Genomic DNA, 112,469 nt, shown 5'->3' on the forward strand with positions numbered 1-112,469 from the left:
AGACGTACGCCGGAACGCGCAGCCGGTACAGCGAGATCGCCTTGTCGTAGATGGTCCTGTCCTCGAGGAACACACCGATGCCCTGGAGGGCCTCGGTCATGCTCAACTCCCAGTTCCCGTTGGAGTTCGAGCCGTTGATCATCTCCGGCACATAGACATTGCGCAGCATGGTCGCGAACCGGCCCGAGTTCGGCCAGTTGCCGTAGACGTGCTTGATGATCTCCGCAGCCTTCGGCCACGAGGAGGCGGACCAGGCCGTCTGCAGCGGTGCGTTGCTGTTGGTGTGGTCCGTGATCGTCGCCGACCACGCGTCCATCAACTGGATCGACTTCTGCGCGTACCGGTCGTCACGCGTCAGGTACCAGAGCAGAGCATCCGTGTACGCCGCGATGGCGTCCTCGCGCTCGTCGGTGCAGCCGAGGTTCGGGTTCGAGTACGGGCCGCATTCGACCACCGCTCGCGGTTTCGGGGTACGGGAGAGGGATGCGTACGTGCTGCTCTTGGCCTGATTGAACGCGTTGGTCCACGGCTGCGCGCCGGCCTGCACCTTGGCCCGGACGAAGTCGAGTTGAGCCACGCTCACACCGACACCGGGATGGGTGAACGTGGCCGGTGCATCCTCCGTCGCCGGAGCGTTCGAGGACGCGACTGCGGGGCTGCTGAGGGTCCCGGCAACCAGCGCAGCACAGGCTGCGGCCAGGACCAAGGGTTTCTTTCTCATGGGCGGTGTCCTGTCTTTCGGGGCGGTGGACACGTGCGCTTCCCCCACTAGCGCAGGGTCTTTGCGAAAGTGTTGACGACGTGAAGCAAGGGCGTCAACACCCCAGCCGGAACGGAACAGGCGGCCAGGTTTTCCCAGCTCAGTGGAACAAAGTGAGAGTTTGTCCCACCACTAGTGACCGCGCTGGCTGGTGATCTTCTCGACGACGATGCTCGTCGCGTACCGCGTCGTACCCGGCGGCTCGACGTCGGTCCAGCCGCCGGTGTACTTCCGCGCGACCGCCTGCTCCAGCACCAACTCCGGATCCGGCACCAGATCATCGATCCGGCCACGCAGCTCGACGTAGTACGTCGGCCGAGCCGGGTCGACGACGACCAGCGAGATCGCCGGGTTGCGCTGCAGGTTCCGCAGCTTCTGCCGTCCGTCGACCAGGCTGATGCGCACCCGCTCGCCGTCCCAGAGGAACCACAGTGGCGTCACCTGCGGCTCGCCGCGCCCGCCGATCGTCCCGACCATCGCGATCGCCTTCGAGGACAGCAGGTCGTGAAACTCGCTCGGAATCTCCACGGGCTCAGTTGAGGGCGAACTCGCCGGCGTGCACGCCGGCGGCGTCCAACAGCGCCGCAGCCGTGACTGCGCCGATGCCGCCGAGCGGTTGGGCGCGGACGACGGCGCGTGCGTTCGCGCCGTCGAAGACCATCGTGAGCTGGATCGCCAGCGTCGACGGATCCTCGGCGCCGGCCTTCACCAGCTCGCGGTGGAAGAAGTCGGTGAGCTGCTGCTTGAAGTGCCGCGCCACCACCGACCCGGGGTGCTCCGGATTCTTCAGCTCCACCGCTGTACTCACGTACGGGCAGCCGAGGTAGTTGCCTGAAGCAACCAGCTCGTCCTGACGCTCGAACACGGTGAGGATCCGTTCCCGCGGCGACCGGTCATCCTCGGGCCCCGGGTGCAGCAACAGCTGGTAGGCCGGGCCGCGGCTGGCGAGACTCTCCGCGATCAGCTCGTCCTTCGACCGGAACAGCTGATACATCGACTTCTTCGACACCCCGGCCGCCTTGCAGAGCGCGTCCACTCCGATGTTCACGCCGTCGCGGTAGAAGAGTTCCCCCGCGGCGTCCAGCAGTCGCTCACGGGGTGTCGCCGAAGTGCTCATGGAACGAGGGTACCGCTTGGATTTGAAAACGGAAACCGATCGGTTTACTGTGAGCGAAACAGATCGGTTTCCTCTCAAGGAGTTTCAGATGACCACACTCGAAGGCGCCGTTGTCCTCGTCACCGGCGGGCAGCGCGGCATCGGCAAGGCCCTCGTCGACGACCTGCTGAACCGCGGCGCCGCCAAGATCTACGCGACGGCTCGTACGCCGAAGCCGAGCACCGATCCGCGCGTCGTACCGCTGCCGCTCGAGGTCACCGACCAGGACTCGATCGACGCCCTGGCCGCGGCCGCCCCGGACGTCACGATCCTGATCAACAACGCCGGCGCCGGCTCGCCGGACACCTACCTGGACAGCTCGATCGAGGACGTCCGCGCGGTCTTCGACGCGAACTTCTTCGGCCCGCTGCAGCTCACCAAAGCATTCGTCCCGATCATCGAGCGCAACGGCGGCGGCCACATCCTCAACGCCCACTCGGCCCTGTCCTGGGTCGGCCGGCACGGTGCGTACTCCGCGACCAAGGCGGCGTTCTGGCTGCAGTCCAACGCGATCCGCCTCGAGCTGCTCAACCGCGGCATCGGCGTCACCGGCCTGCACATGGGGTACGTCGACACCGATATGGCCTCCGGGGTCACCGCCCCGAAGTCCCGCCCCGAGGACATCGCCAAGCAGGCCCTCGACGGCATCGAGTCCGGCGCTCACGAGGTCCTCGCCGACGACACCGCCCGCGGCGCCAAGGCCGCGATCTCCGGCGACCTGACCGCCGTCTATCCCGAACTCGCGGACGTCAGCCACTGACCAACCCGGGGTCGCCGACGGGTCGCACGCTCCACGCGACCCGTCGCGGTCGTCCTCAGACCGGTTGGTCAGTGTCCGAGATCCAGACGTCCCGGTCTCTGGCGTACTCCATCGCACCCGCGATCCCGTCGGCGACGTCCGCACCGAGTTCACGCTCGACGACGTGCAGCGCGAGATCGATTCCGCAGGTGATTCCACCGGCCGTGACGAGGGTGCCGTCGTCGACGACCCGGTTGGTCTTCAGGTCAGCGCCGAACGCCTCCAACTCCGCCCATGCACCGCGGTTCGTCGTGGCCGGACGCCCCTTCACCAGCCCGGCCTCGGCGAGCAGCATCGAGCCGGTGCACACCGAGCCGATCCACTGCAGCGAGGGCGCCAACGCGGCGATCCGCTCCGGCATCACACCACGCCGAGCCTCGGCCCACGCGCCCTTCTCCGCCCGGTTCATCCACCCGCCGCCCGGAACGAAGAGCGCATCGGGCTGCCCCAGGCCTTCCGGCGCCTTGAACTGCAGGCCGTGCAGCCCGGTCACGTCGGCCGGCCCGTCCAGCCCGACGAGCGCCAGCTCGAACTGAGGCCGCCGCGCCGCGTGACTCCAGACCTCGAACGGCCCCATCACATCCATCTCGTCCACACCGTCGAACACCAGGATCTCGATTCGCATACCCCCACCCAACCGGCGCGGCGGCGAGCGCGGCCAGTGGCCACGACGCCGCTGTTCGCAAGGATCTGGCCATCATCCTCAGACCAGGACGTCGGTGGCCTTGTGCTTGCGGTCGACGCCCTCGACGAAGATCACCACACCGTCGGAGTTCTCGGTCCGCAACGGCAGGATCTCGCGGTAGTCGGGCGACTCGTACCAGTCCCGTAGGTGGTCGTAGTCCGGGAACTCGATCACGATCGGCGTCCCTTCCCACTCCCCCTCGATCTGCTCGGGCTTCGCCCCGTGGACGAGGAAGTAACCGTCGTACGGCGCGAGCGTCTCGTCGATTCGCTCGAGGTACTCGACGATGTCCGCGCCCATCCGGACGTTGCGCAGGTAAGCGATCGCGTAAGCCTTCATTCTCCGTGTCATGGCTCCAGCCTTGACCACGGGGAGAATTCGCACGATTACCTCTGACGTCATCAGGAGGCCTTGATCTGCTCCCGACGTACCGTAGATGCCATGTCAGTCACAGGGGGACCGCCTTCCACCCACGCGGAGGAGGTGGAGGACGAGCGGCTCGGGCCGTACCGGTTGATCCGGCGGCTGGGCCAGGGCGGCATGGGAGTCGTCTACCTCGCCGAAGGCCCTGAGCACCAGGAGGTCGCGGTCAAGGTACTGCGGCCGCACGTCGCTCACGACCCGATCGCCCGGGCCCGGTTGCAGCGCGAGGCGACCACGCTGCAGAAGGTGGACCACCCCGGTGTGGCCGGCATCCTCGACCACGACCTGGAGGCCGAGCGACCCTACCTGGTGACGCGTTTCGTGCCGGGACGGCCGCTGGACGAGCAGGTGGACGAGCGCGGCCCGCTGACTCCCCGCAAGTGGTTGCCGCTGGCCGGCTGCCTGGCCGAGTCGCTGCAGGCGATCCACGCGGTCGGCGTGATCCACCGCGACCTGAAGCCCGGCAACGTGATGATGTTCAACGGCAAGCCGGTGATGATCGACTTCGGCATCGCCCAGGCCGCCGACGACCTGCGACTCACCCAGACCGGTCTGGTGATCGGTACGCCGGGCTATCTGGCGCCCGAACTCATCGAGGGCGAGATGGTGTCGCAGTCTGCGGACTGGTGGGGCTGGGCGGCCACTGTGGCGTTCGCTGCGACTGGACGCCGGCCTTTCGGCAAGGGTCCGTTCGAGGCGGTGCTGGCGCGCGTGCACTCCGGTCAGGCTGACCTGGAGGGTCTGGACCCGCGACTGAAGCCACTGCTCGCCGCGGCGCTCTCTCCGAGCAAGGCCGACCGGCCGACGCAGGAAGAGATCATGAACGGTCTCACCCGGTACTCCGAAGGTCGTGACGCGCTCCTGCCCCGCGAGACGCCTACGGTCGCTGCCGTACCGCCGACCCGGCTCGTGACGAAGCTCCTGCCGACGGAAGAAGAGTCTGGCGGACCTACACCTACTGAGGTGGCTCAGCTTGTGCCGCCGGTGATCCCACCGCTGTCCGCCTTCACTCCGATCCGCGACAAGCTCCGGGACGCTACGGCGAAGAAGCCAGCCGCCGGCGTGCCACCGCATCCGGCGACGTACAGCCCGGCGCCCAACGCAGCTGCTCCCGCTGGGATGCCGTTGCCGTACCAGAGCGGTCCACCGGCGCCGTACGCACAGCCGTACTCACAGCCCTACCCGCAGCCGTACCAGCAGGCTGGTCCGCCGGCGACCGTTCAGCCCGCTCAGCCCGCTCAACCCGCTCAACCCGTGCAGCCTGCGCAGCCCGCCAAGGCCCCGCCGACCGGTCGGCGTACCGCGGTCATCGTCGGCTTCATGGTCGCCCTGACCGGTCTGATCGCGCTGACGCCTCTGGTCGGCTCAGCGGTCGCCGTCCTACTGCTCGTGCTCGCACGTACGGTCGACCGTTCGAGTACGGCGTTGATGCGGCGCCGTCAGGTCCGCGGACGCTCCGGCAAGTCCGATGGCGTGATCGCAGCAGCCGCCAGTCCGCTGCAGCTAGCGATGGCTGCGCTGATCACGCTGCCCTGCTTGATCCTTCCGCTGATCATGGCGGTGGTCATCGGCGGCATCGTCACCGCCGTGGCCGCCACGACGTATGACATCAACTGGCAGCCGCTGTCGGCGGTCGGCTTCGGCAGCGCCGCGCTAACGGCGCTCTTCACTGCCTGGTGGGGTCCCGGTGGCAGCTCGCTGCGTCGAGGCGCCCACATCGCCGCACGGAACACGTTCCGCGCGCACTGGCTCTCCGCGCTGATGGCCGTCGTACTGCTGGCGATCGGCGGCATCACGTTCTACCAGGCCACCCAGGGCGCCGGCGCGGAATGGGCACGCACTCCGATCGAGACGCCGAACATCGACCGTCCGACGGTGGGAGATCTGCGCAACGCACCGTTCATCCGGGACCTCCCCATCATCGGAAACTGACGACGGGGAGGTCGGCCGGCGTTACAGCTGAACGATCTGGCTGCGCTCGGGGCCGACGCCGATCGCGGAGATCCGAGCGCCGCTGAGCGACTCGACCGCGCGGACGTAGGACTGCGCTTCCTTCGGCAGGTCCTCGAATGTGCGGCAGCCGGTGATGTCGTCGGACCAGCCGTCGAACTCCTCGTAGACCGGGACCGCGTGGTGGAAGTCGGTCTGGGTCATCGGCATCTCGTCGTTCCGGACGCCGTTCACGTCGTACGCGACGCAGACCGGGATCTTCTCGCGACCGGTGAGGGTGTCGAGCTTGGTGAGCACGAAGTCCGAGACGCCGTTCACGCGGGCGGCGTACCGGGCGATGACCGAGTCGTACCAACCACAGCGACGCGGGCGGCCGGTCGTCGTACCGAACTCGGCGCCCTGCTGGCGCAGCCACTCGCCGTCCGCGTCCAGCAGCTCGGTCGGGAACGGGCCCTCGCCGACGCGGGTCGTGTACGCCTTCACGACGGCCATCACCCGGTCGATGCGGGTCGGCGGGATGCCGGTGCCGGTGCAGGCGCCCGCGGAGATCGCGTTCGACGAGGTGACGAACGGGTACGTGCCGTGGTCGACGTCGAGCAGGGTGGCCTGACCGGCCTCCATCAGCACGGTCTTGCCGTCGTCGAGTGCCTTGTTCAGCAGCAGGCTGGTGTCCGCGACCATCGGCCGCAGTCGGTCGGCGTAGGCCAGCAGCTCGTCCAGCACCTCGCGGATCTCGACCGCGCGCCGGTTGTAGACCTTCACCAGCAGCTGGTTCTTCTGCTCCAGCGCGCCGGTGACCTTCTGCTCGAGGATCTTCTCGTCGTACAGGTCCTGGATCCGGATGCCGACCCGGTTCATCTTGTCGGCGTACGTCGGACCGATACCGCGGCCCGTGGTCCCGATCTTCCGGCTGCCGAGGAACCGCTCGGTGACCTTGTCGAGAGTCCGGTTGTACGGCGGGATGACGTGCGCGTTCGCGCTGATCACGAGCCGCGACGTGTCCACCCCGCGCGCCTGCAGCGCGTCGAGCTCCTCGAACAGCACGCTGAGGTCGACCACGACCCCGTTGCCGATCACCGGGGTCACACCCGGTGTGAGGATGCCGCTCGGGAGCAGGTGCAGCGCGTACTTCTCGGATCCGATCACGACCGTGTGGCCGGCGTTGTTGCCGCCGTTGAACTTCACCACGTAGTCGATGACCTCGCCCGTGTTGCCGAGCAGATCGGTCGCCTTGCCTTTGCCCTCATCGCCCCACTGGGCGCCGACGAGCACGATTGCGGGCATCTCAGCCCTCCTCTTCACGCGCCGGCGAACGGCCTCACACCCCGTAACGGCCCGGCACTGGAAACGGTGAAGCCCGGAGACGTTCACCGGACGTTCATCCGGTAACGCATCCAGGCTCTTGCGACCAAAGCCTACCGGAACGCGGGCCCAGCGTTTCGGGCCTGTCCACAATCCCCAATCGACCGTTTCAAGTACTTGTTTCATCAAGTGACGGGTTGCCAATTTGCGTGATCGCGTGCACACTCTTAGTCAGCGGCCCGCCGAAACTGCCGCAGGGGACGGTTCCGGCGGGCCGCTTCCTCGTTCCTCAGCAGCGAAGTCGGTCTACTCGAGGCCCTCCGGGTTCGAGGCAAGCCACTCCTTCACCCGCCGGTCTGCCTCCTCCGGCGAGACGTCCTCGACCTTCGTCAGGATCGCCCAGCGATGCCCGAACGGATCGATCACCGTGCCGAACCGGTCCCCGGTCATGAAGGTCTGCACCTCTTCCACAGACCTCGCGCCGGCCTCGATCGCCTTCGCGTACGTCGCATCCACGTCCGGCACGTAGTGCACCAGTGAGGAGTGCACCCACTCGCCGTTCGGCGCCCGCAGCCCGATCTGCGGCATCTGGTCGCTCAACTGCAGCATCGAGTTACCGAACTTCAGCTCGGCCTGACCGACCCGCCCGTCCGGCATGTCCTGCCGGCTGATCACCTCTGCCCCGAACACCGACCGGTAGAACTCGATCGCCTTCGGCCCGTCCGAGACGGCGAGGTACGGGGTCAGCGAGTGATAACCGTCGGGGATGGGGTTTACCGTGTTCGTCGTCATGACTCTTAGTCAATGGGGTGACCGGCGTCCCGGTCTTGTAAGAAAGCGACAGCCGTGACCCAGCCGCCGGACAGCGAGAAGGGCATCCTGCATCCGCGGGAGCAGGCCCGGCACCGCTCGCTGTACCGCCTCGCACCCGGCCCGGACGCCGGCCGGTTCGTGGAGTGGTACTGGATCGTCGAGTGGGACCTCGACGAGCCCTACACGGCCGAGGTGCTGCCGTTCCCGAGCGTGAACGTGACCTTCGAGCAGCCGGGCGGCGCGTTCGTGAACGGGGTCTGCACACGCAAGTTCGAGCGTGAGCTGGTGGGTCGCGGCCGCGCCTTCGGAGTGAAGTTCTGGGCCGGCGGCTTCGGGGCGATCACCGGTCTCGACGTCGGCTCGTTCCGCGACGAAGTCCTGCCGTTGACCGATGTCTTCCCCGACGGCAATCGGCTCGCGGACCTCATGTTCACGGCCGAGTCCGACGAACGACGCCGCGCCGTGTTCGAGGCGTTTCTGCGTGACCACCTCGCGCCACCGGATCCGTCGTACGAGTTGGTGCGGGAGATCGTCACGACGATCGCGTCCGACCGGTCGATGACCCGCGTGGATGAGATCACCGAGCGCTTCGACGTACCGATCCGGACTCTGCAGCGGCTGTTCCGGCGGTACGTCGGTGTGGGGCCGAAGTGGATCTTGCGGCGCTATCGGCTGCACGACGGCGCCGAGCTACTGGCGCAGGGCGAAGCGACCGAGCTGGCGGAGCTCTCCGCGTCCCTCGGCTACTTCGACCAGGCGCACTTCTCGAAGGAGTTCAAGCAGCAGATCGGTCTCACGCCGGCGGAGTACGCCACAAGGGCCGCCGCCGAACGCCAGATCACCTACCGCTGAGCTTCACCGTCATCGCCATCAACGTTGCCGTCACCGCCGCTGCGAGCGCGACGACGAAGCCGGACTGCGCACTGTGCCCGTCGACGACCCAGCCGGCGAATGCGGAGCCCAGTGCGATGCCCGCTGCGCCGCCTGAGTTCAGCCAGGTGAATGCCTGGGTCAGGATCGCAGGGTGGACAGTCGACTCGGTCAACACCGCGGACAGGGTCTGGAACGGTGCAATCGCCAAGCCAGGAAGCGCTAACGCGAGAGCTGCGGTCAGTGGGGTGTGCGCTGCGATCAAGGGCACGCAGCTGATGGTCAGCCAGACGAATGCGATGACGAACTGGGTCTCCGGAGCAGTCCGCCAGCGACGTGCGCCGTACACGAGTCCGGCGAACAGGCTCACCAGGCTGGTGATGCTGTAGAGCGGTCCGGCCAGGCCCGGCGTACCTCTCGAGACTGCGAAGGCCGTGACGGACACCTGCATGCTGCCGAAGAACAGGCCGATGCCGATGTTCGTACCGACGAGGCCGGCGAATCGCTTGTGTAGTAGGTGTTTCGCGCTCTGGTGTTCACCAGGTGCGGTCGGCGGCGGCGCCGTACCTCGTTGCATCGCCAGGAGGAGGCCGCCGACCAGCAGGAGACTCGTCGCGAGGATCGAGCCAGCTGCCGGGCTGGTGGACGAGCTGACGACGCCAACCAGCCCTGGGCCGACCATGAACGCGATGCCGACGCTCAGTGCCTCTAACGCGAACGCCGACGAGAGCAGTGGGGTGTCGCGGAGCGCGTACGACCACCGGGCCGCTGTCTGTGCACTCACCTGCGGGAGCGATCCGCCGGCCAGCACGCCGGCGACAGCAAGTGACCAGAGCGACGCGTCGAAGACAGTGAGACTGATGAGCAGAGCCATCGCCGTCGCGTGGGCGAGCAGCGTGACAGGCAACATCCGGGTCTGACCGAAACGGTCGATCAGCCGCGCGACCTGCGGTCCGGCGACCGCCTCGGCGACGGCGAAGCCGCCGGTGACGCTGCCGGCCGCGGCGTACGAGCCGGTCGATCCGTGGACCAGCCAGACGACGCCGAGGCCGGTCATAGCGATCCCGATCCTTGCCGGGGCCGCTGCCAGGTAGAACTTCCACGCGCCAGGGGTACGCAGTACCGCCGTGTAAGTGGGCGTGCCTATCCGTCCGGTGAGAGCCGGCACGGTGTGACCTTCCGCTGCCCGGAGGGGCGGGGGACTCGACCGTGGGCGTCCAGCTTCGCCGGTCTGTCCGTCCGCCTAGAACCGTCCATGTTCGGCAAGAAGCGGGGACGCTCGCCGCTTGCCGGCACTGTCAACGGGCATTCATTGGTTCAGGTTGACCGGAACATCGTACCGTCCTCGAGCACCGGCACGCTCGTACTCTGATCCACCTCTGCCGCGATCGCGACGTCCTCCGGATAGCCGTACTGCGTGAGCTCGCGACCACCGGCGCATTCGTGCAAGAGTTTGGGCAGCTCGTCGGCAACCGCGTCATACGCCGCGACTGCCGCTCGCGCCTCCGGGGACAGGCCGTCCTGGTCGAGCGCGCTCAAGAACCCGCCGGCTCCCCATAGATCCTCGACGGCCGGCCGAAGCGATCCGTCGGACCACCGCTCCCCGGCCGCGATCGCAACAACCCGTTGGTCGGGGCCCTGCTCTCTGACCCAGTCCGCGGCCGCTCGGCGGTTACGCAACGACACCGCGATCACCGTCGCACCGCCGTCACTGAGCTGCTTGGCGATCGTGGATCCGTTCGGCGACGGCAGCACCAACCTGTTGACACCTTGCGAGTTCCGAATCGTCACCGGCGACAGACTCACGTCACCCGGCCGGGCCTCGGACCGCCCCACCGCCAGCTTCGCGCTCCATCGCTCGGCATAAGCGACGGCCGACTGGTCACGCCACTGATAGGGGTAAACCGCGATCCCGAGATCGGCCGCGACTGTCACCGCTGTGGTGAACGACAAGACGTCCACCACAGCAACGATGTCCCCGGCAACCACCTCGGCTCCGACGGGTCCCCAGTCGAACCCGACACTGAAGCCGTTCTGTGCATATGGGCCAGCCACCCGACGGATCATGCCGTCGGGCAGCCGCCCCGACAAGCAGGTTTCAGCTCAGGGCGTCGGCAGCAGCGGGTGACGAGTCGCGCAGGAACGTGGCGCAACGCTCGGCCTCGTCCTTCTCGTCGATGAGCGCGGCCGCCTTGCCCAGCGCCGCCAGTGCGCGCAGGAACCCGCGGTTCGGCTCGTGCTCCCACGGCACCGGTCCGTGCCCCTTCCAGCCGTTCCGCCGGAGCAGGTCCAGCGCGCGGTGGTAGCCGGTCCGCGCGTACGCGTACCCCTCGATGGTCCGGCCGTCCGCCAAGGCACCCTCGGCGAGCACGGCCCAGGCCAGCGACGACGTCGGGTACCTGGCGGCGACGTCGGCCGGAGCGGCCCCGTCGGCGAGTTCCGCCGCGGCCGGGTCGACCGGTAGTAGTGTCTCGGGTGGGCCTGAGAGCAGATTGTTCAATTCCATAAGCACATCTTCGCCGATCACGCAGCCGTACCGGCACGTGACCGTCTGACGAAATCTGTTGACCGTTCACCCACCGGCCACGGATGCTTGAGACCCTGCGTCAAACCGCCGTGGTTCCCAGCTACGGCCGGAAGGAGGCACCGGATGAGCGTCATAGTCCTGAACGCGTCGTACGAACCGCTGCACACCGTCTCGATCCAGCACGCCATCCGGATGCTGGTGCGTGAGGTCGCAGTGGTCGAAGAGGCGCACGGAGAGCGAACTATCGGCCCCTTCCCGGTCCCTCGTGTCCTGCGCCTGGTCCGCTACGTCGTCACGCATTGGCGCTACGCAGCCGGCCGGATGAAGTACAGCAAGCACGGCGTCCTCCGCCGGGACAAGTTCCGCTGCGCGTACTGCGGCCTCGAGAACGCCGACACCATGGACCATGTCCAACCCAGATCCAGGGGCGGCCGCACCGAGTGGCTGAACGCCGTGGCCGCCCATGCCTCGTGCAACGAGCGGAAAGGCAACCGCACCCCGTCCGAGGCCAACATGCCGCTCCTCTGGCAACCCTGGGTACCAACCCGCGCCGAGCTCGTCATAGACAGATGACGAGCTTTTTTCATGCCCGCGGAGCGGTGCCGGGCTAGAGGTCCTGGACGCCCTGTGCGGGTCGGCTACATCGAGCCGAATGTGTGGGTCCGGCACGAGTTCTCCACAGGATGAAAGTTGGTGGTCTGCGGGAGGGTGGATCGCGGCAGTTTCTAGGGCATGAATCCTCAACTTGCTGTGATGGCGTCGATCCGGGGTGGTGTGTTCACCCGGGCCGACGCGCGTGCCTGTGGTTATCCCGACGCTGACATCGACTCGTTGCTGGACACCGGCTGCTGGCGCCGGATCCGGCGCGGGACGTATGCCGCCCAACGTTCGCTCATGCTCGTGACCGACGAGGTTCTGCACCTGCGGAAGGTGTATCGCGTCCTCCGCGCCGGCGGTCCCAACGTGTTCGCGAGCCACCAATCGGCCGCGGCCCTGCACGCCTTACCTGTCTGGGGTCTCGACCTGACGCGCGTCCATGTGACAGCTCCCGACGGGCGGTCCGGCCGAATACGCGGCGGTGTCCATCGCCACATCCGCGATCCCGTCGGCTCGGGCCTTCAACTGTGGAATGGGCTGCGCATGGCCTCACCCGCCCGCGCGGTCGCCGAGGTGGCCGCCACCGCGCCACCGGCGTCTGCGGTCGTGCTCGCCGACGCCGCCCTGTACGCCGGTCTTGTCAGCAAGCGCACGCTGAAACACGCGGTGTCCTCGCTCGACCACGGCAACAAACGTGCGCTCAAGGTCCTGGACCAACTCACGGGTGCAGCCTCGATCGCCGAGTCCCGCCTGCGCCTGATCCTCGCCACCGCAGGCCTGCCGACCCCCAGCCCATCACTACCCCCACAAGCCGACGACCCGGACTTCCCGGCCGAAGGACTCTGGTTCCCCGAGGAACGCACGGTCGTCGACTTCGAGGCCCGTTTCCCCTTCTGGTGCGAGGAATTCGAGCCCTCCGTCGAGGAACCACTCCCCGAACCACGAGCAGCCGATCCCGACGGACCGCAACCCGTGGAGCACTGCCGGATCGCCTGGGCAGACCTCGACGACCCACCGACCGTGGCCGACCGCATCCGAACCACGTTCACCCGAGCAGCCCGCCGCACCGGCATCCGCCAGTTCGACCTGGCCCGAGCCCGGATGTGACAGAAGGGCCCACCGCCGCATGCAGTCCACGCGGTGGTGAGCCCTTCGACAGATCCCTTTGAGGAGGACCCAGATGACGTCAGCCGTTCAGCGACGTACCCGTCGAGCGAAGGCTCTCGCAAGCCTCGCCGACGCGGTTCGCCATACCCTCTTCGCCCGCCTTGCCCCAGGCGCGCGGGTCGTAGGCCTTCTTGTTTCCGACCTCGCCGTCCACCTTCAGCACACCGTCGTAGTTCTTGAACATGTGCGCCGCCACCGGCCGGGTGAACGCGTACTGCGTGTCGGTGTCGACGTTCATCTTGATGACACCGTGGTCGACCGCGGCCCGGATCTCCTCGAGCGTCGAGCCGGAACCACCGTGGAAGACCAGGTCGAACGGACGCTCCTTGCCGACCTTGGCGCCGACCTGCTCCTGGATCTCCGCCAGGATCTCCGGCCGCAGCTTGACCGCACCCGGCTTGTAGACGCCGTGCACGTTGCCGAAGGTCAGCGCGGTCAGGTAGCGGCCGTTCTCACCGGTGCCGAGCGCCTCGACCGTGGCCAGACCGTCCTCGACCGTGGTGTAGAGCTTCTCGTTGATCTCGTTGGCGACGCCGTCCTCCTCGCCACCGACCACGCCGACCTCGATCTCCAGGACGATCTTCGCCGCGGCCGTCTTGGCCAGCAGCTCCTTGGCGATCTCCAGGTTCTCGGTCAGCGGCACCGCCGAGCCGTCCCACATGTGCGACTGGAACAGCGGGTTCTCGCCTCGCGCGACGCGCTCGGCGGAGATCTCCAGCAGCGGCCGGACGAAGCCCTTGAGCTTGTCCTTCGGGCAGTGGTCGGTGTGCAGCGCGATGTTCACCGGGTAGTTCTTGGCGACCTCGTGCGCGTACGCCGCCAGCGCGACCGCACCGCTCACCATGTTCTTCACGGTCGGACCGGACAGGTACTCCGCACCGCCGGTGGAGACCTGGATGATGCCGTCCGAGCCCGCCTCGGCGAAACCGCGGATCGCGGCGTTCAGCGTCTGCGAGGAGCTGACATTGATGGCCGGGTAGGCGAAGCGGTTCTGCTTGGCCTTATCCAGCATCTGGGCGTAGACCTCAGGGGTTGCAATAGGCATGTCTCGCGGTACTCCTCACAACACAGTTCTTGTGGGTTCGGCTCCAGTATTGCCGCCTGGCACTTCGTCGTGACCAGCGGCCTGCCTGCCGGGCCGGCCCGGTGGCCGGGGAGCGATCGGCAGGGAGGTAGACCAGTTGATGAACAGGACCGATCCAGTTCGTTGCATCCGGATGTCCTCCAGGAGCGGAGGCCGCTCCGGGACCGGTCAGGCGGACCCGGTTCGCGGGCCGCGGGGGGTCAGGGCCATGTGCAGCCGGTAACGGTCGGCGCGGTAGGCCGACCAGGACAGTTCGACGACCTTGCGGCCGGCGAACGTGGTGCGCTCGAGGACCAGCAGGGGTGCCCGCCTGGCCACGCCGAGCACCCGGGCGACATGACCGTCGGCGTTGTCCGCCCGGACGGTCTGCTCACCGGAGGTGACGACAACGTCGTACTCACTGGCAAAGACGTCGTACAGAGTGCCGAGCTCGCGGCCGAGAAGGCCGGGGAAGAGCGCGGACGGGTAGTAGCCGACCTCGTAGGCCATCGGCGACGCGTCGGCCGTGCGCAGCCGCTCGACCCGGATCACCTTGGTGCCCTTGGCGACCCGCAGGCCCTTGGCAGTCTCGTCGGAGGCCTCGATCTCGCTGGCCGACAGCACCACGGTCCCGGGCTCGAGGCCACGGGCCCGCATCTCCCGGGAGAACGAGGTCAGGTGCAACTGGGAGTCGACCTGGGGGCCGGTGACGAAGGTGCCCTTGCCGTGCACACGCTCCAGCGCGCCGGACTCGACCAGGTCGCTGATCGCCTGCCGGACGGTCACCCGCGAGACGTTCAGCTTGTCCACCAGAGCCCGCTCGGACGGGATCGGATCGCCGGGATGCAGCTCGACATCGATCAGCCGTTCCAGCACCGATCGGACCTGGGCCCGCTTGGTCGCCACCATGGAATCTCGATCCTCCAGACCTGGGCGGATCTCGGGGGTGCCCCGGGACGCCGCTCACTGCTATCGTGCGCAGCATACCTGTTAAGACCAGATAGGACCAGTGATCCCAGTGGTGTCTGTGCCCGCCCAGGAAACCCAGATGGCGCGCGAGATCGCCGAGCAGCCGGCGGCGCTCGCGGCGACGTTCGAGCATGTCCTGCCGCTGCGGCACGACATCACCAGGCTCGCCGCCGGGCGGCGGCACGTGATCTTCGTGGCCCGGGGGTCATCGGACAACGCCGGGGTCTACGGACGGTACCTGACCGAGATCCACGCCGGCCGGCAGGCGTCCCTGGCCGCTCCGTCGGTGGCCACGCTCTACGGCGCGAACCTCGACCTCTCGAACTCGCTGGTCGTCGCGGTCAGCCAGTCGGGTGCGACCCAGGAGATCGTCGACACCGCCGAGTGGGCGAAGCGGAACGGCGCCGCGATCGTCGGCATCACGAACGACGGCGACAGCCCGTTGGCGTCGACGGCCGACGTCGCGCTGATCACGCAAGCCGGCAAGGAGCTCGCCGTACCGGCCACCAAGACGTACACGACGCAGCTGGCCGCGATCACGGTTGCCGTGGATGCGCTGGCGCAGCGGCCGGGGACGCTCGACGCGGACATCGCGCGGGTGCCGGACGAGGCGGCGAAGATGCTGTCCGGGTCGGTCGAGGCCGCCGCGGACCTGCTGGCCGGCGCACACGACGTACTCGCGAGCGGTCGCGGCCTTACGTTCGGCACGACCCTGGAGGTCGCGCTGAAGCTCGAGGAGACCTGCCTCCAACCGGTGCGCGGACTCTCGTACGCCGACCTGAAGCACGGCCCGATCGCCGTCGTCGACGCCGACCTGGTCACGATCCTAGTCGCGGCAGGCGACGGCCCCGCGCTCCCTGGCATGACCGAGCTGGCCGGTCTCGTCCGCGAGAAGGGCAGCAAGATCCTGGGCATCGGCGGCGACCCCACGTTCGCCTCCCGCTGCGACGTGAACCTCCCCGGTCCTGCCCTCCCTGAGACGCTCGCCCCGCTCGCCCTCGTCATCCCTGCCCAACGAGCCATCGAACTGCTCGCCCGCAAGCTGGGCCTCGACCCCGACGCACCCCGCGGCCTCCGCAAGGTCACCCAGACGGACTGACCTGTGCCGCTGCTCGTCGATCCAGCGCTACCCCAAGGAACGCTGCGCAATCTCCCTCAGCCGCGACTGACGACGACCGACGGATCAACCCAGCGGCCGTCGCAGCACGACGGATTAGCCCTACGGCCGTCGCAGCACGACGGATTGACCCTGCGGCCGTGGCAGCACGGCGACGCGGACGCAGTGCGGACGGCGTTCGCCTGTCCCGAGATCCAGCGGTGGCATGTTCGCCGGCTCGACACACTCGAAGAAGCAGTTGAGTGGGTCGGGCAGTGGGCCGAGCGCTGGGAGACCGAGACGGCGGCGAGCTGGGCGATCGTCGATGGCGATGATCAGCCGATAGGACAGATCGGCCTGCGCAACATCTCGCTCGCAGAGGGGTCAGCCAGCCTGTCGTACTGGGTGACCCCGGCCGCTCGAGGCCGGTCCATCGCCGCGAGATCGGTCCAGGCGCTGTCCGCCTGGGCGTTCGAGTCGATCGGCTTCCACCGGCTGAACATCCAGCACTCCACCGCCAACAGCGCCTCCTGCCGAGTCGCCGAGCGAACCGGTTACAGGGCCGAGGGCACGTTGCGGCAGGCCATCAAGCACGCCGACGGCTGGCACGACTGGCACCTCCACGGCCGCCTGCGCACCGACGGATAAACCCTTCCAACAAAGTGCTCACTCGGTGAGCACTTTGACTGGAATCGTGGTGGTCATCAACCGGGAAGACCCCAGGAAAGGACCACCACGATGTTGCGAGGACTCGCCACCGTCAGCTTCTACGCCGCGGATGTGAAGGCGGCACGCGCCTGGTACGAAGACTTGCTCGGCATCGAGGCGTACTACGCCGTGCCGAGCGCCGAGGACCCTGCGTACGTCGAGTTCCGCTTCGGCGACTTCCAGTGCGAACTGGGCATCATCGACGCCAAGTACGCCACGCACCAGGTCACCACTGGCCCCGCGGGGGCTGTCGTCTACTGGCACGTCGACGACCTCGAAGCCGAACTCCAACACCTCCTCGCCCACGGCGCCACCCTCCAAGACCCAATCACCGAACGCGGGAACAACACCGGCTTCCGCACCGCGGCGGTAGTCGACCCGTTCGGCAACCTCATCGGCATCATGAACAACCCGCACTACCTGGAGATCCTCGAAGACCTCAAGACCGCCTAGAAGTTGCCGCGGTGCGTCAGGGCGGTGGTTATTTGCGCGGCAGCTTGCTGGAGGTGGGGCAGGGCTTCGGTGCGGAGTGAGGTGGGGGTAGAGCGGGACGCGTGGGCGGAGACGTTGAGGGCGGCGATGACGCGGCCGCGGGAGTTGTGGATGGGTGCGGCGATCGAGCGGAGGCCCTGCTCGAGTTCCTGGTCGACGAGCGCGTAGCCGTCCGTGCGGGCCTGGGCGATCGTGGCGCGCAGGTTGTCCGGGGATGTGATCGTGCGCTGAGTGAGCGCCTCGGCCTGCAATGAGTCGAGGTACGACGTGAGCTCGTCCTCCGGCAGGCCCGCGAGCAGGACGCGGCCCATGGAAGTCGGGTACGCCGGGAGGCGGGCGCCGACGCCCAGGGCGACCGTCATGATCCGGCTCGTGGGGACGCGGGCGACGTAGACGATGTCCGGAAGGTCGAGGGTGGCGATCGAGCAGGACTCGCGGGTCTTGGCGCTGAGCTCCTCCATGAACGGGCCGGCGAGTTCGCCGAGGTCCAGCGACGACAGGTAGGCCCAGCCGAGGGCGAGGACGCGCGGTGTCAGCGAGAAGCGGCGGTGGTCGCTGCGGACGTACCCGAGCTCTTCGAGCGTGAGCAGGATCCGCCGGGCGGTCGCGGGCGTGATGCCGACCTCTCGCGCCACCTCGCTGAGCGTCAGCGAGGGCGCCTCGGCAGAGAACGCGCGGATCACCGCGAGGCCGCGCTCCAGGCCTTGCAGAAACGTGCCTGTAGACGCGTCACTCACCATCGGCTAGCCTACTTTTCGTTGAAAGAAGAACTATTCGCTGAGCGAAATCCTATCGGAGCTGCCGATGCCGCGTCCAGCTGAAACGGGACCAGCGGAGCCTCAAGCCGGGTTCGTGCACACGTTCCTGCCGGGGCGAGTGGTGCTCGGAGCGGGCTCGCTCGACCAGGTGGCAGGCGAGGTCGAGAGCCTCGGTGTACGGCGGGCGCTGGTCGTGGCGACCAGATCCGCACGCGACGCGGCAGACGTGGTAGAGGTGCAGCTGGGCGACCGGTTCGCGGGGCGGATCGATGGCGTCACCCAGCACGTGCCGACCGAGGTAGCGGAGCACGCCCGGGCCAAGGCGCGCGAGGTCGACGCGGACGGGATCATCGCCATCGGCGGCGGCTCAGCAATCGGCCTCGCCAAGGCGGTCGCCCTCACCAGCGACGTGGCGATTGTCGCGGTGCCCACGACTTACGCGGGCTCTGAGATGACGCCGGTGTGGGGCGAGACCTCGGGCGGAAGCAAAACGACCGGCAGCGACCTGAGGGTGCTGCCGCGAGTTGTCGTGTACGACCCGGTCCTCAGTCAGCACCTGCCGAAGAAGGTCACCGCAGCAAGCGTTGCCAACGCGATCGCGCACTGCGTCGAGGCCGTCTGGACCCCGAAAGCCGATCCGATCACCGAGGTCACCGCGGTCGAAGGGCTCCGCGCCCTCGCCACCGGCCTCCGTCAAACACTCACCGAGCCACTAGATTTAGATGCCCGAAGCAACCTTCTGTACGGCGCCTGCCTGGCCGGGTCGGCGTTGGCGACCGCCGGGACAGGACTGCACCACAAGCTGTGCCACCTGCTCGGCGGCACCTACAACCTCCCTCACGCGGAGACGCACGCAGCGGTCCTGCCACAAGTCGCCCGCGTCAACGCTCCCGCAGTACCCCGATCCAAAGCACGACTTCAAGCTGCACTCGGCACCGCAGACCTGGCCGACGGCCTGTTCGACCTGTTCACGGCGGCGGACGTCCCGACCAGCCTGAGGGATTTAGGGCTGACCGAGGACCAGGCGGGACAAGCAGCGAAGGCGTTCAAGCCCACCGACAACCCGATCCCCGTGACCGAGGACCTGGTGCGCGAGATCCTCACTCGCGCCTGGGCCGGTACGCGACCTTGACGAGCGAGGAGACCGATGGATCTGCAAGGCGATGACCTGACCGAGGCGGTGGTGGCCAGCTTCGACGGCAGCGCGAGCGACCGCTACAAGGATGTGATGAGCGTTCTCGTACGCCACCTGCACGCGTTCGCGCGGGAGGTGGAGCTGACCGAGGACGAGTACTTCACCGCGATCGACTTCCTCACCCGGACCGGTCAGATCTCCACCGGTACGCGGCAGGAGTTCGTGCTGCTGGCCGACGTACTCGGGCTGTCGATGCTCACCGTCGGACTCGGCAACCGCAAGCCGCCGGAAGCCACGCAGTCCACTGTGTTCGGCCCGTTCTTCGTCGAGGGATCGCCCGAGGCACAACTCGGCGACGACATCGCGAACGGCGCCCCGGGACAGCCGTGCCTGGTGAGCGGCAAGGTCCTCAACACCAAGGGCGAACCGATCGCCGGCGCGCTCGTCGAGACCTGGCAGGCCGATGAGGACGGGTTCTACGACGTACAGAAGAACCTCGACGGACCGCAGAACCGGGCCCATCTCACGACCGATGCCGAAGGCAACTACCGGTTCTGGGCGGTGAAGCCGGTCGCCTACCCGATCCCGGACGACGGACCGGTCGGCGAGCTGCTCCGAGCCGGCGGTCGCGGTCCGATGCGACCCGCGCACATCCACTTCATGGTCACCGCACCGGGATACGCACGCCTGATCACCCACGTCTTCGCGGCCGGCGACGAGTACCTCGACACGGACGCGGTCTTTGGAGTCAAGCACTCCCTGATCGCCGATTTCACCGAACACCAGGACGACGGCAAGACCTACTACTCCGTCGAGTACGACCTGGTGCTCGCGACCACCGAGGAGACGCAGCAGTGATCACGACAGACGTCCTCATCGTCGGCAGCGGCCCAGCCGGCGGCGCCGCCTCACTCTTCCTGTCCACCTACGGCGTCGACAACATCGTCCTGACCCGGTACGGCTGGACGGCGAACACACCCCGCGCGCACATCACCAACCAGCGCACGATCGAACTCATGCGCGACATGGGCATCGAAGACCAGATCAACGAGAGCGGCACCGCCCACGACCTGATGGGCCAGACGGCGTTCTGTACCAGCCTGGCGGGCGAGGAGATCGGCCGGATCCGCACGTGGGGCACGCATCCGCGGCGGCTCGCCGACTACACCGAGGCGAGCCCGTGCCTGCCGTGCGATCTCCCGCAGACGCTCTTCGAGCCGATCCTCGTCAGTACGGCGGCCAGCCGCGGAGCACAGCTCCGCTTCAACACCGAGTACCTGTCGCTCGAGCAGGACGATGACGGCGTCACCGCGACGGTTCGCGACCGGCTCAGCGACACGACGTACCAGATCCGGGCGAAGTATCTGATCGGCGCCGACGGCGGGCGCAGCAAGGTTGCCCAGGACATCGATCTGCCGATGGCCGGCGCGATGGACATCGAGGGTTCGATGAACATCGTCTTCGAGGCCGACCTCAGCCGGTACGTCGCCCATCGCCCGAGCGTCCTGTACTGGGTCCTCCAGCCGGGCGCGCAGATCGGCGGCATCGGCGCCGGCCTGGTCCGGATGGTCCGCCCGTGGAACGAGTGGCTGATCGTCTGGGGTTACGACATCTCGCAGCCCGCGCCGGTGGTCGACGAGGCGATGGCGACCGAGATCGTGCACAACTTGGTTGGCGACGACACCATCGACGTGAAGCTGAAGGGTACGTCGGTCTGGAGCGTCAACCACATGTATGCCGAGAAGGCGTCCAAGGGTCGCGTGTTCTGTATGGGCGACGCGATCCACCGCCATCCGCCGAGCAACGGCCTCGGCTCGAACACCTCGATCCAGGACGCGTACAACCTGGCGTGGAAGCTCGCACTGGTCGTGAAGGGCCAGGCCTCCCCCGACCTGCTCAAGACCTACGACGACGAACGGGCGCCGATCGCGAAGCAGATCGTTGACCGGGCCAACAAGAGCCGCAACCAGTTCGGGCAGATCTTCCGCGCGCTCGGGATGACCCCGGACGCGCCGGCCGGGCGGACGATCGAGTCCCGCAAGGACGACACACCCGAAGGCGCCGCGCAGCGCGAGGAACTACGGCAGGCGATCGAGCTCAAGGACTACGAGTTCAACGCGCACGGTGTCGAGCTCGGCCAGCGCTACAAGTCGTCCGCCGTGCTCGAGGACGGTACGCCCGAGCCGCCGTACGAGCGGGATCAGGAGCTGTACTACCACCCGACGACCTGGCCGGGCGCACGGATCCCGCATTGCTGGCTGACCCGCGGGTCGGAGACCGTCAGCACGCTGGACGTTGTCGGCAAGGGCCGGTTCACGTTGCTCACCGGCATCGGCGGCGACGCGTGGGTGAAGGCGGCCCAGTCCGTGTCCGAGCACCTCGGCGTACCGATCGAGCCGTACGTGATCGGACCCGGTCGTGAGCTGGACGACCTGTACGGCGACTGGGCGCGGGTGCGCGAGATCCCGGACGAGGGCTGTCTCCTCGTCCGTCCGGACGCACACATCGCCTACCGTTCGTTCGAACAGCCCGACGACCCGACGGATGCGCTGCGGCAGGCCGTCAGCACGCTGCTAGGACGCGCCTGACAGCTTCCAGGGCGCGCCTGACCGCTCCTAAGCCGCGGACGACGCTTCGGAGCGGAGAATCTGGTCGAGGATCGCCGAGATCTCCGCGGTCTCGGCGTCGAGCAAGGTGATCAGCGCGACCCGGGAGGTCTCCGTGCGCGCCTCCAGAGCCGCCGCGCTCAAGGCGCGCACGGTCCCCAACTCGTGGATCAGTTCGTCCCACAGAGCGTTCATCAACAAACCCCCATGTCCCCGTCGCAAACCCAGTACGACGTGCTTGATGCACGCCGAGCCCCCCGAGTTGGGGCTGACTTTGTGTCGAGAAGGCCTCACTTCTGTCACCAGGTACAACGCGGCACCCCGGGCGCACGTTACGGATGTGTCAAGAATTTCCAGCTGTGCGGCGGAACGACGACCGCATCCTCCAGCGGGAACTCCGCGTCGGAATCCGACACGTTGAGCAGAAGCAGCACCGATTCGTCGTCGTGCCGGGCCCGCAGCGCGATCGTCTGGTTGGTCACGTGCTCGACCTTCGTCCGGGCACGCGTGAGCCACGAGTGCCGTCGGCGCAGACCGATCAGCTCCTGATGGAGGCGGTACGTCGGCCAGCCGTACGACGCCAACTCGTCGGGCGTCTCCGGGAAAGCAGGGCGAATCGCATCGTCACCACCGACGCGGTCCTCCTTCAGCCCACGGAACGCCTGCTCGTCACCGGAGTAGATGCTCGGTACGCCGCCGACCGTGAACAGGATCGCGAGCGCATGACCGAGATGCCGCTCGTCCTCGAGACGGGTCGCGAGCCGCGTCACGTCGTGGTTGCCGACGAATGTCTGCGGGACGAAGGTGTCGAGCAGCGCGTTGTGCCGGCCCAGCGCGTACGAGAGCTCGAAGAAGTTGCCGTCGTTCAGTGAACTCCAGATCGCCTTCCACAGTTCGTACTGCGTGACCGAGTCGAGCCCGCTCCTCTCGACGTACTCGGCGTAGTCGCCGTGGATCACCTCACCGAAGTACCAGGCGTCGCGGTCTCGTGGCAGCACGGCGCGCCAGAACTCGGGCGGCACGGCGTACGCCGCGTCGAGGCGCCATGCGTTCACGCCGCGGTCGAGCCAATGACGGAGTACGTCGCCGACGTACTCCCCGACGGCGGGGTTGCTGTGGTCCAGGGCGACCAGGTGCTCGTGGCCCTCGAAGGTAGCGCCGTCGCTGCGGAACCACTCCGGGTGGACGAAGGAGCGGGCCACGTGGTTGAAGACACCGTCGAGGGCGATCCGCAGACCGCGATCGTGCGCCTTGGTGACCAACCGGTCGAAGTCGGCATCGTCGCCGAGCCGAGGGTCGATGCGGAAGTGATCGATAGTGTCGTAGCCATGCGTCTCGGAGGCGAAGATCGGACCGAGCAGGAGCCCGTTGCAGCCAAGCTCGATGGCATAGTCGAGCCAGTTCTCCAGGTGCGCCAGGCGGGCGCCGGTGCGATCGGCCGTGAAGCCGAGCGGGTAGATCTGCCACCAGATCGCGTGGTCAGCCCACATGTCTTCTCCTCAACAGCACAGTAGGAACGATCGCGATCAAGCAGCCGATCACGGTGTCGACGAGCCGGTACCCGACGGTCGAGAACCCCGGCGTACGGCCGAGGTCCATCAGCAGGACGACGAGCGGGGTCATGACGGTGGCATAAGCAGCGTAGTTGCGTTCCTTCAGCAACGGCCGCAATCCGGCCAGGACGCTGACGACCGCCACGATCACCCACGACGGTGGCACCCACAGGATGAGCGCTCCACCGACCAACACGCCGGCACAGGTCCCGGCGCAGCGCTGTGTTGCCCGAAGCAACGATCCGCCGCGGCGACGTACGACGATCACCACTGCGAGTGCGATCCAATACCCCTTCTCCTGGTGCCACAGCTGCCCTATCACTTCCGCAACAGCAAGCGCAGGGACCAACTGCACGGCGTACAGCCAGCCATCGAACTGCCGCAGCTTCCCCCGCCACCGCCGCCACAACTGCCGGTACGTCGGCCGCGCGGCCTCCGGCTCGCTGGACGAGAACGCCAACCCCAGCACGATCGCCCACGCGACCCCGAGCGCGAACCAGCGAGCCACCTCCCACGGATCCGCCGCGCCCAGCCCGGTCGCCATCACGAGGAACGTGACAAACCGCGTCGTCGCGTCCGCCATCCACCGGCTGAACCCACCCACAACAGCAGCTACCGCTACCAGCCCGACCACGCCGGCCGCGCCACCCCATCCCCGCCCACCCAGCCACGCCCCCGCCAGCGCGCCGACCGTCACAACCGCCCCAAGACCACTTTGTGCACCGGCCAACCACACGAACCGCCTGAGAACGGTTGGTGGGCGCCCAAAGTGCGACATGGCCAGGGCGCCGAGCGCCGCGAAGGAGGCGTGGGCGAGGTGGTCGGTGGTGACGCCGTAGGTGATCGGAACAGCCATCGCGAGAGCCGCGGTGACCAACTGGGCCGGGACGACAGGCGTGTCCCGCGACCAATGGATGAGGTGAACACTCATAGTAAGCTGAGCTTAGCATTCTTGAGCGTCAGTAATGGAGGGATAGTAAGTGGAGGCTTATGACACCGCAGTGGCGCTGAGGCGGACCAGCACTCGGCTGGCGCTGCGGCTGCGGGCTGAGCGGACTGGTGACGGGCTCGGGAGTACGGGCGTTGCCGTGCTGGGGCAGCTGCATCGGCGGGGAGCGTTGACGGCGAGCGAGATCGCGGCGGCCGAGCGGGTGCAGCCGCAGTCGTTGACGCGGGTGCTCGCGAGTCTCGAGGAGCAGAACCTCATCAAGAGGGAGCAGGACGCTCAGGACCGCCGCCGGCACACGATCGAGCTGACCGAGGACGGGCGGCAATTACTCCGCGAACACATGAAGAGCTCCGACGACTGGCTGGCCGAAGCCATTGAAACCCGGCTCAACCCGACCGAGCGGGCGGTCCTTCAGCTAGCGGCGGGAATCCTCGATCAGCTGCTCGACGGCTGACCGAAAGTGTGGCGCCGGATCCACGCGTGCATGGCGATCGCGGCGGCCGCGCTGGCGTTGATGCTCCGGGTCGAGCCGAATTGCGCGATCGAGAGGACGGCCGTGCAGATCGCGTGGGCATCATCGGTCAGCCCGGGACCCTCTTGACCGAAGAGCAGGACGCATTCGCGCGGTAGGTCGTAGGTCTCCAGCGGGACCGAGCCGGGCAGGTTGTCGATGCCGATGACGGGCAGTGAGTGCGCCGCGGCGTACGCGGCCAGGTCGGCCAGCGTCGGTTGGTGGCGGACATGTTGGTAGCGGTCGGTGACCATCGCGCCACGGCGGTTCCACTTCCGGTTCCCGACGATGTGGACCTCGGCCGCCAGGAAAGCGTTCGCTGTCCGCACGACCGAGCCGATGTTCAGGTCGTGCTGCCAGTTCTCGATCGCGACGTGGAACGGGTTCCGCCGCCGGTCCAGGTCCTCGACGATCGCCTCGAGCTTCCAGTACCGGTACTTGTCGACCACGTTGCGCCGATCACCCTCGGCGAGCAGCTCCGGGTCCAGCCGCGGGTCGTCCGGCCAATCACCCACCCAGGGGCCGACGCCGACCTCGTTCGGCCCGACCATGTCCGCTCCCCGGAGGTCGCTGCTCAGCTCATGCACAGGTCGGGACGCTACCCTGTCCGCGTGCTTCCTCTTGTCGCGATGCTGATGCCGAACTGGATGGACCCGGAGTACCTTCTGAACTGGATGGGTAACTGGGCCCTCTGGGGCACGCTGATTGTGGTGTTCATCGAGTGCGGGCTGCTGTTCCCGATCCTGCCCGGTGACTCACTGCTGTTCGCCGTCGGCCTGTTCATCGCGCGCGGCACGATCGACGTACCGCTGTGGCTGGCCTGCGTACTGCTGACCGTGGCCGCGTTCCTCGGCAACGTGTCCGGCTACTACATCGGCCGATTCCTGGGTACGTCGCTGTTCCGCAATCCAAACGCCCGGTTCCTGAAACCGAAGTACATCGAGCAGACGCACGACTTCTTCGAGCGGTACGGGCCGCGGGCGCTGGTGATGGCCCGCTTCGTGCCGATCGTCCGCACGTTCATCACGATCGTCGCCGGCGCCGGCCGGATGGACCCCCGCAAGTTCTTCCTCTGGACCGCGGTGGGCGCGCTGATCTGGGCCCCCGGCATCACGTTGCTCGGCCACGCCCTCGGCAACGTCCGGTTCATCCACGACCACCTCGAGTCAGCCCTGATCCTGCTGGTGCTGGTCTCCCTGATCCCGATGCTCGTCGAGTACTTCCTCGCCAAGCGCCGCAACCGCAACAACTCCGACGGCCCGGGCGCCGCGAAGCACGCCGCCCCGAAGCACGCAGTCACGAACAATCACACCGACTGAAGCTCGCGCCACCGCGCCAGGCACAACTCCAGCGGCACCGACGGAATCCCCTGGCCGAGTACTTCGAACCGCTCGCCGGTCAGCAACCGCCGTACGTCGTCCGGCCTGATCGGCACGTGCCGGGTGACGAACTGCCGCTCGGACACATCAATGTGCAGCTGGAGATCGCGCAGCTCGGCGTGGATCCGGGACACTCCGTAGAACTCGGGTTTGGCGCCCTTCTCCAGCCAGCGGCCGTACCCGAGCACCTGGGTCTCGATGCGAATGTCGCGCATGGCCGGGGTGACCAGACCGAGCTCTTCACGCAGCTCCCGCTCCATCCCCGCAGCGGTTACGTCCGTGAGGCGGTCGCGTCCGAGCAGGTCGAGTGGTTCGAGACTCCCCGAGCCGCTCGGCGCGACCAGCCCTGCCGACGATCGCGAGGCAACGCCCTGGTGGACCAATATCATCCAGCCATCGGCCGTGAACGCGACCGTGGAGACGCCCACCTGGTTGCCGAGACCCGTGGCATTCAAGGGGATCAGACGGCCGTCGTCGGTGATGAGACGCGGGTTGATGTCGGCTACCGTCCGGCCGAGGCTCCGGCTCAGCCACTGGCGACCGGCCAGGTAGTTCGAGGCCATCATGTCGAAGTACCGCACCGGCTGCAGGCGGACTGCTCCGCCGGCCGGATCCGGATCGTCACACAGCCCGACGTTCAGCCCGTCGAACGGAGGAGCCGCCGAACGTGACCGCTGGGATCGGGCCAGCGCGATGACTGTCGGCTTGATGGCCGCCAGGTCGGGCGGGAGCGAGTACGTCCTGGAGTCGACCGCAACCGGCCGGTCCAGACTGCGGTCGACCGACGGGCTGGTGACGATGCGGCCCTGCGCACAGCGGACCAGCTGCCAGTCACCTTCCAGTACGACGTCAGGCACGGGATGGTCGAGCGAGTACAGGTCCTGCAGCTCCTGCCGCACTTTGACCCAGTCGCTGACCAGCGGGATCAGTCCGATAATCGCGAGCACCACCGCGACGACGCCAGTGCCCAGGCTTTCCACTCCGAGCGCCAGCACACCGATGAGCGACAGGACCGTGCCGGCGACGACCGCCCAGTTCTTGGCCAGCAGCAGCCTGGCCCATCCCCAGGAGGCCGAGAACCGGTGGCTCAGCCACAGTCCGGCGCCGTGGCGGAGCGGTTTGGCGGCTTCGAGTTCTCCCACCGCCCAATTATCGAGGGACGTCCCGGTCAGTGACCGAACGGGAAGTGTGGTTCGGACCACACGAAGTCGGTGCTGAGTAGGGACAGGTCGGCGACTTCGACCGGGCCGAGCAGCAGGGGGCCGAGCACCTGACCGGAGCCGAGTGAGCAGGCCACCCGGATCCGGTCTGCCGCCTGGTACCAGACCAGCGCCCCCCGTGGCGCCGCCCCTTCACGGAGCAGGTCGTGGTGGTTGAGCCAACCAACCGCATCGGCCGCATCGTGCCAACCGCTGTCGTGCGCATAGCCGAACGCCATCCGCTGGAACTTCAGCGGCCAGTCCTTCCAGGCCGCCGATCCGAGACGTTCCAGCTGCCAGTTCAGCGCCGCCTCGTTGTCCCGCGGGTTTGCCACCCGCGGGACGTTCGGGCGCTCCACGGCTACCTCCCCCCAGGCCATAGGTTCTCTCCCCCGATTCCCCCGAAAACCTCGGCCTGTGCCGTGGCATGGTCAGATCCTGTCCGACCGCGATACAGCCGCCGTACATTCGGCTCAGCCGGCCGCAACCCCTGTTTCAGACGCTGAGAGCAGCCCGCGACAGGCAGTTGCCGCGGCGTCGTTGCCCGCCTGCTGCCACACACGCGCGGCGCGCTCGAGGGTACGGCGGGCGTTGTCAAGGCTGCCTGTGGACAGGTACAGCTCACCGAGGTGCTGCGCCGCCTGGCCTTCGACACTGCGATCGCCCAGCCGATGGCCGATGTCGATCGCGTCCAGCAGCGTCTTCCGCGCAGCGGCAACCTCACCGCGTTCCATCAACGCCTGCCCGAGCAGCGCCCGGGTGTACGCCGCACAGTGGTCGTCGCCCATCCCGTCGAAGATCGCCAGCGCCTTACGCAGCTGGCGCACCGCCTCCTCATGCCGCCCTTGAGCGACGCGGAGCGCTGCAATGCGGCGTCGTACCTTCGCCTCCCGATGCGCGTCGGCACGGCGTACGGCGATCAGGAACGCCTGCGCCAGAAGGCTCCGCGCGATATCGAGATCGCCGCGGCCCAGGTAAACGTTCGCCGCCGCAGTCCGCGCCAGGGCCTCGGCGTTCCCGTTGCCGTCCTCGACGAACGCCTCGATCGCCTTCTCGTACTGCGCCAACCCCTCGTCGCGCTGCCCGCGTTCGCGCAGCCACGTGCCGAGTCCGACGGCCACCACGCCCTCGCCGAGCCGGTCGCCCACCTCGGCGAACGCCTCCGCGGCCGCGTCGAAGTGACGCCGCGCGTTGTCCCAGTCGTCCTGGTAGACGGCGAGCTGGCCGAGGTTGCGATGCATGATCGCCTCGCCGTGCCGGTCGCCGCACTCGATCGCACTGAGGAGACCCTGCTGGTGCGAACTGTTCCAGTCGTCGAACCCGGCGCGCAGGTCCAGGTAAGGCCCCCAGGCGGCCGCGATCCGCCATGCGTGGTCGTGCAACCCGTTCTGCGCCGCGGCCCGGATCGCCGGCACGAACGTACTGCGTTCGCTGTCCAGCCACGCGATCGCGTCCGCCTCGGTGAACGGCGACGGGTCCGGCGCCGTCAACGGCCCGATGTGCTCGAGAACGCCGAAGTACTCGAACGACAAGGCGTCGTTCGCGCGGCGGATCTTGTTCAGAATCGCTTCGACCACAGTCTCGACGTCGCGGACCGCCTGCGCCTTCTGCTCCTCGTCGCCGACCCCGAGCGCGTGCAGCCGCAGCAGGTCGTGGACGCGATAGCGCGCCGTACCGCGGTGGTCCACCGAGCTGATCCGGACCAGGTTGACCTCGATCAGCCGGTCCAAACTCCGCCGTACTGCGGCCGGCGACGCGACCGCCTCCAACGCACGGGCCGAGAAAACACCGACCGCGAAGTGGCCGATCAGCCTGTACAGCCGGGCCTCTTCCGGACTGAGAGCGCCGTAGCTCAAGTCCGCACTGGTCCGTACGGCGAGCTCGCCGATGCTCAACTCGTCCAGCCGCGACGTCTCGTCCCGCAACCGTCGAGCCAGCTCCCGCGCACTCAGATCGGGCCGCTGGGCCAGCCGACTGCCAACGATCCGGATGGCGAGCGGCAGGTTCGCGCAGGCGGTCAAGATCTCCTCGGCTTCCGGCGACGAGGCATCGATCCGCCCGGACCCGGCCACCGATGTCAGCAGTACTGCGGCCTCGCGGTCGTCGAACGTGTCGAGCGGCACGCTGTCCGCCCCGGCCAGGTCCATCAGCCGGTTGCGACTCGTCACTACTACTGCCGACGCACCGGTGCCGGGCATCAGCGGCGTGATCTGACCAGCCGCAGCGACGTCGTCGAGGATGATCAATACCCGACGGCTTGCCAGCTCGGACCGCAGCATCGCGGACCGGCGCTCCGGATCGGTCGGGATCGCGAAGTCCGGCAGGTTGAGGCTGAGCAGCAGATCGGTGAGTGCGGCGGCCGGATCGCGGGGCTGTGTCGCGCCGTGCATGTCCAGGTAGATCTGCCCGTCAGGGAAGTACTCCCGGACCAGATGGCCGAGCCGAACGGCCAGGGAGGTCTTCCCAGTCCCCGGTGCGCCCGAGATGACCGCGATCGGCGGCCGCACCGGGTCACGACCACAGACCAAGTCCCGCAGCTGCTCCAGATGACTCTGCCGGCCGCTGAAGTCAGGCAGGTCGAGCGGGAGCTGGCTCGGCGGCCTGACCGGGTCGGTCAGCTCAGGCGCGGCCATCGGTCCGGGTTGTGCGGTCGGCCCGGGGCGTTCCGCAGTACGGTCCGCAGGGATGCCCGGGTTGGGCCAGTTGGCCGAGCGGCCGTGCTCGGCGCGCGCACCGGCGGCCTCCAGCTCCGGACTTGGCTTGATGTCGAGCTCCTCGGCGAGCGTCTGCACCGCCTTCTGGTACGCCGCGCGCGCCTCACCGACCCGACCGGCCGCGACGAGCGCGTCGACCAGGCGCCGCCAGAGCTGCTCGTCGTACGGGTCGTCGGTCAGACGGGCACTGAGCAGCACAGCCGCGCCGCTCGCATCGCCGTACTCGAGCCGCAGGTCCAAGAGGTTGTCGACCAGGCCGCGGTGCTGTGCCTCCAGGCGGGCGATCGAGCCCTCCCACGCCGCGGGCATCGGCAGATCGTCGAGCGGACGGCCGCGCCAGAGCGAGTACGCACGAGACAGGACCTGCATCGCCTGCCTGCCGTCGCCCGCGTCCCGCAGGTGGCCGCCCTCGGCCAGCAGCGACTCGAACAGGCTCGCGTCGAGCTCGTCGACGCCCACCTCGATGCTGTAGCCGGCAGCCGAGGTGTCGATCGGCGCGGGCAGCCCGGCGTCATGCAGCACGCCACGCAGGGCGCGGACATACGTCCGGATGTTCGCGGTGGCCGACCGCGGCGGACTGCTCTCCCAGAGCGCGTCAGCGATCAGATCGGTCGAGACGAACCGGTTCGGGTGCAGGAGCAGGGTCGCCAGCAGCTGGCGCGGTTTGGCTGCCTTCAGCGGCTGGCCCTGGACGTGGACGAGGCGCAGAGGTCCGAGGATCCCGTACCTCAGACTGTCCACTCGTCCGACCTCTCCACTCTTGAATCGGCTTATCGTGTCATCCGGTCGCACCATGCGGAAGCCCGATGTACGCCGGATGTATCTCGCTGCGGCACTGTTGACTCAGGTACCGGGGGGAGGGCAGGCCCGGGCGTGGCGACTTGACCGCCGTCACACCGGGTCTGGCACTGGGAGAGAGTCCGGGGTCGGGGGTCCTGGGCTACGGGGAACCGGTGCCTACTGGCCACCGGTGAATGGCGGCTGACCGTCCTGCGGTGCGGGGGAACCCGCAGGCGGCCCGCCCACCGGTGGCTCTCCCTGTGCCTGGTATTGCCCGGGCGCGGGGTACTGACCGCCCTGGCCCTGGTACGGCGGCTGGGCCGGCGGCTGCTGGTATCCGCCCGGGATCGGCTGCGGCGGCGACTGGTAGTTGCCTTGGTCACCCGGCATCTGCGGGTGGATCTGCCCCGACGACGGCGCGCCCGGCTGCATCTGCGGCGGCGCCTGCTCGCCGGCGACCGACCCGATCGTGCCGAACGAGACCTGCGGTACGGCCCGGACCTGCTCGTCCTTAACCTCGAAGTACCCGGCCTTCTCGAACTTGAAGCCGCCGGCGATCAGGTTCGACGGGAACGCCTCGATCCGGGTGTTGTAGTCGCCGACGTTCGCGTTGTAGAACCGGCGGCCGGCGGCGATCCGGTCCTCGGTGTCGGTCAGCTCGCGCTGCAGGCCGAGGAAGTTCTGGTTCGACTGCAGCTGCGGGTAGGCCTCGACCGAGATCATCATCTGACGCAGCGCGCCGGACAGCTGACCCTCCGCCGCGGCCCGCTGCTCCGGGGTCGCGCCCTGCACGTTCACCGCCTGGGTACGCAGCCGGGCGACCTCCTCGAACACGTGCCGCTCGTGCGCGGCGTACGCCCGGACGGTCTCGACCAGGTTCGGGATCAGGTCGTAGCGGCGGTGCAGCTCGACGTCGATCTGCCGCCAGGACTCCTGGATCAGGTTCCGTTGCTTGACGAACCGGTTGTACGACGTGATCAGCATGATCGCCAGAATGACGAGCACCGCGACGATCACGATGATGACCCAAACCATGGCAAGCTCCCGAGTGTTGGCAGTGCTGCCTGCGACTCTACGGGCAGGGGGTGTCTCCCGACCCCACGCCGTCGCGAGCAGGTGCTCGGCGCGGTAGCTCGGCGTGCGGGAGGGAAGGCCTCGATGTGGTTCATCGTGGCCTTTCCTCCCGTGCGGCGAGGTGCCGTGCCGAGTGCCGCGCAGTAGGCGTGGGGTCGGGAGACACCCCCTCAGCCGGGTCCGCCGGGTGGTTACTGGACGCGGGGGTCGATGCCGGCGTAGTCGCGCCAGACGTACGGCGGGACGTTCTCGATCACCTGCTGGAGCAGACCGAGGCGGTTCATCAGCTGGTTGGGGTCGTGGTCGCCCTTGCCCCAGCCGACCAGCGAGTTTCCCTCGGTGCGCCAGCCGATCTCACCGCGGGCGAGCAGCAGCTCCATCATCCGCGGGGTGACCACAGCGTGCCCGAACCGCTCGTCGGTCGCCTTGACCCGGAACCTCCGGTTGAACTGCTCGCTCTCGAACTGGATGTCGCGGAAGCCGAACGCGTTCGCCACCGCGCCGCCGAAGATCCCCTCGTGCGTCACCTCGAGGTGCGGCAGCGCTCCCGGGAGCTGCATTACGACCACCGCGTATCGGTGCGTCGTGGTCCGCCGCTGACCCCGTCCGTTGGTCGTGTGGGTCTGGTAGCTGTAGTCGAAGGCAACCATCGGGTGCCCGTTGTACGCGCCGGACAGCACATTCTTGACGCGGTAGTTGTCACCGGTCTGGAACGGCGTACCCGACCACTGGCCGGCCAGCGACGGGTTGGACGGCACGTACGACCAGCCCTGCTGGGCCGCGAGAGCGGAGAACTGTTCGCGACGCTTCTTCGCCCGGTAGTAGTTGAAGTAGACGAGACCGACACCAACGACGACCGCCACCACGACGAGCAGGATGGTGCTGCTCTGCATCAGCTCAGACCCAGATCCTCGAGCCCGAACACCGACCGGTACTCCAGGCCCTCTGCCTCGACTCGCTCCTGCGCGCCGGTCGACCGATCCACGATCACCGCGACGGCTACGACCTCGGCCCCCGCCTCGCGCAACGCCTCGACCGCGGTCAGCACCGATCCGCCAGTCGTCGAGGTGTCCTCGACTGCGAGCACCCGCCGGCCCTTCACGTCCGGCCCTTCGATCCGTCGCTGCAGGCCGTGCGTCTTCTCTGCTTTCCGTACGACGAACGCGTCAAGCGTCCGGCCCTGCTGAGCGGCGGCGTGCAGCATCGACATCGCCACCGGATCCGCGCCAAGCGTGAGGCCGCCGACAGCGTCGTACTCCAGGTCCTTCGTCAACTCGAGCATCGCCGGCCCGATCAGCGGCGCCGCAGCCGCATCCAACGTGATCCGCCGCAGGTCGACGTAGTAGTCAGCTTCCTTCCCCGACGCCAACGTCACGCGCCCATGCACAATCGCCTTGCTTTTGACCTGCTCCAGCAATCCGTCCCGGTCGTAGCTCATAGGCGTTGAGCTTAGAACAAGCGTGAGCTCACGATTTCTTCTGGACCTTGACCAGGTGGCCGAAGGCGACTGAGCGGTCTGGGGAGTGGAAGAGGTCCTGGCAGGTGGTGAGGGTGATGAGCGAGGTGGTCGGGGCGTCGCGCTTGCCGGGGACCGGGTCTAGGACCCAGGTATCGGTTGGCTTGACGGTAAGGTCGCGGGGGGAGCCGTCGAGTTCGTAGGTGTAAACAGCGTCCTGCGTCTCGACGATGACTTGGTCGCCCTTGCGCAGGTCGAGCAGCTTGCGGAACGGCGAACCATGTGTGACCCGATGCCCGGCGATCGCGAAGTTGCCCGGCTGGCCCGGCAGTTGGGTGTGTGGATAGTGCCCGATCCCGCGCGCCAGGTCGTCCGCGTCGACACCCTCGACGACCGGCTTCTCCCAATCGGCGCCGAACCGCGGGATCCGCAACACCACAAACGCCTTCCCGGTCGACGGCTTGACGGTCTTCTTGGCCGCGGGCGCCTTCCACTGGTTGCGCAGGGAATCCTCGGCCTTGCCCATCTGATGGTTCGAGCTGATACCGGTCCCGAAGTACTGCCATCCCACCCACCCGAGCAGCCCGACCCCCGCCACCAGGAACACGATCCCGAGTCCCCTGACTACTCCCCGCATGCGGACAAGTATGCAGTTCGGCTGTAAAGGCTGTGTACGACGTGTCGATGGACGGCGATGGTTGCCCGGGACGACGATGTGGGCATGAAGGCGCTCATGAAGGCTGAGGCCAAGCCCGGTCTGTGGTTGCAGGACGTTCCGGAGCCGAAGATCGAGGCCGACGAGGTTCTGATCAAGGTCCTCCGCACCGGCTTGTGCGGCACCGATCTGCACATCCAGAACTGGGACCCGTGGGCGCAGAAGAACGTGCCGGTGCCGATGGTGACCGGGCACGAGTTCTGCGGCGAGGTGGTCGAGATCGGCGTCGGTGTCCGCGATGTCGCGGTCGGCGACCTGGTCAGCGGCGAGGGCCACCTGGTCTGCGGCCGCTGCCGCAACTGCAGGGCCGGCCGGCGCCACCTCTGCATCAAGACCCGCGGGCTGGGCGTCCACGTGCCGGGCGCGTTCGCGGAGTACGTCGCTCTGCCGGCGACCAACGCGTGGGTGCACAAGGACCCGGTCGACCTCGATGTCGCCGCGATCTTCGACCCGTTCGGCAACGCCGTACACACTGCTCTGTCGTTCCCGCTGGTCGGCGAGGACGTGCTGATCACCGGCGCGGGCCCGATCGGAGTCATGGCCGCCGCGGTCGCGCTGCACGCCGGGGCACGGAACGTGGTGATCACGGACCTCTCGGAGTACCGCCTCGACCTCGCGCGGAAGATCGGCGTCACCCGCGCGGTGAACGTCGGCGAGGAGACGATCGCGCAGGCGCAGCAGAGCCTCGGCATGCGCGAGGGATTCGACGTCGGGATGGAGATGTCCGGTCAGCCGGCCGCGCTGCGCGACATGCTCGCGAACATGACCCACGGCGGGAAGGTCGCGATGCTCGGGCTGCCGTCGGACGAGATCGCGATCGACTGGGGCACGGTCGTGCTCAACATGCTGACGATCAAGGGCATCTACGGCCGGGAGATGTTCGAGACCTGGTACTCGATGTCGGTGATGCTCGAGCGTGGGCTCGACCTGACGCCGGTGATCACCCACCGGTTCGGGTACGGCGACTTCGAGCGCGCCTTCGACGTGGCGCGCGCCGGGCACTGCGGCAAGGTGATCATGGACTGGACGGCTGAATCTCTGGAGGAGAAGCACTGATGTTCGGACGGATGCGGGACGACCTGACGGCGACCATCGGCGAGATCCGGGACGCCGGGCTGTACAAGTCCGAGCGAGTGATCACCTCACCGCAGCAGGCGCTGATCTCGGTTGCTTCAGGCAACGAAGTACTGAACTTCTGTGCGAACAACTACCTCGGGCTGTCCGACCACCCGGAGGTTGTCACGGCGGCCAAGGAGGCCCTCGACCGGTGGGGGTTCGGGCTGTCCTCGGTGCGCTTCATCTGCGGCACCCAGCAGATCCACAAGGACCTGGAAGGTGCCCTGAGCAAGTTCCTCGGCACGGACGACACCATCCTCTACAGCTCCTGCTTCGACGCGAACGGCGGACTCTTCGAGACCCTGCTCGGCGCGGAGGACGCGATCATCTCCGACGAGCTCAACCACGCCAGCATCATCGACGGCGTCCGGCTCTCGAAGGCCAAGCGCTACCGGTACAAGAACCGCGACATGGCCGACCTCGAGACCCAGCTCAAGGACGCCGCCGACGCGAGGTACCGGCTGATCGCGACCGACGGCGTGTTCTCGATGGACGGGTACGTCGCCCCGCTCGACGAGATCTGCGACCTGGCCGAGCGGTACGACGCGCTCGTGATGGTCGACGACTCGCACGCCGTCGGCTTCGTCGGCCCCGACGGCGCCGGTACGCCGTCGTTGTTCGGCGTGAAGGACCGCGTCGACATCGTCACCGGGACGCTGGGCAAGGCCCTGGGCGGCGCGTCCGGCGGTTACGTCTCCGCCCGGCGCGAGATCGTCGAGCTCCTCCGGCAGCGCTCCCGCCCGTACCTGTTCTCGAACTCCCTCGCTCCGTCGGTCACCGCCGCTTCCTTGAAGGCCCTGGAACTCATCGGCAGCTCCAGCGCCTTGCGCGACAAGCTGGCCGCCAACACCGAGCTCTTCCGGACCAAGATGACCGAGGCAGGCTTCGACGTCCTCCCCGGCGACCACCCGATCTCCCCCGTCATGATCGGGGACGCCGCCGAAGCCGGCCGGCTGGCCGACAAGCTCCTCGACCTCGGCATCTACGTCATCGGCTTCTCCTACCCGGTGGTCCCCCAGGGCAAGGCCCGCATCCGGGTCCAGCTCTCCGCCGCCCACTCCACCGAAGACGTAGAACAAGCCATCGCCGCCTTCATCGAGGCCCGGTCGGCCCTGGCGGGGTAGCCGCCTCCGGACGCGGCTGTCCGAGGGCTTGTTCGAGCCGCGCGGCGACCGCGTCCAGGTCCGGTGGCATCGTGAGCGGCGTGGCGGAGGCCAGCAGGTTCTCGATGTCGCCGCGGGCCGCCCGGACGGCGTCCCGGAGGGTGCGAGCCCGGGTGCCGGCGGCTTGATCGGGCGCCGACTGTTCGAGTGCGGTGAGCTTGTCCTCGGCCGTCACGACCCGGCTGGACTCGACGTTCCACGCGCCGGCGGCTTGGGCCGTGGAAGGCTGCCGGCGGAGCTCGGGGACAAGCACGCGGGCGAACCACGCCACCTCTGCCTCACCGGACGCGAGGTCGTCGCGCCAGGCCTGACGACGCCGCGACCTGACGATCAGCGGGATCCCTACGGCGAGCGCGACCAGGATCGCCCCCAGCACCCACCACAGCCAGGTAGGCGCCCCACCGGTCTCGGCCGAGGTGGGCTGTGTCGAGGGGGTGGTCGCCGCCGATGGCACGACCGACGCTGTCCGGGTCGCCGTGGTGGTCTCGGTCTGCGTGGCCTTCCTGGTCTCCGTGGCCCTGGTCGTCTCGGTCTCGGTGGCCCTGCTCGTCTCTGTCTTCGTCGCCCTGGTGGTCTCGGTCTCCGTCTGCGTCTTGGTCGTTCTGGAAGTCTCCGGCTCGGTTGGCGCGGACGTCGTTGCGGCCGGCTTCTCCGGGCGTTCGGGCGTACGAGTCGCACTCGGGAGTGTTGCGCTAACCGAGGCCGGCGTACGCGTCGACGAGCCGGACGGCCGTTCACCGGACCCGCCACAGGACACGAGCAGGAACGCCGCCAGCACCAGACCAACCGCTTGCCTCATCAGTGGCACATCCCCTCCGGCTCGATGGTGCGCGGCTCGGGCTCTCACGACGAAGATCCCACCTCCTGCGCAGGGCCCGACTCATCCCGGAGGGGCGATATGCGGACGGTCCACTGCCCCACTTGTCGGTCCACACAGGCAGGATGTGGGCATGTCGGTTCTGAGTGCGAAGGCGGTCAATCGGGCGACGTTGGCTCGGCAGGTGTTGTTGGAGCGGGAGCAGACGTCGGCTGTGGATGTGGTCGGGCGGTTGGCGGGGATGCAGGGGCAGGAGCCCAAGCATCCGTACGTCGGGTTGTGGTCGCGGATCACCGGGTTCGAGGAAGCTGAGCTGGATCGGGCAGTCCTGGACCGCACAGTCGTCCGGGCGACCATGTTTCGGGGCACGCTGCATCTCGTGACGGCGGCCGACTACCTGCGGTTTCGGACCACGGTGAGCCCAGTGCTGGAGGCTGGGTTGAAGGTGCTGGGCGATCGGGGCGCGGGCCTGGAGCCGGACAAGGTCGTCGCGGCGGCGGAGAAGTTGCTGGCGAAGGAGCCGTTGACCTTCACCGAGGTGCGGGACGCGTTGCAGGAGCAGTTCCCGGAGGTGAACGAGCGGGCGCTCGGGTTCTGCACGCGGATGCTCGTGCCGCTGGTGATGTATCCGGCGGACGTGCGGTGGTCCTGGACCGCGAACTCGCGGTTCACGCCGGCCGAGGAATGGATCGGCAAGAAACTGCACAAACGCGCCGAGCCGCTCGAACTGGTGACCCGATACCTCCAAGCCTTCGGACCGGCTACACCCGCGGACTTCCAGACCTGGTCCGGATTGCAGAAGGCCAAGCCGTTGTTCGACGAGCTCGACCTGGCGACGTTCACCGACGAGGCCGGCAAGACGTTGTACGACGTACCGGACGGACCGCGTCCCGATGAGGACACGCCGGCGCCGGTGCGGTTCCTGCCGGAGTTCGACAACGTGCTGCTCTCACACGCGAAACGGGAGCGGATCATCGCCGACGAGCACAAGCCGCACGTCTTCACGAAGAACCTTCGCGTCAAGGCGACCTACCTCGTCGACGGGCTGGTCGCCGGGCTGTGGACGGCCGAGAAGAAGCGTGGTGTGGCAACTCTCACGGTCACGCCGTTCGGCAAGCTGCTGAAGAAGACGCAGGCCGAATTGGAGCGTGAGGGCGCCGCACTGATTCGTTTTCTGGAGCCGGATGCCAAGACCCATGAAGTGGTTACTGCCGGTTAATGAGGTTGTTGTCACACGTCGGATGACTGGGCCAGAAACCCTTTGCCGGGTGGAATGGGCAGATGAGCACAGTCCCCTCCATCACTCTGGACAACGGCGTCGAGATCCCGCAGCTGGGCCTGGGGGTCTGGCAGGTCGAGGACGAGATCGTCGCCGACGTGGTGACCACGGCGTTCGAGACCGGCTACCGGCACATCGACACCGCCGCGGCGTACCGCAACGAAGCCGGCGTCGGGCGAGCCATCGCCGCGTCCGGCCTGCCCCGTGACGAGCTGTTCATCACCACCAAGCTGCAGAACAGCGACCAGGGCTACGACTCCACGCTCGCCGCGTTCGACAAGAGCATCGACCAGCTCGGCCTCGAGTACGTCGACCTGTACCTGATCCACTGGCAATGCCTGAAGAAGGACAAGTACGTCGACACCTGGAAGGCGTTCGAGCAGCTGTACGCCGACAAGCGGATCCGCGCGATCGGCGTCTCGAACTTCCACGAACCCGCGCTGCGACGGATCTTCGAGGAGACCACGATCCGCCCGGCGGTGAACCAGATCGAGCTGCACCCGGCGCTGCCGCAGGACGGGCTGCGCGCGTTCAACGCCGAGAACGACATCGTCACCGAGGCGTGGAGCCCGCTGGCGTCCGGCGAGCTGATCGACGACCCGGCGCTGAAGACGATCGGCGCGAAGTACGGCAAGTCGGCGGCCCAGGTGATGATCCGCTGGCACCTGCAGCTCGGCAACGTGGTCATTCCTAAGTCCCGGACCGCGAGCCGGATCAAGGAGAACTTCGAGGTCTTCGACTTCCGCCTCGACAACGACGACATGGCAACGATCGCCGACCTCGAGACCGGCGTCCGCACCGGCGGCGACCCGGACGTGTTCGGCTAGGGGGTGTCTGGCTGCTCCGCGCAGTAGGCGGGGAGCCTAAATCAGCTCGAGGAAGCGTTCCAACACGGGCGAGCGGTTGTCCGGCGACCAGGCTACGGACAGTGGCCAGGGTGGTAGGTCGTCGGACAACTCGCGGTAGACCACGGCGTCCGGGTTGGTCGGTGGGGTCGGGCTGATCAGCAGGGAGACCCCGAGACCGGCCGCGACCAGCGCAACGATCGTCTGCACGTCGGCGGCCTGCTGGATCCGCGGGGTGAATCCGGCCGCTCGGCAGAACCCGATGATTGTGTCGTGCACGATGGGCCCACTCGGCCGCGAGTAGAACACGAACGGCTCGTCCGCGAGCTCCGCAAGCCGCAGCCGCTTCCGCCGAGCCAGCCGATGCCGTGCCGGCAGCACCGCCACCAGCGAATCCTCGGCGACCACCCGGGACGCCAGTCCCGGCGCCAACCGCACCACAGCCGTCGCATCGGCCGGCGCCGTCGGGCGCAGCAGCCCCACGTCGATGCGCCCGTCCCGCAGGGCCTCGGTCTGCCGAAGTGTCGTCCACGACTCCAGATCGAGCACCACCTCGGGATACGCCCGTCGGAACGCACCGAGGATCTGGGGCAGCGGCTCGAAGGTTGCCGACTGCACGAATCGCAGCCGCAGCGTCCCGAGCTCACCGCGTTGCGTCCGCTGCGCCGCGCGGACCGCTTCTTCCGACCGGCGCAGCAGGTCCTGGGCCTCGGCCAGGAACGTCGCGCCCGCAGCCGTCAGCACGAACCGCCGCTTCACTCGAGCGAACAACTCCACGCCCAGATCGCGTTCCAGCGCCGCGATCTGCCGGCTGAGTGATGGCTGGGTCAGGTGCAGCCGCGTGGCCGCGCGCCCGACGTTCATCTCCTCGGCCACCACCACGAACGACCTGAGCTGCCGTAGTTCCATGACCCCAATGATGCACCAGACACATCAACTCCGCGCAGAACTTTCATTGGACGCATCAAGGTTCTGATTCCTACTGTCGAAGGGTCGAAAGGAACCACCGTGCAATACGTACCGTTCTCCGTGATCAAGTCGATCCACGAGCAGACCCACTCCGCCATGCCGAGCGCCCCGATCCGGCCATATGTCCCGAAACGCCACCCGATCCGCGACGCCGTACGGCGCTGGCGGGAACGCCGTACGCCGGCGCCGCAGGCCGTCGAGCTGACCCTGATCGCTTCCCCAGCCGTTGCATGCGAAGCTGAGGTCCGTGATCGAGGTACGACGCCTGCGGGTGTTGCGCGCGCTGGCTGACCACGGGACCGTGACCGCGGCGGCCGAGGTGCTGCATCTGACGCCCTCGGCCGTCTCGCAGCAACTGGCGGCCCTGGAGTCCGAGGTCGGCCAGGAACTGCTCGAACGCCGCGGCCGCCGGGTCGCGATCACCTCCGCCGGCCGCCTGCTCCTCGAACACACCGACACCATCCTCACCGAGGTCGAACGCGCCGAGGACGCGATGCGCCTGCACGCGAATGGCGCCAACGGCGAGGTCCGCGTCGTCGCCTTCGCCACCGCGATCACGCTGCTCGTCGCGCCGGCCCTCCCCCGGTTGCGCGAGACGACTCCCGGCCTCGATCTCGTCGTACGCGATGCCGAGGGCCACGAAGGCATCACCCACCTGCTCGACGGTGACGCCGACCTCGCGATCGCCGTCGAGCACCGCGGCTCACCCCGCCCCGACGACCGGCGGCTGGTCCGGATCCCCTTGTACGCCGAGCCTTTCGTCGCCGTCCTGCCGCCGACACACCCGGCCGCGGACCAGAACACGATCGAGCTCGCCATGCTCGCGAACGACGACTGGGTGATGACCGCGCCGGGCAACCCGATCCGCGACGTCGTCGTCCTCGCCTGCGAGCAGGCCGGATTCCAGCCGCGGATCGTCCACCAGTCCGACGACTTCCGTGCCGTCGCCGCCCTCGTTGCGGCAGGCGGCGGCGTCTCGCTCGTCCCGCGCCTCGCCGTACCGGAGCCGACGCTCGCGCTGATCCGCCCGCTCCCCGACCCGGTGCCGGCCCGCCGCGTGTACGCCGCCGTCCGCGCGAGCCGCGCCGACCACCCACTCATCACCGCCACCCTCGCCATCCTGACCGAGGTCGCCGAGAAGCTGTAGTCAGTTGGCGATCAGGACCGTCTTCCGGATCAGGTCGGCGTTGTCGATCGCGCCGAGCAGGTACGTCGCGACGTCGGCTCGGGTCATCGAGAATCCGCCGCGCACGGTCCCTTCGGTGTTGCTGCGGAACGTCCCCTTCGCGGCGCCGTTGGTCAATCGCGGCGGACAGACGATGGTCCAATCCAGCTCGCTGGCCCCGACGACGGCCTCCATCCGGCGAGCGTCCGCGAACGATTCCCGCAGGATCCGCTGCAGGATCGGCTTCACGACGTACTTCGTGTACGGGTCGTCGCCTGTGCTGTGAATGCCCGCGACACTGACCACGAGGAATCGTCGTACTTCGCTCTCACCCATCGCCTGCAGGATGCTCTGCGCACCGTCGGTGAGGACTGTGCTCAAACCTGACGGACGAGGACCCAGTGCGGAGAGCACGGCGTCGTGTCCCTCCAGGACCGGCGCGATCGCCTGCGGATCCATGACGTCGGCGGTCACGACATCGACCAGTCCGCCGGTGACGCCGGCCCGCGCGGCGACCAGCCGGAGCTCAGGTAGTGCCACCTGGAGACTCGATCCTTCGCGGACAACGGCCGTGATTGTGTGCCCGGCCGCCACGCCTTGGCGCACCAGCTCGGTCCCGATCCGGCCGGACGCCCCGAACACCACCAGTTTCATCGTGAACCCCTCCAGGTTAGTAAACACTCACTCACCATGGTTAGTGAACACTCACCAACCTGTCAAGATAGGCTGCCGCCCATGGGGACGAGAGACGACATCCTGGACGCGGCCGCGGAGGTGCTGCGGACGCAAGGATTCGCACGGGCCACGACCAAGTCGATCGCCCAGGTCTCCGGGTACTCCGAAGCCGCGCTCTACAAGCATTTCGCGGACAAGGCCGCGATCCTGCTCGCCGTCATGCACGAGCGGATGCCCACGCTCCCCGGTTCACTCAAGGAGCTGATCGGCAGCCCGGGTTCGGCGACGGTCCACGCCAACCTGACCCGACTGGCCGGGATCGCCATCGACTTCTACATCGAGGGTTTCCCGATCCTGGTGTCACTGTTCTCGTCCCAGGACCTTCTGACCGCCCATCGCCGGCGTCTACAGGAATTGGACGCCGGGCCGCACAAGGCGCAGGAGGGACTGGTCCGCTACCTGCAGGAAGAGCAGAAACTCGGCCGCGTCCGTCGTACCGCGGATGTCGGAGCCGCGGCCGCGCTCCTGTTCGGCGCGTGCTTCCAGCGCGGCTTCGAGGTCAACTTCTCCGGTGTCACGCCGTCCGTCGAGGAGCACAACGCCTACGCCGGCGCGCTCGGCAGGACCATCTACGAGTCCCTGCGCCCGAACCCGCTCAAGCGCGGCGTCGGCCGTCCAGGCCCACGGTCGAGACCCGCGCGATGAGCGCTCGCGGGATGAAGCGGGTCCCGGCGACGATCAGCTTGTAGCGGCGGCTCGGGATCGAGATCGCCTTGCCGCGCATCAGGTCCCTCCAGGCGGCGTCGACCAGGTCGGTCGCGTCCAGCCACATGAACGACGGGATCAGCGACTTGTCCATCCCCATCCGCTCGTGGAACTCGGTGTGCACGAATCCCGGGCACAGCGCCATCACCGCGACGCCCTTCGCGTGCAACTCGAGCGCGAGGCCGGCCGAGAAGTTCGTCACCCAGGCCTTGTGCGCGCTGTACACGTTGCGCTGCAGGAACCCGGCCACCGACGACACGTTGATCACCGCACCGGAGCCGCGCTCGATCATCGGCAGGACGGCCGAGTGCGTGAGCCGCAGTACGACGCGAACGAGCAGATCCAGCTGCTTCTCCTCGACGTCGACCGGGTTCGCCCAGAACGGCTTCTTCTGCCCGAAGCCGGCGTTGTTCACCAGCACCTCGATCGGACCGGTGCGGAACCGCTCCTCGACCCGGGCCAGATCGTCGGCGTCGGTCAAGTCGGCGGCCAGCACCTCGCACTCGACCCCGTGCAGCCGGGTGATGTCGGCGGCGACCTCCTTGAGCTTGGCCTCGTCCCGCGAAACCAGCACCAGGTCGTAGCCCTCGAGCGCCAGCTTGTCCGCGAACGCACGGCCGATCCCGGTCGCCGGCCCGGTGACAAGCGCAGTCGGCATGTTCTCCGTCCTCCCTCACGGGACACCGTGTATCACCCTCAGTCTGTCACCTACGCTGGTCGAGTGCTGGCGGACATCGACACCTGGGTTCTCGATCTCGACAACACCCTCTATCCCGCCCGCTCCGCGCTGGCCGAGCAGCTCACGCATGGCATCCTGTCGACGATCGCGCAGTACTACGGGACCGACCTCGCCGGCGCCCGCCGGATCCAGTCCGAGCTGGTGGCGGAGTACGGCACGTCGCTGCGCGGCGCGATGGTGACCGGGACGATCGACCCGCACGACTTCCTCGGCTTCGAGCGCCGCATCGACTACTCGGTCATCGGCCCGGATCCCCTGCTGACGGACGCGCTCACCTCGCTCCCCGGCCGCCGGTACGTGTACACGAACGGCTCGGCGTACCACGCCGAACAGGCCCTCGGACGCCTCGGCCTGACCGACTGCATCGACGGCGTTTTCGACATCCTCGCCGGCGACCTGATCCCCAAGCCGTACGCCGAAAGCCTCGACGCGTTCCTCGAGCTGTACGGCGTCGACCCCGCCCGCGCCGCGATGTTCGACGATCTCGAGGTGAACCTCACGCTGCCGCACGAGCGCGGGATGACCACGGTGTGGGTGACCGACGGGACGGCGTACGAGCAGGTGGCCGAACGCCGGTGGCGGACGACCGACCTCCGCACCTTCCTGGGCGCGCTTGACGTCTGATGAATCGCACGACCGCTCCCGCGCGCCAGGCGGGCGAGCGCGGGATGTGACCGGAAATGGTCTGAGGACTTACGCTTCGGGGAGGAGGTGACGAATGGCTGCCACGGACAAGGCGCTGGCCGGTCTGCGTCAGATGATCGCGTCGGGCCAGCTCGGGCCGCGGGCGAAGTTCCCGCCGGAGCCCGAGTTGTGCGACCACCTGGGGGTGTCCCGCAGTTCGTTGCGTGAGGCGGTGCGGTCGCTGGCCGCGCTCGGTGTGATCGAGTCCCGGCACGGATCGGGCACCTACGTCTCGGCGCTCGACCCGGCCGCGATCATCAGCCGGTTCTCGCTGTCGGTCGAGCTGATCCCGCTCGAGGGCGTGCTCGAACTGCTGGAGGTACGCCGGGTGCTCGAGTCGCACGCCACCGCCTCGGCCGCGGCCCGCCAGGACCCGGACCTGGAGGCGCGACTGGGCGACATCCTCGACCGGCTCGAGTCGACCACGGACGCGATCGAGATCCAATTCCTCGACGCCGAGTTCCACAACGCGATCTGCACAGCGGGTGGCAACCCGACCGTCACCGCTCTCACCGGCGTGATCCGGGGCCGCGGCGGCCACTACCGCATCTTCGAGCCCGGCGCGGACTTCGACGCGATCAAGCAGACCAGCGATCGCGGCCATCGCGCCATCCTCGACGCCATCTCCACCCGCGACCCGGCCGCCGCCGCAACCGCAGCCTCCGCCCACATCGCCCAGACCGAGCTCTGGCTCCGGGCCCTCCGCCCGGTCCCCCGGCCCGACCTGCCATGAGGTGGACCCTGCGCCGTGCCGAGCCGACCGATCTCGAGGACCTGGTCGAGATCCGGGCCGTCGTCATGCGCCCGGACCTCGAGCGTCTCGGCCGGTACGACGCGCATCGCGTCCGGCAACGACTGCGCGACGGGTTCTCGCCCGAGCACACACAGATCATCGAGGTCGGCGGCAAGCTCGCCGGCTCGATCGCCGTCCGTCCGGCCGAGGATCGCAGATGGCTGGAGCACTTCTATGTGGCTCCGCAGCATCAGGGCCAAGGCCTCGGCACCGAGGTCCTGCGCACCGTTCTGGACAGCACTGACGGAACCGTCTGGCTCAACGTCCTGCAGGGCAGTCCGGCCCGCAAGCTGTACGAGCGCCACGGCTTCGTCGTGGAGAGCGAGGACCCAGTTGACGTCTTCATGGTCCGGAAATTTCTCTGAGCTGTTGAGATCTTGCGCGCAGATCGTCGGGTGCATAACCTCCAGACAATTCGTCCGGAGGGGATCCGCCAATGTCCCGTTCACGCTTGCTCACGGTCGCGGGCGCGACCGCACTCCTCGGTGCCGTCCTCGTAGCTCAACCAGCCGCCGCGCATCCGGCCCCGCGGATCACGCGGGCCGGGCTCGATCCCGCCCTCGTCGCCGGCCGCGGCGCCGACGTACCGTTCGTCGAACAGGAGGCCGAGAACGCCGTCTTCACCGGCGAGAAGATCGGCCCGGGGCGCGACGCGTACACGCTCCCGGCTGAGGCCTCCGGGCGGGCCGCCGTACGGCTGCAGCCCAAGCAGTACGTCGAATTCACGCTGACGCGTCCGGCGAATGCGCTGACGTTGCGGTACAGCATCCCGGACGCGCCGGCTGGTGGCGGGATCACTGCTCCGCTCGACGTCTCGGTCGACGGGAAGCACAAGCGAACGATGACGCTGACGTCGCAGTACGCCTGGCTCTACGGCATGTATCCGTTCTCCAACGACCCGAACGTCGACCCGACCCCGGGCTGGTGGAAACCCGAGCCCGACCCAGTCGCCAAGCCCTTCCGGCCGAACCACTTCTACGACGAGCAGCGCGTGTTGCTCGACCGTACGTATCCGGCCGGCTCACGCGTCCGGTTCGCCGTACCTCGGGCGACTGCCGCGGCATGGACCGTGCTCGACGTCGCCGACTTCGAGCTGGTCCGAGAGCCTCTCAAGCAGCCTGGTCGCTCGTTGGACGTGCGGCTGTTCGGTGCGGACCCGACCGGTCGGCACGACGCGGCGCCGGCGATCGAACGCACGATCGCCGCAGCACAACGGATCGGCTGGTCGGTGTTCATCCCGGCAGGCACGTTCCAGGTCAATCGGCACATCGTCGTCGACAAGGTGACGATCCGCGGCGCCGGCAACTGGTGGACGATCATCAAGGGCAAGGTCCTGCCGCTGGCCGAGCCCGCGCCGGACAAGTCTGTGCACAGCGCACCCGGGTTCTACGGCAAGTACGCCGCTGACGGCGGGAGCACCGACGTACAGCTGTCGGACTTCGCGATCGAGAGCGATGTCCGCGAGCGGATCGACACCGATCAGGTGAACGGGATCGGCGGTGCGATCGGCGGCGGTTCGACGATCGAGAACCTGTACCTGCACCACACCAAGGTCGGCATCTGGCTCGACGGCCCGATGGACGGGCTGCTGATCCGCAACAACATCATCACCGATGCCGTTGCCGACGGCATGAACCTGCATCTTGGTGTGTCCAACGTTCGGGCGACCAACAACTTCGTCCGCAACAGCGGCGACGACGGGCTGGCGATGTGGTCAGAGTCGAACGCCGACGGGCTGGTGAACCACGACAACGTGTACGACCACAACACCGTTCAGACGCCGGTGCTTGCGAACGACATCGCGATCTACGGCGGGCGAGACAACGCTGTGACCGACAACCTGGTCGCGGATCCGATCCGCGAGGGCAGCACGCTGCACGCGGGTTCGCGGTTCAACGCGACGCCGTTCGAGGGCACGCTCACGTTCGCCCGCAACACCACGGTCCGCGGCGGTCCGCGGGATCTGAACTGGGACATCGGGCTCGGCGCGATCTGGCTGTACGCGTTGCAATCGACGATGTCCGGGACGATCGAGATCACCGACAGTTCGTTCCTGGATTCGACGTACAACGCGATGATGTTCGTCGTCGACTGGCCGGTGAAGGACGACTACGCGATCACGAATGTTGCCGTCCGCAACATCAAGGTCGACGGCACCGGGACCAACGTGGTGAACGCCCGGGTCGGCGGCTGGGCGACGTTCGAGAACGTCGACGCGCGCAACGTCGGCGCGCCGTTCGTCAACAATTGCGGGACGTTCCACTTCAACGGGCCGCCGGAGTTCGAAGTCCGGGACCTGGGTGGCAACGACGGCGGCTGGACCGGCGCGACGTGGTGCGAGGACCGCCCCGCCGTCGTACCGCCCCCGCCGCCGTCACCCTGGAACTGAGGATCCTCAGCCCATCACAATCGGCCGGCGTCGGCGGGCTCACGCTCGCCGGGCCGGGGCGCCGGCGACTGCGATGGCGTGGGGATCCGGAACGCGAGCACGAGGACGATGGCGCCGACCAGGACGATCCCGGCGCCGACGAGGGCCGCGACGTGCATCGCGTGGATGAACGCGTCGTTCGCGGCCTTCACCAACTCCGGGCGGCCGAGCGTGCCCGCCACGTGCCGGGTCGCCTCGGCCGACGTACCAGCGGCATCCGGGAGGCCGACGAGCGACGGCGCGATCCGGTGCTGGTAGGTCGACGAGACGATCGTGCCGAGAATGGCGACCCCGAGCACGCTGCCGACCTGGCGAAGGACGTTGTTGACGGCCGATCCGGCACCCATGCGATCGAGCGGAAGCGTCGCCAGTACGGCGGTCGTGGTCGGGGCCGTGGTCATACCGATGGACAGGCCAACGAGTGCGCCGACCACTCCGACCCACACCAGTGAGGTGTCGACGTCGTAGATCAGGTTCAGCGCGGAGCACGCAGCCAGCACGAAGACCGCCGTACCCGAGACTTTAGCCACGCCGAACCGTGCCGCGAGCCTCGAGCCCAACTGCGAGCCGACGATGACACCACTTGCTGCAGGCAACGACATCAGGCCGGCCGACAGGGCGCTCATCCCGCGGGCGCCCTGCAGGTAGAACGCGAGGTAGAAACTCTGGCCGGTCAGCAGGAGGAACACGACCGCCAGGGTGAAGTTGCCGGCCGCGAACCGGCGGTTGCGGAACAGGCGCGGATCGAAGCTCGGCTCCCTTTCCCGCCACTCGGAGAAGACGAATCCGGCGAGCAGGACGAGGCCGGCCGCGATGCTCGCCCAGACCTGCCAGCGGTTCCAGCCGCCCTGGTGGCCGCCTTCGATCAGTCCGTACGAGAGGCCGAGCAGACCGAGGGTGGACAGGCCGAGGCCGAGCGGATCGAGGCGGCGGCGCTGTGGGCTTCGTGGATTCGGCAGTACGAGCGGGGCGCCGACCAGCCCGAACGCGACGATCGGCAGGTTGATGGTGAAGACCGAACCCCACCAGAAGTGGTCGATCAGCAGACCGCCGAGCACCGGTCCGACGGCGACCCCGACACCGGCCGACGAGCCCCAGATCGCGATCGCGCCGGCCCGGCGTGCCGGCGGGAACGTCCAGCCGATGATCGCCATCGACGTCGGCATGATCAGCGCGCCGCCGAGGCCCATCGCGGCGCGAGCCAGGACGAGCGCGACCGGCCCGGTGGCCCAGGCGGCCCAGGCCGAGGCGCCGCCGAAGATCAGCAGACCGAGCATGAGGATGGTCCGGTGGCCGTAGCGGTCACCGAGAGCACCGGCCAGAAACAGCGCGGTGGCGAAGAGCAGTGAATAGATGCCGACGGCCCACTGGAGTTGGCCCGGCGTGGCGCCGAGGCCGTCGACGGGGTCGGCCAGGCGTTCGAGAGCGATACCGAGAACGGTCGAGTCGATCCAGATCAGGACGGCCGAGACGACCAGGATGGCGAGGATGCGGCGTTGCCGCCGCTCGGGGATGGGGTCGATGGAGGACACGAAATCTCCTATAATTGTCAGGACCCTGACGAGATCTCGATCATCCTCAATTGACAGGAACCTGTCAATCGCCTTTTCGTGTCCACTCGCGGACCCGGGCAGAATGGGGAGCATGGACTCCTATGGCGACGACGGCTGCGTGACGTTCCTCGTCCGGCACGCCTGGCTGAGCATGCGCTCCGTGCTCGCCGAGGCGCTCGACGAGCACGGGCTGTCGGTGCAGCAGTACGGGACGCTGCTGTGCGTACGGAAGGATCCGGGTCTGACCATCGCCGACGTCGGCCGGGTGGTCGGCACCACGCGGCAGTCCGCCAACGAGCTGATCACCGGGATGGAGCGGGCCGGCCTGGTCGAGCGCAGGCCGAACCCGAAGGATCGGCGTACCCAGCAGGTCCACCTGACCGACGCCGGAGCCCGCCGGCTCGACGAGGCGACCCCGGCGATCCGCAAGGTCGAGGACGAACTCGAAGCCTCGTTCACGGCAGCCGACCGCTCGGCCGCGCGCGCCTGGCTTGCGCACATGGTCACGGCCGTCGAGGGTTAGGTAATGCGCGCACACGCTGAGCGGTTGGACGGACTGGGTACGACGATCTTCGCCGAGATGTCCGCGCTCGCGGTGGCGACCGGGTCGGTCAACCTCGGCCAGGGCTTCCCGGACCGCGACGGGCCCGACTCGTTGCTCGAGGACGCGATCGCGGCGATCCGCGCGGGCGCGAACCAGTACCCGCCGGCTCGCGGCGTACCCGCGCTGCGGCAGGCGATCGCGGATCATCAGAAGCGGTTCTACGACCTGGCGTACGACCCGGACACGCAGGTTCTGGTCACCACCGGCGCCACCGAGGCAGTCGCGGCGGCGCTGCTCGCGTTCGTGGAGCCGGGTGACGAGGTGATCGCCCTCGAGCCGTACTACGACTCGTACGCCGCCGGCATCGCCTTCGCCGGCGGACGGCGCGTGCCGGTGACGCTGCGCGCACCGTCGTACCGCCTGGATCTGGATGAACTGCGGGCCGCGGTCACGCCGCGGACGAAGGTCCTGCTGATCAACTCACCGCACAACCCGACCGGCACCGTCCTCACGGATCTCGAACTGCAGGGCATCTGCGACGTCGCGATCGAGCACGACCTCGTGGTCATCACCGACGAGGTCTACGAACACCTGGTGTACGACGGCCTCCAGCACCGGCCGCTGGCGTCGTACGACGGCATGGCGGACCGGACCGTGTCGATCAGCAGCGCCGGCAAGACCTTCGCCGTCACCGGCTGGAAGATCGGGTGGGTGACCGGGTCGCCCGAGGTGGTCACCGCCGTGACGACCGCCAAGCAGTTCCTCACCTTCACGTCCGGCGCCCCGTTCCAGCCCGCCGTCGCCAACGCACTTGCCCTAGGCAACGACTACTTCGACGCCCTGCGCGCCGACCTCCAGTCCCGCCGCGACCTCCTCGCGAACGGCCTCACCGACCTGGGCTTCGAGGTCCACCGCCCCGCCGGCACCTACTTCATCACCACCGACATCCGCCCCCTCGGCCACACCGACGGCATCGCCTTCTGCCGCATGCTCCCCGAAAAAACCGGCGTCGTAGCCATCCCCCACCAAGTCTTCTACGACAACCCCACCCCCGGCCGTCCCCTGGTCCGCTGGGCCTTCTGCAAACAACCCGAAGTACTAGAAGAAGCCCTCAACCGCCTCCAGAAACTCTGAGCTGTGCACGCGGTAGGACATCGACCGGCCTCTTGTGGCAGACTTGAGGTAGCTCGCCAGGTGCTGCTTGGTGAGAAGTGAAGCTGGGACCCCCACCGGAGGATGGGACCCAGCTTTCGCGCTTTCAGCGCACGACAACCTCGTGCTCGGTCAGGATTTCGGACATCGCCAGCAGCCAGCGCGGTTCGCCCAGTCTCGCCGCAGTGAGCGCGCCGGCGACAGCATCCGGGATCCAGAGCATCGGCTCGTCCCGCGGCCGCGCGAATCCGACCCTGAACCCGTGCGGGATCAGGCCCTTGTCTCGCGCCGAGTCCACCAGCCGGAGGTCACGCTGATCGGGCGTACTCGTACGAGACTCCAAGCAGACCTCGTCGACGCCGATCAGCGCCAACTCGTAGAACAGCCGCTCCATACAGCAGCGCCGGGCTCGCTCCTGCTTGGAGCGATGCACCGGCGCCCCGGTAGCGACGATCGCCGCCAGATCGAACGCGGCGATCGCCGCCGCGATGCGGTCGCGACGCTTGGCCGACTCGTCGACCCAGTGCAGGCGACCACCTTTGGTCAGAGTGAGGGCCTGCAGGCTCTCCAGCATTGCGGTCACCGAAGCGGTCTCGACGACGGCTGCTGCCAACGTATACGTCCCACCCGGGCACCGCGGCCCGTCGATAATCACCGACTCGTCGACCCATGCGGACAAGGTGAACTCGCGGGTGGAATCGGACACCCGAGGATTGTCCAGGAAAGGCTGAAGTCAGGGCCGCGACTATCCACAGGTGTCGCGGGGCATTGCGGGGCAGGCCGGGGCAGATTGGTTAGGGGAGGAACTTGGCGAGGGATTCGGGGTCTCGGGCTACCGCTGTGGTGTTGTCATCGGCGGTGATGATGGGGCGTTGGATGAGGATGGGGTGGGTGGTCATGGCCTCGATCCAGGTGGGGCGGTGGGCTGCGTCTCGGGGGACGGTGCGGAGGGGTTCGGCTTCGGGTTCGTTGGGGCGGATGAGGTCCCAGGGTTCTAAGTTGAGGCGGGTGAGGACGGCCTCGAGTTCTTCGGCGGTGGGTGGGTCGTCGAGGTAGCGGCGGACTGTGTAGGGGATGCCGGCCTCGTCGAAGGCTTCAGTGGCTGCTCGGCATTTGGAGCAGGCGGGGTTGATCCAGATCTCCACGGAAGTGCTCCCGAGCAGCTAGGGGTGGAACCAGAGTTTGGTGGGGCGTTGCAGCATCAGGATCAGCAGGGTGACGTGGATCGCGAGGCCGAGGAGGCCGGCGGGTAGGGACATCACACCGCCGGCGATGCCCAGCGCCGCGACCGCGATCAGCGTGTAGCGCGACCAGCGGCGGCGCTTGCGGAGGTACAGCGCCGGGACCAGGTAGATGAACGCGCAGATCATCGCCGCCGCGACCGCAACCGGCGCGTTGCCGCGGGAGCCGGTCAGTACTTCGGAGATCTGGTCGCCGGCCGACGTGAGCGTGAGGATCGCCAGCAGCAGGCACAGCACGCCCAGCCCGATCGCGATCACCGAGGCGATCGTCACCTGCCTGGGCGGAGTCAGCTGACCGCCGTACGTATCCGGAGCCGCACCGAACAGACCGCTGTACGGTCCTGGCCGCTCCTCGCCCGGCACGTCGCCGCGCTGCTCACTCATTCGGTCCGCTGTTCCTTCCACCTACCCCCTCCCCGATCCTGCCAGATGACCCAAGGAGGCTCCGGGAAATGTGTTGTCGTCCGGGAGCGGTTCGAGCCGGCGAATCTCGAGTCCGAGCCGGTGCAGGTGTTTGCACTTGGTCCGGATGGGGTCATGCTCGGCGGATGTGCCGGGCGGGTCGAGCGTAGCTGGCACTGGCTGACCATCGACACGATGTGGGTCGACGAGGCCAAGCGCGGCCTGGGTCTGGGCTCCGCACTCCTCCGGTCGATCGAGGACGAAGGCCGCCGCCGCGGGTGCCGATGGTCAGACGTCACGACCTTCGATTTCCAAGCGCCTGGCTTCTACCGGAACGCGGGCTACGTCCAGTACGGCGTGAAGCACGACTACCCGCCCGGGCACACGAACTACTTCTTCCGTAAGGACCTCTGACGCACGGTGATGTCGAGGTGCGGGAAGCGCAGGTACGGCGTGATCTCGGCGTGCGGTAGGTCACACAGGAAGTGGACTGTCGTGCCGGTCGTGCCGTCGTCCACGATCGGCTCGAGGTCGGTTACTGGGATGCCGTGTTCGTAGCGTTGGGTCCATGAGCCGTTCTCGCGGCGGTTGGTGTGGATCAGCCAGTCGCTGAGGGCGGCGACGACGGACATGCCGCGCCGCGGGTGGCCGTCGGGGAGCAACGGGGCGGCGAGGTCGTCGAAGAAGCGGAGGTCCTTCGTGGCCATGACCGGCTTCTTCACTACGTTCCCGTGCTCATCGACGCGTGTGTCGGTGCCGCGTCCGTTGTCGGCGATCGAGATCGAGCCGTCCCCGTGGAGCGTGACCGTGCACTGCCCGTGCTGCCCGGCGGACTCAGCCTCGTCGTCCGCGTAGGCGAGCACTTCGAGCACCAGATGCAGTACGCCGCCAGGCGCATACCGATCGACCTCAGCGCGGATCGCGTCCAGATGATCTCGGTCGACCGAGGCCGCCCAGTCGTGCGTCGTGTTGATCCATTGCGTCACTTCCCCATTCTCCCCGATTCCCTTCGGGCCGCTGGCCGGTCTACACAGCAAAAGCCCGAAAGGAAGACATATGCGCAAGATCATCGCCTCGACGCTGGTGACGCTCGACGGGGTTGCCGAGGATCCCAGCGGCTACAGCGGTACGTCGTTCGGCGGATGGGCGCTGCCGTACTTCGGGGAGGAGTCCGTGCGGCTGTCCATCGAGAAGCTCGCGGGCTGCGACTACTTCCTCTGCGGACGCCGTACCTATGAGATGTTCTCGGCCGCATGGGGCAATGCCGAGGGACCGTATCCCGATCGGCTGCGGAACCTGAAGAAGTTGGTTGCCTCCAGCACCCTCAAGGGCGACCTGACCTGGAATGCCGAACTCCTCGAGGGCGATGCGATCGCCGCCCTGAAGAAGCTCAAGGAGCAGGACGGCGGCGACATCATGATGTACGGCAACCCGACGCTGTTCCGCAGCCTGCTCGAGAACGACCTGGTCGACGAGCTCGACCTCATGCTGCTCCCGGTGCTGCTCGGGACGGGTTCGAAGCTGTTCCTGGACGGAACGCCGCCCACGAAGCTGACGCTCGACAGCCACGCCACGTTGGACAACGGCGTGACGATCCTGAGCTACCGGATCTAACGAAGAAGGGCCCGGTCATGAAGACCGGGCCCTTGTTCTGTCAGGACACCTCGAGGGCGTCCTTGGCTTCGTTCAGCGTGACCTTGACGGTCTCGCCGTCGCGGATCGAGCCTTCGAGCAACCCGCGAGCCAGCTCGTCACCGATCGCGGACTGGACCAGCCGGCGCAGCGGACGGGCGCCGTACACCGGGTCGTACCCGGTCATCGCCAGCCATTCCATCGCGCCGTCGTCCACCTCGAGCGTGATCCGCCGGTCGGTCAGCCGCCGCTGCAGCGCGGCGATCTGCAGCGCCACGATCTGCGTCAGCTCCTCGCTGCCGAGCGCGTCGAACAGCACGATCTCGTCCAGCCGGTTGATGAACTCCGGCTTGAACGACTGTCGCACGACCGCCATCACCTGGTCGCGCTTGGCCTTGTCGTCCAGCGACATGTCGGCCAGGTACGCCGAACCCAGGTTGCTGGTGAGGATCAGGATCACGTTGCGGAAGTCGACCGTACGACCCTGGCCGTCGGTCAGCCGCCCGTCGTCCAGCACCTGCAGCAGGATGTCGAAGACCTCGGGGTGTGCTTTCTCCACCTCGTCGAGCAGGATCACCGAGTACGGACGCCGCCGTACTGCCTCGGTGAGCTGACCGCCCTCTTCGTACCCCACGTAGCCGGGCGGGGCGCCGACCAGCCGCGCGACGCTGTGCTTCTCGCCGTACTCCGACATGTCGATCCGGACCATCGCCCGCTCGTCGTCGAACAGGAAGTCCGCAAGCGCCTTCGCCAGCTCGGTCTTGCCGACACCGGTCGGGCCGAGGAACAGGAACGAACCGGTCGGCCGGTCCGGGTCGGAGATGCCGGCCCGCGCCCGCCGTACGGCGTCGCTCACGGCCTTGACCGCCTCGCGCTGACCGATCAGCCGACGACCCAGCTCGTCCTCCATCCGGAGCAGCTTGCCGGTCTCACCCTCGAGCAGCCGCCCGGTCGGGATCCCGGTCCACATCGCGATCACCTCGGCGATCTCGGTCGGACCGACCTCCTCGTTGACCATGGCCTCGGGACCCTCGACGACCTCGTCCTCCTCGGACGCCTTCTCGAGCTCCTTGGTGAGCTCGGGAATCTCGCCGTACAGGATCCGCGCCGCGGTCTCCAGGTCGCCGTCGCGCTGGGCCCGCTCGGCCTGGCCGCGCAGCTCGTCGATGCGCTCCTTGACCTCACCGACCCGGTTCAGGCCGGACTTCTCGCGCTCCCAGCGGGCCTCGAGGGCGCGCAGTTCCTCCTCGCGGTCGGCGAGATCGGCACGCAGCCGCTCCAGCCGCTCCTGCGACGACGGGTCCGCCTCGCGGGACAGCGCGAGCTCCTCCATCTTCAGCCGGTCGACGGTACGACGGAGCGAGTCGATCTCGACCGGGGACGAGTCGATCTCCATCCGCAGCCGGGACGCGGCCTCGTCGACCAGGTCGATCGCCTTGTCGGGAAGCTGACGGCCGGAAATGTAGCGATGCGACAACGTGGCCGCCGCAACCAACGCAGAGTCGGAGATGGCGACCTTGTGGTGCGCCTCGTACCGCTCCTTCAGACCACGCAGGATCGCGATCGAGTCCTCGACCGAGGGCTCGCCGACGAACACCTGCTGGAACCGGCGCTCCAGCGCCGGGTCCTTCTCGATCCGCGTGCGGTACTCGTCCAGCGTCGTGGCGCCGATCATCCGGAGCTCACCGCGGGCCAGCATCGGCTTCAGCATGTTGCCGGCGTCCATCGCGCCCTCGCCGGACGCACCGGCGCCGACGACGGTGTGCAGCTCGTCGATGAACGTGATGATCTGACCGTCAGACTCCTTGATCTCGGTCAGCACGGCCTTCAGCCGCTCCTCGAACTCACCGCGGTACTTCGCACCCGCGACCATCGCACCGAGGTCCAGGCTGATCAGCCGGCGGCCACGCAGCGACTCGGGCACGTCACCGGCCACGATCCGCTGGGCCAGCCCCTCGACGACGGCGGTCTTACCGACGCCGGGCTCACCGATCAACACGGGGTTGTTCTTGGTACGACGGGACAGCACCTGGACCACGCGGCGGATCTCGGAGTCACGGCCGATCACCGGGTCGAGCTTGCCGTCTCTGGCCCGCTCGGTCAGGTCGACGCCGTACTTCTCCAAGGTCTTGGTGGTGCCTTCAGCCTCCGGGGAGGTGATCCGGCGGTTGCCCCGCATCTGGTCGAACGCCTGCAGCAGCGCGTCCGCGGTCACGCCGAGCGCGGTCTTGGCCACGCCCTCGACGGTCGCGAGCGCGATCAGCAGGTGCTCGGTGGAGACATACTCGTCCCCGAGTCCGAGGGCCCGCTGCTCTGCCTGGTTCAGCACGTCGCCGGTCTTCGGCGACAGGCTCGGCGCCTGCACGCTGCCACCGCTCGCCTTCGGGAGCCGGCTCAGCTGCGCGGCCGTCCTCTGGCGTACGGCGTCAACGTCGCCGCCGGCTGCCTCGAGCAGACCGATCGTCGTCCCCTCGGGCTGCGCGAGCAGCGCGGAGAGCAGGTGAATCGGTTCCACGGTCGGGTTGCCCGCCGCGGACGTCTGACGGATCGCGACCGACAGGGTTTCCCGGGCCAGCGTCGTCAACCGCTGAACGTCCATCTATTTCCAGCCTTTCCAGCTCAACGTACAAGTCTCACCAGACACAACCTATCGAAACTTGAGTCCATTCCACTCAACTCTGAGAAATCCCAGGGATCATTCAGGGTGAGCACGCTGGGTAGCTGACATGCGTCGCCGAGCGCGGGCACCAGTCGGTGGCCGGCGATACGTAGCTGGTGAGAGTCGTGCCGCTACGTGCTGAACTCGGAGGCGCGTATCCGATAGACCTGCAGGTTCAGGTCGTAGTACTTGTCGGTCTCGCCGACCCACTGCATGCCGAGGCGCTGCGCGGTCGCGATCGCACGCTTGTTGTTCGGGCGGGCGACCGCGAACAGTTCGTCGACATCGCCCTCCTTGAACGCCCAGCTCATCAGCCCGCGGCTGGCCTCGGTCGCGTATCCGTTGCCCCAGGCGCTCGGCCGCAGCTGCCAGCCGATCTCCAGATCCTCCTCGTACGGCGGGAGCAGCCGGATCAGCAATGCGCCGACGATCTCGCCGTCGTCGCGACGCGCCACCGCCCAGCGGCCGGCCGGGACCACGAAGTTCGGCTGGGCCTCGATCCAGGACTGCAGGATCAACCGCATGGTCGCGGCGTCCGGCACCTTGTCGATGGCCGGTGACAGCCAGGGCGCCACGTCGGCGGAGCCAAAGATCTCCAGCGCGGCGTCGGCGTCGTCTTCCTCCCAGTCCCGGATCAGCAGCCGGTCCGTCTCCAGCTTCAGCGTCACCCCGCCAGGGTATGCGGTCGGTGGCCGCAGACAACAGGTTCGGGAGTGACCGGCAGGTGAACGCACGCGAAGCCTCCGGCCTGTCCGGCCGGAGGCTTCGGTGGAAGAGACCGCAGGGCGGTCCGGTAACGGACCACCCCGCGGCGGTCGAAGGGCGCCGGGGGAATGACGCGCCTTCGACTGTGGAGGCGTCGCGGGGGAACGACGGCCTCCACCGGAGCCGGAGGACTCCGAGGGTGGGTTTCGGAGTACCTCCGGTGGTCAGGTGAAAACCCCCGAGGTGAAGGATCAGCGCGAGCCGAGTTCCAGGGGCTGGGTGCGGATCCAGCGTGTCGTGGTCTGCTGCCGGCCCATGGCGATCACGTCGCCGGCTGGACCGGCCGAGAAGACCCGGCTGGTGGCGGTGCGCCGGGAGGCGCCGACACCGCGTTGAACCTCGGCCAGAAGCTGGTTGACCCGCTGACGCAGGTCCTCCACCTCCGACTGTAGCGCGAGGATGTGGCGAATTCCCGCGAGGTTGATGCCCTCTTCCTGGGACAGGTGCTGCACATAGCGCAGCTTCGCCACGTCGTACGCCGAGTACCGCCGGCCGCGGCCGGACGCCCGGCTCGGCACCACAAGGCCGAGCCGGTCGTACTGGCGCAACGTCTGCGGATGCATGCCGGCCAGCTGGGCCGCCACCGAGATCACGTAGATCGGGGTGCGGTCGTCCCAGGTCGGCACCTGGCTGAACGGGATACCCATCACGGACTCCCGAACAACCCGGCCCGCAGATCAGGGTGATCCGACGCAGAGTTGAACTCCTGCAGCTTTTCCTTCTGCTCGTCGGTCAACTCGTGCGGAACCTGCACCTCGAGCGTGAGCAGCAGATCGCCCTTGGTCCCGTCCCGCCGGACCGATCCCTTGCCACGGACGCGCAGCTTGCTGCCGTTCGCCGTACCGGCCGGGATCCGGACCGTGACGGGCAGGCCGTCGAGGGTCGGAACCTTGATCTCGGCGCCCAGCGCCGCCTCGGTGAAGCTCACCGGGACGTTCAGCGTCAGGTGCTCGCCCTGGCGGCCGAAGATCCGGTGCGGCTTGACGTGCACGGTGACGTAGAGGTCGCCCGCTGGGCCACCTCGCTCGCCGGCCGCGCCCTTGCCCTTGAGCCGGATCCGCTGGTTGTCCTGCACGCCCGCGGGGATGCGGACCTGCATGGTCTTGCTCGACTGGCCGCGGCCGGAGCCATGGCAGGTCTCGCACGGCTGGTCGACGACCAGGCCACGACCCTTGCACTCGGTGCACGGCTCGGTCATCGCGAACACGCCGCCCTGCACCGAGGTCTGCATTCCCGTGCCTTCGCACTTCAGGCAGACCTTCGGCACGGTGCCGTACTTCGCACCGGTGCCGTGACAGGTCGGGCAGGGCGCGTCGCTGGTCATCCGGAGCCCGACCGTGACACCGTTCACGGCCTCGGCGAACTCGATCGTCGCCTCGGTCTCGATGTCCTGGCCGCGCCGCGGACGGGCCGTCGTCGAGGTGGTCGTGCGCTGGCCACCACCGCCGAACATGCCGCCCAGGATGTCGCCGAGCCCGCCACCGCCGCCGCCGGAGCCGCTGCGGTTGAACAGGTCGCCGACGTCGAAGTTGAACCCGCCGCCGCCCTGACCGCTGCCGGTCGGCATCCGGAAGCCGCCGCTGCCGAACAGCCGGCGCGCCTCGTCGTACTCCTTGCGCTTCTTCGGGTCGCCGACGACGTCGTACGCCTCGGAGACCTCCTTGAACTTGGCCTCCGCGGACGCGTCACCGGCGTTGGAGTCGGGGTGGTACTTGCGCGCCAGCTTGCGGTAGGACTTCTTGATCTCGTCGGCCTCGGCGGTCTTGGAGACGCCGAGAACCTTGTAGAAGTCCTTCTCGAGCCAGTCCTTCGTGCTCATCTGACGCCTCCCCTCCCGTCGTGGTCGTTACTCCGCGGACCTGTCCGCGTCATCATCTGTGCTCTCCGCCGGTCCGTCGGCCTTCGCCGCGTCGGCCGGCAGTTGTTCGGTCGGCTCCGAGACTGCCACCCGGGCCGCCCGCAGAACCCGCTCACCCAGCCGGTAGCCCGGCTGCATGATCATCGTCGCGGTCGGACCGTCGACCTCGTCGGAGTAGTTGTGCAGCAGGGCCTCGTGGATCCGCGGGTCGAAGGGGTCACCCTTCTCGCCGAACTTCACCAGGCCGAGCTTCTCGGTGACGCGCTCCAGCGATTCCGCGACCGCCTTGAACGCACCTTCGAGCTCACCCGCCTCACGGGCCCGGCCGACGTCGTCGAGCGTCCCGAGCAGCTCGGTCAGCACCGAGCCGATCACGAGCTCCCGCGACGCCTCCCGGTCCCGGTCGACGCGGCGCTTGTAGTTGACGTACTCGGCCTGCAGTCGCTGCAGGTCCGCCGTACGCTCCGCGAGCGCTTCGGTCAACAGGGCCTCCTGGGCGGACGGCCCGACCAGGTCGGACGGGTCCCGGGGCGGCTGTGCGCCCGGAGTGCCCGGCGTCCCCGGCTGGGCGCCGGGCGCGGGAGCCGCTGAATCAGCAGGCTCCCGCGCCGCGCCGGTGTCCGGGTCGATCCGGCGCTTGTCCCGGACGACGGGCTCGCCGTCACCGAACTCGCTGCCAGTGGGTCGATCCGTCACTTGTCCTCCGTCTTGTCCTGCGGCCGGTCCTCGTCCACGATCTCGGCGTCGACGACATCGTCGTCGTTGCCGGCCGAGGTCTCGTCGGAGGTCGTCTCCTCCGAGGACCCGCCGGCGGCCTGGGCGTTCGCGTACATCGCGGCGCCCATCTTCTGGCTGGACTGGGCGAGCTTCTCCGACGCGGCCTTGATCGCCTCGGCGTCCTCACCCTCGAGGGCCTTCTTCAGCTCCGCGACGCCGTCCTTGACCTCGGTCTTGACGTCGTCGGGGACCTTGTCCTCGTTCTCCTGCAGGAACTTCTCGGTCTGGTAGACCAGGCTCTCGGCCTGGTTCCGGCTCTCGACGGCCTCGCGGCGCCGACGGTCCTCCTCGGCGTACTGCTCGGCGTCGCGGACCATCTGGTCGATGTCGGTCTTCGGCAGCGCGGAGCCACCCGTGACCGTCATCCGCTGCTCCTTGCCGGTGGCCAGGTCCTTGGCGTTCACGTGCACGATGCCGTTCGCGTCGATGTCGAAGGTGACCTCGATCTGCGGCACGTTCCGCGGCGCCGGCGGCAGGCCGGTCAGCTCGAAGTTGCCGAGCGACTTGTTGTCGCGGGCCATCTCGCGCTCGCCCTGGTAGACCTGGATCATCACCGACGGCTGGTTGTCCTCGGCCGTGGTGAAGATCTCCGAGCCCTTGGTCGGGATCGTGGTGTTGCGCTCGATGATCTTGGTGAACACGCCGCCCTTGGTCTCGATGCCCAGGCTCAGCGGGGTCACGTCGAGCAGCAGGACGTCCTTGACCTCACCCTTCAGCACACCGGCCTGCAGGGAGGCGCCGACCGCGACGACCTCGTCCGGGTTCACGCCCTTGTTCGGGTCCTTGCCACCGGTCAGCTCCTTGACCAGGTCGGCCACCGCGGGCATCCGGGTCGAACCGCCGACCAGGATCACGTGGTCGATCTTGGCCACGTCGATGCCGGCGTCCTTGATGACGGCCTTGAACGGCGCGCGGGCGCGCTCGAGCAGGTCGTTGGTCATCTTCTGGAACTCTGCCCGGGAGAGCTTCTCCTCCAGGTGCAGCGGGCCGGACTCGGTCAGGCTCAGGTACGGCAGGTGGATCGTGGTCTCGGCCGCGGCGGACAGCTCGATCTTGGCCTTCTCGGCGGCCTCGGTGAGGCGCTGCATGGCCATCTTGTCGCCGGACAGGTCGGTGCCGTTCTTGTTCTTGAACTGGGTCACCAGCCACTGGACGATCCGGTTGTCCCAGTCGTCACCACCGAGGTGGTTGTCACCGCTGGTCGCCTTCACCTCGAAGACGCCGTCGCCGATCTCCAGCAGCGACACGTCGAACGTGCCACCACCGAGGTCGAAGACCAGGATGGTCTGCTCGGTGCCCTTGTCCAGGCCGTACGCGAGCGCGGCCGCGGTCGGCTCGTTGACGATCCGGTGCACCTTCAGGCCCGCGATCTCGCCGGCCTCCTTGGTCGCCTGGCGCTGCGCGTCGGAGAAGTAGGCCGGCACGGTGATGACCGCGTCGGTGACCTGCTCCCCGAGGTACGCCTCGGCGTCCCTCTTCAGCTTCTGCAGCACGAACGCGCTGATCTGCTGAGGGGTGAACTTCTTGCCGTCGATGTCGACGCTCCAGCTCTCACCCATGTGACGCTTGACGGAGCGGATCGTACGGTCGACGTTCGTGGTGGCCTGGCGCTTCGCCACCTCGCCGACCAGGACCTCGCCGTTCTTGGCGAATGCCACCACCGAGGGCGTCGTGCGCGCTCCCTCGGCGTTGGGGATGACGGTGGGCTCGCCACCTTCCAGTACGGCGATGACGGAGTTCGTCGTACCGAGATCGATTCCGACCGCGCGGGCCATGCTTTACCTCCACGAAGTTGAGTGATGCAGACTCAATGTTGCCCGTTCGTCCGCCTCGGTTCAAATCCGTGACGCAACAAACTTGAGTTCACTGGACTCAACATTGCACATGGCCCGGGTCATTCCCAAGGGTGGGTCCGGATTTCGGGGTCCGGGCCGGGGTGCGGCCAGGGAGACCCCTCCCGGGGAAAGGTTTACCGTGCGACCCTGTCCCTGTGAAACTCCGCGCGATGAATCCCGCCGACTACGGCGCGGTGCTCGCGCTGAACAACGCTGCCGCCGGGCTGGTCGATCCCCTCGGCGCCGACCGCCTCGACTGGCTCCGGCTGATCGCCGCCCACGCCGCGATCGTCGACCTGGACGGCAAACCCGCCGGCTTCGTGCTGACCTTCACCCCGGGTTCGGCGTACGACGGTCTCGAGTTCGACTGGTTCACCCAGACGTACGCGGACCGCTTCCTGCTGATCGAGCGGATCGTCGTGGCGACCGAGCACCGCCGGCAGGGCATCGCGTCGCAGGTCTACCGCGCGATCGAACGCGCCGCCAAGCCGTTCGACCGCGCCGTCGCCCGCGTCCGCACCCACCCCCTCGACGACAGCGGCCTCACCTTCCACACCACCCGCGGCTACATCGAGGTAGGCAAACAACTCCTCCCCGACGGCACCCCCGCCCTCCTCCTCACCAAGGAACTGGCCGACTAAAGCCGCCGCCCGTCGCGCACCCGGCGGACCGGCACCTCCTCCCGTTAGCAGCTACGCGGATCTCCCGCACTGACCAACGTCACCAGGGCTCGCGCCATCACGCTCAGATCTGGTGTAGTCGATCCACCAAGCCGGGTTTGGTCAGTGTGGGAGATGCGCCTGTGGATGGATCACGTCACGCGGGCCGGGATTCGGTCACCATGAAGCTCATGGCAGATGTGGTTGACGTCCTCGGCCGGCGGGGAGGAAGCGCGACGTTCGCCGATCTTCGGGCGCTCGTGTCCGCGCGATCCATCCGGAACGCGCTGGATTCGGGTCAGATCCGTCGGGTCGCGAAGGGCGTCTACGCCCTGCCGGATGCACCACCCGCGTTGACCGCGGCTCGCAGCCACGGCGGTGTCGTGTCTCATCTCAGTGCTGCGCAGCACTGGGGTCTCGGGGTCGTCAACCGACCGGTGCTGCCACACGTCACCCTGGAGCCGGCTCGTGTTCGACGCCGGACCGGACTCCCGTGCATCTTGCACTGGGCGTCGGTACCCGCACTGGACGACGTCACGACCCCGCTCCGTACGGTGCTCGATTGTCTGCGCACTCTGCCGATGGGGGAGGCGCTCGCGGTGGCGGATTCGGCGCTGCGTTCGGGATGCGTCGAGCAGGACGAGCTTCTCGACGCCGCGGCGAAACTGCGCGGTCCGCATCGTAAACGCATTCTCCGGGCTGCCGCACTCGCCGATGGACGGTCGGAATCGGTGCTGGAGTCGGCGCTGCGGGCGCTTCTGATCGAGCGGCGAATCGAGGGCTTCGTCCCACAGGTGGTCGTCCAGGACGGCCAGTTCTCGGCACGATTGGACCTGGCGAATCCCGCCCGCCGCCTCGGTCTGGAGGCGGAGGGGTTCGAGCATCATGGCACCCGCCGAGCTCTGGTGAAGGACTGCCGAAGGCACGTCAACCTGGCCATCCGCGGGTGGACGATCCTTCGGTTCACCTGGGAGGACGTGATGTTCGACGGGGATTGGGTCGTCGATGCTGTCGAACGGGCAGGCGGACGCCAGCCACTGACCATGCAGGCCTTGCGGGCGGCTTGATCAAGGAGTTGAGCGTGCAGTTGCCGTTTCGGTCGAGGTTGATCAGTGCGGGGCGTCCCCTCAAACCGGCCGGCCGGCGATGAAGGTTTGGGTTATGAGGGGGACGGCGGGGCGGTAGGAGAGGTGTAGGTGGGAGGGGGCGTCGAGGACGGCTAGATCGGCTCGGGAGCCGGGGGTCAGGTGGCCTCGGTGGGGGCGGCGGAGGGAGGCGGCGCCGCCGGCGGTGGCGGACCAGAGGGCTTCGGCGGGGGTCATGTGCATCTCGCGGACTGCGAGGGCGATGCAGAAGGGCATGGAGGAGGAGTAGCCGGAGCCGGGATTGCAGTCGGTGGCCAGGGCGACGGTGACGCCTGCGTCCAGGAGGCGGCGGGCGTTGGGGTACGGCGAGCGGGTGGAGAACTCGATCGCGGGCAGGAGCCCGGCGACCACGCCGGCCGAGGCCAGGGCGTCAACGTCGGCGTCGGTCAGATACGTGCAGTGGTCCGCAGAGGCGGCGCCGACCTCGCAGGCCAGTTGTACGCCGGGGCCCTCGCCGAGTTGGTTCGCGTGGACCCGCGGCTGGAGGCCGCGGGCGATCCCGGCCCGCAGGATCGTGCGGCCCTGGTCGGCATCGAAGGCGCCGCGCTCGACGAAGACGTCGATCCACTTCGAGTGCTTCGCGGCCGCGTCGAGCATCGGGCCGGTCACCAGCTCTACGTAGCCGGCCGGATCGTCGGCGTACTCCGACGGCACGACATGCGCCCCGAGGTACGTCGTCTCGTCGGTGAACTGGCCCGCGATCTCGAGGTCACGGGCCTCGTCGGCCACGGTGAGCCCGTAGCCGGACTTGATCTCGACAGTGGTGGTGCCCTGCCGGCGCATCTCGGTCACGAGGCGGGACACGTTCGCGGTCAGCTGTTCGTCGGTGGCTTCGCGGGTCGCGGCGACGGTGGTGCGGATGCCGCCGGCGGAGTACGGCGTACCTGTCATCCGGGCGGCGAACTCCTCGGAGCGATCGCCTGCGAAGACCAGGTGCGAGTGCGAGTCGACGAAGCCGGGGATGACGGCCCTGCCGCCGAGGTCGAGCGCTCCGTCGGCCGCCGGCGCGTCACGGCGCGAGCCGACCCAGGCGACGTTGGCGCCGTCGATGACCAGAGCTGCGTCGTGGAGCTCGCCGAGGAGACCGCCGTGCGTGGGGTCATTGGTCACCAGCGAGCCGATGTTGGTGAGCAGGAATGAGGTCATCCGGTCACCGCCTCGATCGATGTCGTCAGCTGCGCCGGGACATCCAGGTGCACATGCTTGCCATCAGCAACCAAATGGTTGCCTGAGACGACTACATCCGAGACGTCCGCGGCAGTGGCGGCGAAGACCGCGGTCTCAGCGCTGCCGCCGGTGCCCGCGGTGCGGATGGTGTCCAGCCGGACGGCTACCAGGTCGGCGCGGGCTCCGACCCGGATCGCGCCCGCGTCCTCGAAGCCGATCGAGCGGTGGCCGTCCGTAGCGGCTGCCTTCAGGAGTTCGGCGGCGGACCAGTGGCCGCGTTCCTGGGTGGCGAGGCGTTCGTTCAGCTCGACGGCTCGCATCTCCTCGAAGAGGTCGATGATCGCGTGGCTGTCGGAGCCGAGCGTCAGCGGCGAGCCCGCGTCACGCAGTTGCACGGACGGCCCGATGCCGTCGGCGAGGTCGCGTTCGGTGGTCGGGCAGAAGCAGGAGTACGTCGCGGAGCTCCCGAGCAGCCCGACGTCGACATCGGTGAGATGCGTGGCGTGTACCGCGCTCGTCCGCCCGCTGAGGAACCCGGCCTCGTCGAGCACCTGGGCCGGCGTCCGCCCGTACGCCTTGAGACAAGCCGCGTTCTCCGCGACCTGCTCGGACAGATGAATATGGAGCGGTACGTCGGGAAACGCCGAGGCGACCGCACCGATTTGATCCTGCGGCACACCTCGCACCGAATGGGCGGCCGCACCGATCACGACGTCATCGTCAGCGCTCAACTGCGCGACCCGGGCAGCCCACGCCGTCGCGTCGCCGTCACTGAAGCGTTGCTGGACCTCGTTGAGCGGCTCGTCGATGCCGCCGGCGACGTAGCAGGTGTCGAGGAGCGTGATCCGGATGCCGACGTCACGCGCGGCCGCGATCAGCGCCAGACCCATCGCGTTCGGGTCGTCGTACCGCCTGCCACCCGGTGGGTGGTGGAGGTAATGGAACTCCCCGACCGCGGTGATGCCGGCGAGCAGCATCTCGCCGTACACCGCGCGAGCGAGGTCGTAATACGTGTCGGGGGTGAGCGCGGCGGCGACGGCGTACATCTGCTCGCGCCAGGTCCAGAAGGTGCCGCGCTCGGTCTGCGTCCGGCCGCGGAGCGCGCGGTGGAACGCGTGACTGTGGCAGTTCGCCAGGCCCGGGATGACGAGGCCGTTGAGGACGTGCGCGTCGCCGGGAGCCGCGTCCGGCTCGACCGAGGTGAAGCGACCGTTCGACGTTGTCACCAAGACGCCGCGCGCGAGGCCGGTCGGGAGGATCGCGGTCTCACACCAGTACGACGTCACTTCGCAAGGTCCTTCAGTACTGCGGCCAATGCCTCCACGCCCGCGAGACAGTCGTCCTGCTCGGCGTACTCGGCGGGTGAATGGGAGATGCCGGTCGGGTTGCGGACGAACAGCATCGCGGTCGGGATGCCGGCGTCCGAGAAAACGCCCGCGTCGTGGCCCGCGCCGGTCGGGAGGACCGGGGCGCCGTCGAGTACGCCGACCAGCCGGTCGCGCAGGCCGGTCGGGAAGTTGACGATCGGCGAGACCGATTCCGGAGTCACCTCGAGCGTGGTGCCGTCGCGTTCGGCGCGTTCGACGGCTTGCCTGGTGATTGCTGCGAGCAACAATTCCAGCGTTGCGGTGTCGGCGGCTCGTGCGTCCAGCCAGGCGGTCACCTGCGACGGTACGGCGTTGGTGCCGTTGGGCTCGACCGATACCCGGCCGAAGGTGGCGCGAGCACCGGCCAGGCGGGCCTGCTTGTTGGCGGCGAGGGCGGTCATCGCGTACGTCAGCATCGGGTCGTGGCGGTCCTCCATCAGCGTGGTGCCTGCGTGGTTGGCCTCGCCGGTAAACGTGAATCGGTAGCGCCCGTGCGGCCAGATCGAGCTGGCCACACCCACCGGCGCGGTCAACCCGCGCCCTTGCTCCACGTGCAACTCGACAAACGTCCCCATCTGCCCGATCAGCGGTGAGGGCCCGACTCCCGCCGGGTCGATCCCCGACTGCTCCAGAGCAACCGCCAACGGGATGCCGGTCCGGTCCGTCAGGGCCAACGCCTTCTCGGCCGACAACACACCGGCCGCGACCCGAGACCCCAAACACGGCATCCCGAATCGCGACCCTTCCTCTTCCACAAACGCGCCCACGCCAATAGGCACGCTGGGCTCGAACCCCTCCGCCCGCAACCGATCAACAGCCGCCAGCGCAGACACCACCCCCAGCGGCCCGTCAAAAGCCCCACCATCAATCACCGAGTCCAGATGGCTCCCAGTCACCACCCCAGGGCGGGGAGCCGGCCCTCCGGCCGGCTCCCCGCCCTGGATGGAGGATACAGCGGAGCCCACGGAGGTCCCGGGCTCCGGTTCCCACCAGGCGATCAGGTTGCCTATGCCGTCGGATTCGACGGATAGGCCGCGGGTGGCGCACTGGTTCAGGAACCAGTGCGTCGCCTCGCGTTCGGTGGGGGTCCAGCCGCCTCGGGTGTAACCGCCGGTTTCGGGGTCGCGGCCGATGGCGGACTGGTCGGCCCAGAGGGATTCGAAGCTCAAGACAGCGGGTTCTTCGACAGCCAGTCCTTGGCGACCGCGTCCGCGCTCTCCTTGCCGACGTCGATCCGCTTGACCAGGTCGGTCAGCGTATCCGTGGTCAGCTTGGCGTCGACCGCGTTCAGCGTCGCGACGACGTCGTCGGACTTGTGGTCGGTCCGGATCAACGGAACGATGTTGTTCGGCGGCAGGATGTGCTCCGGGTCCTCCAGCTGGACCCAGCCCTTGTCCTTGATGACCGCCTGGGTGGTGAACAGGTCGGTGACCTGGATGGTGTTGTCCTCGAGCGCCTTGATGCTCAGCGGACCACCGGCGTCGAGCGTCTTGTAGTCCTTGAACTCGACGCCGTACTTCTCCTTCATACCCTTCAGCCCGGCGGTCCGGACCTTGAACTCGGAGCTACCGCCCGCGACCAGGTTCTTGTCCTTCAGGTCGCCGATCGACTTCAGGCTGTACTTGTCCGCGGTCGCCTTGGTCACCACGATGGTGTCCTCGTCGGTCGCCGGCGACATCTCCAGGATCTCCAGCCCGGGCGTCAGCGCCTTCTTCAGCGCGTCGTACGCCTTCTGCGGGTCGGTCTCGGTGGAGTTCTTGTCGAAGTATGCCAGCGAGGCGCCGGTGTACTCCGGGACCAGGTCGACGGACCCGTCCTTGATCGCGGCCATGTAGGTCTCGCGGTTGCCGATGTTCGGCTTCTTCTTCACCTCGATGCCCTTGGCGGCCAGCGCCTGGCCGTAGATCTCCGCGATCAACTGGCTCTCGGAGAAGTCGGCGGACCCGACGGTGATGCTGCTCACCTTCGAGGGCGCCGGCGATTTGCCTGCGTTGTCACTGCCGAGCTGGTCGCCCCCACCCCCACAACCAGCCAGGCCGAGCACCGCCACCCCGGCGATCGCAGTACGGATGAGTGTGGATCTCAACACGAGAGCCTCCAGTGTTCTCGTTCAGCCACCGGCCGGTGCCGATGGATGCATCTCAAGTTCAGCAGGTACGACGGACAATTCAGCCGATCTTCAGCCCCTCGGACACAGTAATCCGGCCGATCAGGGCGAAGACCGCGTCCAGCACGATCGCCAGCAGCGCCACCAGCAGGGCGCCGGTGAACATCTGCGGGAAGTCGCGGAGCTTCAGCCCGTCGACCACGTAGCGCCCGAGGCCGCCGAGCGACACCAGTGCGGCGATCGTCGCGGTCGAGACGATCTGCAGGGTGGCGCTCCGGATGCCGGAGATGATCAGCGGCAGCCCGATCGGGATCTCCACCTTGGTCAGGATCTCGCGTCCGGTCATCCCCATCCCCCGGGCGGCGTCGATCGTGGCCGGATCGACACCGGACAGACCGGCGTACGTCGAGGCCAGGATCGGCGGGATGCCCAGCGCGACCAGCGCGATCAGCACCGGCAGGAAGCCGATCTGGTTGGTCAGCAGGACCGCGATCATCAGCAGGCCGAGGCTCGGCAGGGCGCGTGCCGCGTTGCCGAGGTTGATCGCCAGGAACGCACCACGCCGGGTGTGCCCGATCCGCAATCCGATCGGTAGTGCGATCACCACGGAGAGTCCGAGGGCGGCAAACGTGTACCAGAGGTGCTGCAGGATCCGCGCCCAGATCCCCTCGTTGCCGGACCAGTTGTACGAGTCGGTCAGGTACTGCCACATGTCACGCCACCTCCACCACAGGCGTAGAGACCCGAGCCCAAGGGGTCAGCACCCGCTGCAACGACACCAGGATCAGGTCGGCGACCAGAGCCAGCGCCAGCGAGAGCACGACCCCGACCACGACCGGCGTCAGGAAGTCCTTCTGGAAGCCCAGCGTGAACAGTTCCCCCAGGCCGCCGATCCCGATGACAGCGCCGACGCTCACCATCGAGATGTTCGCGACCGTGACCACGCGCAGCCCGGCGAAGATGACCGGTACGGCGATGGGCAGGTCGACCGCGACCAGCCGGTGCAGCGGCCCGTACCCGACCGCTATCGCGGACTGCCGTACGTCGGGTGGCACGGAGCGCAGTCCGTCGATCACGTTCCGGATCAGCAGCGAGACCGTATAGAGGGTCAGCGCGATGATGATGTTGATCGTCGACAGCACCTTGGTGCCGAGGAGCGCCGGGATCACGATGAACAGCGCGATCGACGGCAGCGAATACAGCAGACCGCCGAACGCGATCAGCGGGTTCGCCAGCCACGAGTAGCGCGTGGCGACGTACCCCAGCGGCACCGAGATGATCAGCCCGAGGATCACGGGAATGATCGCCAGGTAGATGTGCTCGCGCAGCTGTTCCCAGATCAGTCCCAGGTTGTCACCGATCCACCTCATGATCGCAGCGCCTGGGCGACGGTGGACTGGTCGATGACGCCGATGGCCCTGCCCTCGTCGTCCACGCAGATGCCGCAGCCGGTCGGCGACGTCAGTACTGCGTCCAGCGCCGCGCGCAGCGAATCGCCGCGCTTGAACACCGCGCCGAGCGGCAGCAGCTCGCCGGACCCGTTCTTCCAACCGACAGGTACGCCGTCCTTCAACGCGAGCTCGTCCGGCACCGGCTGCACCGGCAGCTCGTCGGGATGCACGAACGTCAGCGCACGGTAACCGCGATCCTGGCCGACGAAGCCGCGGACGAAGTCGTCGGCCGGCTCACCGAGCAGCTCGGCCGGCGGCGCGAACTGGGCCAGCTTCCCGCCGACCTGCAGTACTGCGACGTTGTCGCCGAGCTTGATCGCCTCGTCGATGTCGTGGGTGACGAACACGATCGTCTTGCCGATGTCGCGCTGCAGCCGGAGCAACTCCTCCTGCAGCTGGTGCCGGACGATCGGGTCGACCGCGCTGAACGGCTCGTCCATCAGCATGACCGCCGGATCCGCCGCCAGCGCCCGGGCGACGCCGACTCGTTGCTGCTGGCCACCGGACAGCTGGGCCGGATACCGCTCGGCCAGCTTGACGTCGAGGCCGACGCGTTCGAGCAGCTCCATCGCCGTACCGTGGGCCTTGCGCTTGTCCCAGCCGAGCAGCTTCGGGACGGTCGCGACGTTGTCCACAACGGTCTTGTGCGGGAACAGGCCGGCATTCTGGATCACGTACCCGATGCCGCGGCGCAGCGTGACCGGGTCCTGGGAGTTGATGTCCACACCGTCGATCGAGATCGTCCCGCTGGTCCGCTCGATGGTGCGGTTGATCATCCGCAGCGACGTGGTCTTGCCGCACCCCGACGGCCCGACGAACACCGTGATCTGGTTGCTCGGGATCCGCAGGGACAGCTTGTCGACGGCGACGGTGCCGTCCGGGTACTGCTTGGTGACGTCCTCGAACTCGATCATGGCGCCCCTTCGCGCTCGTCGTCGGTCGCGGATGCGACCCTAGCGGAACGACAGACCGAATCCACGCGATCGCGCGGTTTCTCGTCTTTTGAAATGTGCACCGTAGCACTACAGATTGCCACGGTCGCCCACGGTTAGCCTTCCCGCATCGGGATCCGCACACCGCGCTGGTCGGCGACCTCGACAGCCTTCTCGTAGCCGGCGTCGACGTGACGGATCACGCCCATCGCCGGATCGTTCGTGAGTACCCGCTCCAGCTTCTGCCGGGCCAGGTCGGTGCCGTCGGCAACCGACACCTGGCCGGCGTGGATGGACCGGCCGATACCGACGCCGCCGCCGTGGTGGATCGACACCCAGGAAGCACCGCTGGCCACGTTCACCATCGCGTTCAGCAACGGCCAGTCCGCGATCGCGTCCGAACCGTCGAGCATGCCTTCGGTCTCCCGGTACGGCGATGCCACGCTGCCGGTGTCCAGGTGATCCCGGCCGATCACGATCGGGGCCTCGAGCTCGCCGGAGGCAACCATCTCGTTGAACCGCACACCGGCCTTGTCCCGCTCGCCCTGTCCGAGCCAGCAGATCCGGGCCGGCAGACCCTGGAACGCGACCCGCTCGCCGGCCAACTTGATCCAGCGCGTCAGGTGCTCGTTGTCCGGGAACAGGTCGAGGATCGCCTGGTCGGTCTTCGCGATGTCGGCAGGATTACCGGACAGCGCGGCCCACCGGAACGGGCCCTTTCCTTCACAGAACAACGGCCGGATGTACGCCGGCACGAAGCCGGGGAACTCGAACGCCCGGGAGTACCCGGCCTTCCGAGCCTCGTCCCGGATCGAGTTGCCGTAGTCGAACACCTCGGCACCCGCGTCCTTGAACCCGACCATCGCCGCGACGTGCCGCGCCATCGAAGCCTGCGCGCGCTCGGTGAACCCGGCCGGGTCCTTCTCCCGAGCACTCGCCCAGTCGTCGAACTCGATGCCGACCGGCAGGTACATCAGCGGGTCGTGCGCCGACGTCTGGTCGGTGACGATGTCGATCGGCGCGCCCAGCTCCAGCAGCTCCGGCACGATCACGGCGGCGTTGCCGAGGACACCGATCGACAGCGGCCGGCGGGCCTTCTTGGCCTCCTCCGCCAACCGCAGTGCGTCGTCCAGGTCCTTCGCCCGTACGTCGAGGTAGCGGTGCTCGATCCGGCGGTCGATCCGCGACGAGTCGACGTCGATGCAGATCGCGACACCGTCGTTCATCGTGACGGCCAGCGGCTGCGCGCCGCCCATGCCACCGAGGCCGGCGGTCAGCGTGATCGTCCCGGCCAGCGTGCCGCCGAAGCGCTTCTCGGCCACCGCGCCGAACGTTTCGTACGTGCCCTGCAGGATGCCCTGGGTGCCGATGTAGATCCACGACCCGGCCGTCATCTGGCCGTACATCGTGAGGCCCATCGCCTCGAGCTTGCGGAACTCCTCCCAGGTGGCCCAGTCGCCGACCAGGTTCGAGTTCGCGATCAGCACCCGCGGCGCCCACTCGTGCGTCTGCATCACGCCGACCGGTCGGCCGGACTGCACGAGCATGGTCTCGTCGTCCTTGAGCGTGGTCAGCGTGCGGACCATCGCGTCGAACGAGTTCCAGTCGCGGGCGGCCTTGCCGGAACCGCCGTACACGACGAGTTCGTCGGGGTGCTCGGCGACCTCTGGGTCGAGGTTGTTCTGCAGCATCCGCAGCGCGGCTTCCTGCTGCCAGCCGCGGGCGGTGAGGGCGGTGCCGCGGGGTGCGCGCACAGGACGGGGTCCGGACATGGGTGATCCAGCCTTTCTAGAGGAGCGGGCCGGTGACGGCCTCGATGGCTTCGATGTAGGTGCCGTTGGCAACGAGTTGGACGGAGTGCTCGAGCTCGGGCGCCAGATGGCGGTCCGTGCCGGGGCCCTCGACGTGCTCGCGCAGTACGGCCTTGGCGGCGGCGGTGGCCGGAGCGGGGGTCAGCGGCGCGCGCAGGTCGAGCGCCCGCGCGGCGGTGAGGATCTCGATCGCCAGCACCCGCTGCAGCCCGTCGACCGACTTGCGCAGCTTGCGGGCGGCGGACCACCCCATCGAGACGTGGTCCTCCTGCATCGCGCTGCTCGGGATCGAGTCGACGCTGGCGGGTACGGCGAGACGCTTGAGCTCGGACACGATCGCGGCCTGGGTGTACTGCGCGATCATGTGCCCGCTGTCCACACCGGGGTCGTCGGCGAGGAACGCGTTCAGCCCGTGATTGCGCGCCACGTCGAGGAAACGGTCGGTACGCCGTTCGCTGATCGACGCAAGGTCCGCGACCGCGATGGCGAGGAAGTCGAGCACGTACCCGACCGGGGCGCCGTGGAAGTTGCCGTTGGACTCGACCCGGCCGTCTTTCAGTACGACGGGGTTGTCGATCGCGGCGGCGAGCTCGCGGTCGGCGACCGATGCCGCGTGCGCTGCCGTGTCACGAGCGGCGCCGTGGACCTGCGGGGAGCACCTGAGCGAGTACGCGTCCTGGACTCGGTTGCAGTCCGGACCACGGTGGCTCGCGACGATAGCGCTGTCCTTGAGGATCGCGCGGAGGTTGGCAGCAGCTGCAGCCTGGCCGGGGTGCGGGCGCAGGGCCTGCACGTCCTCGGCGAACACGCGGTCGGTGCCGAGCTGGGCCTCGACGCTCATGGCGGCGGCGAGGTCGGCGGTCTTGAAGAGCCGGTCGAGGTCGGCGAGCGCGAGGACCAGCATGCCGAGCATGCCGTCGGTCCCGTTGATCAGCGCCAGGCCTTCCTTCTCGGCGAGCACGATCGGCGTGAGGCCATTCCGCCGCAGGGCTTCGCCGGCCTCGAGAAGGTTGCCCGCGGCATCGCGGACCTTGCCTTCGCCCAGGATCGCGAGTGCGACATGCGACAGCGGTGCGAGATCGCCGGAGCAGCCGAGGCTGCCGTACTCGTGCACGACCGGAGTCAGGTGCGCGTTGAGCAGACCGGCGTACGCCTGGGCGGTCTCGACCTTCACGCCCGTCCGGCCTGTTGCGAGGGTGGAGAGCCGCAGCAGGGCAAGCGCCCGTACGACTTCGGTCTCCACCTCGGGGCCTGAGCCGGCCGCGTGCGAACGGATCAGGCTGCGCTGCAACTGCGCCCGCAACTCCGGCGCGATGTGCCGCGTCGCGAGTGCGCCGAACCCGGTCGAGACGCCGTAATGCGGGGTGTCCGCATGGGCCAGCGCCTCGATCGCGGCGCGTGACTTCGCGATCTCCTCCAGGGCCTGGTCGTCGATCTGTACTTGCGCGCCGTACCGTGCGACCGCGACCACCTCGGCCGGGGTCAGCGGACCGATACCGACAATCACCGTGTCTTCCACCCGATCATTGGACCGCGCCCGGATGCTCCTCGACAGGAGCGGCAGACCAGTTTCTGTCTCGGATCTGAGACGTCAGGTGTGGACCCGCGAACACATAGAGTCAAGCCATGGTGTTCGAGATCCGGCCGGCGCGGCCGGCGGACGCGGTCGGCGTCGCCCAGGTCTGGGCTGCCGTGATGCCGCAGCTGGTGAAGTCGGCGCGGGCCATCGAGGCCGAACTGCGAGGCGGCCGGAGCCGCGTGATCCTGCTCGCCGTGGACGGTCCGGACGTGGTCGGGTACTCGAACCTCTATCTCCCCGAGGCAGACCTGGCCGGCGCGCGGGTGCGGATCACCGTCCAGGTACCACCGTCGCAGCGCAAGCGCGGGATCGGCAGCGCATTGCTGACCGCGATCTCCGCGGAGGCACTCACCGCCGGGGCCGGCCGGTTATTGGTCGCAGTGGCGGACGACGACGAGTCCAAGGCGTTCGCGGAGAACCGCGGGTTCGTGCTGGGGCGGCGGATGAGCCATGCCGCTGCCGACCTGCGCGAGGTGCGCGAGCCGGTTGCGCCGCCGGCCGGCCTACGTCTGACCACCTACGAACACCTCGAGCCGCGGCAGCTGTTCGACGCCGAGATCCAGGTCCGGGACGACGACCCGAGTGGGTTCTCCAGCGGGCCGGCGTACGACGAATGGGTGAAGGTGTCGTGGAACAACCCGGACACCCGGCGGGACCTGAGCTTCGCGGTGCTCGACGGTGACCGGGTGCTGTCGTTCGTCACCACGACTGCTGATCCGGACCGCGGGGTGATCTGGTCGAACCTGACCGGCACGATCCCTTCGGATCGCGGGCGCGGACTGGCGAAGGTGGTGAAGTCACACGCGCTGGCCGCGGCCCGGGACGCCGGGTTCGTGACGGCCTCGACCGGTAACGACGCCGGCAATGCGCCGATGCTGGCGGTGAACCGGTGGCTCGGCTACCGGGCGACGACCGGTGCGTGGACTGCGGAGAAAGCCCTGTGAAGCGACTGGTCATCTCTTTGCTGTTCTTCCTGGTTGTGTCGCTCGCGGTCGGATTGCTGCTCTCGGGCTCGGAGTTCCTGGACTGGGGTCTGGCCGGCGGGCTGTTCGCGATCGCGGTCGCGGGTGAGGGGCTGCGGTTCTGGTTGGGACGCAGCCGCGCGAAGAAACGCGAATCGTCAGGGATCTAGTCCGGCCGGGTTACGCTGCCGTTGTGAGCGGCAACGTTCCCGCCTCGACCCGCACGCTGCGGGTGCTGACGTTCCTGGCCACCCAGCCCGGTCCGGTACCGATGGAGCGCATCGCCTCCGCGGTCGGCCTGCCGCGCTCGTCGACGTACCACTTGCTGCGGGCAATGATCGACGAGGGGTTCGTCGTCCATCTGCCCGAGGAGAAGCGATACGGGCTCGGGGTTGCTGCGTTCGAGATCGGGTCGGCCTACCTGCGGCACGATCCGTTGGAGCGGTTGGCGCGGCCGTTGCTGGTGCAGCTGGTGCACGAGGTGGGGCAGACGGCGCATCTCGGCGTACTGCACGGTCGGGAGCTCGTGTACCTGCTCAAAGAACAGCCGCCGCGGCCGGTCACGCTGGTGACCGATGTCGGGGTGCGGCTACCCGCCACCCTCACGGCATCCGGGCGCGCGCTGCTCGCCGAGCTGCCGCCGGCTCAAGTTCGTGCGCTCTTCCCAACGCCTGAATCCTTCGTCCGCCGCACCGACCTCGGCCCGCAGACCCTCACCCAACTCCGGCGCCTACTGGCCGACGAGAAACGTCAGGGCTACGCGGTCGAAGACTCCTTCATCACCCCGGGCATGGCCTCGGTCGCCAGCGCCGCCGTGGACCACGCGGGCCACCCAGCTGCCGCCATCAGCGTCACCTTCCGCACAGACGCCATCCCACCACCGGACCGCCCGCAGCTCGCCCACCGCATCCGCCAAGCCGCGGCCGCCCTCTCCCGCCGCCTCCACGGGTAACCCCTGCACCCAGCTCTAACGACAGGAGGTGGTGGCACAAATCGGCCTTCGACCGGGGTAGGCGAGCGTGGCTGTGGCGGACCGAGGGCCATACCTCCTGTCCTTAGCGGGCCCATCAGCCCGACTCGGCTGGGTGTTCGACCTGGCGGTCGCCCCATTGGGTGAGGAGGCCGCGGGCTATTTCGAGGTCCTCGCGGAGGGAGCGGTCGGCGAGGCTGGCCGGTAGGGCGGCCAGGGCGTCTGCCAGCCAGGGGCCGACGGCTGCCGGTGCCAGGTCGTCGGGGGTCAGGCCGGCGAGGCGGATTGCGCGTACGGCGGTGACCAGTTCGCTGGCAAGGACCTCGCGCAGGGCATCCAGCAACTGAGCGGTTAGTACTGCGGCCTGTGGTGCGAAGCTCGCGTGGAGCTCGGCGCCCCGCGACAACGTCGCCGTGCCCAGCGTCGCGGGCTGGGCGGCTGAGCGGACCGCGGCGAGCGCGTCGTGGGCGACGTACTCGATCATCATCACGCCCGAGCTCGCCGCCGCTCCGCTGGCCAGGAAACGGCTGAGGCCGGTGTAGTCCGGATCGACCAGGTTCGCGACGCGGGTGGTCGAGAGGGTCGCGACGCTGTGCAGGCTCAGCCGGAGCGAGTCGAGGGCGAGCGCGATCGGCATCGCGTGCCAGTTGCCGTTGTGCAGCACGGTGTCGCCCGCCACCAGTGGGTTCTCCGCGGCCGCGTTGATATCGATCCGCACGCTATTGCCCAAGGCATCGGAATGATCGACGGCCGGTCCAAGCACCTGCGCGAAAGCCCTTAATCCGAACGGATCCTGGACGCGGGCAGGCGCGAGTGGGAGACCGTCGAGCAGCCCGCGCATCCGCCGCGCGACCCGCACCTGTCCCGGCTGCGGACGAGCCTCGTGCACGCGTACGTCGTACACCTCGGCGTTGCCGCGCAGCGCGACGTGCGAGAGCGCGCCGACCAGCGGTACGACGTTGATGAGCGTGCCGGCCTCGACGTACGCGAGGCAGCACTCGGCGAGCGTGAGCGCATTGCTGGACAACAGCGGTAGGGCGCTGGTCCCGTCGACGACATCGCCGAGCGCGAGCCCGAGCTCCGCCAGCGGACCGAGGTCGCCGGTACCGATCGCACCACCGCGATGCAGGTCGGGCAGATCGTCGTCGTTGAGCAGACCAACGATCGCGTCGGCCACCGCCGGGTCGAGCCCGGACCCGCCCGCGGCGAGCTGGTTGACCCGGATCAGCAGCCCGAGCCGGACGACATCCTTCGGGTACGACGTCGTACCGGTCGTGCTGTGCGACCCGAGCAGGCGTGCTCCGTGCTCCGGGTCGGACGTGAGCACGTCGCGGTTGGCGCCGACGCCGGTCGTCCGCCCGTACACCGGCCGGCGGCCCGCGACCTCGGCCACCACCGCGGCCGACGCCTCCATCCGCTTCCGCGCGACCTCGCTCAGCCGAACCGCCGTACGCCGCTGCCCGAGCGCCACCGCCTCCAACGGGCTCAACCCGGCACCCGTCAGCTCAACCGGCTCCATCCCCACAGTGTGGAACCGCGCTGCCCGGTCGGGTAAGCGCCGCGCCCACCTAAACGTCTCGAATCCGAGACGGGCAGACTCGACGCATGACAGTCGAGGACGAAGTACGCGCGGAGGCGGCCGAGGCGGACGCGGTGCTGATCGGCAACGACGCCGAACTGATCGCGAACTGCTGGACCGACGACTGGGTCGCCGTCGATGCCACCGGAGTCACGTCGAAGGCCGACATCATCGGCTGGATCGCGTCCGGCCGGCTGCAGCATCACAGCATGAGGACCGTCGGGGGTGAGCGGATCGCTCGGGTGGGCGACACGGTCGTCCTCACCGCCCGGAAGGCGAGTACCGGCACCTGGGACGCGACGCCGTACGAGATCGAGGAGTGGATCAGCCAGGTCTACGTCCGCTCGGACGGCCGCTGGCTGCAGGCGTTCTGCCACAAGGCGACGGTTGCCGCCTGAACACGCAAACAGCCCGTCGCCTCGGGAGGCGACGGGCTGTGAGAAGACCAGGGGTTACTTCTGGCCGTAGCGCTTCTTGAACTTCTCCACGCGGCCCTGGGTGTCCATCACGCGCTGCTGGCCCGTGTAGAACGGGTGACTCGCGGACGAGATCTCGACGTCGACGACCGGGTAGGTGTTCCCGTCGTGCCAGACGACCGTCTCGTTGCTCTCGCGGGTCGAACCGGTGAGGAAGCTGAAGTTGCCGGACTTGTCCCGGAAGACGACCCGGCGGTAGTCGGGGTGAATGTCCTTCTTCATGCTGCAGTACTTCCTTCCAGATAAGGGGCGAACGGGTCGGTCAGGGGGTGGACCGCTTCATCCGCACGGAGGACACAACCGTCGAGGCGGTCGGTTAATTCCCGCAGCTCCAGACCGGGCCCGGTGATCGACAGGTACGACGCGCGGTCGCCGTACTCCGGGTGCCACTCGAGGGCGGAGCGGGCCTGGTGTTGCTGCCCGACCGCCGGCCAGCGATCGGCCGGGAGGTCGGCCAGCCACGGGCCGAGCACGCCGATCGAGATGTTCGTCCCGAAGCTGTCCCAGCTGAGCCGGTTGCGGTGCTGGGTCGCGATCCAGAGCGTGCCGCGTCCGCGGGCCGACCCGGCGATGAGGTCCTCCAGGGCGTCGTACAGACGCTCCGGATGAAACGGTCGATTGGATTGCCAGACCAGTGTCGGCACCTCGCCGTCCGCGGGCGCCGCGATCGAACCGGGCTCGACGACGTTCCCAGGAGCATGCAGCCCCACGCCGAGCAGACCGGTCGGCGTGGTCTTGATCAGCAGCCGTGGATTGATTGCCCGGACCAGCGCAGCCGGACCGTCACCGCTCAGCACCGCCGCATCAGCCGACTCCAGTTGCCGGACGACGACCTCGGCGATCGCACGGCCGTCCTCGACCGCGGTCGGGATGCCGCGATCACGGATCAGCTCGTCGCCGGTCACATCAGCGAGCACGGTGGTGGCGTCGACGGTGGTGACGACGGCGTCGATGCGGAAGTCGTCGGCCGTCGCGAGCTCGGTCGCGAGCGCCTGGGTGTCTCCGGCGGCGGGGACGTTGACGATCGCTGCGCCGTACCGCTCGATGGCCGCGATGCTGGAGAGCAGCTGGACGAGGGAATCGCGCATCGCGCAGGAGACGCACGGGTGGTCCATGGTGATCACCTCGCGGTCGATCACGCCGGCCGCAGTGCGGGCGGTCCGGACGACGGAGCCGGCGCTCAGGCCGCTCACGTCGTACTCCACCAGGACGCCGGTCGGGCCGGCAGCCGCGAGCAGATTGCTCGCCACGGCGCCGCGGAACTCGTCGTCGAGGCCCGTCAGCAAGGTCACCGGCAGCATCGACTCTCCTGTCTTGTTGAAAACGATAACCACTACAAAGTACCCTGTCGGCCGGAATAGTGGCCACCCGGCCGGCGTTGAGAGCAGTGTGGGTCACCCGCCAGGTGATCCGGGAAAGGACAGCATGGCCAAGCGCAACGACCTCCGCCCCATCATCAAGCTCCGCAGCACCGCAGGCACCGGCTTCACCTATGTAACGCGGAAGAACCGCCGGAACAATCCCGACCGGCTGATCATCCGCAAGTACGACCCGAAGACCCGGGCCCACGTCGACTTCCGCGAAGAGCGGTAAATGGCAACGACCGCGAAGATCGCTCGCAACGAGCATCGCCGCCGGACCGTGGCCCACTACTCCGAGCGTCGGTCCTCGTTGAAGCGCATCATCGCCGACCCCGGCACGTCGGCGGGCGACCGCGCCGAGGCGCAGCTGAAGCTCCAGAAGCTGCCGCGCGACGCGAACCCGATCCGGGTCCGCAACCGCGACGTCGTCGACGGCCGCCCGCGCGGCTACATCGGCAAGGCGGGCATCTCGCGGGTTCGATTCCGGGAGATGGCCCACCGCGGCGAACTGCCCGGGATCACGAAGTCTTCCTGGTAACACGTCAAAGCCCCCCGCCGCAGCGGGGGGCTTTGCTGTGTCTACAGGCGGTTGTACGCCTTCAGCGTTCGGAGCGCGCCGACGGTCACGATGCCGCGGTACTCCAGGGTGGCCGCGGGGCCGGGCGGCTCCCAGGTGAGGGCCCAGCCGCCGTCGTCCTGCTGGTCGGCGATCAAGCGGTCGAGATGGGCCTCGAGCTGGGCGTCGGTGAACAGCTGCTTCCAGAAGCTGTCCGGCGTCGGCGCGAAGTGCAGCGGCGTCACGCCGTACGACGGATCCGCGGCATCGGCGCGGAACCACTGGAGTTTGGGCAGCCAGTCGCGGACCCGGTCGACGTCGACGTCGTCGGTGTGCTCCAGGAACTCCAGCGCCTCGTGCATCCCGTGGGCGTCCTCGGGGAACTCCTTCGCGAGCTCCGCCGCACACCACGCGCCGGCCTTGTCGCGCCACGGGTGCTCGACACCGAGCGTGTACAGCCTCCCGACCAGGCCCGCAGTCGGGTTGATGCCGGGCTGGTACGTCCACTCGGTGATGTGCTCGGCCCGCGGGTAACCCTCCACCGCGGGACCGCACAGCGGGACAGCGCCGTCGGCCGTCGCGATCTGACCCAGCCAGTCGACCGCCCGCCGGACCATCTCGTCGTCCCGGGCACCGGCCGCTATCAGCGTGTCGAAGGCGACCTCGACGTCGAGCGGGAGGCTGTCCGGACACCGCTTGTCCGGCTCCAGCCCCCAGCCGAAGCCGCCGTCGGCGTTCTGGAACCCGCGCAACGCGTCGACCACGCCCTGCGGATCAGCGCCCTCGAAAACCGTCGCGAAGAGCCGGCGCTCGAGCAGCCGAGCGTCCCGTCGTACAAAGTCCCGACCTGCGGTGAAGATGTCCATGCGCCTACCCTCGCGCAGATCGTGCCGGAGGTCTTGAACGAAACGGACACGCTCAGGGTTCGAAGCGGTAGCCCATGCCCGGTTCGGTGAGGAGGTGCTTGGGGCGGGCCGGATCGGGTTCGAGTTTGCGGCGGAGTTGGCCCATGTAGAAGCGCAGGTTGCCGCTGGCGGTCTCGTAGCCGGGGCCCCATACCTCGATCAGCAGCTGGCGTTGCGACATCAGCTTGCCGGGGTTGCGGACCAGCACCTCGAGCAGGTGCCACTCGGTCGGGGTGAGGCGGATGTCTTCGCCGTTCTCCAGCGTCACCCGCTTCGCGGCCAGATCGACGACGGCACCGCCGACGGTCACCACCGGCTGGTCCTGGGCGATGTTGCTGCGACGCAGTACGGCGCGCATGCGGGCCAGCAGCTCGTCGATACCGAAGGGTTTCGTCACGTAGTCGTCCGCGCCGGCGTCCAGCGCTTCGACCTTGTCGGTCTGGTCGGTCCGCCCGGACAGCACCAGGATCGGGGCGTCGGTCCAGCCGCGCAGTCCGCGAATCACGTCCACGCCGTCGAAGTCCGGCAGCCCGAGGTCGAGGATCACCAGCTCGGGCGGATGCTGCGCCGCGACCTTCAACGCCGACGTACCGGTGCCGGCCAGATGCACCTCGTACCCGCGCGCCTTCAGATTGATCTGCAAGGCCCGCACGATCTGCGGCTCGTCGTCGACCACCAGCACTCTCGTCACTCTTGCTCCGATCGTTCGCGGGCTCCGGGGACCGGGGCATCGGTCGGGCGGAGGGCGGCGGTCGGCATGGTGACCACCATGGTCAGACCACCGCCCGGGGTGTCTTCGGGTAGCAGCGTCCCGTGCATGGCCTCGGCGAGGCCGCGAGCAAGCGCCAGGCCCAGCCCGACGCCAACCGTGTTGTCGGTGTCGCCGAGGCGCTGGAACGGCGCGAACATCCGGTTCCGGTCCTCGCGCGGGATCCCCGGCCCGCGGTCGATCACCCGGACCTCGACGATGTCGCCCAGTGCGCTGCCGGTGATCAGCGGCGGACGGCCAGCAGGCGAGTAGCGGATCGCGTTCGCCAGCAGGTTCGCGACCACTCGCTCCAGCAGCGCCGGATCCGCTTCGACGAGCGGCAAGGTGTGTGGGATGTCGACCGTCACCTGGTCGGCTTCGTCACCCAACTCGGCGAGTACGCCGGGGAGGATCTCGTCGAGCGCCATCGGCCGCGTGAACACCGGCAGTACTCCGGCCTGCAGCCGACTCAGATCGAGCAGGTTGTCCACCAACCGCGACAACCGATCCAGCGACTCGTCCGCGGTCTCCAGCAGTTCGGCCCGCTCGGACTCGCTCCACTCGACGTCGTCGCTACGCAGCGAAGTCACCGAGGCCTTGGCCGATGCCAACGGCGATCGCAGATCATGGCCGACGGCGCGCAACAACGCAGTACGCAGCTTGTCGGCCTCGGCGAGCGGCTTCGCTTCAGCAGCGGCCTCGCTCAACCGGGCGCGGTCGACCAGCGCGGCGGCGTGGGCCGCGAACGCCCCGACCAGCCGCCGCTCGTCGGCCTCCAGCTGATGACCTTGCAGCACGAGAACCAGGTCGTCCCGCGCGGGGATCTCGGCGTCGGCCTCCTCCGGACGAGTGCAGGTCAGGGAGCCGGCCGAGGCCAGCGGCCGCCAGATCTCGGTCAGCTCGTCGTCGTCCACACGCTCCATCAGGCACGCCCCGGTCATCCCGAACGCCTCGCGCACCCGTTCGAGCAGCGCGGGCAGGGCCGTCTCTCCCCGCAGCACCGATCCGGCCAAGGTCGCCAACGTCTCCGATTCCGCGGCCGCCCGGGCCGCCTGCCTGGTGCGTCGTGCCGCCCGGTCGACGACCGAGCTCACCATCGCGGCGACCAGGATGAAGATCACCAGCGCCAACGCGTTGTTGAGCTCGGCGATCGTGAACGTCCGCTTCGGCGGGGTGAAGAACCAGTTGAGTACCAGCGATCCGCCGACCGCGGTCACCATCGCCGGCCACATGCCACCGACCAGCGCGACCACCACGACCGCGAACAGGAACGCGAGCACGTTGCTGGTCAGGTTGAGCGTGTCGCCGCCGAGCCCCAGCACCAGCGCAAGGACCGGCGGCAGCACGATCGACAGCACGAATCCCTGGATCTTCCGGCGCCGGGACAGACTGCCCCGCAACCGCGGCAACCGCCCACGGCCCATCAACGAGTGCGTGACGATATGTACGTCGATATCGCCGGAATCGCGGATCGTGGTGGCGCCGATCCCCGGCCCGGTGAACAGCGAACTGATCCGCGAACGACGACTGCCGCCGAGCACCAACTGGGTGGCGTTCTCCGCCCTCGCGAACGTCAGCAGAGCGGACGGGATGTCGTCGCCGACGACCTGGTGATAGGTCCCGCCGAGCTTCTCGACCAGGTTGCGCTGCTCGGCCAGCTTGCTCGGGTTCGCCCCGGTCAGTCCGTCCGAGCGTGCGACGTGTACGGCGAGTAGGTCCCCGCCGGATGACCGCGCCGCGATCCGGGCGGCGCGCCGGATCAGCGTCTCGCCCTCGGGACCGCCGGTGAGCGCAACCACGACGCGCTCCCGGGCTTCCCAGGTCGAGTCGATGTCGTGCTCCTGGCGGTACTGCTGCAGCCCTGCGTCCACCCGGTCGGCCAGCCACAACAGCGCCAGCTCGCGCAGGGCGGACAGGTTGCCGACGCGGAAATAGTTGCCCAGGGCAGCGTCCACCTTGTCGGCGGTGTAGATGTTGCCGTGGGCCATCCGCCGGCGCAGGGCCTCCGGCGTCATGTCGACCAGCTCGATCTGGTCCGCGGCCCGGACCACGCGGTCCGGGACCGTCTCCTGCTGCGGTACGCCGGTGATCTTCTCGACCACATCGTTGATCGACTCGAGGTGCTGGATGTTGACCGCCGAAATCACGTCGATCCCGGCGGCCAGCAGCTCCTCGATGTCCTCCCAGCGCTTCTCGTTCCGGCTGCCCGGGACGTTGGTGTGTGCCAGCTCGTCGACCAGCGCGACCTCCGGCCGCCGGGCCAGTACTGCGTCGATGTCGAGCTCAGTGAAACTCGCGCCGCGGTAGTCGATGATCCGCCGCGGGACGACCTCGAGCCCGCTGAGCATCTCCGCGGTGTGCGCGCGGCCGTGGGTCTCGACGAACCCGACCACCACGTCGGTGCCGCGGGCCAGCCGGCGCTGACCCTCGCCCAGCATCTTGTAGGTCTTCCCAACGCCGGGCGCGGCGCCGAGATAGACCCGCAGATGCCCACGGCCGCTCTTGCTCATACTCGAATGATCTCAGGTCAGCCGAGCGCGGCCAGGGCGTTGTTCAGCTTGACCACGTTCACCCGGGGCTCGCCCAGGAATCCGAGGGTGCGGCCTTCCGTGCTGTCCTGCACCAGCTGCTGGACCTTGTCCACCGGCAGGTTCCGCTCACGGGCCACCCGGTTGACCTGCAGTGCGGCGTACGCCGGGCTGATGTTCGGGTCGAGACCGCTGCCGCTGGCCGTGACGGCGTCCGGCGGGACCTGGGACGGGTCGACGCCCTCCAGTGCCGCGACGTCCTTGCGCCGCTGCTCGACCGCCGCGACCAGGTCGGCGTTGTTCGGTCCGAGGTTGGAGCCGCCGCTGGCCATCGCATCGTACGAGCTCGCCGACGGCCGGGTCTGGAACCACTTCGGGTCGGCGACCATGATCGCCTTCCCGTCGTCGTCCTTCTTGCCACTGTCCATGGTGTACGCCTGGCCGATCAGGTCCGAGGCGACGGCCTTGCCGTCCACCTTGACGATCGAACCGTTCGCATTGCCGTGGAACAGCGCCTGCGCCACCCCGGTCATCACCAGCGGGTAGACGATGCCGAGGGCCACGGTGAATACCAGCAGAGCCCGGAGCGCGACCCCGAACTGGCGTACCGAGCCCGGGAGATTGCTTGCCATTGACATATACCTTTCAGCGGAGACCGGGGATCAAGGAGATCACCAGGTCGAGGAGCTTGATGCCGATGAACGGCGAGATCAGACCGCCGACGCCGTACACCAGCAGGTTGCGCCGGAGCATCGCCGAAGCCGACGACGGCTTGTACCGGACGCCGCGGAGTGCCAGCGGCACCAGCAGGACGATGATCAGTGCGTTGAACACGATCGCCGACACGATCGCCGACTCCGGCGAGTGCAGGCCCATCACGTTCAACTTGTCCAGGCCCGGGTAGGCCGCCGCGAACAATGCCGGCAGGATCGCGAAGTACTTGGCCACGTCGTTCGCGATCGAGAATGTGGTCAGCGATCCGCGGGTGATCAGCAACTGCTTGCCGATCTCGACGATCTCGATCAGCTTGGTCGGGTTCGAGTCGAGGTCGACCATGTTGCCGGCCTCCTTCGCGGCCGACGTACCGGAGTTCATCGCCACGCCGACATCGGCCTGGGCCAGCGCCGGCGCGTCATTGGTGCCGTCACCGGTCATCGCGACCAGGCGGCCGCCCTCCTGCTCCTTCTTGATCAGCGCCATCTTGTCCTCGGGCGTCGCCTCGGCCAGGAAGTCGTCGACCCCGGCCTCCTCGGCGATCGCCTTCGCGGTCAGCTGGTTGTCACCGGTGATCATCACGGTCCGGATGCCCATCGAGCGCATCTGGTCGAACCGTTCCCGCATGCCCGCCTTGACGACGTCCTTGAGGTGGATGACGCCGAGTGCACGCGCCTTCCCACCGATGCTCTCGGCAACGACCAGCGGGGTTCCACCGGAGGCCGAGATACCGTCGACGATCTCGCCGAGCTGCGAGTCGATCGTCCCGCCGTGCTGGTTGATCCAGGCGTTGACCGCACCGGCCGCACCCTTGCGGATCTGCCGGTCGTCGACGTCCACGCCGCTCATCCGGGTCTGCGCGGTGAACTCCACGAACGTTGCATGCGGCAACTCTCCGGTGTGCCGCTCGCGCAGCCCGTACCCGGTCTTCGCCAGTACGACGATCGACCGGCCTTCCGGCGTCTCGTCGGCGAGGCTGGACAGCTGTGCCGCGTCCGCCAGGTCGGTGTCGGACACGCCCTGGACCGGGATGAACTCCGACGCCTGCCGGTTGCCCAATGTGATGGTGCCGGTCTTGTCCAGCAGCAGGGTGTTCACGTCGCCGGCGGCCTCGACCGCCCGGCCGGACATCGCCAGTACGTTGCGCTGGACGAGCCGGTCCATACCGGCGATACCGATCGCGGACAGCAGCGCACCGATGGTGGTCGGGATCAGGGCGACCAGCAGGGCCACCAGGATCACGATGCTCAGGTTCGTGTGTGCGTAGTTCGCGAACGTCGGCAGCGTCGCCACCGCGATCAGGAACACGATCGTCAGGCTGGCCAGCAGGATGTTCAGTGCGATCTCGTTCGGTGTCTTCTGCCGCGATGCACCCTCGACCAGCGCGATCATCCGGTCGATGAAGCTCTCACCGGGCTTGGTGGTGATCTTCACGACGATCCGGTCCGACAGCACCTTGGTGCCGCCGGTGACCGCGCTGCGGTCGCCGCCGGACTCCCGGATGACCGGGGCCGACTCGCCGGTGATCGCCGACTCGTCGACGCTCGCCACGCCCTCGACGACGTCACCGTCGCCGGGGATGATCTGTCCGGCCTCGACGACGACCAGGTCACCGAGCTTCAGTTGGGTGGCCGGTACCTCTTCCTCCCCGTCGCCGACCATGCGGCGCGCGGTGGTCTCGGTCTTGGCCTTGCGCAGCGTCTCGGCCTGGGCCTTGCCCCGGCCTTCCGCGACCGCCTCCGCCAGGTTCGCGAAGATCACGGTCAGCCAGAGCCAGACCACGATCCACCAGACGAACACGCTGGGGTCGGTGATGGCCTTGACCGTGGACGCGGCCGCACCGACCTCGACCACGAACATGACCGGGTTCTTCACCATCACCCGCGGGTCGAGCTTCTTCAGTGCGTCCGGCAAGGACGTCAGCAGCATCTTCGGGTCGAACGCACCCGTCGGCGCCTTCTTCGCCACCGTGTCCGCGGCCTTCTTGGGGGCCGGGGACGACGGGGTCTTCACGATCGTGGTCACAGTCCCTCCGCGAGGGGTCCGAGGGTCAGAGCTGGGAAGTAGGTCAGGCCGGTCACGATCAGGACGACACCGACGAGCATCGTCACGAACAGGGCCTTGTGGGTGGGCAGCGTGCCCTGGGTCACCGGCACCGGTTGCTGCTTGGCGAGGGAACCCGCCAGCGCCAGCGCGAAGACGATCGGGACGAACCGGCCGAGCAACATCACCAGCCCGAGAGCCGTGTTGTAGAACGGAATGTTCGCGCTGATCCCGGCGAAGGCGCTGCCGTTGTTGTTACCCGCCGAGGTGAAGGCGTACAGCACTTCGGAGAAGCCGTGCGGGCTGTCGGTGTTGAGGATCGAGGCCCGGGCCACCGCGAGTCCCATCGCGAGCGAGGCGCCGACGAGTACGACGGTCGGTGTCGTCAGGATGTACAGCGAGACGAGCTTCATCTCGCGCGCGGTGATCTTCTTCTTCAGGTACTCCGGGGTGCGCCCGACCATCAGGCCCGCGACGAACACCGCGAGCACGGCGAGGATCAGCATGCCGTACAGACCTGTGCCCGTACCGCCGGGCGTCACTTCGCCGAGCATCATGTGGAACAGCGGCACGCCACCGCCGAGCGGGGTGAACGAGTCGTGCATCGAGTTGACCGCGCCCGTCGACGTACCGGTCGTCGAGACGGCGAACAACGAGGACGCCCACTCTCCGAAGCGCGTCTCCTTGCCCTCCATCGCAGCGCCGGCGGCCCGGGTCGCGGTACCCGCGCCCTGAACCTCGAACAGCGTCGCCAGGAAGACGAAGGCGGCCCAGATCGTGCCCATCACGCCGAGGATCGCGTAGCCCTGACGCTTGTCCTTGACCATCACGCCGAAGGTCCGGGTCAGGCAGACCGGGATGACCAGCAGCAGGAAGATCTCGAACAGGTTCGACAGCGGGTTCGGGTTCTCGAACGGGTGCGCCGAGTTCGCGTTGTAGTAGCCACCGCCGTTGGTGCCCAGCTCCTTGATGACCTCCTGGCTGGCCACCGGGCCGCCGGGGATCGTCTGGGTCTGTCCGACGACCGAGGTGACCTCATGCCCGCCGGAGAAGTTCTGCACAACGCCCATCGCGACCAGCACGACGGTGCCGACGACCGCGATCGGCACCAGCACACGCAGTACAGTCCGGACCAGGTCGACCCAGAAGTTGCCGACCCGGTCGGTCTTCGACCGGGAGAAGCCCCGGATCAGCGCGATCGCGACGGTGATACCAACGGCCGCGGACAGGAAGTTCTGCACCGCCAGGCCGGCGAACTGGACCAGGTGGCCCATCACCGCCTCCGGCACGTAGCTCTGCCAGTTGGTGTTCGAGACGAAGGACGCGGCGGTGTTGAACGCCAGCCCGGACTCGACGTTCGGCAGGCCCAGCGACAGCGGCAGCCAGTGTTGCAGGCGCTGGAGCAGGTACAGCAGGATGACGCTGAGCGCGGAGAACGCGATCAGCGAGCGGGCGTAGACGGCCCAGGTCTGGTCGGCCTTCGAGTCGACGCCGAACAGTTTGTAGGTCCAGCGCTCGACGCGCAGGTCCTTGTCAGACGTGTAGACCCTGGCCATGTAGCCGCCGAACGGGCGGTAGACGGCTGCCAGGCACGCGAGTAGGAGGCCGACCTGTAACAAGCCGGCTGCGGTGTCGGACATCAGAACCTCTCGGGAAAGACCAGGGCGGCGATCAGATAGAGGACCAGAGCAACGGCCACGACCAGGCCGGCGATGTTCTCGGCGCTCACAGCTTCTCCACTCCGCGCAGCGCGAGCCAGACGGCTGCGAACACGACGACGGTGACTGCGAGGTAGATGACGTCACCCATGACGGCACGACCTCGCGGTGTAAGTACTCATGGCTTCACTGCACACCGCTAGCTGCCCGGTCAGGAGGGTTCTCGCAGGCCTCTCACACCCGCTGACAGAGCTCTCACAGGCTTCTCACATACTTACGGCTGGCATCCCCACCGACAGACAAGGGAAGATCCCGCACGTGACTGAACTGGACACCCCCGCCCCCGCAGAGCAGTTCTTCTCCGCGGACACCCGGACCGCGCTGGCCGAGGCGAGCCGGAAGCTCGCCGAGCGCCTGCAGGCCCACACCGAGGCGCTGCTTGCGATGACCGGCGACGAGGACAACTCCGAGCTCTTCGAGCACAACGCCGCGCTCGAGGGCGTCGTCGAGGACTGGAACGAAGCCGTCTTCGAGCACACCGGTACGACGCCGCTGCTGCTGGACGAGTCCGACGACGACGAGGACGAGGACGACGTCGAGCCGGAGCAGGTGATCAGTGTCGTGTCCCGGTTCGACCTGCGCGTGGTCGACCTGGACGCGCTGCTGGAAGCCGGCCGGGCCGCGCAGGAACGGCACCCGGCCGAGCTGGACGAGTCCGGCGAGCGGGAGCCGGTCGACTCCGCCGAGCAGGCGATCTACGAGATCAGCCGTGAGGTCGGCGAGGCCTGGTTCGAGTTGCCAGGCATCGAGATGGTCGCCGGAGCGCGGGCGTACGTCGTACCGGAGCCGCCGTTCGAGCCGCTGGACGCCGACGCCGAGGACGTCGTCACCGAACTCATCGCCCCGAACGGCGTCGCCACCCACGCCGAGACCTGGGCCTAGGTCGTGTCCGGTGAGCCCACGCAATAGGCGTGGGATCGCCGGACACGACCTACACCAGAAGCTCGCCGTCCAGGACCGTGATCGCCTGGCCCTTCAGGTAGACGCGGTCGCCGGACGAGCTGACCTGCACGACCCCGCCTCGGGCGGACGCCTGGTAGCCGACCAGTTCGTTCCGCCCGAGGCGTTCACCCCAGTACGGCGCCAGACTGGTGTGCGCGCTCCCGGTCACCGGATCCTCCGGGATCCCGCTCCCCGGCGCGAAGAACCGCGACACGAAGTCGTACTCCGAACTCTGGGCCGTCACGATCACCCCACGCAGCTTCTCCCGCTGCGTGATCGCGGTGATCGCGTCGAAGTTCGGCACCACCGCGTGCACGGTCGCCTCGTCGGGTACGACGACCAGCAGATCGCGGAGCTCGCCGGTGACGTAGACCTCGACCGGCTCGACCGCCAGGGCCGCGGCCAGCCCGTCCGGGACCGGGACCTCGAACGGCCGGTTGACCGGAAAGTCCAGCGTGATCCCGTCGTCCTCGACCGCCGCGACAAGGATCCCGCTCAGCGTCGCGAACGCGACCTTCCCGGAAACCTTGCCATCCGCGGCCAGCGCGGAAGTGGTCGCTAGCGTCGCGTGGCCGCAGAGCGTCACTTCCTTCGTCGGCGTGAACCAGCGCAGATCCCAGTCCGCGTCGGCCCGCTCCGACGGCCGCGCGAACGCGGTCTCGGCATGCTTCAGCTCGGCCGCAACCGACCGCATCCACGTCTCGTCCGGCCACTCGCCGGTCTCGAGCAGGCACACCCCGGCCGGGTTCCCGCCGAACGGACGATCGGCGAACGCGTCGACAACCCTGATCCTCATGGCTCGACGCTAAACAGCACAGCAGGCGGTTTCCATAGCCACTTCGGCACCAGGTGGACCCCTCACGCCACCGCAACGGCCTCGAACGTGTCCGGCACCCGAGTACTCCGCGATGTCTAGCGTGCACCGATTGAACCGCCTGGCCCACCCGGTCGTATCGATGGTGTTCCGCATCCCTACCGACAGGAAAGTGACATGTCACTCCGCTCGAAGGGCCGGCCACTCGCGGTAGCCACCGCGCTGGTCAGCGGCCTCACACTGGTCACCCCGGTGACCGCCAGCGCGCACGATTCGCGCCACGCTCTCGCCCTGCAGCAGGTCAACCTGGTCTCGGACCAAGCCGGCAAGGCCGCTCTGCAGGATCGCGATCTGGTCAACCCATGGGGTCTGTCCCTCGGTGCGACTACCCCGCTGTGGTCGTCCAACAACGGCACGTCGTCCTCCACGCTGTATTCGTCCGCGCCGGGCTCGGACACGGCGACCAAGGTGCCTACGGTCAGGGTGACCATGCCGCTGCCGACCGGGCAGGTCAACAATCCCGGCACCGGATTCGTCCTCACCAACGGGACGACCAGCGCGCCGGCCGCCTTTATCTTCGCCACCGAGACCGGCCAGATCGCGGCCTGGAGTCCGCGGGTCGACGCCCTGATCGGTCCGGCCGAGATCAAGGCCACGGTCCACGGCGCCAGCTACAAGGGACTGGCGATCGCGACGACCGGAGCAGGGGACCGGTTGTACGCCGCCGACTTCACCCAACGCAGGATCGACGTCTTCGACAGCACGTTCACCCTGGTGAAGAAGCCTCGGTGGGCGTTCCGGGACTTCCGGCTGCCGAAGGGGTACGGGCCGTTCAACGTGCAGACCCTCAACGGCCGGATCTTCGTCGCCTACGCCAAGGTCAACGCCAAGACCGGCGACGAGATCGCCGGCCACGGGCTCGGTTTCGTGGACGAGTTCACCGCCGATGGCAGGTTCGTCACCCGGGTCGCCTCCCGCGGCACACTCAACGCGCCGTGGGGCCTGGCCCTCGCCCCCACCGCCTGGGGTCAGCCCACCGGCACGCTCCTGGTCGGCAACTTCGGGGACGGCCGGATCAACATCTTCCACCCGAAGCGGTACGGCGGTTACACCTTCGCGGGCCAGGTCCGCGACAGTCACGGCAAGACCCTGGTGATCGACGGCCTGTGGGCGCTCCTCCAAGGCACCGCCACAACCGGCGGCACCGACGCCCTCTGGTTCTCCGCCGGCCCGAACGACGAAACCCACGGCCTGCTAGGCCAACTCCGCAAGCCGTAGACCTCAGAGAGGTTTCTCGAACCAGTGATGTGCGTAGGGCTCGGTATTGAAGGCCGGCACCTCCTTGAAGCCTGCGGAGCGGTAGAGGGCGATCGCCTCGTTCAGGTTGTGGTTGGTCTCGAGGCGTACGGCGGTGGCGCCGTGGGCGGCCGCCGTACCCTCGAGCTCTGCCAGCAGTCGACGGCCCAGGCCGAGCCCGCGCGCATCCGGAGAGACCCACATCCGTTTGATCTCGGCCGGTTCGGAGCCGTGCAGCTTGAGTGCACCACAGCCGACCGGCTCCGAACGTAACGTTGCTACGAGCAACAATCCGGCGGGGAGGGTCAACTCGGCGTGGTCCGCCGAGATGCTCCGCGCCGGGTCGAACCCGGTCTCGAACCTCCGCCCGAGCTCCTCGAAGTACGCGTTCAGGCAGTACTGCGCCACCGGCAGCCGCGGATCGACGATCTCGACCCGGACCATCGACGCGGTGAGCAAGCGGGTCACCTCGTCCATGGCCGCGGTCAATCGCGCCCGCTGCCGCTCGTCGAGCGGTTCGAGGATCGAAGCCGCCAACTCGTCCGACCGTGCATCGAGCACGCGCCGCTCCGCGAGCCCCTTCTTCGTCAGCCTGGCCATCCGCACCCGCGCATCCGCGGCACTCGGCTCGACCTGCACCAGGCCGGCGCTCGTCAACGACCGCAGCAACCGGCTGAGGTACCCGGAGTCGAGGTCGAGCCGAGCGCGCAACGTCCGCACGTCGCAGCCCTCGGCGCCGATCTCCCACAGCACCCGGTCCTCCCCCAGCGGACGACCGCGCGCCAGATAGTCCTCCTGCAACGCCCCGACCCGCTGCGTCACCATCCGATTGAACCGCCGCACCCCGACAACATCCATTCTCTGACTTTAGTCAGAGAATGGCCCGTTGGCCTACTCCGAACAGCAAAGAACTCGACTGGACCATCTCCGGATACCGGTCCGCGAGGCGCGCGCACTCAAGCGCCGTACGGAGCGGATCCGGCTCCTGGAGGCTGTCCGGCAGCGGACGGTCTCCATAGTGCGCGTCGATCATCACGGTCAGCCAGCCGCCCGGCCCGGTCAGGCCGTGGATCATCACCCCGCGCAGGCCGGCGTGCGTGAGCTCGGCCCGCAGCTGGGCGACGGTGTGGTACGTCGTGTGCGCCATCCGCTCGTTGCGCGGGCTGTACCCGTCGCGAAGGATGTCCGTCACCACGGCCTGCCGTTCGATCAACGTGTTGGCCAGGGTGGAGCCGATCAGGTTGGCAGCACGGTTGATCGCAACCACCGCCACGAACCCGCCGGGCTTCGTCACCCGGATCGCCTCCCGCAGCGCGAGCTGCCGTTCGTCCGCCTCCCGGAGGTGATACATCGGCCCGGCCACGAACGCCGCGTCGAACTCCTCGTCCTCCCACGGCAACCGCCGCGCATCCCCTTGTACTGCGCTGATTCCGGTGGCGGTCGCCTGGCGGACGTGATGCTCGACCGGGTCGAGCAGCTCGACGTCGTACCCGCGGTGTTTCAACCAGCTCGCGTGGACTCCGGGTCCGCCGCCGATATCCGCGACCGCGGCGGGAGGTGGCGGCAAGTACCGGTTGAGCAGGTCCTGTACCCGGGCCAGTTCCAGCCGTCCTTTGACGGTCGAGCCCAGCCGGCTGGCTTCGTCGTACCGCTCGGTGTAGTGCTCCTCGAGCTCCAAGTGCATCGTCATGACACCCGAGTCTGAGCACAAAAACCGCCCTCAGGCAGGCCAGATCCCGGGGCAGATCGATCTGCCCCGGGATGCCCCGCTGTTCTCCCTGCTCTGTTCTCAGTCGATCGGGCGGAGTTCGTCGGCGTAGGAGACGGAGACGCGGCGGAGTACGCCTTCCTTCACCGAGTACTGGCCCATGCGCCACAGGGGTGGGCTGTAGGCGTGGACGGTGACGCTGCCCTTGTCGAGGCCGGTGAGGCGGTGGATGTGGTCGGGGCCGAAGCCGTAGACGTCGCCGGCCTCGACCTCGGTCTCGATCGACTCGACGCCGATCGCGAGATTGTGCTCGACAAGCCGGCCACGGGCGACGGCGACCGCACCGGAGGAGACGTCGTGGTCGTGCCAGCCGGTATCGTTGACCGGGGTCCAGCAGATCAGCCAGACATCGACGTTCGCATCGCGGTGCAGGGAGGCGAAGACGCGCTCCTCGTCGGAGTACGCGACCTGGTCCTCCCACAGGTGCGGCTGCGCGGCGATCGACGCGGCCAGCTCCGACAGTTCGTCAGGGCTCAGGTCCCGGCCCGGAAGGTCGTCCAGCGACAGACAGTTGTTGAGCTCCACGAGCCGGCTGGCCTGGCGAGCTGGGACGTTCGGTACGTCGATCGGCTGGGCAGTCACTGCACTCCCCTCTCAGGAGTAGAAGTACCGGCGCCGAAGAGCAGCCGGTGGGGATTGTCGTGGCGGATCACCGCGGTTGCGGCGTCGCCCTGGCGGAGGTCGGTGGTTCCGGCGTACGGCCGGTCGGTGCCGTGCACGACCTGGTCGATGCCGAGGATCCGCGCGACCGCGTCGATCCCCTGCGGGCCGTAGCTCGAGGTGTCGACGTACAGATTGGGGTCGATCGTGCCGAGTCGCCCGCCGCGGGCGGCCAGCCGCTCGTGGTGCACCGGCGCGAGACCGGCCGCGGCGGCGAAGCACAACCGCAGGCGCGGGTACGTGCGTCGTCCGCCGAACGCATGCCACGCCCACCAGGCCGCTTGCAGCTGGGTGGTGTAGTCGACGACCGGCGCCCACCAGCACGGCGCTTCGTTCGATCGGGCCGAGCCGGGGTGGACGAGGATCGGCTTGTTCAACCGCTCCAGCGTCTGCAGCAACTCGCCCAGCGCTTCCCAGGAGGACGGCGCGCCGAGCACGTGGGCGGGCAGCTGCAACCCGAGGAATCCCTTGTTCAGAAGGGATTCCAGCTGCTCGACGTCAGGTTCGAGCAGGTCGACGGATGCCCAGGCCTTGAACGGCTCGGGGAAGATTGCCGCACCTTCATGCCACGCGTCGAGCAGTCCGGCGTCCCCGAGCTCCTCGATGCCCAACGGACTCGAGAGCGAGACGACAGCGAGCGTCGTACCGGCGTCCTGCTCCAGCGCCACTCGCTTGCCGAGCTCGTGCGCCGCGGGATCCACGTCGTACGGCGCTTCGGTCGCGGTGTGCAGCGTCCAGCCGTCGAGGTACGGCGGCTCGCGGCGCGCCCGGAGCCGGTCGACGAACGCTTCCGGCCACAGGTGCTGGTGGACGTCGATCATCGGCTCCCCCTCTCCGGAGTTTGATCAGATTGAAGCGCTTCAGGATGACTAGAGTGAAGCGCTTCAAAGGCGTGGTTGTCAAGTTTCTGTCCATGGCTGCGGCTAGGGTCGTGGGCATGTCCGGAACCGGCCGGAGGCCAACCCTCAAGGATATTGCCGCCGAGACCGGGCTCTCGATGGCCGCAGTGTCGTACGCACTGCGCGGGCTGCACGGCACGCCCGAGACCCGGCAGCGGGTCCAGGACGCGGCCGATCGCCTCGGATATCAGGCCGATCCGGTCGCCCGCGCGCTCGCCTCGGGCCGGAGCGGCTCCATCGGCGTGCTGTGTGCGTCCCTCGAGGATCTCTGGCAGCAGCGCGTCGCGGCCGCGCTCGGCCGCGAGCTCCTGGCCCCGGACCGGAATGCCTGGATCATCGACTCGGCCGGCGACGCGGACCGGCAGCTCGAGCTCGCCCAGCACCTCGTCGACCACCGCGCCGACGCGATCGTGGTGATCCCGATCGACCCGGCCGCCAAAGCCTGGGCCGAGATCGCGAAGCAGGCGCCGGTGATCGCGATCGGCGACGCCCTGCCCGGCGCGAAGGCGAAGTCCGAGGTGATCTTCGACAACGAAACCGGCGTCAGCACTGCGCTGCGCCGGCTCGCGGATGCCGGTCATCGCAGCGTCGCCGTGCTCAGCCCGACCAGACGCTTCGAGGTCGAGCGTCCGGCCGAGGAGCTCGCCCAGCGGGTGGCGGCCGACCTCGGGCTGGAGCTCCGCCTGCTGCAGTGCCCGCACGACCTGGCCGGCGCGACCGACGTCGCTCGGACGCTGCTGACCACCCCGACCCGCCCGACCGGCATCCTCGCGCTCGCCGACTCGATGGCCTTCGGCGTGTACGCCGCGAGCCGCGAGCTCGGCCTGCGCATCCCGGACGACCTGTCCCTGCTCGGGTACGACGATCAGCCGATGTCCCAGCTGCTCACGCCACCGCTGTCGACGTTCCACTGGCCCCTCGACGAGCTGGTCACGCACGTCGTCACCCGCGTCACGTCCGCTGTCGACACCAACCGCCGCGTCCGCCGCACCACCCTCACGCCAACCCTGATAGAGCGCGGCTCGGTCGCCGCCCCGCCGTCCACCTAGGCGAGCCGGCCACCGATACCCGACAGGATCCACGCGCTCGAAACTAGACTAATTCACTACACTTACTGCCCGTTGTCCACGATCCGGACAGGCGAGCCATCATGTGGCCGGAGTTCTTCGGTTGCCGACCACACCCGGCGCGCGAGGTCCTCGTCGTACGAGATCGTCGACGAGCGGACCCTGGTGAAGCGGTCGTAGTACCCGGTCGGCGGGTCGTCGCCGATCGCGAGCCGCACCACCGGCTCGGCGCCACGCCGGGCCGGCAGCGCGAACGCCGAGATCGCTGCGACCTGCAATCGGGGGAACTGCCGGCCGAGATCGGTCCGCACCACCCCCGGATGTATGGCGACCACACTCCAGTCGGGCCGCCGGCGCTGCAACTCGTACGTGAACAGCAGGTTGGCCAGCTTGCTCCGGCTGTAGGTCAGGAACGGATCGAACGCCTCCTCCCCGTCCGCCAATCGCGCCGGATCGAGCCGGACCACACCGCCCCGCATCGGAGACCGGTGCCCTTCGGAGTTCACGTTCACGATCCGCCCGCCGGCCGGGATCAGCGGCCCCAGCAAGGCAACTGCCGACCACGGAGCCAGATGGTGTACGGCGAGATTGAGTTCGACCCCTTCAGCGGTCACCTGCCGCGTCGGTGTCATGACGCCCGCGTTGTTGATCAGTACGTCGATCCGCCGCGGCGCCTCGGCGGCGACCTTCTCGATGCCCTCCCGCACCGACACGTCCGCTGCGATAACCGTTGCATCAGGCAACCGCTTGGCCATCGTTGCCGCGCGCTCCGGATCCCGCCCCACCAGAAACAGCCGATGCCCGCCCGCAGCCATCTGCTCCGCTGCCTGCCGTCCGAGCCCCGAAGTCGCACCAATCAGCACAACCGTACTCACGGTTTGATGCCGTTCAGGCCGACGGCTCCGCCGACTACGCGATCCCGCAACCCCGCAGGCAGTTTCGGCAGGATTGCGCCGAGCGTGCGGGCCTCGGCGACGGCGTACCTGCGGCGCGGGCGACGTGCCTCAACCGCTCGGACGATGACCTCCGCAACCTTCTCCACCGGGCCTGGCTTGAACCGCCCCATCGCCTTCCCATAAGCGGCCAGGTGCTCTGCATACAACTCCACCCGCTCACGATCAGCCTGCTGCATCGCGGCGTCCGCCGCGGCACCCGCACGCGCGAAGATCTCGGTCTCTGTCGTCCCCGGCTCGACCACCACCACCGGGATTTTCCACGCGGCCAATTCCAACCGCAGCGCGTTCGACAGCGCCTCCAACCCGGCCTTGCTCGCCGACAGCGCACCCAGCAACGGCATCGCAACTCTCCCGGTCGCCGCACTCACGTTGACGATCCTGCCGTGGCCGGCCCGCACGAGGGGCAGGAACTCTCGTACGACGGATGCCGGGCCGAGCGTGTTCACCTCCAGCTGCCGTCGCCACTCATCGGCCGGTACGAGCTCGAGCGGACCCTGGACGATCACGCCGGCGTTGTTGATCACCGCCCACAGCCCGTCCACCTCCCCCGCGACCCGCTTGGCCGCCGCGGCCACACTCTCCGGATCCGCAACGTCCAACGGCACCACCCGCACCCCCGGCTCGAACGCGGCTGGTCCACGCGCCCCGGCGTACACGGTGAAGCCCCGGCTCTGCAGCAGCCGGACCGTCGCCATGCCGATGCCGCCGGTTGATCCGGTGACGAGAACCGCCCGTGCCTCAGTCATATGAACTCCTCACAGATGTTCTCTAGGACATGTCCCTAGGGACATATCTGAGCATGCACATGTCCCAGCGGACATGTCAAGATGGCGGGACAACACAGGAGGTGGACATGTCATTGCGGCACGGGTTGCTCGGGCTGCTCGCCGAAGGGCCGGCGAGTGGGTACGACCTGGCCAGACGGTTCACCGAGGTACTCGGCTCGATCTGGCCGGCGCAGCACCCGAAGATCTACGCCGAGCTGAACAAGCTCGCCGCCGAGGGCCTGGTCGAGGTCGAGAGCGAGGGGCCGCGGCGGCGGAAGGCATACCGGATCACCGATCCCGGCGTGGTGGAGGTGAAGCGCTGGCTGACCGACGTCGACGTCGACCACACGATGCGGCTGCAGCCGCTGCTGCGTTCACTGTTCTTCTGGATGATGGACACCGACGAACTGCAGCGCCACCTCGAGGCCGAGGCGAGCTACTATCGCGAGCTCGCCGACCAGTACCGCGACTACGCGGCCCGCAAGGACCGCGGCGAATTCGGCTACAGCGAGCAGACCCAGTCGATGCGCGTCACCATCGAAGCCGGCATCCGCCTGTACTCCGCCCTCGCCGACTGGGCCGAATGGGCACAGACCGTCCCGCCCGCCAAACCCACCCCACCTCACGCGAACGGATAACCCTTCGAGTTGGGGGTTCTCCGCTGGTATACCGCCGGAGAACCCCCAACAGCGGTGGATGTCCTCTCGAAACGCCGGAAGGCCGGCCGAGCAACGAGCTCGGCCGGCCTTCCGTTCAGCGGTACTGCGTTACTTCTTGCCGAAGACCTGGATTTCGGTCATGTCGGTGAACTGGCATCCGCCGAAGGCGCCGTCGGGGCAGTTCGTCTTGAAGTCCGGGACCTGCGGGCTGGTCATCACGAACCGGACGTACTGGATGCCGGTCGCGTTGCCGGTCGGGGCGACCAGGTTGTACTTGCCCCGGTTCGTGGCGTCGAAGGTGCCCGACGCCGCGACCGCCCAGGTGGTGCCGTCGACCGACGTCTCGACCCGGTAACCACCGGTCGAAGCGCTGCCCGGGTCACCACAGGTGTTGGACGGGTCGATGTTGAACCCGCTGACGTTGACCTTCGCCGGCAGCTTGATGTCGATGTGCTTCTCGATCATCGTGTTGGTCGGCGTACCGGCGTTGTCGCCGGTCGTGCTGCCCCAGCCGGTGCCCTGGGCGTTGTCGATCGCGAACGCCGGGCCGCACTGCGGAGTGAAGTCCGGACCGTTGAATCCGGTCACCGTGCCACCGCCGGAGGAGGCGGCCCAGTTACGACGCGGCGCGAAGTTCGCCTTGGCGCCGGGCTTGACCGTGGCCGGCTGGACCAGCAGCTCGTACCCCGGAGCGGACATCACGAGCTTCGGGTACGTACCCGGCGCGACACCGGTGATGGCGTAGTTGCCGTTCGCATCGGTGGTGCCGGCGTAGTCACCGGCGTACCCGGAGGAGTGGCCGCCGACGTAGACCAGCGCGCCGGCCACCGGAGCACCGGTGTCCTTGTCGGTCACCTTGCCGGTCAGGGTCGTGGTCGCACCCGTCGGCGGCTTGTGGAAGTCCTCGGCCGGGAACGCGTCGCCGCCGTCGATGACACCGGCGTACCAGCCCATGCCGCGGTTGGCGAAGACGGTCCAGATCGTGTCGGCGTTCTTGCCGCCGCTGGCGACCAGGTCGGCCTGGACGATCGCGTTGCGCATGTCGAGCATCGTCGGGTCGGCCGGCGACAGCTCCATCGCGCGGGTGATGATGCTCATCGCGTAGCTACGGCCGAAGCGCTCACGCAGGTCCCACAGCGTCTGCGCCCAGACCTCACCGGAGGCGTGCACCTCGGGCGAGCCGCCGATGGTCGGGAAGTCGGCGTAGGTGTAGCCGCCCTTCGAGCCGTCGGGCTGGATGCAGTTCGGGCTGACCGCCTTCACGCGGCAGTCGATCGCCTGCGTACGGAACAGCTCGCCGTGCGAGACGTACCGGCCCTCGAGGACCTCACCCGGAGCGGTGGTGTCCTTCTCCAGGCCGTGCGAGACCAGGTAGTCCATCGCGTAGAAGTCGCTCCACGCCTCACCCATCGAGCCGGCCTGGATGCTGTTCAGCGTCGAGTTGCCGGTGGCGTCGACGACCAGGCGGTTCGACAGACCGTGCGTGTACTCGTGGTACAGGATGCTGGCGTCGTTCGCGCCGCTGGACGGAACGTAGCCCTCCTGCTGGTCGGTCGTCCCCGGGAAGTGCCACAGGTACATCTGCATGGTCGGCGGGGTGCCGTCCGGCGGGGTCGACATGTTCGCGTTGTCGATGTGGTTGGCGTCCGGCCCGCCGTTCGCGGCGGTGGCCGCGCCGTCCAGCGCGTTCAGGAGCACCGGATCGCCGCCCGCGGCGTCGAACGAACCGGCCGCGGGGGTGAAGCTGATCGGCGGCTTGGCCAGCCAGTCGTGGAAGTTGCTGGCCAGGTAGAACGCGTTGGTGACGTCCTGGTTCATGTTGGTCTTCCAGGAGTCCGGCTTCGCCGGGTCCCAGGTGCAGATGAACGAGGCCGAGCAGAACGACGAGGCGTTCTGGAACGTCGTCAGCTTGTACTCCGAGCCCGTCTTGGTACCCGGTACCTTGACGGTCTCACCGGCGTTCGGCTGGTTGTCGTCGTTGACGTCCGCCCAGGCCGCGACCGACGTACCGTCGAGGAGGGTCTTCGCGTTCTTCGGCAGCCACTTGTTGTAGATGAGGTTCTCGGTCCGCTGCGTACCGCCCTTGGCGGCGCCCGGGTAGTAGTCCTGCACCAGCGCGTCGCCGTTGCCCTCGCTGACCAGGTCCTTGCGGTAGAGCGTGGCACCGGTCTGGGCGTCGACGACGTGGCTGTAGATGTTCTGGCCACCGGAGTTGGTGTAGGTCAACCAACCCTTCTGCAGCCCGTCGGCGGTGTGGAACCACACCTGCTGGGCGGTGTCGCCGTTGCTCCACTTGGTGCTCACACCGGAGGTGGTCGCGGTCGCGGACTTCGCCGTACCGCCGACGTCCTTGATGGCGGCGCTGCGGGCGCCGGCCGCGGAGACCTTCGGCGCGGCCTCGGCGGAGCGCGACTGCGCGGCCGCGGTGAGGCCGGAGACGGGCGAGCCCATCACGGAGATCAGCTGGCCGTTCTTGGTGACGTTGGCCTTCAGGCCGTTGCCGAAGACCTCGACGCCGTCGACCACCTGGGTCCAGAAGATGTGGTGGGTACCGAGGTCGTCGACGTAGTCCTTGCGCAGCTTCAGCGTGCCGAGGTCCGCGTCGGAGAGCTTGAAGATCTCCGGGTGGGCCTTCACGTACCCGAGGGCGACGTCGGTGGCCTTCTTGGCGCTCTTGCCGGTCAGGAAGCCGTTCAGCTTGGTGACCTGGGCCGGCGTGCCGGTGTTCGGGTCGACCTCGACGACGCCCTGGGTGCCGAGCGAGTCGCGGAACTTCTTCGACGCGGCCGTCTCCTTGCCCTGCACCTTGGCGGTCCGGGCGTAGGTGGTCTTGGCGTTCGGCGTCCGGGCGTCGTAGTTGCCCTTACGCTCCTTGCCCGATGCCTGCTTGTCGGCCTGGGCCGGCTTCTTGGCGTCGGCGCCGCCGGGCTTCTGCGCGGCGTCCGCGCCACCGGCGGTCATGGCCAGCACAACGGCGGCCGCGGAGACGGCTGAGACTGCCAGGAGCCCCCGCCCTCTGCGTGATGTTGTCACAGCAAATCTCCATGGAGTTCGAATTAGCGGGTCGCCCTCCACGACCCGTCCCGGGGGCTGACCTTAAGCCTGCCGAAGCCTCCGGGGAAGAGAAATCTCCGGAATGTCGCGGAGTCGAGGGTTGTCCTTCGTGCTCGGAACAGTACTAAAAGCGACCGGACAATGGTTGCACGCAGCCATTGTCCGGTCGCCGCGAGTGTTACAGCGGGTCAGAAAGCGCCGGCGCCGTTCGGCGTACCGAGGCCGGTCGGACCGTCCCAGCCGGTCCGGGCGTTGCACCACTGGGACGTGGGGCACGAACCGTTGCTGCCGCTGGTCACGTCGAACAGCGAGCCCGGGTGGGCGTACGGGAACGAGTTCGCGTAGCCGCTGGTGTTGCCGGACAGCGCGTAGACCGCGGCGATGATCGGCGCGGCCTCACTGGTCCCGCCGAACTGCGCCCAGGTCGACGCGGTCTTGCTCGTCGGGTAGTAGATCGCCATGCCGCCCTTGCCCGGGTCGGCCGCGGCGGAGACGTCCGCCATCGCACGCTTCGAGCAGCCGGTGCTGAACGACGCTGCGCCCGGCAGTGCGGTGTTGTACGTCGAGCAGCCCGAGCCCGCACCGCTCCACACGGTCTCGCTCCAGCCCCGAGAGTTGCTGGCGGCAACCAACGACGTACCGCCGACGGCCGTCGTGTACGACGAGGACGCCGGGTAGCTGCCGCCCTGGTAGCCGTTGTCACCGGTGGATGCGGTGACTGCGATGCCCGGGTGGTTGTAGTACGCGCCGTAGGTGGCATCGGAGGCGTCGCCGCCGCCGTAGCTGTTCGAGATCGCCACCACACCCGCCTGCTTGGCTGCGGTCTGGACCGCAGTACCGAGGTCGGCGAAGCTCGCGGAGTTGGCCTGTACGACGACGATCTTCGCGTCCGGCGCCGCGGCGGAGACCGCGTCGACGTCGAGCGCCTGCTCGCCGGCCCAGCCCGCGTTGAACCGCGGCAGCGACGTACCGCCGGTCTGGTTGATGACCTTCAAGCAGCCGTTGGCCGTCGTACACGCGGACAGGCCGAACTGGGAGCGGTAGACGCCGAGGTCGCGCTCCAGGTTCGGGTAGCCGTACGCGTCGACGATGGCGACCGTGCGGCCGCCGGCACTGAGGCCGTTGAGCTTGTACGCGTCGCGCAGACCGGTCGGGGTCAGGCCGGTCGACGGCGGCGTGCTGGTCGCCGGTGTGAACCCGTCCGGGTTCACCAGTTTCAGCGCGTTGCAGCTGGCGGTGTGTTTGGCCGTGGCGGCCGAGCACACGCGGGCGGCGTGCTTCCCGGCGGTGTAGGGGGTGGCCGCGTCGGCTCCCGATGCGGACACTGCTTGGACGGTCAGTCCCGCGACGGCCAGTGCGCCGACGCCCAGGGCGGACACGAGAATCCGTTGCCTCAACTGGACTCCTCGAGTTGGGCAGACCTCCGCTGACACGACCCTCACGGCCGGGGCGGAGGCCAGCATTAGTGGGGGTCATCGCATCGTCCGTCGGCCGGACGTAGAGATGCCAGCGATCGGACCGATGACAAATGTCATGGGTGAACCCATGACACCCGCCCCGATCGAGCCCGAATTTCCGCGTGATCGCGGGCTTACACAGGGTGCGCAACGCGGTGAAGGTTTCCCCCTGAGTTTCCCGGGCGCCGAGTCTTGACACGGTTTGGACAGCGGGGGCTATGCTGCCGGGAATCTGTGAGAAATCGATTTCCCAGCCTGGAGGTCCGGTCATGGATCAACCCCTGATGAGTCGGCGAACCCTCAGTCGACGGCACCTTCTCCAGGCGACGGGAGGTACGGCGCTGGCCGCCGCGCTGGCCGCCTGCGGTGGTGGTGGCGGCGGGAGCGGCGGCGGCTCGTCGTCCAAGGAGCTCTCGTTCGTGTACATGGGCACGGCCGAGCAGCAGGCGACCTGGAACAAGCTGTTCGCGAAGTTCACCGAGCAGCACCCGGAGATCAAGCTCAAGGCAGAGGGCATTCCGCTGTCGAACTGGGGCGACTTCTTCAACCAGCTGTCCACCCGGATCGCCGGGGGGCAAGTGCCGGACGTCATCCAGATCGCGACCGAGGGGCAGCGGCTGTTCGCGTCCAAGGGCCTGCTCGCGCCGCTCGACGACTACATCGCCAAGGACAAGTCGACGATCGACGAGTACTACGGCGACATGGATCCGAACCTGGTCGAGTGGGACAAGAAGTACGCGTCGACCGACGGCAAGACGTACTACCTGCCGGGCGAGTTCAACACGATGTGCATGTGGTACTCGAAGGAGCTGTTCGCGAAGGCCGGCGTACCGGAGCCGACGCCGAAGTGGACGTGGGACGACTTCCGGCACGCGTGCGAGCAGATCAAGGCCAAGACGGGCGCGTTCGGGTACGCCGCGGGCCCGGAGTACTTCGCGGCGATCATGCCGTGGCTGCTGACCAACGGGACCAGCAGCTTCAGCGACGACTGGTCGAAGCCGACGTACGACGACCCTCGCGTGATCGAGGCCGCTGACTTCAACCGGAAGCTGGTCGCCGACAAGCTGTCGCCGCCGCCCGGCGGAACGTTCGACGCGACGACCGCGGCGGCGCAGGGCAAGCTGGCGATGTTCGGCGGCGGCCGCTGGCCGATCATCAGCATCCGGAACCTGAAGGCGACCGCGAAGATGGGGATCGTGCCGTGGCCGGTGAAGGCCGGGCAGGGCTCGCCGGTCGGCTGGAACGGGTACCCGATCCTGAAGGCGTCGAAGAAGAAGGACGACGCCTGGACGTTCATCAAGTTCCTGATCTCGAAGGAAGGCTCGTCGTTCTTCGCCCAGCTCGGCGGGACGATCGTGCCGGCCCGCAAGTCGGTCGCGAACAGCCAGTCGTTCCTCGAGGACGCGCCGAAGGGCACGGAGTACCTGTACCAGGCGCTGTCCTACGCGACGCCGATCCCGTCGCCCGACAAGGGCGCCGCCGTACAGAAGGCGATCGAGGACGGCTGGAAGCAGGTGCTCACCGGGAATGCATCGCCGGCCGATGCGCTCGGCAAGGCGCAGACCACGCTGGAGGGATTGGTCTGAAACCCCAACGCCGGGACTGGCTGCCGGGCTACCTGTTCATCAGCCCTGCCGTCCTGCTCTTCGTGGTCTTCGTCGCCCTGCCACTGGTCGCGGCGTTCGGGCTGAGCCTGTTCCACTGGGATCTGCTGAGTACGCCGGAGTTCGCCGGGCTGGACAATTTCAAACAACTGGTCAGCGACGGCGCGACGATCCGGGCCGTGATCAACACCTTCGTGTTCGCGCTGGCATCGGTGGTGACGCACATCGGTCTGGGCATGCTGCTCGCGCTCGGCGTGCATCGGACGATGACGCGGGGGACGAAGTACTTCGTGCGGACGGCGTACTTCTTTCCGTTCCTGGTGTCGTGGGCCGCGGTCGCTTTGATCTGGAAGTACGTTCTGGATCCGGCCTTCGGGCTGGCGAACTACTACCTCTCGACCACGACGAACTGGTTGGCGTCCCCAACGTGGGCGCTGCCAACGCTGATCGTCGTCGACTGGTGGCACACGATCGGATACACGTTCATCATCCTGCTTGCCGGTCTGCAAACGGTGCCCGCCCAGTTGCACGAGGCAGCCCGGGTGGACGGCGCGAACGCGTGGTGGCGGTTCTGGAGCGTGACGTTGCCGGTGATGTCGCCGACGATCTTCTTCGCCACGGTGATCACGTTCATCGGCGCGTTCCAGATCTTCGACCCGATGGTGATCATGACGCAGGGCGGGCCGGACGGCGCGACCCGCAGCATCGTGCAGTACACCTACGAGAAGGGCTTCCAATCCTTCGAGGTCGGGTACGCCGCCGCACTGTCGCTCGTGCTGTTCGTGGTGATCATGATCGTCACCGGTCTGCAGTTCCGGCTGAGCCGACGGTGGGTCCATCAGTGAAGGGCAAGCTGCTCGACCTCATCCTGGTGCTCGGCGGGCTGCTGATGATCGCGCCGTTGGTCTGGCTGATCGTGAACGCGTTGTCGGAGCCGATCGACGCGTTCCAACTGCCACCGCAGTGGATCCCCCGGCCGCCGACACTGCAGAACTTCCAGCAGGTGCCGGATCTGATCCCGTTCGCGCAGATGGCCTGGAACAGTTTGCAGATCGCGGTGCTGACGACGGCGGGGGCCTTGCTCACCAGCGCGCTGGCGGCGTACGCGTTCAACCGGCTGCGGTTCCCGGGGCGTGATCAGATCTTCTCGGTGCTGCTCGCGGCCCTCGTCGTACCTGTTCAGCTGACTGTGGTGCCGATCTTCATCATGATGCGCTGGCTGCATCTGGTGGACACGACCGTGGCGATCTGGCTGCCGGCATTGGTGAACGTGTTCGGGATCTTCTTCCTGCGGCAGTACATCTCCTCGATCCCGCGGGAGCTGGACGAGGCCGCGATCATGGACGGCGCCGGCCACTTCTGGATCCTGTTCCGGGTGATCCTGCCGCTGGCTCGGCCGGGCCTGACCGCGCTGGGCATCTTCGTCTTCGAGGCGTCATGGAACAACTTCTTCTGGCCGTACATCTTCCTGTCGTCCCCGGAGAAGATGACGCTGCCTGTCGGGCTGGTCTCGCTGCAGGGCGCGATGGGCGGCGGTCCGGCCGTGGTCCTGTTCGCCGCGATCACACTGGTGGTGTTGCCGATCCTCGTACTGTTCCTGATCTTCCAGCGCTCCTTCATCGCCTCCATCGCGTCGACGGGCCTCCGCGCATGACCTACCTACCCAGTGCGTTCAAAGCCTTCTGGCACGAACTCCCGTTCCTGGCCGCGGCAGGTGTGCTGGTCTGCGCGGGCTCTGGTCTCGTCGTCCTCGTCAGTCCTGGCCTGTCGCCCCTCAGCCTTGTGCTGGGTGCGGTCCTGGTCGGACCGACGTGGGCGGCCGTGATTGCCACGACCGACTCCATCGTCCGCGACGATCATGGCGGCGTCCTGCTGCTACTTCAGAACCTCAAGCGCCACTGTCTTGCCGGCCTCGAGGTCGCCGGTGTGCCGGCGGTCGTCGCCGCACTCGCACTGCTCAACTGGCACGTGTATTCCGGTCCGCTGTTCGCAGTGCCGCTCGCAGTCAGCTGTTGTGCGGGCGTCCTGCTGCTCCTCGCCTCCTGCTACGCCTTCAGCCTGCGAGTCACCGCCGGTTTGCGTGGCAAGACGCTCTGGTTGGCTGCATTGCAACTAGTTGCACGTGCACCACTAGTGCCGCTCGGCGTACTCGCGCTCGCCTTCGTCGCTCTGCTCCTCGGCACCTCTGTGACTGCCTCGCTGCTTCTGCTCGCCCCCGGTCCGGTGGCGTTGTTCGCCTCTGCTGGTACATGGACGGAGAAACATGCACTACACCGGTGACAACCTTCGACACTTCGCCCTGCCGCTCGGTGGCCTTGGCACCGGCACGGTCGCGCTGGCCGGCAACGGTGCGCTGCGCCAGTGGCAACTACACAACATCGGCAACCACGAGGGACATGTGCCGGACAGCTTCTTCGCCCTTCGTCTCTCGCAGGTCGAGCCGCCGCTGGATGAGGTACGTCTGTTGCAAGGGCCGCCGCTGGAACCGACTGATACTCCGCTGGTGACCGACGACGTGGTGCCGGCTGGTGAGCGGCGGTTGCAGGAAGTCATCCCGCCGATCGGCCCGACCACGGTGACTGCGACGTACCCCCGGGCACGTGTGAACTACGAGACCGAGCTGCCTGTCCAGCTGAGCCTGGATGTCTTCAACCCGGTGGTGCCAAGCGATCCGACCGCCAGCTCGCAGCCGGTGGTGGCGTTCACGTTCACATTGCACAACCCCGGAGAGATCGCGCTGCACGGAAAGCTGGCCGGTGCGTTGCAGAACTCGGCCGGCTGGGACGGCGTCTCCCCCATCGACGGGGTCGCTTGCAGCCAATACGGCGGCAACACCAACCGCATCCGCCGTACGAGCGACTGGACGCACCTGGTCCTCGAGAAGACCACCCTGCCCGTCGACCATCCCGGTTCTGGGCAGCTGGTGCTCTCAACTGACACGGCTGATTCGCTCGCCCATCCGCAATGGTCCCGCCCCGAAGAATTCGTTGCCTTCCTCAACGGGCCGACCACGCCCGTCAGCGGCGCAAGCGCACCCGGCACGACGTGGAACGGAGGACTGGCCGTCCCGTTCAACCTGCAGCCGGGTGAGACCAAGCAGGTGCGGTTCCTGATCGCGTGGCACTTCCCGAACCGATATGTCGACTTCAACCAGTTCGGCCCGCACCCGGAGTACGGTCACAGCCGCTTCTGGCTCGGCAACGCGTACACCCGTCGTACGCCGGACGCCGTCGCCGCGGCCGAGTCCTTCATCGCTCAGTGGTCCGAGCAGGAGGCGCTGACTACTGCGTGGGTCGAGGCGTTCGAGTCGAGCAGTCTGCCTGGTGAGGCCGGATCACGGCTCGCTGCGCTCGTGGCCGACGTACGAAGCCCAACGGTGTTCCAGACCGCCGACGGCGACGTACTGGGGTTCGAGGGTGTGCTCGGTGCGTCGACGGCGATGTGGGGCGGCCGGTACGGCGGCTCGTGTCCGCTCAACTGCACGCACGTGTGGAACTACGAGCAGACGCTCTCCCGCCTCTTTCCCTCGCTGGAGCGGAACATGCGGGACACGGAGTACGACGTGATGCAGGCACCGGAGGGGTACATCCCGCACCGCGTCCGTGCGCCGCTCTACATGAAGCAGCTGTGGGACGTAGTGATCGGCGGCCCGGAGGAGCCCGCACTGGACGGCATGCTCGGCAGCGTGCTGAAGACCTACCGCGAGGTGCGTCAGGGCGCCGGTCTGGACTGGCTGGCTCGACGCTGGCCTCAGGTGGTCCGGTTGCTCGACCACATCCACGACAGGTGGCTGCGGGACGGCGTACTGCGTGGCATCCAGCCCAGCACACACGACATCGACCTGTGCGGCGTCAACTCGTTCATGGGCACGCTCTGGTTGGCGGCGTTGCGTGCTGCTGAGGAGATGGCGTTGCTGCTCGGTGAGGACTCCAAGGGTTTCAGAGCGCTCTTCGAGGCCGGCAGCACGGCGTACGACGAGCTGCTGTTCACCGGCGAGTATTACCGGCAGATCCTCGAGCCGGACGAGACCCGGGACTTCCAGTGGGGCGATGGCTGTCTCGCGGACCAGCTGATCGGGCAGTGGTGGGCGCACCAGCTCGAGCTCGGCCACATCCTTCCGGCTGACCACGTGCGGATCGCGCTGCGCAACGTCGTACGCCACAACCTGCGGACCGGGTTCCACGACTTCCACCACCCGTACCGTGTCTTCGCCGACGCCGACGACACCGGGCTCCTCATGTGCACATGGCCCCATGGCGGGCGCCCCGACGTACCGACCCGGTACTGCGACGAGGTGTGGACTGGATCGGAGTACCAGGTCGCGGCCCACTGCCTGTACGAAGGCCTCACCGACGAAGGCATGTCGGTCCTGAACGGCCTCTGGGCTCGGTACGACGGCACCCGCCGCAATCCCTTCAACCCGATCGAATGCGGCGACCACTACATCCGCAACGCCGCCGGCTGGTCCGTCCTGGAAGCCCTCACCGGCTACCACCACAACGCCCTCACCAAAACCATCACGTTCGCCCCACTGCCGATCGCCCGCTCAACCGACGCCTGGCACTTCCCCTTCACCACCGACACCGGCTGGGCCACCGCCACCCACTCCGCAGACAACCTCACACTCACGTGCCACGCAGGCTTCCTGGACCTCTCCACAGTCCTCATCGACGGCACCGAACACTCGATCGACACCCGCATCTATCCCGGAGAACCCTTCGTCATCCACCCGCGCGAGTGACGGTGACTTCGGGCAGATCCATCAACCAACTGAAGAGTGCCGGCCGCCCGGCAACGCCACCGGACGGTCGGCACTCGCTTTAGAGGAGGCCGAGCGCTGCGGACTCCTGGTCTGTGAAGAGGCGGGAGCGGATCAGGAAACGGATGCCCTCCGGGGCCTCCACCGAGAAGCCGCTGCCGCGGCCCTTGACCACGTCGACGGTGAGCTGGGTGTGCTTCCAGTACTCGTACTGGTTCGCGGACATCCAGAACGCGATCGGTGCGTCCAGACCGTCGACGACAAGGTCGCCGAGATGCACGTCCGCCGACCCCGTTCGAAATTCCCCGTCCGGGTAGCACATCGGCGAGCTGCCGTCGCAACAGCCACCGGACTGGTGGAACATCAGCGGACCGTGCATCTCGGTGAGGCGACGGAGCCAGTCCGCCGCCTCGTCCGAGAGCACCACCTTGTCGACCACGCTCAGAAGAACCCGAGCTTCGAAGGGCTGTAGCTGACCAGCAGGTTCTTGGTCTGCTGGTAGTGGTCGAGCATCATCTTGTGGTTCTCCCGGCCGATGCCGGAGTTCTTGTACCCGCCGAACGCCGCGTGCGCCGGGTAGGCGTGGTAGTTGTTCGTCCAGACCCGGCCGGCCTGGATCTCCCGCCCGGCCCGGTACGCCGTGTTGATGTCCCGCGACCAGACGCCCGCGCCCAGGCCGTAGAGCGTGTCGTTGGCGATCTTCATCGCGTCGGCGTAGTCGTCGAACCTGGTCACCGAGACGACCGGCCCGAAGATCTCCTCCTGGAAGATCCGCATCTTGTTGTCGCCCTCGAAGATGGTCGGCTGGATGTAGTACCCGCCGGCCAGGTCACCGTCCAGCTCCGCGCGAGCTCCGCCGGTCAGCACCTTCGCGCCCTCGGCCTGACCGATGTCGATGTAGGCGAGGATCTTCTCGAACTGGTCGTTGCTGGCCTGCGCGCCCATCATCGTCTCGGTGTCGAGCGGATTGCCCAGCTTGATCGCCTTGGTCCGCGCGGTCGCGTCAGCCAGGAAGTCGTCGTAGATCGACGCCTGGATCAGCGCCCGGGACGGGCACGTGCAGACCTCACCCTGGTTCAGTGCGAACATCGTGAAGCCCTCGAGCGCCTTGTCGTAGAAGTCGTCCTTCGAGGACGCGACGTCGGCGAAGAACACGTTCGGGCTCTTGCCGCCGAGCTCCAGCGTGACCGGGATGATGTTCTCCGACGCGTACTGCATGATCAGGCGGCCGGTCGTGGTCTCACCAGTGAACGCGACCTTGGCAACTCTGTTGCTTGAGGCAAGCGGTTTGCCGGCCTCGACGCCGAAGCCGTTGACGATGTTCAGCACACCGGGCGGCAGCAGGTCGTGGATCAGCTCCAGGAACACGTGGATCGACGCCGGGGTCTGCTCGGCCGGCTTCAGTACCACGGTGTTGCCGGCGGCCAGCGCGGGCGCCAGCTTCCAGGTCGCCATCAGGATCGGGAAATTCCACGGGATGATCTGCGCGACCACACCGAGCGGCTCGTGGAAGTGGTAGGCGATGGTGTCGTCGTCGATCACCGACACCGAGCCTTCCTGGGCCCGGAGCGCGCCGGCGAAGTACCGGAAGTGGTCGATCACCAGCGGCATGTCCGCGCCGAGCGTCTCGCGCACGGCCTTGCCGTTGTCCCACGACTCCGCGACCGCGAGCAGCTCGAGGTTGGCCTCGACCCGGTCGGCGATCTTGTTCAGGATGTTCGCCCGTTCGGCCGGTGAGGTGCGGCCCCAGGCGGGCGCGGCACCATGGGCGGCGTCGAGGGCGCGCTCGACGTCGTCCGCCGTACCGCGCGCGATCTCGGTGAAGTTCTCCCCGGTGACCGGAGACGGGTTCTCGAAGTACTGGCCCTTGGCCGGCGGCACCCACTCGCCGCCGATGTAATGCTCGTAGCGCGATTTGTAGGTGACCGGGCTGCCATCCTGCCCGGGAGCTGCGAAGATCGTCATAGGTCCTCCTCGGATACCCGACGGTGGGAACGACCCTAGGCAGCGGGACGTTGCACGGACGTTGCAGCGCGGAGTGAGGCGGTATGGACCAACCGGAGCAGGCCCGCCGGCTGAGCGGGTTGTACGACGAGGTGCTCGGCGGCATGCGGGCGCCGGATGCGCCGCGGGCGCTCGTCGCCGCGTCCTGGGAGCGCTCCCTCGCCGCAGCGGTCGACCCGGAGCTCGATCAGCCGCCGGTGGTCCTCGACCAGGAGATGGTCGAGACGTTGCGCGAGAACCATCCGCTCCGCGCCGTCCTGCCGGTGCTGCGGCAGACGCTGACGACGATCGCCGACGAGGCGTCACACATCATGATCGTCACCGATGCCCAGGGCATGATCCTGTGGCGCGAAGGCTCTGCCGAGGTCAAACGCCAGGCCGATCGCATCGCGCTCTCCGAAGGTGCGGTGTGGTCCGAGGACCAGATCGGCACGAACGGCATGGGTACGGCGCTGGCGGTCGGCGAGCCCGTCCAGATCCATTCGGCCGAGCACCTGGTACGCCGGATCCACGAGTGGACCTGTGCCGCCGCGCCGGTCCACGACCCCGACACGGGCAAGCTGCTCGGCGCGGTCGACGTCTCCGGACCGCTGCGCACGGTCCATCCCGCGATGGTCGCGCTGGTGACCGCGGCGGCCCAGCTCGCCGAAGGCCAGCTGAAGGTCCGGATGGCCGCGGCGGACGAGATGCTCCGCGCGCGCAACATGCGGCACCTGATGGCGCTCGGCGATGCACCGGGCGCGTTGCTGACCCCGACCGGCCGCGTGCTCGCCGTACAGCCGCTCGAATGGTTGCCCGACCGCCTCGTCGTACCCGAGGGCGCCGACCGCATCGATCTCGGCGACGGACGCGAAGGACTGATCGAGCGACTCGACGAGGGCTATCTGCTCCGCATGCCCGGTACGCCGGGACGCCGCTCGCGC

At 68.1% G+C, this 112,469-nt stretch carries 115 protein-coding genes (2 of these 115 cut by a window edge); 46 read left to right on the forward strand and 69 right to left on the reverse strand.

What is annotated here, in order from left to right; translation table 11 throughout:
- The 3 genes from EV653_RS36525 to EV653_RS36535 form a co-directional block, all read right to left on the reverse strand.
- On the reverse strand, positions 1-721 hold the 5' portion of the coding sequence (locus EV653_RS36525) for an alginate lyase family protein (protein WP_134110384.1). Its footprint begins 476 nt before the window's first position; 721 of the gene's 1,197 nt are visible here — the first part of the coding sequence; it begins with the start codon at positions 719-721; its stop codon lies beyond the left edge, outside the window.
- A gap of 171 nt (positions 722-892) precedes the next feature.
- Positions 893-1,288 carry a PPOX class F420-dependent oxidoreductase gene (locus EV653_RS36530; protein WP_134110386.1) on the reverse strand — a complete coding sequence of 132 codons (396 nt, stop codon included), beginning with the start codon at positions 1,286-1,288 and terminating at the stop codon, positions 893-895.
- Positions 1,289-1,292: 4 nt separating this feature from the next.
- A complete protein-coding gene (locus EV653_RS36535; RefSeq protein ID WP_134110388.1) occupies positions 1,293-1,877 on the reverse strand; it encodes a TetR/AcrR family transcriptional regulator in 585 nt (194 codons plus the stop codon).
- A gap of 88 nt (positions 1,878-1,965) precedes the next feature.
- On the opposite strand from EV653_RS36535, the gene EV653_RS36540 reads away from it, so the two are divergent.
- The gene (locus EV653_RS36540; protein ID WP_134110390.1) at positions 1,966-2,676 is read left to right on the forward strand and encodes an SDR family oxidoreductase; all 711 of its coding nucleotides are present in this window, start codon (positions 1,966-1,968) and stop codon (positions 2,674-2,676) included.
- A gap of 55 nt (positions 2,677-2,731) precedes the next feature.
- On the opposite strand, the gene EV653_RS36545 is transcribed toward EV653_RS36540, so the two are convergent.
- Both EV653_RS36545 and EV653_RS36550 read right to left on the reverse strand, forming a co-directional pair.
- The gene (locus tag EV653_RS36545) at positions 2,732-3,340 is read right to left on the reverse strand and encodes a DJ-1/PfpI family protein (protein WP_134110391.1); all 609 of its coding nucleotides are present in this window, start codon (positions 3,338-3,340) and stop codon (positions 2,732-2,734) included.
- 78 nt (positions 3,341-3,418) lie between these two features.
- Positions 3,419-3,751, reverse strand: coding sequence for a DUF1330 domain-containing protein (locus EV653_RS36550; protein WP_202871993.1), 333 nt, complete (start codon positions 3,749-3,751; stop codon positions 3,419-3,421).
- A 90-nt stretch (positions 3,752-3,841) separates the two neighbouring features.
- Here EV653_RS36550 and EV653_RS42620 point away from each other — a divergent pair, with 90 nt between their 5' ends.
- Positions 3,842-5,755 carry a serine/threonine-protein kinase gene (locus EV653_RS42620; protein ID WP_134110393.1) on the forward strand — a complete coding sequence of 638 codons (1,914 nt, stop codon included), beginning with the start codon at positions 3,842-3,844 and terminating at the stop codon, positions 5,753-5,755.
- A 21-nt stretch (positions 5,756-5,776) separates the two neighbouring features.
- Here EV653_RS42620 and EV653_RS36560 read toward each other — a convergent pair whose 3' ends face one another.
- Together EV653_RS36560 and EV653_RS36565 are read right to left on the reverse strand one after the other, a co-directional pair.
- On the reverse strand, positions 5,777-7,057 hold the full coding sequence (locus tag EV653_RS36560) for an adenylosuccinate synthase (protein WP_134110395.1): 1,281 nt from the start codon (positions 7,055-7,057) through the stop codon (positions 5,777-5,779).
- Between the two features lie 324 nt (positions 7,058-7,381).
- Positions 7,382-7,867: a VOC family protein gene (locus EV653_RS36565; protein WP_134110397.1), complete on the reverse strand. Its 486-nt coding sequence runs from the start codon at positions 7,865-7,867 to the stop codon at positions 7,382-7,384.
- A gap of 54 nt (positions 7,868-7,921) precedes the next feature.
- Here EV653_RS36565 and EV653_RS36570 point away from each other — a divergent pair, with 54 nt between their 5' ends.
- Positions 7,922-8,740 (forward strand): helix-turn-helix domain-containing protein, encoded by an 819-nt coding sequence (locus EV653_RS36570; RefSeq protein ID WP_134110399.1) that lies wholly within the window; start codon positions 7,922-7,924, stop codon positions 8,738-8,740.
- Here EV653_RS36570 and EV653_RS36575 read toward each other — a convergent pair.
- The 3 genes from EV653_RS36575 to EV653_RS36585 all read right to left on the reverse strand — a co-directional run bounded on the left by EV653_RS36575 (position 8,727) and on the right by EV653_RS36585 (position 11,264).
- Positions 8,727-9,926 carry an MFS transporter gene (locus EV653_RS36575; protein ID WP_134110401.1) on the reverse strand — a complete coding sequence of 400 codons (1,200 nt, stop codon included), beginning with the start codon at positions 9,924-9,926 and terminating at the stop codon, positions 8,727-8,729. The two genes, EV653_RS36570 and EV653_RS36575, sit on opposite strands and share 14 nt — an antisense overlap.
- A 149-nt stretch (positions 9,927-10,075) precedes the next feature.
- Complete coding sequence (locus EV653_RS36580; RefSeq protein ID WP_202871994.1) at positions 10,076-10,813, reverse strand: 2-phosphosulfolactate phosphatase; 738 nt, start codon at positions 10,811-10,813, stop codon at positions 10,076-10,078.
- Positions 10,814-10,856: 43 nt separating this feature from the next.
- The gene (locus tag EV653_RS36585; RefSeq protein ID WP_134110406.1) at positions 10,857-11,264 is read right to left on the reverse strand and encodes a DUF3151 domain-containing protein; all 408 of its coding nucleotides are present in this window, start codon (positions 11,262-11,264) and stop codon (positions 10,857-10,859) included.
- A 144-nt stretch (positions 11,265-11,408) separates the two neighbouring features.
- Here EV653_RS36585 and EV653_RS36590 point away from each other — a divergent pair, with 144 nt between their 5' ends.
- Positions 11,409-11,858: an HNH endonuclease gene (locus EV653_RS36590; protein ID WP_134110408.1), complete on the forward strand. Its 450-nt coding sequence runs from the start codon at positions 11,409-11,411 to the stop codon at positions 11,856-11,858.
- A 159-nt stretch (positions 11,859-12,017) separates the two neighbouring features.
- Positions 12,018-12,989, forward strand: a complete 972-nt coding sequence (locus EV653_RS36595; protein WP_238160694.1) for a type IV toxin-antitoxin system AbiEi family antitoxin domain-containing protein — start codon at positions 12,018-12,020, stop codon at positions 12,987-12,989.
- A 79-nt stretch (positions 12,990-13,068) separates the two neighbouring features.
- On the opposite strand, the gene fbaA is transcribed toward EV653_RS36595, so the two are convergent.
- Together fbaA and EV653_RS36605 are read right to left on the reverse strand one after the other, a co-directional pair.
- On the reverse strand, positions 13,069-14,094 hold the full coding sequence (gene fbaA, locus EV653_RS36600) for a class II fructose-bisphosphate aldolase (RefSeq protein WP_134110410.1): 1,026 nt from the start codon (positions 14,092-14,094) through the stop codon (positions 13,069-13,071).
- Positions 14,095-14,301: 207 nt separating this feature from the next.
- Positions 14,302-15,021 carry a GntR family transcriptional regulator gene (locus EV653_RS36605; protein ID WP_130388014.1) on the reverse strand — a complete coding sequence of 240 codons (720 nt, stop codon included), beginning with the start codon at positions 15,019-15,021 and terminating at the stop codon, positions 14,302-14,304.
- Between the two features lie 139 nt (positions 15,022-15,160).
- On the opposite strand from EV653_RS36605, the gene EV653_RS36610 reads away from it, so the two are divergent.
- The 3 genes from EV653_RS36610 (at position 15,161) to EV653_RS36620 (ending at position 17,338) form a co-directional block, all read left to right on the forward strand.
- Positions 15,161-16,180 carry an SIS domain-containing protein gene (locus EV653_RS36610; RefSeq protein ID WP_134110412.1) on the forward strand — a complete coding sequence of 340 codons (1,020 nt, stop codon included), beginning with the start codon at positions 15,161-15,163 and terminating at the stop codon, positions 16,178-16,180.
- A 3-nt stretch (positions 16,181-16,183) separates the two neighbouring features.
- Positions 16,184-16,825, forward strand: a complete 642-nt coding sequence (locus EV653_RS36615; protein WP_134110414.1) for a GNAT family N-acetyltransferase — start codon at positions 16,184-16,186, stop codon at positions 16,823-16,825.
- Positions 16,826-16,915: 90 nt separating this feature from the next.
- Positions 16,916-17,338, forward strand: coding sequence for a VOC family protein (locus EV653_RS36620; RefSeq protein ID WP_134110416.1), 423 nt, complete (start codon positions 16,916-16,918; stop codon positions 17,336-17,338).
- Here EV653_RS36620 and EV653_RS36625 read toward each other — a convergent pair.
- Positions 17,335-18,114: an IclR family transcriptional regulator domain-containing protein gene (locus EV653_RS36625; RefSeq protein ID WP_238160695.1), complete on the reverse strand. Its 780-nt coding sequence runs from the start codon at positions 18,112-18,114 to the stop codon at positions 17,335-17,337. The genes EV653_RS36620 and EV653_RS36625 overlap by 4 nt on opposite strands.
- A 67-nt stretch (positions 18,115-18,181) precedes the next feature.
- Here EV653_RS36625 and EV653_RS36630 point away from each other — a divergent pair, with 67 nt between their 5' ends.
- From EV653_RS36630 to EV653_RS36640, 3 genes are read left to right on the forward strand one after another with little or no spacing between them, the layout of a single operon-like run.
- Positions 18,182-19,267: a maleylacetate reductase gene (locus tag EV653_RS36630; protein WP_134110420.1), complete on the forward strand. Its 1,086-nt coding sequence runs from the start codon at positions 18,182-18,184 to the stop codon at positions 19,265-19,267.
- Positions 19,268-19,282: 15 nt separating this feature from the next.
- On the forward strand, positions 19,283-20,128 hold the full coding sequence (locus EV653_RS36635; protein WP_134110422.1) for an intradiol ring-cleavage dioxygenase: 846 nt from the start codon (positions 19,283-19,285) through the stop codon (positions 20,126-20,128).
- Positions 20,125-21,858, forward strand: a complete 1,734-nt coding sequence (locus tag EV653_RS36640) for an FAD-dependent oxidoreductase (RefSeq protein ID WP_134110424.1) — start codon at positions 20,125-20,127, stop codon at positions 21,856-21,858. Before EV653_RS36635 ends, EV653_RS36640 begins: the two co-directional genes overlap by 4 nt.
- Positions 21,859-21,885: 27 nt before the next feature.
- Here the strand turns inward: EV653_RS36640 and EV653_RS36645 are convergent, their stop codons facing one another.
- The 3 genes from EV653_RS36645 to EV653_RS36655 form a co-directional block, all read right to left on the reverse strand.
- Entirely contained in the window at positions 21,886-22,071 is a 186-nt protein-coding gene (locus EV653_RS36645; RefSeq protein WP_130442589.1) for a hypothetical protein, read from the reverse strand.
- 137 nt (positions 22,072-22,208) lie between these two features.
- On the reverse strand, positions 22,209-23,366 hold the full coding sequence (locus EV653_RS36650; RefSeq protein ID WP_134110426.1) for an alpha-amylase family protein: 1,158 nt from the start codon (positions 23,364-23,366) through the stop codon (positions 22,209-22,211).
- Positions 23,356-24,360 (reverse strand): FUSC family protein, encoded by a 1,005-nt coding sequence (locus tag EV653_RS36655; protein WP_134110428.1) that lies wholly within the window; start codon positions 24,358-24,360, stop codon positions 23,356-23,358. Before EV653_RS36655 ends, EV653_RS36650 begins: the two co-directional genes overlap by 11 nt.
- 49 nt (positions 24,361-24,409) lie before the next feature.
- Here EV653_RS36655 and EV653_RS36660 point away from each other — a divergent pair, with 49 nt between their 5' ends.
- Positions 24,410-24,832, forward strand: a complete 423-nt coding sequence (locus tag EV653_RS36660) for a MarR family winged helix-turn-helix transcriptional regulator (RefSeq protein ID WP_134110430.1) — start codon at positions 24,410-24,412, stop codon at positions 24,830-24,832.
- Here the strand turns inward: EV653_RS36660 and EV653_RS36665 are convergent.
- The gene (locus EV653_RS36665) at positions 24,814-25,440 is read right to left on the reverse strand and encodes a TrmH family RNA methyltransferase (protein ID WP_134111013.1); all 627 of its coding nucleotides are present in this window, start codon (positions 25,438-25,440) and stop codon (positions 24,814-24,816) included. The two genes, EV653_RS36660 and EV653_RS36665, sit on opposite strands and share 19 nt — an antisense overlap.
- Before the next feature lie 60 nt (positions 25,441-25,500).
- Between EV653_RS36665 and EV653_RS36670 the strand changes: the two genes are divergently transcribed.
- Positions 25,501-26,208: a DedA family protein gene (locus EV653_RS36670; protein ID WP_238160696.1), complete on the forward strand. Its 708-nt coding sequence runs from the start codon at positions 25,501-25,503 to the stop codon at positions 26,206-26,208.
- Here the strand turns inward: EV653_RS36670 and EV653_RS36675 are convergent.
- The 7 genes from EV653_RS36675 to EV653_RS36710 all read right to left on the reverse strand — a co-directional run bounded on the left by EV653_RS36675 (position 26,196) and on the right by EV653_RS36710 (position 34,128).
- Positions 26,196-27,410, reverse strand: coding sequence for a hypothetical protein (locus EV653_RS36675; RefSeq protein ID WP_134110432.1), 1,215 nt, complete (start codon positions 27,408-27,410; stop codon positions 26,196-26,198). The two genes, EV653_RS36670 and EV653_RS36675, sit on opposite strands and share 13 nt — an antisense overlap.
- 26 nt (positions 27,411-27,436) lie before the next feature.
- A complete protein-coding gene (locus EV653_RS36680; protein ID WP_134110434.1) occupies positions 27,437-27,847 on the reverse strand; it encodes a hypothetical protein in 411 nt (136 codons plus the stop codon).
- A gap of 93 nt (positions 27,848-27,940) precedes the next feature.
- On the reverse strand, positions 27,941-30,922 hold the full coding sequence (locus EV653_RS36685; RefSeq protein WP_134110436.1) for an AfsR/SARP family transcriptional regulator: 2,982 nt from the start codon (positions 30,920-30,922) through the stop codon (positions 27,941-27,943).
- A 216-nt stretch (positions 30,923-31,138) separates the two neighbouring features.
- Positions 31,139-31,996: a LemA family protein gene (locus EV653_RS36690; RefSeq protein ID WP_134110438.1), complete on the reverse strand. Its 858-nt coding sequence runs from the start codon at positions 31,994-31,996 to the stop codon at positions 31,139-31,141.
- A 230-nt stretch (positions 31,997-32,226) separates the two neighbouring features.
- The gene (locus tag EV653_RS36700) at positions 32,227-32,928 is read right to left on the reverse strand and encodes a DUF3137 domain-containing protein (RefSeq protein ID WP_134110439.1); all 702 of its coding nucleotides are present in this window, start codon (positions 32,926-32,928) and stop codon (positions 32,227-32,229) included.
- A complete protein-coding gene (gene pyrE / locus EV653_RS36705) occupies positions 32,928-33,473 on the reverse strand; it encodes an orotate phosphoribosyltransferase (RefSeq protein WP_134110441.1) in 546 nt (181 codons plus the stop codon). Before pyrE ends, EV653_RS36700 begins: the two co-directional genes overlap by 1 nt.
- Before the next feature lie 28 nt (positions 33,474-33,501).
- A complete protein-coding gene (locus EV653_RS36710; protein ID WP_134110443.1) occupies positions 33,502-34,128 on the reverse strand; it encodes a class E sortase in 627 nt (208 codons plus the stop codon).
- An 84-nt stretch (positions 34,129-34,212) separates the two neighbouring features.
- On the opposite strand from EV653_RS36710, the gene tdh reads away from it, so the two are divergent.
- Both tdh and EV653_RS36720 read left to right on the forward strand, forming a co-directional pair.
- A complete protein-coding gene (gene tdh / locus EV653_RS36715) occupies positions 34,213-35,262 on the forward strand; it encodes an L-threonine 3-dehydrogenase (protein ID WP_134110445.1) in 1,050 nt (349 codons plus the stop codon).
- On the forward strand, positions 35,262-36,446 hold the full coding sequence (locus EV653_RS36720) for a glycine C-acetyltransferase (protein WP_134110448.1): 1,185 nt from the start codon (positions 35,262-35,264) through the stop codon (positions 36,444-36,446). The genes tdh and EV653_RS36720 overlap by 1 nt, the downstream gene beginning before the upstream one ends.
- On the opposite strand, the gene EV653_RS36725 is transcribed toward EV653_RS36720, so the two are convergent.
- Entirely contained in the window at positions 36,415-37,284 is an 870-nt protein-coding gene (locus EV653_RS36725; RefSeq protein WP_134110450.1) for a hypothetical protein, read from the reverse strand. The two genes, EV653_RS36720 and EV653_RS36725, sit on opposite strands and share 32 nt — an antisense overlap.
- A 151-nt stretch (positions 37,285-37,435) precedes the next feature.
- Here EV653_RS36725 and EV653_RS36730 point away from each other — a divergent pair, with 151 nt between their 5' ends.
- Together EV653_RS36730 and EV653_RS36735 are read left to right on the forward strand one after the other, a co-directional pair.
- Complete coding sequence (locus tag EV653_RS36730; RefSeq protein WP_134110452.1) at positions 37,436-38,521, forward strand: winged helix DNA-binding domain-containing protein; 1,086 nt, start codon at positions 37,436-37,438, stop codon at positions 38,519-38,521.
- 62 nt (positions 38,522-38,583) lie between these two features.
- Positions 38,584-39,408, forward strand: a complete 825-nt coding sequence (locus tag EV653_RS36735) for an aldo/keto reductase (RefSeq protein WP_134110454.1) — start codon at positions 38,584-38,586, stop codon at positions 39,406-39,408.
- Positions 39,409-39,444: 36 nt separating this feature from the next.
- Here the strand turns inward: EV653_RS36735 and EV653_RS36740 are convergent, their stop codons facing one another.
- The gene (locus EV653_RS36740) at positions 39,445-40,335 is read right to left on the reverse strand and encodes a LysR family transcriptional regulator (RefSeq protein WP_134110456.1); all 891 of its coding nucleotides are present in this window, start codon (positions 40,333-40,335) and stop codon (positions 39,445-39,447) included.
- 99 nt (positions 40,336-40,434) lie between these two features.
- On the opposite strand from EV653_RS36740, the gene EV653_RS36745 reads away from it, so the two are divergent.
- Positions 40,435-40,686 carry a hypothetical protein gene (locus EV653_RS36745; protein ID WP_134110458.1) on the forward strand — a complete coding sequence of 84 codons (252 nt, stop codon included), beginning with the start codon at positions 40,435-40,437 and terminating at the stop codon, positions 40,684-40,686.
- Positions 40,643-41,542 carry a LysR family transcriptional regulator gene (locus EV653_RS36750; protein ID WP_134110460.1) on the forward strand — a complete coding sequence of 300 codons (900 nt, stop codon included), beginning with the start codon at positions 40,643-40,645 and terminating at the stop codon, positions 41,540-41,542. Before EV653_RS36745 ends, EV653_RS36750 begins: the two co-directional genes overlap by 44 nt.
- On the opposite strand, the gene EV653_RS36755 is transcribed toward EV653_RS36750, so the two are convergent.
- Positions 41,543-42,214, reverse strand: coding sequence for an NAD(P)-dependent oxidoreductase (locus tag EV653_RS36755; RefSeq protein ID WP_134110462.1), 672 nt, complete (start codon positions 42,212-42,214; stop codon positions 41,543-41,545).
- Positions 42,215-42,295: 81 nt separating this feature from the next.
- Between EV653_RS36755 and EV653_RS36760 the strand changes: the two genes are divergently transcribed.
- On the forward strand, positions 42,296-42,940 hold the full coding sequence (locus EV653_RS36760; protein WP_166679677.1) for a TetR/AcrR family transcriptional regulator: 645 nt from the start codon (positions 42,296-42,298) through the stop codon (positions 42,938-42,940).
- On the opposite strand, the gene EV653_RS36765 is transcribed toward EV653_RS36760, so the two are convergent.
- Positions 42,891-43,658, reverse strand: coding sequence for an SDR family NAD(P)-dependent oxidoreductase (locus EV653_RS36765; protein WP_134110466.1), 768 nt, complete (start codon positions 43,656-43,658; stop codon positions 42,891-42,893). The genes EV653_RS36760 and EV653_RS36765 overlap by 50 nt on opposite strands.
- A 63-nt stretch (positions 43,659-43,721) precedes the next feature.
- On the opposite strand from EV653_RS36765, the gene EV653_RS36770 reads away from it, so the two are divergent.
- The 4 genes from EV653_RS36770 to EV653_RS36785 all read left to right on the forward strand — a co-directional run bounded on the left by EV653_RS36770 (position 43,722) and on the right by EV653_RS36785 (position 47,605).
- A complete protein-coding gene (locus EV653_RS36770; RefSeq protein WP_134110468.1) occupies positions 43,722-44,363 on the forward strand; it encodes a pyrimidine 5'-nucleotidase in 642 nt (213 codons plus the stop codon).
- Between the two features lie 94 nt (positions 44,364-44,457).
- On the forward strand, positions 44,458-45,156 hold the full coding sequence (locus tag EV653_RS36775; protein WP_134110470.1) for a FadR/GntR family transcriptional regulator: 699 nt from the start codon (positions 44,458-44,460) through the stop codon (positions 45,154-45,156).
- Complete coding sequence (locus tag EV653_RS36780; RefSeq protein WP_134110472.1) at positions 45,153-45,581, forward strand: GNAT family N-acetyltransferase; 429 nt, start codon at positions 45,153-45,155, stop codon at positions 45,579-45,581. The genes EV653_RS36775 and EV653_RS36780 overlap by 4 nt, the downstream gene beginning before the upstream one ends.
- A gap of 71 nt (positions 45,582-45,652) precedes the next feature.
- Positions 45,653-47,605 carry a glycosyl hydrolase family 28-related protein gene (locus EV653_RS36785; RefSeq protein ID WP_134110474.1) on the forward strand — a complete coding sequence of 651 codons (1,953 nt, stop codon included), beginning with the start codon at positions 45,653-45,655 and terminating at the stop codon, positions 47,603-47,605.
- Between the two features lie 14 nt (positions 47,606-47,619).
- Here the strand turns inward: EV653_RS36785 and EV653_RS36790 are convergent, their stop codons facing one another.
- A complete protein-coding gene (locus EV653_RS36790; RefSeq protein WP_202871996.1) occupies positions 47,620-49,176 on the reverse strand; it encodes an MFS transporter in 1,557 nt (518 codons plus the stop codon).
- A gap of 112 nt (positions 49,177-49,288) precedes the next feature.
- Between EV653_RS36790 and EV653_RS36795 the strand changes: the two genes are divergently transcribed.
- Positions 49,289-49,720, forward strand: coding sequence for a MarR family winged helix-turn-helix transcriptional regulator (locus EV653_RS36795; RefSeq protein ID WP_134110476.1), 432 nt, complete (start codon positions 49,289-49,291; stop codon positions 49,718-49,720).
- 3 nt (positions 49,721-49,723) lie between these two features.
- Positions 49,724-50,875, forward strand: a complete 1,152-nt coding sequence (locus EV653_RS36800) for a pyridoxal phosphate-dependent aminotransferase (protein ID WP_134110478.1) — start codon at positions 49,724-49,726, stop codon at positions 50,873-50,875.
- Between the two features lie 124 nt (positions 50,876-50,999).
- On the opposite strand, the gene EV653_RS36805 is transcribed toward EV653_RS36800, so the two are convergent.
- From EV653_RS36805 to EV653_RS36815, 3 genes are all read right to left on the reverse strand, one after another.
- Positions 51,000-51,599, reverse strand: a complete 600-nt coding sequence (locus tag EV653_RS36805) for a hypothetical protein (RefSeq protein WP_134110481.1) — start codon at positions 51,597-51,599, stop codon at positions 51,000-51,002.
- An 88-nt stretch (positions 51,600-51,687) separates the two neighbouring features.
- Positions 51,688-52,038, reverse strand: a complete 351-nt coding sequence (locus EV653_RS36810; protein ID WP_134110483.1) for an ArsC/Spx/MgsR family protein — start codon at positions 52,036-52,038, stop codon at positions 51,688-51,690.
- Positions 52,039-52,056: 18 nt separating this feature from the next.
- Entirely contained in the window at positions 52,057-52,518 is a 462-nt protein-coding gene (locus tag EV653_RS36815; protein WP_134110485.1) for a hypothetical protein, read from the reverse strand.
- Positions 52,519-52,563: 45 nt separating this feature from the next.
- On the opposite strand from EV653_RS36815, the gene EV653_RS36820 reads away from it, so the two are divergent.
- Positions 52,564-52,950: a GNAT family N-acetyltransferase gene (locus EV653_RS36820; protein ID WP_134110487.1), complete on the forward strand. Its 387-nt coding sequence runs from the start codon at positions 52,564-52,566 to the stop codon at positions 52,948-52,950.
- Here EV653_RS36820 and EV653_RS36825 read toward each other — a convergent pair.
- On the reverse strand, positions 52,926-53,522 hold the full coding sequence (locus EV653_RS36825; RefSeq protein ID WP_166679678.1) for an ATP-binding protein: 597 nt from the start codon (positions 53,520-53,522) through the stop codon (positions 52,926-52,928). The two genes, EV653_RS36820 and EV653_RS36825, sit on opposite strands and share 25 nt — an antisense overlap.
- 70 nt (positions 53,523-53,592) lie before the next feature.
- On the opposite strand from EV653_RS36825, the gene EV653_RS36830 reads away from it, so the two are divergent.
- Positions 53,593-54,150, forward strand: coding sequence for a dihydrofolate reductase family protein (locus EV653_RS36830; protein WP_134110492.1), 558 nt, complete (start codon positions 53,593-53,595; stop codon positions 54,148-54,150).
- Between the two features lie 40 nt (positions 54,151-54,190).
- On the opposite strand, the gene clpB is transcribed toward EV653_RS36830, so the two are convergent.
- The 6 genes from clpB to dnaK all read right to left on the reverse strand — a co-directional run bounded on the left by clpB (position 54,191) and on the right by dnaK (position 62,002).
- Positions 54,191-56,767, reverse strand: a complete 2,577-nt coding sequence (gene clpB / locus EV653_RS36835; protein ID WP_134110494.1) for an ATP-dependent chaperone ClpB — start codon at positions 56,765-56,767, stop codon at positions 54,191-54,193.
- Positions 56,768-56,958: 191 nt separating this feature from the next.
- Positions 56,959-57,495: a GNAT family N-acetyltransferase gene (locus EV653_RS36840; RefSeq protein ID WP_134110496.1), complete on the reverse strand. Its 537-nt coding sequence runs from the start codon at positions 57,493-57,495 to the stop codon at positions 56,959-56,961.
- A 288-nt stretch (positions 57,496-57,783) separates the two neighbouring features.
- A complete protein-coding gene (locus tag EV653_RS36845; RefSeq protein WP_134110498.1) occupies positions 57,784-58,239 on the reverse strand; it encodes a heat shock protein transcriptional repressor HspR in 456 nt (151 codons plus the stop codon).
- On the reverse strand, positions 58,239-59,411 hold the full coding sequence (gene dnaJ / locus EV653_RS36850; protein WP_134110501.1) for a molecular chaperone DnaJ: 1,173 nt from the start codon (positions 59,409-59,411) through the stop codon (positions 58,239-58,241). Before dnaJ ends, EV653_RS36845 begins: the two co-directional genes overlap by 1 nt.
- A 27-nt stretch (positions 59,412-59,438) precedes the next feature.
- Positions 59,439-60,146, reverse strand: a complete 708-nt coding sequence (gene grpE, locus EV653_RS36855; RefSeq protein WP_134110503.1) for a nucleotide exchange factor GrpE — start codon at positions 60,144-60,146, stop codon at positions 59,439-59,441.
- Positions 60,143-62,002, reverse strand: coding sequence for a molecular chaperone DnaK (gene dnaK, locus EV653_RS36860; RefSeq protein ID WP_134110505.1), 1,860 nt, complete (start codon positions 62,000-62,002; stop codon positions 60,143-60,145). Before dnaK ends, grpE begins: the two co-directional genes overlap by 4 nt.
- A 230-nt stretch (positions 62,003-62,232) precedes the next feature.
- Here dnaK and EV653_RS36865 point away from each other — a divergent pair, with 230 nt between their 5' ends.
- Together EV653_RS36865 and EV653_RS36870 are read left to right on the forward strand one after the other, a co-directional pair.
- The gene (locus EV653_RS36865; protein WP_134110507.1) at positions 62,233-62,703 is read left to right on the forward strand and encodes a GNAT family N-acetyltransferase; all 471 of its coding nucleotides are present in this window, start codon (positions 62,233-62,235) and stop codon (positions 62,701-62,703) included.
- Positions 62,704-62,912: 209 nt separating this feature from the next.
- Entirely contained in the window at positions 62,913-63,788 is an 876-nt protein-coding gene (locus EV653_RS36870) for a type IV toxin-antitoxin system AbiEi family antitoxin domain-containing protein (protein ID WP_134110509.1), read from the forward strand.
- Between the two features lie 60 nt (positions 63,789-63,848).
- On the opposite strand, the gene hutI is transcribed toward EV653_RS36870, so the two are convergent.
- From hutI to hutH, 9 genes are all read right to left on the reverse strand, one after another.
- Entirely contained in the window at positions 63,849-65,012 is a 1,164-nt protein-coding gene (gene hutI, locus EV653_RS36875; protein WP_134110512.1) for an imidazolonepropionase, read from the reverse strand.
- Positions 65,009-66,319 carry a formimidoylglutamate deiminase gene (locus EV653_RS36880; RefSeq protein WP_134110514.1) on the reverse strand — a complete coding sequence of 437 codons (1,311 nt, stop codon included), beginning with the start codon at positions 66,317-66,319 and terminating at the stop codon, positions 65,009-65,011. Before EV653_RS36880 ends, hutI begins: the two co-directional genes overlap by 4 nt.
- Positions 66,316-67,569, reverse strand: coding sequence for an allantoate amidohydrolase (locus tag EV653_RS36885; protein ID WP_134110517.1), 1,254 nt, complete (start codon positions 67,567-67,569; stop codon positions 66,316-66,318). The genes EV653_RS36880 and EV653_RS36885 overlap by 4 nt, the downstream gene beginning before the upstream one ends.
- Positions 67,566-68,489 (reverse strand): ABC transporter substrate-binding protein, encoded by a 924-nt coding sequence (locus EV653_RS36890; protein ID WP_134110519.1) that lies wholly within the window; start codon positions 68,487-68,489, stop codon positions 67,566-67,568. The genes EV653_RS36885 and EV653_RS36890 overlap by 4 nt, the downstream gene beginning before the upstream one ends.
- Before the next feature lie 79 nt (positions 68,490-68,568).
- Complete coding sequence (locus tag EV653_RS36895) at positions 68,569-69,219, reverse strand: ABC transporter permease (protein ID WP_134110521.1); 651 nt, start codon at positions 69,217-69,219, stop codon at positions 68,569-68,571.
- A 1-nt stretch (position 69,220) separates the two neighbouring features.
- On the reverse strand, positions 69,221-69,877 hold the full coding sequence (locus EV653_RS36900; RefSeq protein WP_134110523.1) for an ABC transporter permease: 657 nt from the start codon (positions 69,875-69,877) through the stop codon (positions 69,221-69,223).
- Entirely contained in the window at positions 69,874-70,872 is a 999-nt protein-coding gene (locus EV653_RS36905) for an ABC transporter ATP-binding protein (RefSeq protein ID WP_134110525.1), read from the reverse strand. Before EV653_RS36905 ends, EV653_RS36900 begins: the two co-directional genes overlap by 4 nt.
- 134 nt (positions 70,873-71,006) lie before the next feature.
- A complete protein-coding gene (gene hutU / locus EV653_RS36910; protein ID WP_134110527.1) occupies positions 71,007-72,662 on the reverse strand; it encodes a urocanate hydratase in 1,656 nt (551 codons plus the stop codon).
- A gap of 16 nt (positions 72,663-72,678) precedes the next feature.
- Complete coding sequence (gene hutH / locus EV653_RS36915; protein WP_134110529.1) at positions 72,679-74,220, reverse strand: histidine ammonia-lyase; 1,542 nt, start codon at positions 74,218-74,220, stop codon at positions 72,679-72,681.
- 107 nt (positions 74,221-74,327) lie between these two features.
- Between hutH and EV653_RS36920 the strand changes: the two genes are divergently transcribed.
- From EV653_RS36920 to EV653_RS36930, 3 genes are read left to right on the forward strand one after another with little or no spacing between them, the layout of a single operon-like run.
- Complete coding sequence (locus tag EV653_RS36920; RefSeq protein WP_238160697.1) at positions 74,328-75,224, forward strand: GNAT family N-acetyltransferase; 897 nt, start codon at positions 74,328-74,330, stop codon at positions 75,222-75,224.
- A complete protein-coding gene (locus EV653_RS36925; protein ID WP_134110531.1) occupies positions 75,221-75,412 on the forward strand; it encodes a hypothetical protein in 192 nt (63 codons plus the stop codon). The genes EV653_RS36920 and EV653_RS36925 overlap by 4 nt, the downstream gene beginning before the upstream one ends.
- Positions 75,413-75,435: 23 nt before the next feature.
- Entirely contained in the window at positions 75,436-76,194 is a 759-nt protein-coding gene (locus EV653_RS36930) for an IclR family transcriptional regulator (protein ID WP_134110533.1), read from the forward strand.
- Positions 76,195-76,309: 115 nt separating this feature from the next.
- Here EV653_RS36930 and EV653_RS36935 read toward each other — a convergent pair whose 3' ends face one another.
- Complete coding sequence (locus tag EV653_RS36935; protein WP_134110535.1) at positions 76,310-77,731, reverse strand: aromatic amino acid lyase; 1,422 nt, start codon at positions 77,729-77,731, stop codon at positions 76,310-76,312.
- A gap of 86 nt (positions 77,732-77,817) precedes the next feature.
- On the opposite strand from EV653_RS36935, the gene EV653_RS36940 reads away from it, so the two are divergent.
- A complete protein-coding gene (locus tag EV653_RS36940) occupies positions 77,818-78,189 on the forward strand; it encodes a nuclear transport factor 2 family protein (RefSeq protein ID WP_134110537.1) in 372 nt (123 codons plus the stop codon).
- A gap of 54 nt (positions 78,190-78,243) precedes the next feature.
- Here the strand turns inward: EV653_RS36940 and EV653_RS36945 are convergent, their stop codons facing one another.
- Together EV653_RS36945 and EV653_RS36950 are read right to left on the reverse strand one after the other, a co-directional pair.
- Complete coding sequence (locus tag EV653_RS36945; protein WP_134110539.1) at positions 78,244-78,489, reverse strand: type B 50S ribosomal protein L31; 246 nt, start codon at positions 78,487-78,489, stop codon at positions 78,244-78,246.
- On the reverse strand, positions 78,486-79,568 hold the full coding sequence (locus tag EV653_RS36950) for a GTP-binding protein (protein ID WP_134110541.1): 1,083 nt from the start codon (positions 79,566-79,568) through the stop codon (positions 78,486-78,488). Before EV653_RS36950 ends, EV653_RS36945 begins: the two co-directional genes overlap by 4 nt.
- 124 nt (positions 79,569-79,692) lie before the next feature.
- On the opposite strand from EV653_RS36950, the gene rpmG reads away from it, so the two are divergent.
- Both rpmG and rpsN read left to right on the forward strand, forming a co-directional pair.
- A complete protein-coding gene (gene rpmG, locus EV653_RS36955; RefSeq protein ID WP_130442702.1) occupies positions 79,693-79,860 on the forward strand; it encodes a 50S ribosomal protein L33 in 168 nt (55 codons plus the stop codon).
- Complete coding sequence (rpsN, locus tag EV653_RS36960) at positions 79,861-80,166, forward strand: 30S ribosomal protein S14 (protein ID WP_134110543.1); 306 nt, start codon at positions 79,861-79,863, stop codon at positions 80,164-80,166.
- Positions 80,167-80,207: 41 nt separating this feature from the next.
- Here the strand turns inward: rpsN and EV653_RS36965 are convergent, their stop codons facing one another.
- The 7 genes from EV653_RS36965 to kdpF form a co-directional block, all read right to left on the reverse strand.
- Positions 80,208-81,050 (reverse strand): hypothetical protein, encoded by an 843-nt coding sequence (locus EV653_RS36965; protein WP_134110545.1) that lies wholly within the window; start codon positions 81,048-81,050, stop codon positions 80,208-80,210.
- 52 nt (positions 81,051-81,102) lie between these two features.
- The gene (locus tag EV653_RS36970) at positions 81,103-81,780 is read right to left on the reverse strand and encodes a response regulator (RefSeq protein WP_134110547.1); all 678 of its coding nucleotides are present in this window, start codon (positions 81,778-81,780) and stop codon (positions 81,103-81,105) included.
- Positions 81,777-84,347 carry a sensor histidine kinase gene (locus EV653_RS36975; RefSeq protein WP_134110549.1) on the reverse strand — a complete coding sequence of 857 codons (2,571 nt, stop codon included), beginning with the start codon at positions 84,345-84,347 and terminating at the stop codon, positions 81,777-81,779. Before EV653_RS36975 ends, EV653_RS36970 begins: the two co-directional genes overlap by 4 nt.
- Before the next feature lie 17 nt (positions 84,348-84,364).
- Complete coding sequence (locus tag EV653_RS36980) at positions 84,365-84,997, reverse strand: potassium-transporting ATPase subunit C (RefSeq protein ID WP_134110551.1); 633 nt, start codon at positions 84,995-84,997, stop codon at positions 84,365-84,367.
- Positions 84,998-85,010: 13 nt separating this feature from the next.
- The gene (gene kdpB / locus EV653_RS36985) at positions 85,011-87,008 is read right to left on the reverse strand and encodes a potassium-transporting ATPase subunit KdpB (protein WP_238160727.1); all 1,998 of its coding nucleotides are present in this window, start codon (positions 87,006-87,008) and stop codon (positions 85,011-85,013) included.
- Between the two features lie 92 nt (positions 87,009-87,100).
- Entirely contained in the window at positions 87,101-88,762 is a 1,662-nt protein-coding gene (gene kdpA, locus EV653_RS36990; protein ID WP_134110555.1) for a potassium-transporting ATPase subunit KdpA, read from the reverse strand.
- A complete protein-coding gene (gene kdpF / locus EV653_RS36995) occupies positions 88,762-88,851 on the reverse strand; it encodes a K(+)-transporting ATPase subunit F (RefSeq protein WP_131283897.1) in 90 nt (29 codons plus the stop codon). Before kdpF ends, kdpA begins: the two co-directional genes overlap by 1 nt.
- Before the next feature lie 247 nt (positions 88,852-89,098).
- Here kdpF and EV653_RS37000 point away from each other — a divergent pair, with 247 nt between their 5' ends.
- A complete protein-coding gene (locus EV653_RS37000) occupies positions 89,099-89,722 on the forward strand; it encodes a hypothetical protein (RefSeq protein ID WP_134110557.1) in 624 nt (207 codons plus the stop codon).
- A gap of 49 nt (positions 89,723-89,771) precedes the next feature.
- Here EV653_RS37000 and EV653_RS37005 read toward each other — a convergent pair whose 3' ends face one another.
- Positions 89,772-90,578 carry a PhzF family phenazine biosynthesis protein gene (locus EV653_RS37005; RefSeq protein WP_134110559.1) on the reverse strand — a complete coding sequence of 269 codons (807 nt, stop codon included), beginning with the start codon at positions 90,576-90,578 and terminating at the stop codon, positions 89,772-89,774.
- Positions 90,579-90,773: 195 nt separating this feature from the next.
- Between EV653_RS37005 and EV653_RS37010 the strand changes: the two genes are divergently transcribed.
- Complete coding sequence (locus EV653_RS37010) at positions 90,774-91,874, forward strand: TIGR03118 family protein (protein ID WP_134110561.1); 1,101 nt, start codon at positions 90,774-90,776, stop codon at positions 91,872-91,874.
- 3 nt (positions 91,875-91,877) lie between these two features.
- On the opposite strand, the gene EV653_RS37015 is transcribed toward EV653_RS37010, so the two are convergent.
- The 4 genes from EV653_RS37015 to EV653_RS37030 all read right to left on the reverse strand — a co-directional run bounded on the left by EV653_RS37015 (position 91,878) and on the right by EV653_RS37030 (position 95,141).
- Positions 91,878-92,750, reverse strand: a complete 873-nt coding sequence (locus EV653_RS37015) for a MarR family winged helix-turn-helix transcriptional regulator (protein ID WP_134110563.1) — start codon at positions 92,748-92,750, stop codon at positions 91,878-91,880.
- Positions 92,751-92,763: 13 nt separating this feature from the next.
- On the reverse strand, positions 92,764-93,582 hold the full coding sequence (locus EV653_RS37020) for a class I SAM-dependent methyltransferase (RefSeq protein ID WP_134110565.1): 819 nt from the start codon (positions 93,580-93,582) through the stop codon (positions 92,764-92,766).
- 99 nt (positions 93,583-93,681) lie between these two features.
- Complete coding sequence (locus EV653_RS37025) at positions 93,682-94,242, reverse strand: cysteine dioxygenase (RefSeq protein ID WP_134110567.1); 561 nt, start codon at positions 94,240-94,242, stop codon at positions 93,682-93,684.
- Positions 94,239-95,141: an amidohydrolase family protein gene (locus EV653_RS37030; RefSeq protein ID WP_134110569.1), complete on the reverse strand. Its 903-nt coding sequence runs from the start codon at positions 95,139-95,141 to the stop codon at positions 94,239-94,241. Before EV653_RS37030 ends, EV653_RS37025 begins: the two co-directional genes overlap by 4 nt.
- A gap of 116 nt (positions 95,142-95,257) precedes the next feature.
- On the opposite strand from EV653_RS37030, the gene EV653_RS37035 reads away from it, so the two are divergent.
- The gene (locus EV653_RS37035; protein WP_134110571.1) at positions 95,258-96,268 is read left to right on the forward strand and encodes a LacI family DNA-binding transcriptional regulator; all 1,011 of its coding nucleotides are present in this window, start codon (positions 95,258-95,260) and stop codon (positions 96,266-96,268) included.
- A 62-nt stretch (positions 96,269-96,330) separates the two neighbouring features.
- Here EV653_RS37035 and EV653_RS37040 read toward each other — a convergent pair whose 3' ends face one another.
- Entirely contained in the window at positions 96,331-97,161 is an 831-nt protein-coding gene (locus tag EV653_RS37040; protein WP_134110573.1) for an SDR family NAD(P)-dependent oxidoreductase, read from the reverse strand.
- Entirely contained in the window at positions 97,158-97,988 is an 831-nt protein-coding gene (locus EV653_RS37045; RefSeq protein WP_134110575.1) for an SDR family NAD(P)-dependent oxidoreductase, read from the reverse strand. Before EV653_RS37045 ends, EV653_RS37040 begins: the two co-directional genes overlap by 4 nt.
- A gap of 107 nt (positions 97,989-98,095) precedes the next feature.
- On the opposite strand from EV653_RS37045, the gene EV653_RS37050 reads away from it, so the two are divergent.
- Entirely contained in the window at positions 98,096-98,647 is a 552-nt protein-coding gene (locus tag EV653_RS37050; protein WP_134110577.1) for a PadR family transcriptional regulator, read from the forward strand.
- Between the two features lie 129 nt (positions 98,648-98,776).
- Here EV653_RS37050 and EV653_RS37055 read toward each other — a convergent pair whose 3' ends face one another.
- A complete protein-coding gene (locus tag EV653_RS37055; protein WP_134110579.1) occupies positions 98,777-101,701 on the reverse strand; it encodes a M36 family metallopeptidase in 2,925 nt (974 codons plus the stop codon).
- Between the two features lie 209 nt (positions 101,702-101,910).
- Entirely contained in the window at positions 101,911-103,119 is a 1,209-nt protein-coding gene (locus tag EV653_RS37060) for a S53 family peptidase (protein WP_134110581.1), read from the reverse strand.
- Positions 103,120-103,463: 344 nt separating this feature from the next.
- Here EV653_RS37060 and EV653_RS37065 point away from each other — a divergent pair, with 344 nt between their 5' ends.
- The 5 genes from EV653_RS37065 (at position 103,464) to EV653_RS37085 (ending at position 109,524) form a co-directional block, all read left to right on the forward strand.
- The gene (locus tag EV653_RS37065) at positions 103,464-104,765 is read left to right on the forward strand and encodes an ABC transporter substrate-binding protein (RefSeq protein ID WP_134110583.1); all 1,302 of its coding nucleotides are present in this window, start codon (positions 103,464-103,466) and stop codon (positions 104,763-104,765) included.
- A gap of 62 nt (positions 104,766-104,827) precedes the next feature.
- Positions 104,828-105,628, forward strand: coding sequence for a carbohydrate ABC transporter permease (locus EV653_RS37070; RefSeq protein WP_238160698.1), 801 nt, complete (start codon positions 104,828-104,830; stop codon positions 105,626-105,628).
- The gene (locus EV653_RS37075) at positions 105,613-106,437 is read left to right on the forward strand and encodes a carbohydrate ABC transporter permease (protein WP_238160699.1); all 825 of its coding nucleotides are present in this window, start codon (positions 105,613-105,615) and stop codon (positions 106,435-106,437) included. The genes EV653_RS37070 and EV653_RS37075 overlap by 16 nt, the downstream gene beginning before the upstream one ends.
- Positions 106,434-107,063 carry a hypothetical protein gene (locus EV653_RS37080; RefSeq protein ID WP_134110585.1) on the forward strand — a complete coding sequence of 210 codons (630 nt, stop codon included), beginning with the start codon at positions 106,434-106,436 and terminating at the stop codon, positions 107,061-107,063. Before EV653_RS37075 ends, EV653_RS37080 begins: the two co-directional genes overlap by 4 nt.
- Positions 107,047-109,524: a GH116 family glycosyl-hydrolase gene (locus EV653_RS37085; protein ID WP_134110588.1), complete on the forward strand. Its 2,478-nt coding sequence runs from the start codon at positions 107,047-107,049 to the stop codon at positions 109,522-109,524. The genes EV653_RS37080 and EV653_RS37085 overlap by 17 nt, the downstream gene beginning before the upstream one ends.
- A 79-nt stretch (positions 109,525-109,603) precedes the next feature.
- On the opposite strand, the gene EV653_RS37090 is transcribed toward EV653_RS37085, so the two are convergent.
- Both EV653_RS37090 and adh read right to left on the reverse strand, forming a co-directional pair.
- Complete coding sequence (locus EV653_RS37090; RefSeq protein ID WP_134110590.1) at positions 109,604-109,981, reverse strand: DUF779 domain-containing protein; 378 nt, start codon at positions 109,979-109,981, stop codon at positions 109,604-109,606.
- A gap of 2 nt (positions 109,982-109,983) precedes the next feature.
- Positions 109,984-111,507 carry an aldehyde dehydrogenase gene (gene adh / locus EV653_RS37095; RefSeq protein WP_134110592.1) on the reverse strand — a complete coding sequence of 508 codons (1,524 nt, stop codon included), beginning with the start codon at positions 111,505-111,507 and terminating at the stop codon, positions 109,984-109,986.
- Between the two features lie 83 nt (positions 111,508-111,590).
- Here adh and EV653_RS37100 point away from each other — a divergent pair, with 83 nt between their 5' ends.
- Positions 111,591-112,469, forward strand: the 5' portion of a protein-coding gene (locus tag EV653_RS37100; protein ID WP_134110594.1) for a GAF domain-containing protein. Its footprint extends 573 nt past the window's final position; only the first 879 of its 1,452 coding nucleotides appear in the window; the start codon lies at positions 111,591-111,593; the stop codon falls past the right edge of the window.

Origin of the sequence: Kribbella pratensis, from assembly GCF_004365355.1 — a bacterium.
Lineage (GTDB): Bacteria > Actinomycetota > Actinomycetes > Propionibacteriales > Kribbellaceae > Kribbella.

Bases quoted from the DNA above. Each gene is read 5' to 3' on its own strand.
- EV653_RS36535 (WP_134110388.1), bottom strand. From the start codon at position 1,877: ATGAGCACTTCGGCGACACCCCGTGAGCGACTGCTGGACGCCGCGGGG.
- EV653_RS36540 (WP_134110390.1), top strand. From the start codon at position 1,966: ATGACCACACTCGAAGGCGCCGTTGTCCTCGTCACCGGCGGGCAGCGC.
- EV653_RS36545 (WP_134110391.1), bottom strand. From the start codon at position 3,340: ATGCGAATCGAGATCCTGGTGTTCGACGGTGTGGACGAGATGGATGTG.
- EV653_RS36550 (WP_202871993.1), bottom strand. From the start codon at position 3,751: ATGACACGGAGAATGAAGGCTTACGCGATCGCTTACCTGCGCAACGTC.
- EV653_RS42620 (WP_134110393.1), top strand. From the start codon at position 3,842: ATGTCAGTCACAGGGGGACCGCCTTCCACCCACGCGGAGGAGGTGGAG.
- EV653_RS36560 (WP_134110395.1), bottom strand. From the start codon at position 7,057: ATGCCCGCAATCGTGCTCGTCGGCGCCCAGTGGGGCGATGAGGGCAAA.
- EV653_RS36565 (WP_134110397.1), bottom strand. From the start codon at position 7,867: ATGACGACGAACACGGTAAACCCCATCCCCGACGGTTATCACTCGCTG.
- EV653_RS36585 (WP_134110406.1), bottom strand. From the start codon at position 11,264: ATGGAATTGAACAATCTGCTCTCAGGCCCACCCGAGACACTACTACCG.
- EV653_RS36590 (WP_134110408.1), top strand. From the start codon at position 11,409: ATGAGCGTCATAGTCCTGAACGCGTCGTACGAACCGCTGCACACCGTC.
- EV653_RS36595 (WP_238160694.1), top strand. From the start codon at position 12,018: ATGAATCCTCAACTTGCTGTGATGGCGTCGATCCGGGGTGGTGTGTTC.
- fbaA (WP_134110410.1), bottom strand. From the start codon at position 14,094: ATGCCTATTGCAACCCCTGAGGTCTACGCCCAGATGCTGGATAAGGCC.
- EV653_RS36605 (WP_130388014.1), bottom strand. From the start codon at position 15,021: ATGGTGGCGACCAAGCGGGCCCAGGTCCGATCGGTGCTGGAACGGCTG.
- EV653_RS36610 (WP_134110412.1), top strand. From the start codon at position 15,161: ATGGCGCGCGAGATCGCCGAGCAGCCGGCGGCGCTCGCGGCGACGTTC.
- EV653_RS36620 (WP_134110416.1), top strand. From the start codon at position 16,916: ATGTTGCGAGGACTCGCCACCGTCAGCTTCTACGCCGCGGATGTGAAG.
- EV653_RS36630 (WP_134110420.1), top strand. From the start codon at position 18,182: ATGCCGCGTCCAGCTGAAACGGGACCAGCGGAGCCTCAAGCCGGGTTC.
- EV653_RS36635 (WP_134110422.1), top strand. From the start codon at position 19,283: ATGGATCTGCAAGGCGATGACCTGACCGAGGCGGTGGTGGCCAGCTTC.
- EV653_RS36645 (WP_130442589.1), bottom strand. From the start codon at position 22,071: ATGAACGCTCTGTGGGACGAACTGATCCACGAGTTGGGGACCGTGCGC.
- EV653_RS36650 (WP_134110426.1), bottom strand. From the start codon at position 23,366: ATGTGGGCTGACCACGCGATCTGGTGGCAGATCTACCCGCTCGGCTTC.
- EV653_RS36655 (WP_134110428.1), bottom strand. From the start codon at position 24,360: ATGAGTGTTCACCTCATCCATTGGTCGCGGGACACGCCTGTCGTCCCG.
- EV653_RS36665 (WP_134111013.1), bottom strand. From the start codon at position 25,440: ATGGTCGGGCCGAACGAGGTCGGCGTCGGCCCCTGGGTGGGTGATTGG.
- EV653_RS36680 (WP_134110434.1), bottom strand. From the start codon at position 27,847: ATGGCCTGGGGGGAGGTAGCCGTGGAGCGCCCGAACGTCCCGCGGGTG.
- EV653_RS36690 (WP_134110438.1), bottom strand. From the start codon at position 31,996: ATGGTTTGGGTCATCATCGTGATCGTCGCGGTGCTCGTCATTCTGGCG.
- EV653_RS36700 (WP_134110439.1), bottom strand. From the start codon at position 32,928: ATGCAGAGCAGCACCATCCTGCTCGTCGTGGTGGCGGTCGTCGTTGGT.
- pyrE (WP_134110441.1), bottom strand. From the start codon at position 33,473: ATGAGCTACGACCGGGACGGATTGCTGGAGCAGGTCAAAAGCAAGGCG.
- EV653_RS36710 (WP_134110443.1), bottom strand. From the start codon at position 34,128: ATGCGGGGAGTAGTCAGGGGACTCGGGATCGTGTTCCTGGTGGCGGGG.
- tdh (WP_134110445.1), top strand. From the start codon at position 34,213: ATGAAGGCGCTCATGAAGGCTGAGGCCAAGCCCGGTCTGTGGTTGCAG.
- EV653_RS36720 (WP_134110448.1), top strand. From the start codon at position 35,262: ATGTTCGGACGGATGCGGGACGACCTGACGGCGACCATCGGCGAGATC.
- EV653_RS36725 (WP_134110450.1), bottom strand. From the start codon at position 37,284: ATGAGGCAAGCGGTTGGTCTGGTGCTGGCGGCGTTCCTGCTCGTGTCC.
- EV653_RS36730 (WP_134110452.1), top strand. From the start codon at position 37,436: ATGTCGGTTCTGAGTGCGAAGGCGGTCAATCGGGCGACGTTGGCTCGG.
- EV653_RS36735 (WP_134110454.1), top strand. From the start codon at position 38,584: ATGAGCACAGTCCCCTCCATCACTCTGGACAACGGCGTCGAGATCCCG.
- EV653_RS36740 (WP_134110456.1), bottom strand. From the start codon at position 40,335: ATGGAACTACGGCAGCTCAGGTCGTTCGTGGTGGTGGCCGAGGAGATG.
- EV653_RS36755 (WP_134110462.1), bottom strand. From the start codon at position 42,214: ATGAAACTGGTGGTGTTCGGGGCGTCCGGCCGGATCGGGACCGAGCTG.
- EV653_RS36760 (WP_166679677.1), top strand. From the start codon at position 42,296: ATGGGGACGAGAGACGACATCCTGGACGCGGCCGCGGAGGTGCTGCGG.
- EV653_RS36765 (WP_134110466.1), bottom strand. From the start codon at position 43,658: ATGCCGACTGCGCTTGTCACCGGGCCGGCGACCGGGATCGGCCGTGCG.
- EV653_RS36775 (WP_134110470.1), top strand. From the start codon at position 44,458: ATGGCTGCCACGGACAAGGCGCTGGCCGGTCTGCGTCAGATGATCGCG.
- EV653_RS36780 (WP_134110472.1), top strand. From the start codon at position 45,153: ATGAGGTGGACCCTGCGCCGTGCCGAGCCGACCGATCTCGAGGACCTG.
- EV653_RS36785 (WP_134110474.1), top strand. From the start codon at position 45,653: ATGTCCCGTTCACGCTTGCTCACGGTCGCGGGCGCGACCGCACTCCTC.
- EV653_RS36795 (WP_134110476.1), top strand. From the start codon at position 49,289: ATGGACTCCTATGGCGACGACGGCTGCGTGACGTTCCTCGTCCGGCAC.
- EV653_RS36800 (WP_134110478.1), top strand. From the start codon at position 49,724: ATGCGCGCACACGCTGAGCGGTTGGACGGACTGGGTACGACGATCTTC.
- EV653_RS36815 (WP_134110485.1), bottom strand. From the start codon at position 52,518: ATGAGTGAGCAGCGCGGCGACGTGCCGGGCGAGGAGCGGCCAGGACCG.
- EV653_RS36820 (WP_134110487.1), top strand. From the start codon at position 52,564: ATGACCCAAGGAGGCTCCGGGAAATGTGTTGTCGTCCGGGAGCGGTTC.
- EV653_RS36830 (WP_134110492.1), top strand. From the start codon at position 53,593: ATGCGCAAGATCATCGCCTCGACGCTGGTGACGCTCGACGGGGTTGCC.
- clpB (WP_134110494.1), bottom strand. From the start codon at position 56,767: ATGGACGTTCAGCGGTTGACGACGCTGGCCCGGGAAACCCTGTCGGTC.
- EV653_RS36845 (WP_134110498.1), bottom strand. From the start codon at position 58,239: ATGGGTATCCCGTTCAGCCAGGTGCCGACCTGGGACGACCGCACCCCG.
- dnaJ (WP_134110501.1), bottom strand. From the start codon at position 59,411: ATGAGCACGAAGGACTGGCTCGAGAAGGACTTCTACAAGGTTCTCGGC.
- dnaK (WP_134110505.1), bottom strand. From the start codon at position 62,002: ATGGCCCGCGCGGTCGGAATCGATCTCGGTACGACGAACTCCGTCATC.
- EV653_RS36865 (WP_134110507.1), top strand. From the start codon at position 62,233: ATGAATCCCGCCGACTACGGCGCGGTGCTCGCGCTGAACAACGCTGCC.
- EV653_RS36870 (WP_134110509.1), top strand. From the start codon at position 62,913: ATGGCAGATGTGGTTGACGTCCTCGGCCGGCGGGGAGGAAGCGCGACG.
- hutI (WP_134110512.1), bottom strand. From the start codon at position 65,012: ATGACCTCATTCCTGCTCACCAACATCGGCTCGCTGGTGACCAATGAC.
- EV653_RS36895 (WP_134110521.1), bottom strand. From the start codon at position 69,219: ATGTGGCAGTACCTGACCGACTCGTACAACTGGTCCGGCAACGAGGGG.
- EV653_RS36900 (WP_134110523.1), bottom strand. From the start codon at position 69,877: ATGAGGTGGATCGGTGACAACCTGGGACTGATCTGGGAACAGCTGCGC.
- EV653_RS36905 (WP_134110525.1), bottom strand. From the start codon at position 70,872: ATGATCGAGTTCGAGGACGTCACCAAGCAGTACCCGGACGGCACCGTC.
- hutU (WP_134110527.1), bottom strand. From the start codon at position 72,662: ATGTCCGGACCCCGTCCTGTGCGCGCACCCCGCGGCACCGCCCTCACC.
- EV653_RS36920 (WP_238160697.1), top strand. From the start codon at position 74,328: ATGGTGTTCGAGATCCGGCCGGCGCGGCCGGCGGACGCGGTCGGCGTC.
- EV653_RS36935 (WP_134110535.1), bottom strand. From the start codon at position 77,731: ATGGAGCCGGTTGAGCTGACGGGTGCCGGGTTGAGCCCGTTGGAGGCG.
- EV653_RS36940 (WP_134110537.1), top strand. From the start codon at position 77,818: ATGACAGTCGAGGACGAAGTACGCGCGGAGGCGGCCGAGGCGGACGCG.
- EV653_RS36945 (WP_134110539.1), bottom strand. From the start codon at position 78,489: ATGAAGAAGGACATTCACCCCGACTACCGCCGGGTCGTCTTCCGGGAC.
- EV653_RS36950 (WP_134110541.1), bottom strand. From the start codon at position 79,568: ATGCTGCCGGTGACCTTGCTGACGGGCCTCGACGACGAGTTCCGCGGC.
- rpmG (WP_130442702.1), top strand. From the start codon at position 79,693: ATGGCCAAGCGCAACGACCTCCGCCCCATCATCAAGCTCCGCAGCACC.
- rpsN (WP_134110543.1), top strand. From the start codon at position 79,861: ATGGCAACGACCGCGAAGATCGCTCGCAACGAGCATCGCCGCCGGACC.
- EV653_RS36965 (WP_134110545.1), bottom strand. From the start codon at position 81,050: ATGGACATCTTCACCGCAGGTCGGGACTTTGTACGACGGGACGCTCGG.
- EV653_RS36975 (WP_134110549.1), bottom strand. From the start codon at position 84,347: ATGAGCAAGAGCGGCCGTGGGCATCTGCGGGTCTATCTCGGCGCCGCG.
- EV653_RS36980 (WP_134110551.1), bottom strand. From the start codon at position 84,997: ATGGCAAGCAATCTCCCGGGCTCGGTACGCCAGTTCGGGGTCGCGCTC.
- kdpB (WP_238160727.1), bottom strand. From the start codon at position 87,008: ATGCTGCTGACGTCCTTGCCGGACGCACTGAAGAAGCTCGACCCGCGG.
- kdpA (WP_134110555.1), bottom strand. From the start codon at position 88,762: ATGTCCGACACCGCAGCCGGCTTGTTACAGGTCGGCCTCCTACTCGCG.
- EV653_RS37005 (WP_134110559.1), bottom strand. From the start codon at position 90,578: ATGAGGATCAGGGTTGTCGACGCGTTCGCCGATCGTCCGTTCGGCGGG.
- EV653_RS37010 (WP_134110561.1), top strand. From the start codon at position 90,774: ATGTCACTCCGCTCGAAGGGCCGGCCACTCGCGGTAGCCACCGCGCTG.
- EV653_RS37015 (WP_134110563.1), bottom strand. From the start codon at position 92,750: ATGGATGTTGTCGGGGTGCGGCGGTTCAATCGGATGGTGACGCAGCGG.
- EV653_RS37020 (WP_134110565.1), bottom strand. From the start codon at position 93,582: ATGACGATGCACTTGGAGCTCGAGGAGCACTACACCGAGCGGTACGAC.
- EV653_RS37030 (WP_134110569.1), bottom strand. From the start codon at position 95,141: ATGATCGACGTCCACCAGCACCTGTGGCCGGAAGCGTTCGTCGACCGG.
- EV653_RS37035 (WP_134110571.1), top strand. From the start codon at position 95,258: ATGTCCGGAACCGGCCGGAGGCCAACCCTCAAGGATATTGCCGCCGAG.
- EV653_RS37045 (WP_134110575.1), bottom strand. From the start codon at position 97,988: ATGACTGAGGCACGGGCGGTTCTCGTCACCGGATCAACCGGCGGCATC.
- EV653_RS37050 (WP_134110577.1), top strand. From the start codon at position 98,096: ATGTCATTGCGGCACGGGTTGCTCGGGCTGCTCGCCGAAGGGCCGGCG.
- EV653_RS37065 (WP_134110583.1), top strand. From the start codon at position 103,464: ATGAGTCGGCGAACCCTCAGTCGACGGCACCTTCTCCAGGCGACGGGA.
- EV653_RS37080 (WP_134110585.1), top strand. From the start codon at position 106,434: ATGACCTACCTACCCAGTGCGTTCAAAGCCTTCTGGCACGAACTCCCG.
- EV653_RS37085 (WP_134110588.1), top strand. From the start codon at position 107,047: ATGCACTACACCGGTGACAACCTTCGACACTTCGCCCTGCCGCTCGGT.
- adh (WP_134110592.1), bottom strand. From the start codon at position 111,507: ATGACGATCTTCGCAGCTCCCGGGCAGGATGGCAGCCCGGTCACCTAC.